Here is a 98,386-nt window from a genome sequence, read left to right on the forward strand (position 1 = left end):
GACCGGCGGCCCGCCCCGGAAATATTACAAGGCCACCCCCTTGGGTGAGACCTTTCTCCGGGAGCTGAAAAAAACCTGGGATGAACTGGTGGTTGCCGTTGGGAAAGCCACCTCCCCATAATAGGGAATTTCATTCAAGCAGAAACAAATTTTTCATACATTTAACAGGAAGAAAACAAAATTGCCAAACAAAAAATAAACACTCAACCATGAAAAAAACATTAACAGTCAACATAAGCGGCATTGTTTTTCATATTGATGAAGACGCGTATGAAAAGCTCAACCAATACCTTGCCAGTGTCCGCCGCCACTTCACACCCGATGACGGCTGCGATGAGATCATGGCCGATATTGAAAGCCGGATTGCCGAAACCCTGCAGGAAAAAATCAGTGACAGCAAGCAGGTGGTCAGCCTTCAGGATGTACAGGCCGTGATCAGCCAGCTGGGTGAGCCTGACCAGATCGGTGGCGAAGAGGAACCCGCCACCGAAGAAGCGGGCAAAAGGATCCGTACCGAGAAAACCCAGCGCCGCCTTTACCGCGACCCTGAAAATGCCATCCTGGGTGGTGTGGCAGGGGGCTTGGGCGCCTACTTCCAGGTGGATGTCACCTGGATCAGGGTAGCCTTTGTGCTTTTCACTTTTGTTTATGGGTTCGGGCCCTTGCTTTACCTTATCCTCTGGATCGTTGTCCCCAAAGCACGTTCCACCGCTGAGAAGCTGGAGATGCGGGGCGAAAAAGTAACCATCTCCAACATCGAAAGGACCATTCGCGAGGAGCTGGGCGATGTAAAGAAGAATCTGCAGGATTTTTCGGAGGAGGCGCAAGACACCTTCAAAAAAAAAAGTGATTTCGCGTATCAGGACAGCCCTCGAAGAAATTTTGCAACGTTTGCAGGCAATTTTTTCCGGGTTTTTTTCAAAGTCGTCGGCATCCTGATCGGGCTATTCCTGATGTTCTTGGGGGTTTTCCTCCTCGTGGGATTTGCCTCTGCCCTTTTGGGCGGACCTGTGCTGATCGACTCGGATTTCGGGGTACAGCTTTTCTCCTTCCCGGCCCTGGCCGAGATCTTCTTTAACAACAGGACCCTGATCAATCTGGCCATCATCGGCATTATCCTCACCCTGGGGATTCCGCTACTGGCCATGGTATATGCCGGTGCCAGGCTCATCTTCGGCTTCGATGCCAGGATCCGCTACTTCGGTTTTGTGACCTTTATGCTTTGGGTAGCCGGGCTGGGCATTTGCCTTTTCATTTTCCTCAGCGGGGCCCGTAACTTCTCAAGCCAGCGCTCGTTCACCCAGGAAGTGAGCATACCTGTTCCTGAAGCCGGACGGCTGATCCTGGATGTGGATGAACAGAAGATCCGCGACCTTGGTATCAGTCCCGACAGGAACCTCAAGTCAGGAAGCTGGGACCTTCTCTGGATGACAGAGACCGGCCAGCGCAATGGTATCCCCCGCCTGCGTATCATTACTACGACCTCTGATGAGATCAGGCTGATCATTACCAAGGAATCACGGGGGTTAAGTCCTTCAGTGGCCATGGATAATGCCGAAAGCATCTCTTATGGTTTTTCCCAGGAAGACAGCGAATTGATCTTTGACCCCTTTTTCACCTTTGATAAATCGGATGGCTGGAGGGCCCAACGTGTGCTTATCGAGTTGTATGTCCCTGAAAACATCCCGGTGGAAGTGACCGATGGATTGCGTAAAGCACTGGATTTGCGCAGGTATATGCGCCACGAAGTTTCAGGGAAAGAAGAATCTTCTCCTGTGCAACAACTGACGATGAACTTTTGCCTGCCAGGCGATGCAAGCCTGCTGCGGAACGCTTTCCTGCCTGATTTTGTCAGCAAATCGGTTTATACCCTTTGAGTCCCGGTATTTTGTCTTTGCCCGGCAAATTTTCAACCTTATTTTTTAACTTTGTGTAGCCCTTGCCAGGGCTACACTGCTTTTTATTCCTGAACATTCGATCCATCCCCTTGTTATTTAAGCATTATGGCTGCAAAAAAGAAGGAACAACCCGAAGCATTTGTCAATGAAGTGTTGAACGATTATCGCATTGCAAATGAGAGCCGTCAGGCCAGCTTGCTGGGCCGGCGCGAAGTGCTGACCGGCAAGGCTAAATTTGGCATCTTTGGCGATGGCAAGGAGGTGCCCCAACTGGCGATGGCCAAGGCGTTCAAGGATGGCGACTGGCGCAGCGGCTATTACCGCGACCAGACCTTTATGCTGGCCACAGGCATGATGAGCCTTGAGACCTTCTTCAGCCAGCTCTATGGCGACACCGACCTCTCGGCCAACCCCGATAACGGGGGCCGCATGATGAACAACCACTTCGCCTCGCGCAGCCTTGATGCCGAAGGCAACTGGAAAGACCTTACCAAACAAAAGAACTCCTCGGCCGACATCTCGCCTACCGCTGGCCAGATGCCCCGATTACTGGGACTGGCCCAGGCATCGAAAATCTATCGGAATGAGTCAGGATTAAAAGATTTCAAAAAATTCAGCAACAAGGGCAATGAGGTGGCTTTTGGTACCATTGGCGATGCCAGCACCAGTGAAGGCCATTTCTGGGAAACGATAAACGCCGCCGCCGTGCTGCAAGTGCCCCTGGCGATGTCGGTATGGGACGATGGTTTTGGCATCAGCGTGCCCAAGGAATTTCAGACCGCGAAAAGCAGCATCTCCGAGGCCCTCAGCGGGATGGAGATCAAAAAGAAAGGAGAAAGGGGCATCCATATCTTCCGTGAAAAAGCATGGAACTATGAAGGCCTGATCAAAACCTACGAGGAAGGCGTTGCCCTTTCCCGCAAGGAACATGTGCCCGTACTTTTTCACATCACCGAAGTGACCCAGCCCCAGGGACATTCGACCTCGGGCTCACACGAACGCTACAAGAGCAAGGAGCGCCTCGAATGGGAAAAGGAATACGACTGTATCCGGCAAATGCGATTGTGGATACTCGAAAAAGGTATTGCCAATGAGGAACAACTCAATGAGATAGAAAAGCAGGCAGTGGCCCGTGTGAAGGAAGCCCGCAAGAATGCCTGGGATAACTTCCAGAAGCCCATCCTGCTAATGCGAAAGGATTTCATTGAACTGGTGAACATTGCCAATTGCAACTGCCGTAAATCGGAAAAGATCGATACGCTGATCCAGGAGCTCAGCCGGATCGGCGAGCCCATCCGAAAGGACATCATCTCAACGGCCAAAAAAATCCTTCGTCTTATTTGCCACAACTGTGCAAGCGAAAAGTCGCTGAAACACCAGGTGATGCTTTGGCTGGATCAGGCCGTTAACGATAATATTGACCGCTACGGCTCGCACCTCTACAGCGAAACTGGGCTTTCGCCCCTGAAGGTCAAGGAAGTGCCCCCCGAATATGCCGATGACGCCCCTATGGTCAACGGCCGCGAAATCCTGGTGGCCAATTTCGATTCCATATTTGCGCATTATCCTGAATCGCTCATCTTTGGTGAGGACGTGGGCAACATCGGGGGCGTGAACCAGACCCTGGAAGGCCTGCAGAAGAAATACGGCGAGCTGCGCATTGCCGACACCGGCATCCGCGAGGCCACCATCATCGGGCAGGGATTGGGCATGGCGATGCGGGGATTGAGGCCCATTGCCGAGATACAGTATTTCGACTACCTGCTCTATGGATTGCAGGTCCTCAGCGATGATCTGGCCACCCTGCGCTACCGAACGGTGGGAGGCCAAAAAGCTCCGCTGATCATCAGTACCCGCGGCCACCGCCTCGAGGGTATCTGGCATTCGGGCAGCCCCATGAGTATGGTGGTCAATGCCGTACGGGGCATTAACGTACTGGTGCCCAGAGATATGACCCGTGCGGCAGGCTTCTACAACACCCTGATGCAGTGCGACGACCCGGGCATTGTCATCGAACCCCTGAACGGCTACCGCCTGAAGGAAAAACTGCCTGCAAACATCGGGGATTTTACCCTGCCACTGGGCAAGCCTGAGATCCTCAATGAAGGCACCGATGTCACGCTGGTCACCTATGGCTCCTGCGTGCGCATCGCCGAGGATGCCATCGAGCAGCTAAAAGATTACGACATCTCGGTCGAGCTGGTCGATGTACAGTCGATGGTGCCCTTCGACATTCACCACAGCATTGTGGAGTCGCTGAAAAAGACCAACAAGATCATCTTCTTCGATGAGGATCTGCCGGGTGGCGCCACAGCCTATATGATGCAGAAAGTACTGGAAGAGCAGGGCGGATACCTTTACCTCGACGCTGAGCCGGGCACCATCACAGCCCGCGAACACCGTGCAGCCTACAGCACCGACGGCGACTACTTCTCAAACCCCAATGCCGAGGACGTATTCGAAAAGATCTACAACATGATGAACGAATACAATCCCGAAAAATACCCCCAGATCTTCTAGGCGGAAAAATAAAAAGAGATCCGCTCTTAAGCCTTTGCGAACCTTTGTAAAACCTTTGTGGGGCTTTGTGAAACAACAGATTTCTGTTTCACAAAGCCCCGCAAAGCAGTTTCAAAACCCACAAAGAAGGATAAAAACCCAACGGCCAAATTCCTTTCTCTCTTCAGTCACTTAAGTCTCTTTACTCACTTAAGTCTCTAAATTCAGCTGAAGCCAGGCCGCCATAACAAAGTTGTCTATCTTCTTCTTACTTCTTTCTTTTTACTTTCTACTTCTTACTGCCTGCTGAATACTGCCTACTGCCTAGTAATTCTCCCCCCACTCCTCAAAATAGGCCTGCGGGTGCTGGCAGGTGGGGCAGTTCTTCAGGGCCTTTTCGCCTTCGTAAATATAGCCACACTTGCGGCAGTACCACTTGGTCTTTTCGGGGCGCTGAAACACGGTGCCATCCTTAACCCTGCTGAGCAGCTTCAGGTAACGCTCCTCGTGGTTCTTCTCGGCCGCAGCAATCAGTTTAAAGGTGGTGGCAATGCGTTTGAAGCCTTCTTCCTCGGCAATGCGCGCAAATTCAGGATACAGCATCGACCACTCTTCATTTTCGCCTTCTGCAGCGTGCAGCAGGTTCTCCTCGGTGGTGGATACGATGCCTGCAGGATAGCTGGCGGTGATCTCTACCATGCCCCCTTCCAGGTAACTGTAGAACATCTTGGCGTGCTGGCGTTCCTGATCGGCAGTCTCCATAAAAAAGCCTGCGATCTGCTCATAGCCTTCTTGCTTGGCAACCTTGGCATACATCTCATAGCGGCGGGCGGCCTGCGACTCGCCGGCAAACGATTTCAAAAGATTCCTCTCGGTTTGGGTTCCCTTAATGCTTTTTGTTTCCATAATATCTTAATTTACAGTTCATTATTTAGTTTTATAAAAGACGTTGAATATCAGCCCTGGAAGGGCAAGGCAAAAATAATGGAATTTAGGGCCTTATGGGCAGGTGAAAAGACGAAGAGACGCTATTTATAAACAGATTAAATAAGGATTAAGTTTGGGGTTCAAGGTTCAAGGTTTGTCCATTGTCCATGCCTGAACAACGTTGACCGTTTGGGGGGAATCAAAAAAATTAAGCCAGAAATTGCAGGAAAACAATAAAAATTTGGCCTATTTTTCCATTGGGTTGGTTCGCCCTCCCCAGGCTAAAGCCAGGGGTTACAAAAATCGCCACCAGATTTAAGGTTTCTGGCATTTCTGTTCTATTTCAATCCCAAAGCAAGGGAAAGGCCTTGCTGATACTGAGAAAGACCAGGAAATGCCCCGGGGCAATGACGAAATGGCCCTGGAAGGGTTGAAACGGGGAAAGCCCGGGGATTTGCAAAAAGAATTGGTGGATTATTTTCCGAGGATCATCGCATCCTGGAAATTGATGCACTGACTTTGGGGCCGGCCGGCCCACCAGCCGGGGTGGAACTGCAACTGCTGCAGGCCGGCATCGCTGAACAATTGGCCCAGATATTCAATGCGGTAGGCGATGTTGGCGTCCTTCACGCGGGGGTTGTGCAAGAAGTAATGGCCGTAGCGGTGCGTGAAGAAAGGCCTGGCCGATGCATCGAGGTGCTGCTCCGATTCGGGGGTGATGACAAAAAAGGTGGCGAAGCAGCGCCCGCCGGGCTTCATCACCCTGCCTATCTCGCGCAGGTAATGGGCCACATCGCCGGGCTGCATATGGGTAAAGACCGAGGTGAGGATGACCAGGTCGAACTCGTCATCCCCGTAAGGGAAGCGGAATGCCGAGGCTTTCTGGTTGGTGGAGAGGTTGTAAAGGTCGTTTTGCAGGGGGGTAAAAAGGAAACGGAAGTTGGGGTGGCTGGCATAATGTTTGTTGCACCATTCAATGCCTTCCTCCACGATGTCGAAGCCTTCGTAGCTGCCTTTTTCGCTGAGGAAGCCTGCCAGGGGCCGTGCGATGCGTCCTATTCCGCAGCCCACATCGAGCACGCGGTGGTGGGCTTGCAGCCCGCAGAGGTCGATGAAGTGTTTCAGCAGGCTATCGCCGATCTTCACGAAGTCGCCTTGCCCCACGAAGATCTTCCCGCGCGGTGGCACCAGTTGCAGCCGCCGTTTCAGCGCTTTTTCCACAAGGTCGATGGGGAAAAAGAAGGCCCTGCGGAATACCCGTCTTTGTTTGGGCCCCAGCCAGTAATAGAATGTCCTGAACGTCCGGTTCATTGCGGTCCCTTTACTGTCACTTCCTGAAAAGGGTTTGCACGCGGTCGGGACCGGTGGAAACGATTTCGATGGGTACCCTGACGAAATCTTCGATCAGCTTCAGGTAGTCCTTCAGGGCTGATGGCAATTCGCCGATGCTGCTGAATGGTGCCAGGTCGCGATGCCAGCCTTTGAAGTCCTGCAGGATGGGCCTGAGTTTTTCGGGTTCGAAGGAGGAGGGCAAAAAATCGACCTTCTGCCCGTCGTAGTCATAGCCCACACAGACTTTGAACTGCTGAAACTCGTTGAGGACATCCACTTTGGTCATGATGAGTTTGGTCACGCCGTTGAGCATCACCGAATATTTCAGGGCGGGCAGGTCGAGCCAGCCGCAGCGCCTGGGCCTCCCGGTAGTGGAGCCGAACTCATTGCCTGTTTTGCGCAGTTGATCGCCATCGGCATCAAAAAGCTCGGTGGGGAAAGGGCCGCTGCCCACGCGTGTGCAATAGGCCTTGAAGATGCCATAGACCTCGCCTATCCGGGAGGGGGCCAGGCCCAGCCCGGTGCAGGCGCCGGCGGCAATGGTGTTGCTGGAAGTCACGAAGGGATAGGAGCCAAAATCGATGTCGAGCAAGGTGCCCTGGGCGCCTTCGGCCAGCACCCTGACGCCCTGGTCGAGCGCCTGGTTGATGTAAACCTCGCTCTCGACCAGCTGCAGGCCTTGGATGCGTTTCAGGCCTTCAAACCAAAGCTTTTCGTATTCATCAAAGGGCAAGCCTTCGATTTGGAAATCTTCTTTTGCATAGCCCAGTCCTTTCACCAGCCTCAGGTGGGCTTTCCTGAGTTCCTGGTACTGTGTTTCAAAACCTGCGCACAACGAATCGCCCAGTCGCAGGCCGCTGCGGGCGATCTTATCGGTATAGGCGGGGCCAATCCCCTTAAGGGTGCTGCCGATCTTTTGCTTGCCGCGGGATGCTTCGTTGGCGGCATCGCACAGGCGGTGACTGGGCGTAATCAGGTGGGCACGGGCCGAGATCAGCAGGCTTTCCCTGAGCTGCTCCTGGCTGATGTCCAAGTGGTCGAGTTCTTCGCTGAAGATATATGGGTCGATCACCACCCCGCTGCCGATGAGGTTCTTGCTGGCGGGATGAAAGATGCCCGAAGGGATAGTATGCAGGACGTATTTGCGGTTTTCGAACTCCAGTGTATGTCCGGCATTGGGACCGCCCTGGAAACGGGCGATGAGCTGATATCCTGGGGTGAGCACATCCACGATCTTGCCCTTGCCTTCGTCGCCCCATTGCAATCCAAGCAGCACGTCTGCCTTGTTGGCCTGCTTCATTAGCTATTGCTTAAATTTTCGACATAAAAAAAGCGGCTGTTACACCGGCTTTATTGACAGGCCAAATTTAAGCTATTTTAAGGATAGCGCAAATTCTTTTGACCTATATCGTGAAAGATAGTGGGAAAGAATGGCCTAGTTTTCCTTTAGCTTGCGGCATTCGTTGCAGAGCCCGTATAAAACAAAGGAACGATGGGTAACCTTAAAATTCATGAGATCCTGAACAGAGTTTTGGATCTCCATGAGACGCGGGTCACAAAACTCAAGCACCTTGCCACATTCGGTACATATGGCGTGATCGTGTTGCTTGTATTTGAAAGACTTCTCAAACTGGGCAACATTTTTCCCGAACTGATGCTTGATGACCAGGTTGCAGTGCTGAAGCAGTTCAATGGTGTTATATAAAGTGGCACGGCTCACCCGGTACTTATTGTTCTTCATTTTAATGTAAAGCGACTCCACATCAAAATGGCCATCGGTGAGGTATATCTCACGTAAAATGGTAAAACGCTCGGGGGTCTTGCGGTGACCGTGAGCCGTCAGATAAGAGGAAAAAATGTTCTTTACCGCTTCGTAAACCTCCTGATCTGCCTTCGATTCCTTCATCTCTGCATTGTTTTATATTCCGCAGGCTGCAAAAGGGATTGATGGAAAAACCCGTATAACAGCAACCAGCACTATGCTGCAACTTTCTGAAAGGCTGGTTGGCTCAAAGATATGAAAAAAAATTATTATTTGAAATCTTTATAAATAATTAAGCTATTACTTGTTTATCAATCATTTACAAGCTTAGGAAATTTTTCCAATACGTGAAACAGACTGGACTCCTTTCAGTTTCTTCAGTTTATTGATCAGGTTGTTCAGGTGCTGGGTATCATGGATGTAAAGCATTACCGTTCCCTCAAAGGTACCGGCATTGGTGTCAATATTAATACTCCGGATGTTGATGTTGTATTCGCTCGAAATGGTGTTGGTCAGGTTGCGCAGCAGCCCAATCTCGTCGATGCCCTTGATTCGAATCCCCGAAAGGAAGGCAATGTTCTTGTTGGTGATCCATTTGGCCTTCACGATACGGTAGGCATACTTCGACATGAGCTGCACGGCGTTGGGGCAGTTGTTGCGGTGTATCTTGATGCCTTCGTTGATAGTTACAAATCCAAACACATCATCGCCGGGGATGGGGTTACAACAGGGCGAAAGGGTATAGTTGAGGTTTTCGAGGTTATCGCCGATGAGCAGGGTATCGGGTTTGCTCTTCAGTTGCTGGCGAATGGGATCGGCCTCAGGGATTTTCTCGGGGGCAGAAGCCTCGCGTGAGCGGCCAAAGGGGTTTTTAAGGTAACTCAGGATGCCCCCTTTTTCCTGATCCGAATGGTAAGCCTTGAGTTCCTTTTGGCCGATCTTCCCGATAGCCACCTCGAAATACAGGTCGAGGGGGGAAGCCAGCTTAAAGTATTCAACCAGTTTCTGGATATTGGCAGGGTTGAAATCGATCTTGAACTGCCTGAGCTTCCGTTCCAGAATCTCCTTCCCATCCTCCGCCTGTTTTTTACGTTCTTCCTTCAGGGCAGCCTTGATCTTCCCTTTGGCACGAGCAGTGGTAACATAATTCAGCCAGTCTGTCTTGGGGGTTTGTTTGGCTGAAGTGATGATCTCCACCTGATCACCGCTTTTCAAAACGTTGCTCAGGGGAACCAGTTTATGGTTCACCTTGGCACCCAGGCAGTGGTTGCCTATTTCCGAGTGGATGCTGTAGGCAAAGTCAAGCGCGGTACTACCCAATGGGAGGGTACGTAGCTCACCCTTGGGGGTAAACACAATGATCTCGTCAGAGAAGAGGTTGAGTTTGAAGTCGTCGATAAAATCTAGGGCATCGGATTCAGCTGTTTTGAGTATCTCGCGGATGCGCCGCAGCCATTTATCGATACCGCTTTCCCCGGTCTTTGACTCCTTGTATTTCCAGTGGGCTGCATAACCTTTCTCGGCAATTTCATCCATGCGCTGAGAACGAATCTGAACCTCCACCCATTTCCCTGACTTACTCATCACGGTGGTATGTAATGATTCATAGCCATTGGCCTTGGGCGTAGAGATCCAGTCGCGCAGCCGGTCGGGATTGGGCCGGTAAATATCAGTCACAATGGAATAAACCTTCCAGCAATCGGCCTTTTCCCGCTGCTCGGGGGTGTCAACAATGACACGGATGGCGAAGATGTCATACACCTCCTCAAAAGGCACTTCTTTTTTCTGCATCTTGCCCCATATCGAACTGATCGATTTGGTCCGCGCAAGGATAGTAAAATTAAAACCCTCCTTTTGCAAGGCTTTCTTTATGGGGAGGGTGAACGAATGGATGAAGCGGTTACGTTCTTCTTCAGAGTCCACCAGCTTTTGGGAAATTGTACTGAAGATTTCCGGCTCGGTATATTTCAGCGCCAGGTCTTCCAGTTCGCTTTTGATGGCGTGGAAACCCAGACGGTGCGCCAGGGGAGCAAAAAGATAAAGGGTTTCGTTGGCAATCTTCAGTTGCTTCTTGGGAGGCAGCGAATCAAGCGTCCGCATGTTGTGCAGGCGGTCAGCCAGCTTGATCAGGATTACCCTTACGTCATCAGAAAGCGTCAGCAGCATTTTGCGGAAGTTCTCTGCCTGCACTGAAGTGGTCTGGTCAAAAATATCGGAAATCTTTGTCAAACCGTCAATGATGCGTGCCACCTCTTCACCGAAGTGCTCCTTGATGTCGGTCAGGGTGTAATCCGTATCTTCCACCACATCATGCAGGAGCGAACAGATCACGCTGGTGGTGCCCAGTCCGATCTCTTCCACCACGATCTGTCCAACGGCAATGGGATGATATATGTAGGGCTCGCCACTCTTCCTTCTATGGTTCTTATGGGCCTCCACGGCAAAATCAAAGGCCAGCCGCATCCGCTCCCGGTCTTCCTTGCTGGTGGTGGGCCTGCAGGAGGAGATGAGCTTGCGGTAACGCTTCAGTATCTCCGCGCGTTCCTGATCATAAGTGGTTTCCTGCATATCCCTGGCTTTCATTCGAATTTGCTTCCTAATTACAAAGATACGTCAAATACAGGGGGCTGCCCAATGACCCGGGCATTTTTACCCGCCAAGACTTTTCTTTTTTTATGATTTTTTCTGCAAAGGTTTCTTACCCATTTGCTCTTTGAACAACATGCTTACTATGCCATCCGAAAGACCGATCTTGGGGACAAATACATAATCTACTTCAAGATATTTCATAATGAAGTGAAAGATCTGACCAGCAGGAATGATTACATCGGCACGGTCGGGACGCAAACCCAGCAGGGCAATGCGGTCCTCCACCGGATACTCGCCAAGGTGTTCCAGCGCCTGTTCAAGTGATTCAATGGAAAGTACCTTCCGGTTGGTGTCCCCGTATAACTTGTTGATTTTGTTGATATTCCCGCCTGAACCTACCAGCAGCAAAGGTTCATCCTGCCCTTTAAAACGCGTGAGCCAGTCCTGCATTTTATTCCATTCCGAAGGTTTCACCATCTCATTGAGCATTCTCACCGTACCAATCTTGAAGGAGTTGGAATCAACAATGCGGTGTTGATCCATGATGGATATCTCTGTACTCCCTCCGCCTACGTCAATATACATGGCCTTGCTGAACCTTCCATCAAAACTCAGGTTGGTCACCGTGCTTACAATGCGTGCCTCCTCCAGACCGTCGATTACTTCAATGTCAATAGCCGCTTCTTTGCGGATCCTCTTCACCAGTGCATCCTTGTTTTCTGCCTCACGCATGGCTGCCGTTGCACAGGCCCGGTATGCAACCGGTTGCACCACATCGATCAGCAACTTAAAGGCCTTCATGGTCTTAACAAGGCCATCGGCCTTATCTCCCGAGATCTTTCCCTTTTTGAAAACCTGTTCCCCAAGACGAAGCGGAATACGCACCAGTGAAGCTTTCTCGACAATAATCTCACCCTTCAGTTCAAATACATTCGAAAAAAAGAGACGGACGGCATTTGAGCCGATATCTATGGCAGCTAGCAGCATAAACTTATTCCTGACATAAAAGATTCTTAAAATACTGGTAAATGGCTTCCTGGCTTCGGATCGGGGGTTCATCCACTTCAGGCAGGCGGTATTTATTCTGTTGTTTCCCTTCTATTATACGAGCCTTGGCATTATCCTTCCATTGCAGTTCAAGCATGGTGCGGAGCTCCCTTTGAATATTCTGATCAAGGATAGGGCAGCCCACTTCTATACGATAGTCGAGGTTGCGGGTCATCATATCGGCTGAAGAGATGTAATAGCGTTCGTCGCCTTCGTTATGGAAAATAAACACCCGCGAATGCTCCAGGAAACGATCCACAATGCTTATCACTTCAATGTTCTCACTCAAGCCGGGCTTACCGGGTACCAGCACACAGATGCCCCGAACGATCAGCCTGCATTTCACTCCCGCTTTACTGGCCACATAAAGCCTTTTCACGATCGCTTCATCTACCAGTGAGTTGAGCTTCATGAAAATGGCAGCGGGTTTTCCGGCGCGGGCATTCTTAATCTCCCGGTCAATTTGCTGGACAATAAACTTCCGTGTGCGAAAGGGCGAAACGATCAGGTGGCGGAAATTTACCGGGGCATACCAGGTTTTCTCAAACAGGCTGAATACCCGGTCCACCTCTTCCGTGATGTGCGGATCACAGGTCAGCAGGCTGTCATCTCCATATATCTGGGCCGTTTCCTCGTTCAGGTTTCCTGTACCTACATGGGCATACAAAACATTCTTCTTACCTTCCTTGCGGCGGATCAGGATCAGCTTACTGTGTACCTTCAGGCCCTGCACCCCGTGGATGATCTCCACCCCTTCCTCCTGCATCTTCTCCGACCAGTAAATATTTGCCTTCTCATCAAAGCGGGCCTGCAGCTCCAGGAATACCGTCACCTTTTTCCCATTTCGTGCCGCATTGATCAGCGCATTGATTACCTTCGAATTGGTGGCCACACGGTAAAGGGTAACCTTGATAGATTTCACAGTGGGGTCGATGGAAGCTTCCCGCAGCAGCTCAACAATATAATGGAACGACTGGTAAGGGAAATGCAGCATGATGTCTTTCTCGCGCATGGCCCCAAGCATGCTTTTCGTCTCACGAAGCAAAGGATGCGGGAGGGGCACCATCGGCGGGTGTTCCAGCGATGCAGGCCCTACATTGGGGAAGTTCATAAAATCCTTAAAGTTATGATAGCGCCCCTCGTGATGCATATTGTCTTTCTCAGAGATCTTCAACCGATCAGTTAGCAGCTTTAACAGGCTTTTTGGCATCGCTTCATCATAGATGAAACGCACGGGTCTCCCCTGCTTCCGCTGTTTCAGGCTGTCGGTCATACGCTCCATAAAACTCTTCGAAACATCATTGTCAATGTCCAGCTCTGCATCGCGCGTAAGTTTAATGGAATAGGCATCAAAGCGGTCATAATCAAAGATGGAAAACATGGAGGCCAGGTTGAAACGAATCACGTCATCAAGCAGGATGATGTATTGATTTTCACCGGCATGGGGAAGGATCACAAAGCGCGAAAGGCTGGTTGCCGGCACCCGGATCAGCGCCGAATCATCCTTAAGGCTTTTATCCGATTTTTGCAAATGCACCACAAGGTATATTGCCCGGTCGCGCAGAAACGATGAACGCTTAAAGTTCTTGATCATCACCGGGAAAAGGTTCGGGCGAACGTGTTCCTGAAAAAAATCCCTGATAAATTGACCCTGTTCGGGACTTAGCTCCTTTTCATTGATCAGGTAAATCTGTTGTTCCTCCATTTGCTGCAACAGCCTCCTGTAAATGGTATTGAATTGTGCCTGCTGTTTCAGCTCAATTTCATTGATCTTCTTAAGTATTCTGCCCGGATTATAGGGTAGGTCATCAGCCATCTCCTCACTGAAGTCCTGCAGCCTTCTAAGCGTGGCCACCCGCACCCGGTAAAACTCATCCAGGTTGTTTGAGTAGATACCCAGGAAACGCAGGCGCTCAATAAGCGGCACCCGCTCATCTGCAGCTTCCTGCAGCACCCGCTCATTGAATGAAAGCCAGCTCAGTTCACGATTTATCATCAGGGTCTTTTTCATTATCCATTCTCCTTGCCAACCACATTTCTCACCCACATAACCTTCACCATTATGCTGCCACAAACCTCAAATAATGGTTTTCAACAAATAAAAGCTGTCAACCAAGTGGAAAAACAATCAGAGCATCCTGGGAAATACAATAAAATTCAGCTGCTTTTTCGACAACAGGATCCGGGTCCAGTCATCCGTAAAAAAAGTGATGCTTACCACCGCTGAAGTGGGCAGGTCATCCGCCAGTCGTGCCTGCAGCATCTGCGCAAAACCTGTCATCACTGGATTGTGTCCTACCAGCATTACGCTTTCGGTCTCATCCGGTAGTGAAAATACCAGATCCAGCAGATTATCCTCTGTGCCCAGGTAAATTTCCCGCTCCTGCCTGATCTTTTCTGCGGAAACTCCCAGGCCTTCAGCCAGCAAGCGTGCCGTTTCCAAAGCACGTACCGCATCACTTGAAATAATCATTTCCGGCTTTACCCCCTTAGCCAACAAAAATGCCACAACTTTCTTTGTTCTCTCAATCCCCGCTTCCAGCAGTGGACGCTCGTGGTCCTTCTGCCCCGGGTGTTGCCAGGACGACTTGCCATGACGCACAAGGTAAATCGTTTTCATAAAGATCTTTTTTTCCAGTCTAATTTCCTCTCCAACCACCAGCAAGATTTCCCCAATCAAATATGCATCATTATTTCAACATTTGCAAGAAAAAGTTCGACCAATACCCTTTTTCCGAAGGATAAACAGAAAAACCGCCTCAAAAGCCCTCCTGAGAAAATTCCTGATTCTAATTGATACCCTATTAAACTATTGGTTACCTGTTAAAAGATATCCCACAAAAAAGGTACCAAAGACACAAGAAATTACATCAGAAAACAAGGGCTTTCAGGGCAGTTCTTTTTCTGTTTTCAGGCTTCCTTTAGTAAGCAAACAGCGGGAAACCTTCCATCAGTTTATGCACTTTTTTCTTCACGCTTTCGATCACTTCCTGGTTGTCGATGTTTGAAATCACCTCATCGATCAGGTCCACGACCTGCACGGCGTGCTCCTCTTTCAGGCCGCGTGTAGTGATAGCAGGTGTGCCGATGCGGATGCCCGAAGTGGCAAAGGGGGAACGGCTGTCGAATGGCACCATATTCTTGTTGATGGTGATATCGGCCAGCACCAGCGTATTTTCCACTTTCTTACCGGAAATATCAGGGAACTTCGACCTGAGGTCAATCAGCATCAGGTGGTTATCTGTTCCGCCTGAGGTCACGTGATAGGCCTTTTCAATGAACGCCTTGGCCATGGCCTGGGCGTTCTTCATCACCTGGATCCCATATTCCCTGAAGGAAGGGTCAAGGGCTTCACCAAAGGCCACTGCCTTGGCAGCTATGATATGCTCCAGCGGGCCGCCCTGGGTACCGGGAAATACCGCGCTGTCGATCACAGCCGACATCATCTTGATCTCGCCCTTGGGAGTCTTAATGCCCCATGGATTCTCAAAGTCTTTACCTATCAGGATCAGACCGCCGCGGGGACCACGAAGGGTCTTATGGGTGGTGGTGGTGATGATGTGGCAGTGCGGCAGCGGGTCGGTAAGCAGTTTGGCTGCTATAAGGCCTGCTGGGTGTGCAATGTCGGCCATTAGGATGGCGCCAATTTTATCTGCGATCTCACGAATACGCTTATAATCCCAGTCACGCGGATAAGCTGATGCACCGGCAATGATCATCTTAGGCTTCTCTTTCAGGGCAATGCGCTCCATCTCATCGTAGTCGATGGTCCCCGTATCTTCTTTCACCTTGTATGCCACCGGATTATAAATGATCCCTGAAAGGTTGACTGGTGAGCCGTGTGACAGGTGACCGCCGTGACTCAGGTCCAGACCCATAAAGGTGTCGCCCGGCTGCAGGCAGGCCAGGAAAACGGCTGCATTGGCCTGGGCGCCACTGTGCGGCTGCACGTTGGCATACTCCGCACCGAAAAGTTCCTTCGCACGATCAATGGCAAGCTGCTCGGTCTGGTCCACAATCTGGCATCCCCCGTAATAACGTCGGCCGGGATAGCCTTCCGCATACTTGTTGGTCAACACGCTGCCCATGGCGCGCATCACCTGCTCGCTGACAAAGTTCTCCGAGGCGATCAGCTCCACCCCGTGCTTCTGACGCTGGTATTCCTGTTCAATCAGGTCAAAAATCTGACGGTCTTTCTCCATGATATTTATGATTTTATTTATGAGGTTGAAATTTAATGTTTTAAATAAAACCCAAAATTAATCAATTTTCAACAATCGCCTTTGATGGCCGAACTGACTAAAAATGCTATTTTTACCCGAAATTTTCTTTTCCACCAAAATAACAACATATTTAAAACATGAAACGATCGTATTTTGTTCTCCTTCTGTTCATCCTTCTTCCCGGCCTTCTGATGGCTTCCGAAAAAGTGGTGGTCTCCCGGTGGCTCTCAACGGGAACCCTGCCCCTGCGGTACCCTGCTTTCCACCAGCCGCAGAACGTGGAAGGCAAAGCTTTCTCAAACACCGACCTCCTGTCGTTCAACCATCTGGACCTCAACGATTACTTCCCCGAAGAGGGCCTGCCCCTCTCCTGGTTCAACGGGCAACAGATTGAATGGCAGGCTGTCATGGCCGATGAGAACGGTTTCCTTACCCTGCACGATGGAAGTGAAACCCAACAGCCGCAGGTGCTTTATCTGGCAGCTTACCTAAAAGCCGACCGCTGGATAAGCGCCCAGCTCGAGATCCGCTCCAACTATATGCTGGAGGCTTATCTTGATGGGGAGCGCATCGGCAATAAAACCACCGTTGAAAAGGAAGAAGACACCACAGGCAAGGTTACCAAAGCCCTGAAGCTGACCCGCGGCACCCACCTGCTGCTCGTCAAGGCGCTGAAACCGGCCGATGCTGGCCTCCCATGGAAGCTCACTGCCCAGCTTGAGATTAAGGAGCCCTTTAAGGTCAGTGACCTCAATCCGGTGCTCAGTCCCATCAACATCAAGAACATCAACCACTTAATGGACGGGGTGAAGATCAGCAGTGTGAAGCCCTCCAACGACGGCCGTTATTATGCCATCAGCTATCGTCAATCGCTGCCCCCCAGCGACCAGAGCGAGTCTTGGACAGATATCAGGAGGATGGCTGACAACACCCTGGCCCTTTCCTTCAAACATTCCAGAGCCTCCCGTTTCACATGGCTGCCCGGCGGCAGCATCCTGAGCTATGTCAGCAGCCGCAACGGCAAATCTACCATCCACTTACATAACCTAGAGACCGGCGAAATCAAAACCCTCCTGGAGGATGAAGAAAAGATGGGCAGCTTCCGCTGGGCTCCCGATGGATCTTACATCATCTATACCATCCGTGAAGACGGCTCAGGAAACGATGCCACGATGCGGCGCGTGCTGGGGATGCAGGACCGACAGGGCAGCTGGAGAAACCGCAACTTTCTTTATAAGTACGATGTGGCCACAGGCCTGAAGACACGCCTCACTTATGGCAATGTAAGCACCAGCCTCCAGGATATTAGCCCCGATGGACAAAAACTCCTCATCAGCCTCTCCAGACCTGACTATCAGGAGCGTCCCTATACCAAATCTGATCTCTTGCTGCTCGACCTGAATACCCTGGCAGTCGACACCTTGATGACCAACCAGCGCTGGGGCGCCTCAGCCACCTTCTCCCCTGACGGAAAGATGCTCCTGGCCACGGGAGGACCTTCTGCATTTGAGGGCGCCGGTGAAAACATTCCACAGGGCACCATCCCCAATAACTACGACACCCAGGCCTATATTTACGACCTGACAAACCGTAGCGTAAAATGCATCACCCTTGATTTCAACCCCTCTGTTTCTTCTGTTTTCTGGCATCCTATCGACAACAACATTTTCCTGCTGACCACCGACAAAGACTACCAGCGCCTCTACCGTTATGACGTTCGCCGCGAACGATTCAGCCCGATCAACACAGGTGTCGATATGGTCACCAGCATAGACTTTGCCGACAATAGCCTGACAGCCAATTTCCTGGGCTCCCAAACCAACGCGCCGGCAAAGGCCTACTCCATCGACCTGCGCAACGACCGCGTGCAGGTTATTGAAGACACGGAGAGCCAAAATTACCGTCACGTTCAATTAGGCGAAGTGAAAAATTGGGACTTCACCACATCCACCGATTTCAACATCACCGGGCGCTACTACCTTCCGCCTGATTTTGATCCCGAAAAGAAATACCCTGTCATCGTGTATTATTACGGAGGCACTACTCCTGTAGGCCGAACCTTCGGAGGGCGCTACCCCTTCAACCTATGGGCAGGCAATGGTTATGTGGTCTATGTGCTTCAACCCAGCGGGGCCATCGGCTTTGGGCAGGAGTTCTCGGCAGCCCACGTCAACAACTGGGGCATCACCGTGGCCGATGAGATCATCGAGGCCACCAAAGGATTTTTGCAGGCCCACCCCTTCACCGATGCATCCCACGTAGGCTGTGCCGGCGCTTCCTATGGCGGCTTTATGACGATGCTGCTGATGACCCGCACCGACCTCTTCACCGCCTCCATCGCCCATGCAGGCATCAGTTCCATCGCCAGCTACTGGGGCGAGGGCTACTGGGGTTACTCCTACAGCGCCGAAGCCACCGCCGAAAGTTTCCCCTGGAACAGCCCCGAGATCTATGTCGATCAAAGCCCACTGTTCCGCGCCAACAAGGTCAATACCCCAATACTGCTCCTCCACGGCGACAGCGACACCAATGTTCCTCCGGGCGAAAGCATACAGTTCTTCACCGCCCTAAAGATGCTTGGCAAACCCGTGGAAATGATCCTGGTTAAAGGCCAGGACCACCACATCGTCACCTACAGCAAACGCATCGAATGGCACAACACCATCATGGCCTGGTGGGATAAATACCTTAAAGACCAGCCCGAGTGGTGGAATGACCTTTACCCCGAGAAGAACTATTGATTTCTTTGAAAAAGGGACGCTTTAAAGAAAGGGCTGCAAGAAGGAGAAACGATCTTGCAGCCTTTTTTTTGAACAATTGAAAGTTTACTGAAGCAGGGTCAGGCCATTCACTGAGTACCCTTAGCATTAAATAAACTTTTAATTCTTTTTTAATAACTTTTTCAGTAGAGACCTCCCGCTGTAACTGTCAAAGAAACGGCCTAATCCCCTGCCCATCAGGATGAAATCTGACACGTCCTCCTCTTTGATCTCAAGGCCCTTTTCTTGCTTCAAGTCGGCATATTTCGCCAAATCCTTGCTCATGGAATACCAGAACAGAATGTTTGCCCCTAGCATGAATCCAATGTAACGGATGTCATGGAATAAGATCCAGTACCAGCCAATCATAAGCACGTACCATCCGTAGCGAAGGACCAGAACGCTTCCTGACAAGTATCCCAGGACCATGGCGGCAGCATTGGCAATAAAAATGCCATACCAATTGATGATCAGCATAGCCCCGATCATGGGCGATTCTCCCCGACCTCCCTTAAAGCCATGATACACCGGGAAGATATGACCGAGCACACCCATCAGGGCAGCAGCCAGGAAATAGGGCTCTTCCGGAAACCAGTACATAACCAGGAAAGTCGGAAGGCCAACCTTTATCATGTCAAGCAGAGAGGTCAGGCATCCAAAATGCTTGCCCAGGTTTTGAGAAATAACCGTGGCAGAAATGGAATCTGACTCAAAGATTCGGTTGGTCCCGGGAATGGGCTGGCTGATGGGTGCGATCTTTTTCGATCTTGTTTTTAGAACGGTGATGATCCTGGCAAAGGACAGGGAGCCTGCCAGATATCCAAAAAGCAGTGAAAACAACACGATGGTCCACGGAGCACTAAAAATCTCTTTCATGATTTTTCCTGAATGATTAAACTTCCGTTATTACAATCCAGTTTTACAAAGGTCCCGTCTTCCAGATTACAGGCATGATCCACCGAGGTCATAGCCGGGATCCCTAGTTCGCGGGCAATGATGGAAACATGCGACAGGATACCGCCCGATTCTGATACGATGGCCCCGGCTTTGGTCAGTATCGGTGTCCAGCCAACATCAGAGAAAGGAATAACCAGAACACAGCCATCCGTGGCTTTATGAAAATCACGGTATCCTTTGATTACCAACACTTCACCCTCGAAATACCCCGGTGAAACAGGAATGCCTGTCATAAGCTGCTCATTCGATTTCGGAACCAGGGGAGGTATCTCGCCATAAATGACCGAAGGCAGGGTAATGTTTTCGGCCTCCTTCATATCCTGCCGGACCTTCAACACCTTGTCCTTAATGTTTTGATTAATGGTCGAATTTTTCTGGTCCAGCAACAATTCAAGCTCCTTTAAGTCCAGGTAGAAAACATCCTCCCGATTGTCAAGGATGCCCTGGGCGGTAAGGTGGTCAGCCGCTTTCAGGAATAATGTCCTGAAAAGCCCATACCCCCTGGTGTATTCTGAGCTGATGATCTCCCGGTACAAACGGTATCTCCCGGCCCTCCTGCATTTTTTTAAAACACTTTTGTTTTTCCTGATGGGAGCTAATGGATCAATATCTTCTGCATCAACATTTGCCTTTAGCCTATCCACGCTCGCATTTCGGATAAGGACATTCAGGACAAACTCCTTATCCTCTTTCCAGGGTGGAACAGACAGATCATTCCCGCTCTCACTGAAATGCCCAAAAGTCCTGATAAATTCATTAAAGGCAGGTTCAAAAGCACTTCCATTCTTTTCCTCCTGACCATAAAATAAGCTTTTTGCGATCTCTTCTCTCTCTTCATCGTTCAGAGTCTCCCACATCTGACGAAGCTCTCCCAAACGATACTGGGGGTTGAAGTCCCTTATCTGAGGAAATTCGTGATAAATAAAATCATCGGAATAATCGATGCAGATTTTCTTGAGTTTCTTCATGAAGATGCCGCTGGTGATATGCATTAGCAATGGAATCACAATATTGAAATGAACCAGCTTGCTGTTCACCTTAAATAATTCTTGGTAATAAGCCCTGAATTGCGAAACTTCAAAATTGTTTTCCAGGCGGTTTTCCAGGTCTTCTGTTTCTAAGCTTAGCCTGTCAATATTTCTTTCAAACCTTTTTGCAATATTCAGATTGGACAAAAGGAACCATAGCATCCGGGGGACCAACAGAAATGTTCTCGGGCTTGGCTTGAAGGAGGTTTTCCTTGAAGGGTCCTTTCTGGCCATCATGTTTTCGAGACTGCTGGTGGAAAGTCCCATCTTCGCGAACAGGGCTCCTAGGGTTCCCATGTTAAAATAGGTCCTGTAATAAAACGCCTTGCTTAATTGTTCGGGTTTAATCCGTATCGGGCCGATCACACTCTCAAGAAGGTTTATCCATGCTCCGTTGACCAAAGGGATATTCACTGACCATACCAGGGGCTTAATTAAGCCAGGCAACATTTCCCTTGACATATGATTTGAATAAACCGTCGGGAACCTGGAAACCGTCACACTCCTGAGCTGTAAATAAATCAATCCATCCCTGTCATAAGCCCACTCCAGGTCAATTTTTCGATTTCCTTTTTTATTAAGTTTTCCAATATCCCCAATGAGCTCATTCAGTATGGCAAAATCCGGGCCACCCTCTTCTCCTGAGTTTTCCCAGTTTCCTTGCGCATAAACAAAGCGATATGGACTCTTCCCGTCCTGAACCAGGCTGTCGCCCAAGCCCTTGACTGCTTCAACAACCACTTCTCTTCGTCCGTTGACCGGGTTGATACTGAAAGCTACACCCGACCATTCAGGCTCGACCATCTCCTGGATGATCACAGCCATCGAAATCCGCTCATCCACCTTATGGACTGCGCGGGCATAAGCCGACTCAGCTGACTGGTCGGCAGAAAACCATACTTCCCTGACAGCGTCCATTATTCTTTCGGGACCTTGAACATTTAAAAGGGTCTTGAATTGCCCGGCAAAGGAATGATCCTCCTGATCTTCCAGGTTAGCCGAAGACCGAATGGCATACAACTTACAGGGATCAAGGATGGCTTCTATGCTGATTTTCAGACGCTCAAGGGTCTTATCAGGAGAAACCTGGAAGGCATCCCTTGCATCCGGCAATACCACAAAGGTCTTGGGAACCCTGAACTTTTTCCTCTGCAGGGCCTGTATCGACCTGGCCTTATTGCCTATTTCAGCCTTTCCTGGAACTTTATTTATATCAACCAAAAAATGATTCATAAACCAGGCTTAGAGGGCTCATTGAAATTGTTTATGGTCTATTTTTTCCTTGATAGCCCTTATTACTGTTGGATGGTTATTCCACGCTCCCATATTGATGACTTCCACCCCTTCCGGAAAAGGATATTCCATGACGAGGCGGGGAATATCAACCTGGCTATGGATGGCATCGGCAGATATGGCAGCCGCAAAGTAAAAAACCTTCTTTACCCCATTATTTACAAATGACTCCATCAATTCAACCGGTTTGGGGTTTTTAAAGTCCATCCATGCCAGGCCCATGTTTTCGCGTTTAAATCCTTCCCCTTCAAACAGCGCCATGATGTCTTCCCTGAACTTTATTTCCTGGTTGGTTTCCGTGGGCCATTCCTGATCCCATTCATCTGGCTGGCCATGACCAATCAGGGCAATGGCAACCTCTTCCCTTTGGGTATCTCCGATTTGTGCCTCCACCTTTTCCAGGAAACTCTCCATGAGCAATTCAGAATTCCACATGGGCTCGGTAAATGCCAGCTCAACCCCGAATTTATTTTTAACATCCAGCTTATGGATCATCTCCTGTCCTTCTGCCGTATGATTGGAAACCGTTAAAAAAACGGTGGCGACCGTGATGGTATCCGCCCCCTCGTTCAATGCCCTGATAACGGCTGCATCCGGTCGGGGTTCATCATCCAGGAAACATAGGTAAAACCGGGTGGTGGAATCCCCTTCCTCCCGGTAAAGTTTTTCAAGGCTGTGAAGCATCTCCATATGGGTTTTCCGGTGATTGCTGGTCCCAACCTCCAGGTATTTATTCCTTAAAACATAAATAAAAACTGGCCTGGCCATAAAGGGAACAAACTTGATCTGCTGTTCATCCATTTCCCTGAACTGATTGATCCACCCAATGGGATTATAGGTCTCTGGCTCTCCGTGCGTAAAATATACAATGGCATTATGTCCTTCCCCGGGGGTTCCGGCCTCCCTGCTTATCTCAGGAACAAACCGGTAATCCTCCTGGTTGAGAAAATGACGGGCATTGACAGAATAGCCGATGAAAAACATGGCCACCGCAACCAGGATGACCAGGCGTCTCTGCCGGGTCGCCTTTATCCCCCAGATGGCCATTACAAGGAATGCCAGCAAAATCAGGCATACCAGCAGGAAGAGTGACATCTTTAAGGGATGGGCGGTTAAAAAACCGATCAGAAACCAGCCGGTATAAAATGAAAAGACAATGGACAGCAAGGAAAGGGTAAGATTTTTCATGGCACCAAAGGAATTTGTTTAACTTACTGCCCTGCAATTTCTAAAGGAAACAGCAGGCTTGAACTCAATGGGCTAAATTTATTCTTTGCTCCACCTGGATGAGCTTTGACACATCATACCCCCTAAGGGTCAGTTTCTCAAGTAAGTCGTCATATATGGCATCCTCCATCTGAGGGGTACGGGATAATATCCACAAATATTTATCAGAGCTGCTGCCCACAGCGGCCCAACGGTAATCTTCATCCAGTTCCAGCACAAAATAATCGCCGTAAAAAAAGGCGAAGAAGGATACTTTTAGTTTGGCTGGCACATCCGGATCAGGGATATAGGCCTTCCCGACCGCTTCCGATCTTCTTCCATCCAGGCTGCGCCTGTAGCCCGCATTAACCACCTTAATTTTTCCGTCTTCGCGCCAGGAATAGCTTGCCGTCACCCCCATAAGCCCACGCTCAAACCGGTGGTCATACCTGGCTATTTCATACCAGGTCCCAAGATACCTTTCAATATCCAGGGTCTTGACTGTGGTCAAATCAACGGAAGGGCTCTGCCCCTTGCACGAAAACAACATCATAAACAGGATCAGGAATAATGACTTGTCCCTTAGCATACCAAATTTCTTCTAAAGATACGGCAAGAATTGAAAAAATAATTAATTAAAGAAAAAAAACCGGTTTTTGTGTGCGTAATTGGGCTCCCGGTTAAACAGAATACAGGTATCGTCTAAGTTTGTAAATAAGAAAAATATAATCCCCCAGAAAAATCTTCTGCTCCAAAAAGAAACAATAACCATTTTCAAATTTCTATCAATTTATTTTCATTGGTTTAATTTAAAAAGAAAATACACAAAAACCAGCAGCCCAGCTATTAAACCCAAAATCCCAATCAGAATATTTCTATTTCTTCTGTTTTTCTGAATGTTGAGCGTATGTTGTGTAAGTGTGTCTTCATTGATTTCATCCAGGCTCATTTCCAGCTGTTTAATATGGAAGTTGTGGTGTTTTAACTGAACCAACAAACCCAGCACAAAGCTCAGGACAATAATTCCACCCAGGACCAAAAAATCCTCTGTATCCAAAGGGCGAATACCATTGTATCGGTAATAAAAAAAATACATCATTCCGCTAATCACGACTAATGAATTTGAGAATGCACTTACAATCAATGCCTTTACGTGATATTTATAATAGTAACTTATTTTCGTTTCCAGAATAGTCTTCATATCTCCCCTTACACCATCAACGCCCGGGATTTTTTTAATGCACAAGTATTGAAAAACAATACCCAAAAGGGTAATGGCCATCAGGGCGATGTTTATCCATATTACAAGGATTTTACCAGCGAAAAGGAAATACAATCCTGCAAAAGATGCAATCAATAAACTTTTCAGGAAAATATCGGTTTTCAGGCCAGACAAAAAAAGCCGGTTAATGCTCTTTGAACTGGATTTCAAATACCTCTGAATATCTTCCTGTGAAAGTTTTATTTCATTCAAAGCCTGCTCGTTTATCCAGGCTGATTTATATTGTTCCAAATCCATGTCTTTCATCTTACTGAAGTTTTTTGATTATAGCGGCAAGCCTGGCCTTGATCCTTACCAGTTTTACACTGACATTCTTCACGGAAATACCCGTTATATCAGCAATCTCCTGATAACTTGCCTCTTCAAGCCATAGCAGGACAATGGCTTTCTCCACCTTGTTAAGCTGTGATATGGCCTTGTACAGGATCTTTACCTCTTCCGACAAAAACAAGTTATGCTCCGTTTCATTCACAACAATGGGATGTTTCTCAATTTCAACAAACTGCTTCCGGTTTTTTGTCAGCCCGATGGCCGTATTCAACGCTACGCGGTACATCCAGGTGGAGAACGAAGACTCGTGGTTAAAAGAAGGGTATGACTTCCAGAGTTGAAGCACAATTTCCTGGCTCAGGTCTTCCTTGTCTTCCCGGCCATTTGAAAATATCAGGCTGATCTTTTGGATGATGCCCTGATGCTTCTGGATCTTTCCCAGGAATTGGTTTTCTGTTTCTTTGCTTTGCTGAGCCAAATCTTCAAGTTTTAAATAAATTTAGCATAAAAATAAAACACTGCTAATAAAACAACACCTAAGGCACAGAAAAAAAGCAAGACCTTTTCCATGATTGGATTTCTTGCTGAAGCCACTTCCCCTTGAAATTTCTTTTCCAGGATGATCCCCAGGGGGATCCCAAGTCCTCCTGCGAGGGGACCCACCAGGGCAATCAGGTCGGTAAATAAAAAAATAACCACTGATACAGCAAACCCTATTGCCAAACCCGTAAGAATTCCTGCACCTTTGAAAATTTCTGACTTTTCTTTCTTTGTTGTTTCCATCTCCTGGTAATTTTGCTGTTGACATTTTCTTGGTTAGTATTCATTTTCCAAAAAAAACTACATGAATAGGCCCATTTTTTTAAAACCTGAATTTTACCTTTTTCCTCAACGCCCAGTTAGATCTTGAAAAATCCTTTTGCACGCCTTCTGTAACTTTCAAGCAATCAATGGTTTAATACGAAAAACGTTTTGGAAAAGAGATCTGCCCAGCAGCCTTTGCCTCCACCGATAATCAAAGACCTCCGTTCAACATAAAGTAAGGTTAACTTTCATTCAAGATCTTTATCTTAAATTTTTAATTCTTCATTTATATTTTTCCATTCTTCATTCAACCATGCTCGTACCATCCTCGTATTTGCCCCGTGGCGGGTTCGTAAGTGGCCTTGCCGAACAAGACCTTGGTAGGTCGCTGAAGCAGGTTTGGGATGGATTCACCGCTCTTTCGGACTTCATTAGGGTTATGACTTCAACCGTATCATAAACGGGTCATAAACGTTTTAAAACGTCTATGACCCGTTTATGATACGGTTTAAATTAAAAGTCGAAACATCGCTGAGAAGAATCAATAAAGGAATGGCTCTCATATTGTAACCATACAGGAACGGGCTGATCCCGGATGGATAAGGATCAATAAAGGAATGGTGGAATGGGCGGCTTATTCTTCCGAGAACTCGAGCAGGAGGCTGCGGTAGATATTGAATACATTGGAACGCGACACATAGCCCTTGTATTTGCCATCGTGCAGCACAGGCATATTCCACAGGCCGCTGTCGCGGAATTTCTGCATCACAGTTTCCATGGTGTCGCTGAGGTTGACCGTGGCGCGGGGATAAAACATCAGGTTGCGGACCTTCAGCTCGTCGTATTGGTTGCGGTCGAACATGATCTCGCGCACATCGTCGAGCCAGACGATACCCAGGAAGTTGTTGTCGGGGTCGAGCACCGGATAGATGTTGCGGTGCGACTTGGCAATGACCTTGACCAATTCACCCAGGCTCATTTCGGGGTCCACGGTATCGAGGTTGGTTTCAATCACCGATTCCACGTTAAGCAAGGTCAACACATTTTGATCCATGTCGTGGGTCAGGAGTTCGCCCTTTTCAGCCAGGTTCTTCGTATAGATGGAGTGGGGCTGGAAATAATGTGCGGTAAGGTATGAGATGGAAGCGGTGATGATAAGTGGGATAAAGAGCTCATAGCCCCCAGTAATCTCGGCGATAAGGAAGATGGCCGTGAGTGGGGCATGCATCACCCCGGCCAGCAGACCAGCCATTCCCACCAGGGTGAAGTTATATTCGGAGATCTTCAACCCACTGTAGGTGTTGATCAGACGCGCGAAAATGAACCCTGCGATGTTGCCCACAAAGAGGCTCGGAGCAAACACCCCGCCGACTCCGCCGGCGCCGGTGGTGAGCGCCATGGCAACGACTTTCAGGAACAGCACACACACCAGGAACCCGATGAACAGCAAGCCGGAACGGTCGACCAGGTGGCCAAAGGGGCTTTCCAGCAGCAGTTGCTCGGGCTGGCCCGACAGCATGCTGCGCATGGTGAAATAGCCTTCGCCAAAGAGCGGCGGGAAGAGAAAAATCAGGACCCCAAGCACAAGTCCCCCGATCATAAGCCTTTCGAAAGGTTTGGTGAAATTTTTCATCCTGCCTTCCACCTGGCCATTCATCCAGGTGAAATAAATGGATATCATGCCGGTAAATCCGCCAAGGATGATATAAAAGGGGATGGCCCCGTAATTGAAGGTATCCTTGAGGGTAAAGTAAAACTCGACGCCTTCGCCCAGGAAGAATGCGGAGAAGATGGCGCCGGTCACGGTGGCGATGAGGAGGGGGATAATGGAGGCCATGGTCAGGTCGAGCATCAGGACCTCGAGGGCAAAGATAAGGCCTGCGATGGGCGCCTTGAAGATGGCAGCAATGGCAGCTGCCGAGCCACAGCCGATGAGCAGGATGGTGCGCTTATGGCCCAGCTTGACCGCTTGTGCCACATTGGAACCGATGGCCGCACCGGTAGAGACGATGGGCGCCTCCATGCCCACCGAGCCTCCAAAGCCACTCGTGAAGGTACAGGCGACCACTGAGGACCAGGTGTTGTGCAGCTTCATCACCCCCTTGTTGCGTGAAATGGCATAGAGGATGCGCGAAACCCCGTGGCTGATGTCGTCGCGGACGATGTGGCGGATAAAAAGTACGGTGATCAGGATGCCAATGAGGGGGAACACAAGGAAGAAGTAGTTTTCCATGTGCTGCCCGGGGATGCGGCGCACCCAGCCCTCGAAATAGTGTACCCCTGTTTTCAGCACCACCGCAGCAATGGCAGCCAGTAAGCCAATGATCATTGACAGGATGAGCAAAAAGTTGCGTTCGCTGAGGTGCTTCTGCCGCCAGATCAAAAACTTGTCAACCCAAGGCTGGAGTTCCATTGCTTTGAACGTGTGAAAATGAAAAGGCTAATATCTTAAAAATTATCGGAAAGAAAAATTAATTTCCTATTGCAGATGAGCTAATTCTTAGTTCGTGGTTATCATTGTTGTCAAAGTTGTCAAAGTTATCATTGTTTTGAGACACCAGATCCTGGACCCGGTTTTTCTCTCCTGTCAAATTCCTTATAGAAAAAAAGGATATTGCCGGAAAGGGAAAAAAGAAAACAATTATTCCTTAAAGAAGGCCTTAATAATATTGGCTTTTGCCAGCCCGACAGCTTTTTCAAGCGCTTCATCCGTGGCGCGCTTGATTCCTGCCACTGATTTGAAGGTATTCAGCAGGATTTGCTCGGTTTGGGGGCCAATGCCCTTGATATCTGCCAGTTGTGATTTCAGGCTGCCTTTCTCGCGGCGTTTACGGTGGTGGGTGATGCCGAAGCGGTGGGCTTCGTCGCGCAGGTGCTGGATGACCTTAAGGGTTTCCGATTTCTTGTCGATGTATATCGGGATGCTGTCGCCGGGAAAATAGATCTCTTCCAGGCGCTTGGCGATGCCGATGACGGGCACTTTTCCTCGCAAGCCAAGGCTTTCGAGGGCTTCCACAGCGGCGCTGAGCTGTCCCTTCCCCCCATCGATCACCACCAGGTCGGGCAAAGGCTGACCTTCGGCCAGCAGACGCTTGTAGCGGCGCGCCACCACCTCTTCCATACTGGCAAAGTCGTCGGGGCCCTCCACAGTTTTGATGTTAAAATGGCGGTAATCTTTCTTGCTGGGACGGGCATCGCGAAATACCACCATGGCCGCCACGGGATAGGTGCCCTGGGTGTTGCTGTTGTCGAAGCATTCGATGTAGGCCGGCGCTGAGGGCAGGTGCAAGTCTTCCTGCATCCGTTTCAGGATGCGGCGGGTGTGGCGCTCGGGATCGACCAGCTCCTTCTGCTTGAGCTTTTCCAATCGGAAATATTTTGCGTTGCGTTCAGAGAGTTCGAGCAGCTTTTTCTTGTCGCCCCTTTGTGGGATGGTAAAACGCAGGCCTGGCACAGGGATGGAAGGCTTGAATGGCACCACCGACTCAACGGCCTGGCTCTGGAAGCGCTGCCGCAACTCAACGATAGCCAGCTCGAGCAGCTCGGCATCAGTTTCATCCAGCTTCTTGCGCACCTCGAGGGTGTGCGACTGGACCACCGCGCCATTGATCACCTTCATAAAGTTGACATAGCCCGATTCCTGGTCGCTGATGACTGAGAAGACATCGACATTGGTCACCGACATACTCACCACCGTCGATTTGCTCTGGTAGTGCTCGAGCATTTCAATCTTTTGCTTGACCATCTGTGCTTTTTCAAATTCAAAAGCCCCGGCATAAGCCTTCATCTTTTCCTTGAGCTGCGCCTTCACCTCCACCAGGTTGCCCTTGATGATCTGCTCGATCTGATCCATGGTCTCCTGGTAGTCTTCCGGCGATTGCAGGCCTTCGCAGGGTCCCAGGCAGTTGCCCAGGTGGTATTCGAGGCAGACCTTGAATTTGCCAGCGCGGATGTTCTCGGGACTGAGGTTGAGGCGGCAGGTGCGGTACTGGAAGAGCTGGCGGATGAGGTCGAGCAGGGCGTGCATCATCTTGCCCGAAGCATAGGGGCCGAAGTACTTGCTGCCGTCGCGCACCACATTGCGTGTGGTAAAGATGCGCGGGAATGGCTCATTTTTGATGCAGATCCAGGGATAGGTCTTGTCATCCTTGAGCATGATGTTGTAGCGCGGCTGATACTTTTTGATGAGGTTGTTCTCAAGCAGCAGTGCATCGAGTTCGCTGTCGACAATGATGTGACGGATTTCGGCGATGCGTTTCACCATTACCTTCACCTTGCCGCTGTCGTAATGGTCGCGGTTAAAGTACGACGCGACCCTTTTCTTCAGATTTTTGGCCTTGCCGATGTAAATGATGCGGCCTTGTTCGTCATAGAACTGGTATACGCCCGGCTTCCCTGGAAGGGTCTTCAGGGCCAACTGGATCTGTTCGTTATGCTTTGGTTCAGGGCTTTTCATAGGGTGCCGGGTCTGCCCCACAAATTTGGGGATTTTTTTCCAAACCTGGGGATCATTCCTGGCCCTGACAACAATCTATTTCAGTTTGCCTGCTTGGTTCTTTTCGGGGAGGTATTTCCAGTACCGGCGGGGCATCAGATTGGTCATCTGCTTGTGATTCTGCCTTTCAAGAATGTTGACGGCATCGTAATATTCCTTCCACAGGCGGCTGTAGAAATCTTCGTCTAGGGCCTTGACTTCGCTGGCCACGTTGCCTGCATTGAAGTCGATGCGGTGATTTTGCAGCACCACCTCCTGCACCGTATGGAGGTCATAATAGATGCCGTAGTTACGCTTGGTGTCATAGATAATCCATTGCTGACCTGAGAAGCGTGCCCTGAAATGGCGAGCCAGCAGGCGGATGATGTTGTGGTCGGGGTCGATAGGAGCGAAGAACATCCCGTCGGCGGTTTCCTGGAACCTCACGAAGCCGTGGAAGCGGTGGACTTCCTTCTTGACCTTACGGGCGATCTGCACCAGCTCGAAGACCTCATCATCCAGCATATTCTGCCAGTAGCGCCCGTTGGGATCGTTGAACAACTTCACCAGGTAACGCAGTAACAGCAGTTCCACCCCGGGCAGCTCCGACAGAAATGCCACATGGACAAGGCTTGCATTGCGATGTGAGGAGCGCTGGATGATGCCGTTGCGCACCCGCTCAGCACGGTTGGGATGGGTTTCCACCTCGATTTGCTCGCCAATAAGCAGTTGTGATGGCCTGCTGGCTGGCACCAGGGCCTGTGGGATGGTGCGCCGCTCAAAGGCCTCAAACACGGCGCAGAGGAAGCCTTCGAAGCTGCCATCGTAAATCAGGCTGAGCGGGGAGGTTTCCATCTCAGGCATGTTCGAAGAGGTTTAATTGAACGACTTTTGGATTGACGGAAGGCGACAATTTGCGCCTGAGATAAACCGGGTCGATGTCCCTGAGATGCAAGGGCAGTTCGCGGCAGGTGATGAAATAACGGGCGCGGTTGAGGGCCACACCCATGCGCTTAAGGTGTGAGAAGGTGATGCTGCCAAAGCGGCGGTTGGCGATGATGAGTTTTGCTGAGCGCACCCCTATGCCGGGCACCCTAAGGATCATCTCATAGGGGGCTGCGTTCAGGTCGACAGGAAAGAAGCTTGGATTACGCAAGGCCCAGGCCAGCTTGGGGTCGAGATTGGGGTCGAGGAAGCTATGGCGGTCGTCGAGGATCTCGTCGAAGCGAAACTGGTAGAAGCGCATCAGCCAGTCGGCTTGGTAGAGACGGTTCTCGCGCACCAAGGGCGGCTTTTGAATGGCCGGCAGGCGGCTGTCGCCGGGGTTGACGGGCACGAACCCAGAATAGTAAACGCGCTTGAGATTCTGTTGCTTATAAAAGCCCGACGCCAGGCGAAGGATGTCGAAGTCGCTTTCGGGACTGGCGCCCACGATGAGCTGTGTACTTTGCCCGGCAGGCGCGAAGCGGGGCGCCTTGCGGTACTTGCGGCGTTCTTCCTTATTGAGTTCAATACCCTGATGGATCTGGTTCATCGGGCTGAGGACGCTGCTGAAGTCCTTCTCGGGGGCCAGCAGCTTCAGGTTGTTCTCGGAGGGAATCTCGATGTTGACGCTGAGACGATCGGCCCAGAGACCGGCTTCAGCCACCAGTTCAGCACTGGATCCGGGAATGGCCTTCATGTGGATGTAGCCGTTGAAGTGATGCTCGCTGCGCAGCTTGCGGGCCACAGCAATGAGGCGCTCCATGGTATGGTCGGGGCTTACCACCACCCCTGAGCTGAGAAAAAGACCCTCGATGTAATTGCGACGGTAGAAGCTGAGGGTCAGATCGACCAGCTCATCGACGGAGAAGGAGGCCCGGGGCAGGTCGTTGCTTCGGCGGTTGATGCAATAGGCACAGTCGTAAATGCAGTAGTTGGTGTAAAGGATTTTGAGCAGGGAGATACAGCGGCCATCCTGGGTAAATGAATGGCAGACACCTGCCCGGGCAGCATTGCCCAGGGCTCCATCCTGGGCGGGACGCGTGCTGCCGCTGGAAGAACAGGACACATCGTACTTGGCTGCATCGGCCAGTACCTGTAGCTTTTTAAGCACCTGTTCCTTCATTGGCTTAGGTCTGAAAATGATTAGAATTTAATCAAATGGAAACGCTAAAATATATGCATTATCAGTAAGAAAAGGAAATCTTTTTGCCTGAAACAGCTCCCTAAATGGCAAGATTTTTGATCAGATTCACATCGAGGAAAAAAGAAAACCGCCGGGGCACAAAGGCCCTGGCGGTTCACCGGGATTGCAAAAGACCTCATTACCTGTCGATGGCGTATCGCAGTCCGAGGTAAAACATACGGCCCATGATGGGGCCCCAGATCATGGAGCCGTCGAAGTATTCGCCGAAGGGGTCGGCAGAGGCAATGATGGGGTTCTTTTGCCTGAAATTGGTCAGGTTTTCACCTCCCAGGTAGAGGTCGAAGTCCCTGAGGCGGTAGGTCACTTGTCCGTGAAGGATGGTATAGGCAGGCGATTGTTCAGGCATCCGGAAGGCCTCGGGCAACATCGCAGTGGAAGGGATGCGGCTGGGACCATTGAACTGGGCCGTAAGATCGAACTGCCAGCGGTTGCTGCGTGTGGCATAGGAGCCTGAAAGCAAGCCCTTGTAACGATTTACAAAGGGTTTGGCATCGAGCAGCCCATTGATGGTGGTCTTCACGTCGGTGAGGCGGTAGGCTGCCGTCATCTCCAGCCGGCGGACAGGCTCGAAACTCATCTCCAGCTGGACATTGTTGGCAAATGAACGTCCATCTAGGTTGTAAAATCTGGCTTCCGACAGATCGGCATCCACATCGACGATGAGCTGATTCTGAAAGTCGGTGCGGTAATACTCGGCGGTGAGGGAGGCATCGTTGCCAAACAGGAAGAGGTTGCGCGTGACGCTTCCCCCGTAATTCCAGGCCCTTTCGGGTTCGATTTCCTCAAGCACCCGAATGCGGCGGTTGCTTACCAGCAGTCCGGTATTCTCGGCAATCAGGTTAGGGACCCGGAATCCGCTACCGGCCGATGCACGGAAGGTAGTGTGTTCACCCGCCTGGTACCTCGCGTGAAAACGTGGCGTGAGGAAGGCGCCATACAGGTTGTGGAAGTCGGCACGCAGCCCGGCAACAAGGGTGAAGTGCTCACCGCTGGTCATTGTATACTGCCCGAACACGCCCGGCACTGTCTCGCGGCGGTCGAACAGGCTGTCGGCAAGGGTTTCGCGGTAATCATCGAACAGGAAACTTGCGCCCGTAGTAAAACGATGGTTTGGATTCCCGGCGATGGTATTTTCAAACAGGATATTGGCATAGAATGTATTCTGGGTGCCATCGTAAGTGGTCAAGCCATAGTTAGAATCGTGGCTGTGATGCGAGAAGTCGAACTGGGTCCCCAGGCTCGCATCGGGCATATTGCGAAAGAAAAAGCCCGTCTTGGCGAAGGCTTCGTAGCGGCGGGTATTGACGCCAAAGCCATAGGCGTTGAGCGAGCCCCAGTCCTCCTTGTCGTGGAAGAAGGATTGCTGGCCGCCTTCACGGTCTTCCTGCATCAGCCTTACCCCAAACTGAGACTCCATGATGCCCGGGCGATCATAACGGTAACGGTTGATCACGTTGAACTTTTTCACCAGGGGATGATCTAGGAAGGAGTCGTGGTTGTGGTCGATGGTGTTGTTGAGGAACTCGCCGTGGGCCATCACCATTGTATTCCAGCGGGGGCCGAGGCTGAGGGTTGCGTTCACCGTGCTTTCGAGTCGACCGAAGTCGTTGCCATAAAAGTTATAAAACAATCTTTCGGCAGTCTCAGGTTTTTTCAGTTCAACATTGATCTGCCCGGTGATGGACTCGTAGCCGTTGATGACGCTGGCTGCGCCTTTGGACACCTGAATGGACTCCATCCAGGGGCCAGGGGTGTAGCTCAGCCCAAAAGGCTGTCCCAGCCCCCTCAGGGTGGGCATGTTTTCGGTGAGGATCTGGCTGTAGATGCCGGCCAGGCCCAGAAGTTGGATCTGCTGGGCACCTGACACAGCATCGCTGTAAGCTACATCGATGCTGGCGTTGGTTTCAAAGGCTTCCGAGAGGTTGCAGCATGCGGCACGCTGCAGTTCGCTTTCGGTGATAACCTGCGTCAGCACCGGCTCAAGACCTGAGTAGTGCGCGCCAGGTTTGCGGCCCGCCACCACCACCTCATCGAGCTGACGGGCGGTTTCGAGCACTACTGACACCTCGGTGTCGGTGCCGGTGATGGTGAGGGTATCGCTTTCGTAACCAATGTAACTGACTACCAACGCATGGGGCAGAAGGGCTGGTTTCTCCAGCACGAAGCGGCCCTCCATATCGGTAGCCGCACCTTGCGTGGTGCCCAGCCATACCAAATTGGCACCCACCAGGGGTTGGAGATGGAAATGATCCCCATGGGCCTGGCTTTCCATCACCACCCCCCTAAGAAGGTTGTCCTGGGCCCGCAAACCGGAAGCAACCAGTGCGAGCAAAACAAAAAACAGGATATTAATCTGGTTTTTCATGGATTCATTAGTTTTCAAACAAACGGTACTCGCCTATGTCTTCCAGAATGGAATTCAGCTGGGAGGTGTCAAGGGATTGTTTTGCCAGGATCTCAACAGTTGCAGAGGGAAGATCCACCATCACCTGCTCCACACCGGGCACATTGGCCAGGGCCTTCTGAACCCGGTTCACACAGGCGTTGCAATGCAAACCGGTCACTGAATAGGTTATTTTTTTCATAGGTCCGTTTACTCTTCGTTATGCAATTTGTTGTTTTTAAGCATATCAGGATCCCTGGGATACTTGCAGCAACTGTGCAGCTTGGTATAGGTTTCCTCATCCGTGATGAAATGCTCGGTATCGTGGCCCACCTTGGCAATGGCACGCTCGATGGCTTCCTGATTGGTCCGGTCGGCGCGATAGTTTACCGAGAGGAGTTGTTTCTCCTGGTCCCAACTGGCGGAGCGAACCCCGCGCACGCTATAGGCAGCGTTCTCGATGCGATCCTTGCACATCCCGCAAAGGCCCAGCACCTTGAATTCGGCATCTACCTTGCCTTCGCGGACGGTTTCCTGCGAAAATGCCGGCGATTGAATACCTGAAAATAGAACAATGAAAAAGGTGATTATTACAGATGAAATAGCTTTCATAAGATTTAAATTTTTGACGTGAAAAATGAATTGGATACAAATAGGGAAATCCTTTCGATGCCAGCGGCAGGAAAGGATCAGGTCAGACTGCCGGAGAGACAGCCTGATTTAACAGAAATCGATCTTAAGCTGATGGAGGAAGAAAAGGTAATCTGTTCCGGAAAATACCGGTGGTGGCGGGTGAAGAAAAGCGGGTAAAAGATTCTGGTCAGCATTTTCTCCTGTTGTGCTCAGGAGAGCAGCCAGTAAAGGAAGCACTGTCAATGGCGACGCCACCTTCAGCGTTTGCGAGGATATCAGTTCATCCACCACAAAAAACGTTGATTCGTATTCACAGCAGGAAGTGGTTTGAAAATCAGTACGGCAGGTGGAAAGATCATCCGGTATAGTACAACAGGAAACTGGCTCCATATTTGCAGGTTGAGAACGCTCACCACAGCATACATCTGGTTGATCCAGAGTGTATTCAACAATATTGCATGACGGACAGGTATGCCTGATCAGCCGGAATCCGGAAGCGGAAACCAGGAAGGTGATCAGCACCAACCAAACAGCAATATTTTTCAACATTCCCTTCATAGGTACTAAGTTATTTAAAATCTATCTAAATAACAAACAAATTATTTGGGATAATGTTTCTCAGCGAAGATCTTTGGGGGTTTGTGGGCCGAGCATCATGGTCAGCAGCCTCCACTTTTCATCGAGGAGGGCAAACCCAAGCATGCCTTCAATTTCGTGAGTGCCTTCGCTAAAGGTATTGTTGCTGAATAGGTTTTTGACATCTTCGCGTTCCTCATCGGTTTTTGCGGCTGCAAGTTCTTCCTCGTAGCGTTCGGCCCACTCTTCATTCATTTCGAAAGAGGTTGCGGTATAGCGCTTAGAGATGACATGGCCTTTTTTCACGCGGATGCGGGCATTTATGCGCACGTCATAGTATTTTCCTCCCATATAATCGGCCTCCATGCCTTCCACGATGTCGACATCGAGTACCTCAACATAATCTTTGTAGATTTCGCGGCGGAAATGATCCTCGAGCACCATTTGGACATCCCGTTTCCCGGGAACGTTATCGCGCTTGCATCCAGACATTCCTGGTATCAGAAAGGTGGAAAAAAGAAGGATCAGGGCAAGGATAGTAGATTTTTTCATTTTCATTCGTTTTAGAGCCCAAATTTAATGCAAAAAAACAAGCGTACAAGCAAGGCAAGAACAGAATAAAATGAAAGAGGCTGCCTCAAAAAGTTTGAGACAGCCTCTTTTAAGATTGAGGAGGTTCTAGAAGATATACCTAAGGCTCAACTGCAATCTCCAGGCTTGGTTATAATTATAATACGTAGAGTAAGATTCTGTCAGGAAATTCTCATCCGAATCTTTGGCCATTGAGAAGATTGGCACATTACCCTCATCAACGCCTTCATAGACCAGTATCTGTCCATTGTTGGCACTGAACATGTTTTTGTTAACCCCCCAGGTATTGTTGAGGAGGTTTCCAAAGTTCAACAAGTCAAGGCTGAATTGCAAAGTATTTTTTCTTCCAGCAACATTGACACTGAAATCCTGAGCAACGCGCAAATCGAACCTGTGCGTCCAGGGGGCCCTTGCAGCGTAGGCTTCAGCATATTCACCCTTGTGATTGCTCAGGTATTTATCCTGTTCCACAAAAGCAAAGAAAGCATCCTCGTCGGCCTGGCTGATAAACTGAACTTCACCTTTTTCAGAAGGAATGTAAATCAGATCGGTGGCATAACCATCGCCATTCATATCGTTTTCATAGGTGAAGCTATAGCCATAGGGAGAGTATCCTGAATAAAACAGGTTGATAGTCGTTGCCATATGGTCATTCAGGTAGGGAATCCTGTATGAAAGCGAACCAATAGCCCTCGAAGGAATAACATATTCTGAACGCTGTACCATTGGCAAATGAGGGCCATTAATCTGAATAAGACCATTATAGGCTGAAGCTGCATTGCTACCGGGCATACCGGAAACTTCTTTTGACTCGGTATACGTGTAAGCGAACATCAAATTAAGATTTTCCATCGGTTCGGCAGTAATGGTAAGGTTACCGGTTGCGCCCCAACCTTCATCCGTGTTTGACAGGACATAAGCATTTTTGGAAGTGTACTCAATTTCCTCCAGTTCAGGATAAATATACCGGTCATCGGGACCATTAAATCGCAGCCAGCTATTATCAGGTTGTTCCAGGTTGTAATTTTTCAGCACAACGCCATTGATGCTCTTGGTGTAGATCCCTTCCAAGGTAACCGTCATGGGGAATGAGGCCGGTACTTCATAATCCATAGCCAATGATGTTTTCCACACTTTGGGCATTTTAAAGTCAGGGTCAATCCCGTTAATATCCCTCGGCAAAGCACCATCTTCAGGAGAAATGGTATTCTGCAAACCCAGGAAAGCAATCATTTCATCCACGTCGGTAAGCATCGGGCCAGCCAAACCAGCTAAAGCAGGATTAACAACGGTAACATTACCATCCTCATCATACCTGGTGACAGCTGCATAACTACCCTGCACCATCCCTGAGTTGGTAGGCATATTGGTGAAGAATACCAGGGGCAATCTTCCTGCAAACATCCCACTACCCCCTCTGAGTTTCATCATTTGGTCACCCATTACGTCCCATGAAAAACCAGCCCTGGGGGACAATTGAACTTTAGGGGTTGGCCATTCGCCAGTATCAATGGTTCTTCCACCAAAATCCAATTCATAAATGGCATTATTTCTAATGATGTTATCCACATACTGAATATAGTCAGCGCGAATCCCGTAGGTTAACTTGAAATCGGAAGACAAATTCCACTCGTCCTGCGCATAGGCACCAATTTGGTTAAACCTAACTTCGGCGGCAGGATTTTTTTCTCCGTCATAACCATAGGTCAAAGCAAAATCCCGGGGGGCAGCCTGGTTGAGGAAATCCTCAAGGCTGGCGTAGCGGTAATAACCCGTTCCATTACGCATATAGGAGTTGTTTGCCATTTGGAATTCATAACTTGCACCCAGCGTTATTTTGTGGTCGCTTAAATAAATGTTGGTGTTGTTGATAACATTAAAAATGTTGTTATTTACACCATTGTTCCAGGTAAACAATTCATAGCCTGCAGAAATATAAGGCTCAAGAATCTGCTGTCCGCCTTCAGTAACCCCATACATGATGTCAATGAAAGGGAAGGGTTCGGAAGTGGAACCACGCATATCCTTAATCTTGGTGTAAGTGGTCAGAAACTGATTGGAGACGACATTTGAAATCCTGCTGTTATAATCCAATGAGAAGGAATTCACTATATTATCCATGGAATACAATGAATTGGAGAACGCCATGGAGTGCTGGGAGATACGGTTCATGTTCCTGTTACGGAAACCAGCATCGGTGGAGTTACCGTTGGTGGGATTCCATCCCTGATTTTTGGTATAGTTGTAACGGAAACTCACTTTATTGGCATTATTGATGTTCCAGTCAAGGCGAGCCAGAAGTTTTCCATTAAATTCATCTGCCGGGAAACTATTATAGGAACCAGGATCATAACCATAATTATCAATCAAGTGCTGCCTGACAGCTTCCATATCGGAAATGCTGGCACGGGAAAGCATCTGGTCAGGATTGGCAACTCCGTTTTCAGAAGGCCTCCAGGTAACAACTTGTCCTGGTTGTAATTCGTATTCTCCATTAACAAAGAAGAATAATTTGTTCTTGATGATGGGCCCACCCAATGTACCTCCGTAAACCTGGGTTGATTCTTCATCACGCTCTCCAAAATCAACATCTCCAATCTGGTTACCTCGCAAATTCTGGTTGGTGAAATAGGTGTAGGCAGAACCTTTAAATGTATTGGTCCCTGACTTGGTAATGGCGTTGATCCCACCACCAATGAAATTGGTCTGTCGAACATCGAAAGGAGCAATTACAACCTGGATCTCCTCGATGGCATCCAGAGAAATTGGATTTCCCCCACCAGGGAGGTTAGAACCCAAACCAAAGTTGTTATTGAAATTCGCACCATCAACCGTAAAGTTGGTGGAACGTCCATCCCCACCTGCAAAACCCATATTATTCGCATAGGGAGAAATGCGGGCAACATCCGAGATGCTCCGGTTAATGGTGGGCATTGAGTTCAATTGCAGGTTTGAAATGTTGGTGGTTGCACCCGTTTTATCTGTTTGAAAAGCAGACGATCTGAGGCCTACCACCAAAACTTCACCCAGTTCTAGCACACCCTCACTAAGGACTACCTCCAAAACAAAAGACTCACCCAGGAATAAGGTGATATCCGAAAAAGATTCTTTTCCATATCCAATGTAAGTCACTTCCACAAGATATGGACCACCGGTACGCATACCCTGAATGTTAAAGCGACCTTCAATGTTGGTAGTAGTACCATAACGTGTTCCGGATGGCTCATGAATGGCTAAAACAGTGGCCCCCGGGAGAGGCTCATTGTTGGTGTCAACCACCCGGCCGGTCATGCTGGAGGTCGTTACCTGAGCAAACGCAGTATTTGCTCCTATCATCAGGAACAAAGCTGCAATCACACACATCAAAAAGGTTTGTTTTCTCATTGTTTTTTGTTTTGTGATTGAAAGGTTAAGAATTGTGTAACTATTGGTTAATGGTTTTTTGAATTAGAATGATATTCTGTTACCGGAAACGAGATGCAAAATTAGAAGCTTATAAGGAATTGAAAAACAATTCATTTTACCGGAATCTTAACTTTTTGTTAAAACAATGTTAAATCGCTTTTTCAGCGGTGTTAAAGATGGGCAAAAGTATCTTTTTTTCAAACAGCTTGGGAAAAAAGTTATTAACGAGAAATTAACCAAAAAAAGGTCAGGGAAGTGGGGGTGTTTCCCCCTGAAAATCAGATGAGAAATACATTTCTTATGGCGCCTGAAGGGCTTTTTGCCTTGCTGAGGGTAAAGGCAAAAGTGGTTCCCACACCCAGGGTACTCCTGACATTGATGGTTTGGTTGTGGGCTTCGATGACGTGCTTCACAATGGCCAGGCCCAGACCCGTGCCGCCATCGCCTTCGCGGAAAGAACGACTCTTGTCGCCCCGGTAAAAGCGTTCAAAGACCCTGGGCAGTTCTTCGCGGGGTATCCCGATGCCACTATCCGTTACTTCAATCAGGATGTTTTCATCCATGTCGAAGAAACTGATCTTGGTTCGTCCATTTTCGGTACCATATTTGATAGAATTAACAAGCAGGTTGGTCAGTACCTGCTGTATGCCTTGGCGGTCGGCATGGACATTGATGGGTGAATCATAATTCCGGCCAAAATGCAAATGAATGTTACGGGTTGCTGCCTTGATCTCCATAAAATCCATGACATCGCGGGCAAGGGCAACGATATCGAAGGACGACATATTCAGCTTTAATTCGCCCGACTCCATTTTTGCAATGGCTTCAAGATCTTCGATAATACTGATCATCCGGTCGATGCTCTGTTCGGTTCGCATCAGGTATTTTCGGTTGATCTCCGGATCATCCATGCCCCCGTCGAGCAGGGTCAGCACATACCCCTGGATGTTAAAAATGGGGGTTTTGAGTTCATGAGACACATTACCCAGAAATTCACGACGATAGGTCTCCAGCTTTTTTAGCTCTTCCACCTCTTTTTTCTTGTCGGAAGCCCAGGCAAGCACTTCCTGATTGGTTTCCTGAATGATATCGGTTTTGTCAGCAACCCTCGGCTTTTTCTGGCTTTTTGGGGCTTTCAGGTCATGTATAGTCTTATATATCAAACGGATGCGATCATAAATAAACCGCTCAAGGATGTATCGGAACAGAAAAAAGGAGATAACAAAAAGAACCATATTACCCACCAGAAGGGTTTTCCAGAGAAGCTCCCCGTAAACCAGTAGGGAAGTAATACCGTATGCCAGGGAGAAACCTAAAGAAACGATCAGGGAGGTGATCAGGGCAAGTTTCCGCGGGGTTGCATTTTTGATCATTTCTTAAACCTCGAATTTATAGCCAACGCCTTTAACGGTTTTGATGTTTTCAATGCCTATCTTTTCGCGCAGTTTCCTTACGTGCACATCAATGGTCCGGTCGCCAACCACCACATCGGTGCCCCAAACACTTGCAAAGATCTCTTCGCGGGAGAAGACTTTGTTGGGCCTTGAAACAAGCAGGGTAAGCAACTCAAATTCCTTTTTTGGTAAGGTGATTTCCTGCTGATCCTTAATAACCAGGTAGCGTTCGCGGTCAATGCGAATAGTACCAGCTTGAAGGCTATCTGTTTCGGGGGTCGTTTGCTTTGAGCGCCGCAACAGGGCTTTCACCCTCCCGATGAGCAGACTGGGCTTGATGGGTTTGGTAATATAATCATCAGCACCAGCATCAAAGCCCGCCAGCTGTGAATAGTCCTCACCACGCGCAGTAAGGAAGGCAATGACCGTATGCGACAATTCAGGAAATTTCCTAAGTTCCACACAGGTTTCCATCCCATCCATTTCGGGCATCATCACATCCAGGATAATCAGGTGAGGCAACACCTGCCTGGCCATTTTCAAGGCTTGCAGCCCATTCTCTGCCTTAAAAACCGAATAACCTTCGCGGGTAAGATTATAGCCAATAAACTCAAGGATGTCGGGCTCATCGTCGACCAATAGAATGCGGAAATTTTCCTGATTCATTCAGAACATTTTATAAACGGGGCAAAATTACGTTATTTTTTTGGGAGTACTATCAAAACCCAGCCTTAACAGGCTCATTTATAGTTTACTTAAAATAAACTTAACCTTTTCTTAACAGGTAGAAGTGGTCTATTCTTCTTTAAAGCAAGTTCCAGGATATGCCAAAGGTCCAGGCAGTGTTATACTGACCCCGGTTGTACCAAACGGAAGTGCCACCCTCGTGGGGCCTAAGCGGGGTAATGCCCTGGGAAAAACGCAGGTGAAAATTGAGTTGGCTGGTCACTGGATAATAAAAGCCCAGAAGCAGGTTTAGTTCTGCCCCATGAAAGGGCTTTTCCTCGGAAAGATCCAACATGCGGTCATTTTCCATTTCCTCTGACCCTACCAGAAACGCAGCCGAAAGGCCCGTTTCAAGTGACAGCCGGTCGGCAAACCGCCCTCCTCCGCCCCAGGGGAAGTCAACAATGAGTAAGAAGGGAATTTCGACATATTGCAAGGCAAAGCGGTAATCATAAAAATTGTTCTTTTCATCGGGTGTTGAACGGCTACCTTTCTGGATATACATCAGCTCGAGCTGAATCCTGGTTATGTCACCCAAAGCGGTATTGGTAAAAACAGCTGCAAACCAGCCCAGTTTATCGGGTCCGCCCAAGTTGTCGCCTGAAACCTCGCTGGCAGCAAGGCCTCCTTTCAGGCCGCCACCAAAACCTTGCCCCAAGGCCATCTTCCACGGCCACAAAACAAATAAAATAATGGCCACGAAAAAGATTATTTGCCGTTTCACCATAATCTCCTGTTCCAAAAAGTTTTAAGACATGAAAGCCTCATTATTTTTACCAATATTAACAAAATTAACTCTTTTATTTATTTTTTTTTGCGACAAATGGTTAAAAGATGGAGAAAATGCAATAAATTTGAATTAGCTAATTAAGCGATGAATGTTTGTTGCTTATAAGTTTTTTCCTTGTAATCAGCAAAGGTACTGCGTGGGCGGAAATGAATTAATTGCTAAATGATCTCAAACGGAATCCATAACAATACCCATGAAGGGAATAAAACCGAAGAGTTACTGGATTTGTATTGGTATGCCCTGGATGAGAGCTGCCCGCTGGTCATGGTTAACGAGCACGGCAAAATCACATACGTGAACAGCAGATTCAAGACTTTAACGGGTTTTAGCCTGACAGATGTTCAGGGTCCTTTGTCTGACTTGCTTTATACGGGCTCCCATCATGAAGGTTTTAAGGAAGAATTGACAGAATTAATCCGGTCAGGAAAGACCTGGCGAAGAAAAATATGTTTAAGAAACCTGGGCGGTCAGGCAATCGGTTTTTATGCCACTTTTTATCCCACGCCGGGAATGGACCCTTCTGGACATCATCTGCTTATTCTTCTGCCTGAGAATAGTAAGCCTGGTGAGCAAAAGGAGACTATCGAACCACCCGTAAGGGATTTTTCTAATCTTGCCCACGACTTACGTAACCCCCTATATAATCTCACGGCACTTTGCGGCCTTTTGCAGGACACACCACTGGATGAGAAGCAAAGGGATTATATCAGCAAAATGAGACAATCGGCCGATCAGTTGTCGGCTATGATCGAGGAACTGCTGCACTCTTGTGTAAAAACCACCTCCCCTGTCCTTCCAGTTTCCTTACCCTTCAATGTGAAAGAAACCATAGAGAAATTTCCCTCTTTTTTTTCGCAACAGGCCTCATCGCAAGGAATTACAACAAAGCTGGAGGTGGATGACAATCTATCGAAAGAAGTTTACGGGGATGAAAAGAAGCTAAATAGGCTGGTCAATCACATCACTGATTATCTTTTTCTGCGGAGCGATCTGCGTTCATTAAGGATCTCGGCCCTAAATGAACCTGCCTTAGATGATCGAATTGAAATCTCTTTCTTCTTTCTTGGGCAATATTCAACTTCCGCGATTGATACTCCATCGCCTGTCGAAGCTCCGGATCATGGGAAAAACCGGGAACTGGAACTAATAAGATCAGAAATTTCGAACCTTGATGGGAAGATCCTGCTTGAGGAAGAAAACCCGCAAGCTTTTTATTTTCATTTTACATTACCATTCCGCTTATCACCTGCCACTGAAATCCAGGCTGAGCATGAGTCATTGCAGGAACCTGCGCCAGATTTTCCCTCAGATGCCAAAATACTTGTGGCGGAAGATGTAGAACTCAACCAGCTGGTAATGAAGCATCAGTTGCAGAAAATGGGCCTTGAAGCTGACTTCGTCAGGACAGGTTTTAATGTGCTTGAAAGGCTCAGGGTCTTTGCTTACGACCTGGTGCTTATGGATGTTCAGATGCCAGGGATGAACGGACTTCAAACCATTGAGGCCATAAGGTCCGACTCTTCGAAACCCTATCACCGGATCCCCATCATAGGCATCACGGCGAGCATCGGAGGAAATGCAAGGGAACAATGTCTCAAGGCAGGAGCCGACGATTTTGTTCCAAAACCTTACAATCTGGATGATCTGAGAACTAAATTAAAGAAACTGATTACCGAATACAGGCAAAAAAAATCCATTGATATGGAAAAACCTCCCAAACAAACAGATATGACACCCCATGAGAGGTGCTTTGATTTGAGTTACCTGGAAGAAATCAGCGAGGGTGATCAAGAGTTTTCTTCAACGATGATCTCCTATTTCATTGATAATACCCCTCCTGTGATGGAAAACCTTGAAAAGAAGGTTCAGGAAGAGGAATGGGAAGAAGTGCGCCAGATTGCCCACAAATTAAAGCCCCAGGTGGTATACATGGGCATTCACCAAATTGAGGATGAGGTGGAAAAGGTAGAAAACTTTGCTCAGCATCTCGAAAACCTTGAAAAGATTCCTTTACTGGTCGAAAGGATTGCACGCATTATTGGTCTGGCTATTGACCAACTGAAAGACGAACTGAAGAATTTCAGCTAAGGTTCCCTGTTCTTTTCAAAAAAGTTAAAATTATCTGGATGGGTTCATTCGGATGCTAATTAGTTAAAGCCTTTGTTTGATTTGCATGAAAAAATGACCGTAAGATCGGAGAAAAGCAATTCAGAACCGGGGTCAGAAATATTTTTGAAAAGGGATTATTAGTCTTTCAGTAGGAATACGGAATGTTCTCCAGTGCAAAATACCCGAAAATTCGGTAAATACCCTGATAAATTCAGTGTAAATTTTGTTCAATCTTTGTAGTGAAAAAAAGGGCGTTTTTAAGTTGTCCCTGAAAAAAGAAAAAAAATAAGGGGTTCAACACCTGCCAGACTACGAAAGGACTCGGGCATCAATTACCAAAAGGCAACGATCTGAAAAGAAACTTACAACTTTAAATTACATAAAAATGAAGATTCTCGTTTGCGAGGATGACTATATGGTCATCAAAGCTATTGAGCACAAATTAACCAGGGAAGGATACGAGGTAGACATTGCCAACGACGGACGGATGGCTACCGAGAAGCTGAAATCCGAAAGGTATGACCTGGTTATTACCGACCTGCTGATGCCCTTTAGCGGGGGGCTGGAGCTGATCAACCTGATGAAAAATGAGCTCAAAAAGGAAACCCCGATCATTGTGCTTTCAAAGGTAGGCAATGAGGAAACAATCATTGAAGCCTTTAAGCTAGGGGCCGATGACTACCTGACCAAGCCATTCAGCCCCAATGAATTATCCATTAGGGTAAAACGGTTTTTAATCAGGCGATAACCATTGTCACCCATTGGAAAACAGGACCTTTTTGCAACTTTTTAATCCAACAATGAAAGATGCTGGGGTTTTCAATGAAGATTTTTTTATGAAAAGACTATCCACCCGAATATCGAAAAGACCCATAAGTAAGCTGATGCTACTGCCTCTGTTTTTACTGATGGTTATCGTGATGCCGGCGACCTCCCAGGGACAGGGGCTTCCTGTTCCCCAGCTCAACCTCGATGACCTGTTCTTTCAGGCCCAGGACCTTGCCTTTGAGCAGGAAGGGGAAGCGGCCAGGGAGTTGTGCCAGCAAATCCTGGACCTAAACCCCGATTACCACGATGCCAGTATTTTGATGGCACGCACCTTGTCGTGGGAAAAGCGCTATGATGAAGCCAAAGAGATCCTGGAAGGCGTCCTCGAAAAAGAACCTGCCAACAAATCGGCCCTGCTGGCCATGACCGATAACCTGGCCTGGGCAGGCGAATATCAGGAAGCCATTGAATATTTTGACAAGGTAATCATTACCGATCCTAACAACCCCGACTTATTGTTCAGAAAAGCCCAGATGCTCAACGAGCTGGGTGAATACCAACCCACGGTCATCCTGTTGAATCAGATCCTCGACATTGATCCTACGCACCGGGATGCCAAGATGCTTTTGTCGACCATAGAGGTAGGTCGGCTCCGGAACTTCGTGGGTGTGGGATACCGGGGAGATTATTTTGAGATGGCCAATTCCTGGCATCTGTTTTATGCTGAATACGGCCGCCGCACCCAGACCCTTGGCACCGTCATTGCAAGGGTAAATGTTGCAAACCGATATGAACTGACAGGCGCACAGATTGAGATGGATGCCTACCCTTCCCTAGGTCCCGGCACCTACCTGTATTTAAATGCAGGATACTCACCCCACGAAAAATTATTTCCCATATTCAGGGGTGGTCTTGAACTGTTCCAAAAGCTCCCCCGGGCTTGGGAAGCTTCGGCAGGATTCAGATTACTCAATTTTGAGGAAAACGACCTGTTTATTGTGACCGGGTCGCTTAGCAAATATTACAAGCAGTATTATTTCAGTTTCAGGCCCTTTTTCACCTTTGCCAGCAACACCCCCAGTTCACAGTCCTATTTCTTTACCATCCGCAGGTATTTCTCTTCACCCGATCACCATCTATCGATTACAGCAGGGACAGGGTTCTCAGCCGATGATGATGCCCTGATTGGTGCGGAGGTTTATAACCTGGAAAGCAACAAGGTGATGCTTTGGTATCAGCAGAAAGCCACCCCACAACTCATTATCAGGGCGGGGGCTGGATACCAGTATTACAAAAACGGTGTCTGGGGCAATAAATATTCGGTTGAGGCCGGCATTGCTTATTTGTTTTAAAAACTGCCAGGCATCATGAAAAAACGCAATACAATGACTACAGGAATAAGAACCATCAAGGTTTTTTTCAGCATACTGGTTTTTTTATCGGTTACAGGGCTTTTTCTGGAAGCTCAAGCAACCGCTTACGCCCAGACCCCTGGCAATGATTCCAATGATACTGTTCAAATTGATGAAAGCCCTGCCCCGGCTGAAACCGCAAACGATAGCCTGGGAAAAATCACCGAGCTTTCGACAAAAGATCTTTGGGAATGGTTTGTCAACCGGTATCGACAGGCCAGCCTGAAGGTCAAGATCCTGGTGGTAATCGTAATTTACCTGATCATCAGCCTTATCCTGCTTTTTACTTTTATCATCGTCAACCGAACCATCAAGACCCGGGAGCGAAGGCAGGCAAAGGAGATCCGTGAGATTTACCAGGAAGAACTTACCAACTTTCTGTTTGGCGAAGACAATCAAACCTTTGAGTTCACCGGGATTCACCACGAAGGAAACCGGGAAATCTTCATCAACGAGTTGCTTTCGCTCCACAACAACCTGTATGGAGAAGCAGCCAACCGTTTGCGCGACCTGTATTTCAACCTGGAATTGTACAAGGACTCGATGCGGAAAGTTAATTCCGGCCGGTGGAATATCAAAGCCAAAGGGTTCAGTGAACTGGCCCAGATGGACGTGAAAGATGCTAACCGAAACATTGCTAATTACATTAACTCAAAGAATAAAATTCTGCGTATTGAATCACAGGTTGCGCTGGTGAAACTGAATGAAGAAGACCCCCTGGGGTTCCTCGATGAGCTGAAATATGAGCTGACAGAATGGGAACAGATCAATATTCTGAATACCCTTAATTACCACCAGATAAAAATTGATTCTTTCGACCGCTGGATGAATAGTGAGAACGACAGTGTGGTCATCTTTGTTACCAAACTGGCAGGCCTGAACAAACAACTGCAATCGTGGCCAAAGGTTCTGGAATTGCTCGAACACCAAAACCCAAAAGTCCGTAAAGCAGCCATCAAAACCCTGGATATGTTTGAGGTTTCCGAAAATGCGGGATTATTAAAAGAGGTGTATATTAAGGACCAGCCCCAAGAAGAAAAAGAAGGTGATGTCTTTTATAACCTCAACATGGATCACAACCGTAAAGCTGTAATCGAAGCCCTGGGAACCATTGCCACTTCCGATGACCTCCCCTTCCTCGAGCAGGTGTTGCGGACCGATAAAGACTTCGATATCCTGAAAAAGACAGTGGCTATCGTCCGCGAACTGAAACCTGGCGGAATGGAACTGCTCGACAAGATTTTGGTCAATGCCGATGAAGACCTTCGTAAGATAATTGAGAACGCAAAACAAACCGCAGTACAATGATAGAATTTTTCAAAGCCCTGCAATTTATTGTGGAAAATGGTATCATCATCCTGACCATTTTCATTTTCGGGTCATATACTGCCCTGGCAGTATTCTCGGCCATTGCCATGCTGCGTTACATGAGGAAAAATAGTTTTGTCGACTATAATGTCCTGTTGTCTTCACCACTGGCCCCATCCATCTCAGTGATCGCTCCCGCTTACAATGAGGGTAAAACCATCGTCGATAACATCCGCAGCCTCCTCTCCCTTCACTACAACGATTTTGAGGTCATCATCATAAATGATGGGAGCACCGATGACTCAATGGAAAAGGTCATCAAGGCCTACGACCTGGAGCCGGTAAATCTTTTGTTTGAACAAAAACTGAAAACTAAGCCGGTTAAAGCCATCTACAAATCACGCAATAAGGCATTTTCTAAACTCATTGTTGTTGATAAGGAAAATGGCGGGAAGGCCGATGCCCTGAACGTGGGCATTAATCTTGCGCAAAAAGACTATATCTCGGCTATCGACGTCGACTCTATCCTTGTTGAAGACGCCCTGCTGATTATGGCCAAACCTTTCCTCGAAGAAGATGGGCACAAGGTTATTGCTTCCGGGGGAGTCATCCGCATTGCCAACTCCTGTAAAATTGAAGATGGAAGGATTACAGAAATAAATTTACCTAAACGCTTCCTGCCCCGGATACAGGTACTGGAATATACCCGCGCCTTCCTGATGGGTCGTATGGCATGGAGTAAATTGAATGGTCTGTTGCTGATCTCAGGAGCCTTCGGGATGTTTGACCGCGATGTGGTAATCAAGTGCGGGGGCTACAACACCAACCTGGTGGGTGAAGACATGGAACTCATTGTCAGGATGCGCCGCTATATGGCCGAGCATAAAGAGAAGTACCGCGTGATCTATATTCCCGACCCCCTTTGCTGGACAGAAGCCCCATCAACCCTGAAGGTGCTTACTCGTCAGCGCGACCGTTGGACACGCGGCACCATGGAAAGCCTATTCAAACATTTCAAATTGTTCTTTAACCCGCGCTACAAAGCATTGGGCTTGCTGGGTCACCCCTACTGGTTCTTCCTTGAGTGGCTCGCTCCCATCATTGAATTCATCGGAATCGTGTACTTCATTATTATTGCAATTCTGGGATATCCCAACTGGCCCTTCTTTTTCCTGCTGCTGGCCACGGTATTCCTGTTTGCCATAACCCTTAGCTTCTGGGCCGTATTGTTCGAAGAATTGTCGTTCCACCGCTATAATAAACGGCGGGAAGTCGTGAAGATGCTATTCACCTCGGTGCTCGAGCCCATCTTTTATCATCCGGTCATTTTGTTCTCGACCATTCGCGGAAACTTCAAGTTTTTCATTGGCGAAAAGACTTGGGGCAAGATGGACAGGCAAGGCTTTTCCGGAGATGGCGATCAAGACAAAGAAATCAAAGAAGTGGAAGGTGCTCAGCCAGAAACTCTCGCATCCTAAACTTTTCCCTTCCTTTCCCAACCCCCCGGGGCTGTCCCTGCAGGAGTTTTCCTGTGAAGGCGACAGCCCCCTCTTTTTTGGGGAACAAACGCCAGATATAATAATGGCAAACTTTAGGTTTAACCGGTGTTTAACCGGTGTTTAACCGTTTTAAAACGGTTAAACACCGGTTAAACTATGAGTTGTCTTCCAAAGTGAATGAAACAGACAACGAAATAATAAGGGCAAAGAAGCCAGTTATTTGATCGAGCGGGGCATTTGTTTAGTGGCTTTTCTGTATCCGGCTCTCTGAATGAAATCAACAAAGCCTAATTATGTTAATTTTGTAAAAAAAACACCATGATCAAATCGATGACAGGCTTTGGCAAATCGACTTGCCAGCTGGATGGAAGCAGTGTTGCCGTGGAAGTCAGGTCGCTAAACAGCAAGACCCTGGACGTTTCGCTAAAAATTCCCGGAAATTACAGGGAAAAGGAACAGATCATCCGGAACCTGGCCGGGCAAGTGCTTGTAAGGGGTAAGGTGGAAGTACACATGGCCATAGAGAATTTCGCAGCGAATACTGATATAAGCATCAACCGGCCTTTGCTTGAAAAATATTACCGTGAACTGGTTGATATTGCCGAAGGCCTTCAGGCGCCCTTGCCCAATGATTTGATCACTACCATCACCCGTTTCCCCGAGGTGCTGAAGCAAAGCCCCCAGGAAGAGAATGAAGAACAATGGATGGCCATCGAACAAGCCATTCGCGAGGCCATGGAGCAGGCTGACGCCTTCAGGCAGTCGGAAGGTGCCCACCTGGCCGAGGACCTGCACGCACGCATTGAGGTGATACGAAATCTATTGGGGCAGATTGCACCCCTTGAGTCCCAGCGGATTGAAACACTGAAGGGCAGGCTGCTGAAAGGTCTTAGCGAGCTGAAGGATGCCGGGACCCCTGACCCAAACCGCTTTGAGCAGGAGCTGATCTTTTACCTGGAGAAACTGGACATCACCGAGGAAAAGGTTCGCCTGGCCAAGCATCTCGATTATTTTGAAGACACGATGCGTACCGAGGAAATCGCGGGCAAAAAGTTGGGGTTTATCTCACAGGAGATCGGGCGAGAGATCAATACCATAGGCAGCAAGGCCAACGATGCCGACATCCAGAAGTTTGTTGTACAGATGAAGGATGAGTTGGAAAAGGTCAAGGAGCAACTGTTGAATATTTTATAGGCATGGAAGGGAAGCTATTCATATTTTCTGCCCCATCAGGCGCCGGCAAGACCAGTATCGTCAAGGCCCTCCTCAAAAAAATGCCGCAGCTGGAGTTTTCCGTTTCAGCCACCAGCAGGCCAATGCGACCAGGCGAGGTCGATGGGGTGGATTATTACTTTCTTAGCCCCGAATCGTTCAGGGAGAAGATCGACAACAACGAATTCCTGGAATGGGAAGAGGTTTACGAAGGGAGTTATTACGGCACCCTGTATGCAGAGATCGAACGCATCTGGAATAAAGGACATCATGTAGTGTTCGATGTGGATGTTGCCGGTGGCATTACTATCAAAAAGCAATTTGGGGATAAGGCACTGGCCATTTTTGTGATGCCGCCATCCCTGGAAGAACTGGAAAAACGACTGGTGAATCGTAAGACTGAAAGCCCCGAAAGCCTTAAAAAAAGGCTTACCAAAGCCGGGTACGAGTTAAGTTTTTCACGTGTGTTTGACCGTATCGTGGTCAATGATGTTCTGGAAACTGCCATTGCAGAGGCTGAAGGGCTGGTCCTGGAATTTCTTCAAAACCCATGAAGGATGAAAGAACAGAAATCAAAGATCCGTACGGGTTTGTTTTCGGGCTCTTTTAATCCGGTGCATACCGGGCACCTGATCATTGCCCATCACCTCCTCCAATACACTGATCTGCAGGAGATCTGGTTCGTGATTACGCCACATAACCCCCTGAAGGATCAAAGCGACCTGCTGACCGACGAGGTCAGGCTGGAACTTTTGCACCTGGCCCTGGAAGGCCAGCAGGGATTCAGAATATGCGAGCGGGAGATGAGCCTTCCACGGCCATCTTATACCTACAAAACCTTAGAGATCCTTAGAAAAGAGTTTCCCGAAAGGGATTTCGTGCTGGTCATTGGCAGCGACAACCTGAAGGTATTCGATCAATGGAAAAATAATGAGAAGATCCTTTCGGAAACTGATATATACGTGTATCCGCGCAAAAACACGATGGGATCAGATTATGAAAAGCATGAGAGGGTAAAGACCATAGAGGCCCCGCTGATCGAGATCTCATCTACCTTTATCAGGGAAGCATTCCGCAGTGGGAAAGACCCCCGCTATATGCTGCCTGAGAAAGTGTACAGAAGGATAAAAGAGAAAAGATACCTGGATTAGAGGCCAAATTCCTTCTTCAGGATCTCCACATAGTCTTCCTTTTCCCAGGCAAAAAACTCCACTTCTTTGAGTTTCTTTTTTACGGTTTTTCCATCGCGTTTTACCTCTTCTTCCTCAACGCCGGGCCCATCGTAAAACACTTCGACCTTCTCCTTATAATGGCTGCGGCCAAAATGCCCGTAGGTGGTGGTTCTTTTGAAAATGGGGTCCTTCAGCCCAAAGCGGTGAATGATAGCAAAAGGCCTGAGATCGAATATTTGCTGAATTTTATCTGCGATCTGGCCATCGGAAAGATTAACGCGTGCCGTGCCATAGGTGTTGATAAAGACACCAACGGGGTCTGCCACCCCAATAGCATATGCCAACTGAACGAGCACCTCATCGGCAAGGCCTGAAGCCACCATATTGCGTGCGATATGTCTGGCCGCATAGGCAGCCGAACGGTCCACCTTGCTGGCATCTTTTCCTGAAAAAGCACCTCCACCGTGCGCGCCTTTACCTCCATAAGTATCGACAATAATCTTGCGCCCGGTCAGGCCAGTATCGCCATGAGGCCCTCCAATCACAAACTTGCCGGTGGGGTTGACAAGCAACCGGTAGCCATTCTCAAACAAAGGCTTGACTCTAACGGGCAGCTCATCCATTGCGGAAGGAATGAGATATTTGATGATATCCTCTTTGATCTGCTGTTGCATTTCCCTCTCAGCCAGTTCTTTGGCTTCGAAAGAATCGTCGGTGGGAAGTACAAACTCGTCGTGCTGCGTGGAGATCACAATGGTATCAAGGCGAATGGGCTGATGGCCTTCATCATATTCAATGGTGACCTGCGACTTGCTGTCGGGACGCAGGTAGGTCATCACCTTACCCTCCTTACGGATGCGGGCCAATTGCTGCAACAAGATGTGTGAAAGGTCGAGCGAAAGGGGCATATATTCGTCCGTTTCTCGGGAAGCATAACCAAACATCATTCCCTGATCGCCTGCCCCTTGATCTTCTTCCAGGAAACGTTCAACGCCCTGACGAATATCGGGTGACTGTTCATGTATGGCAGAAATGACACCACAGGATTCGGCCTCAAACTTCAGGGCCGAATCAGTATACCCGATCTCTTTCAGGACATCCCTGACAACGCTTTGTATGTCAACATAAGCATCAGTTTTCACTTCACCCCCGCATACGACCAGACCGGTGGTAACAAGGGTTTCGCAGGCCACCTTGGAATTGGGGTCCTGACGTAAGAACTCATCAAGCAATGCATCAGAAATCTGATCTGCAACTTTATCCGGATGCCCTTCTGAAACCGATTCAGAGGTAAATAAATATCCCATGTTTTAAAATGCTATATGATTGGAAAAATTGACCTGCAAAGGTAATGATTATTATTTAATTAACCGGTTCAGGCCGTAAGTTGACGAAACACTTGCTCGAGGGATTGCTCTTCGTGATCCATGGAAAGGATTACCAGACCGTTTTTTACGGCATAATGAAATACCTCGGGCCTGAGGTCGCGCTCACTCTGGGTGAAAATCCTGCAACTGGCTTCACCGGACAGGATCACATCCACCACCCCTTCCATTTTCTGCAGGGCCTTAACAGGGAATGGCTTATCGAAACTCACGCGAATGATCCGTGAGGTTTGATTGAGCAGTTGCACCTGGTGGGTGGGCGCATCGGCCACCACATGGCCGCGGTTAACAATGATCACCCGATCGCAAACAGCCTCTACTTCCTGCATAATGTGCGTTGAAAGCAGTACAGTCTTTTCCTTCCCAATGTTGCGGATCAGCATGCGTATCTCTTCCAGCTGATTGGGATCGAGGCCTGAGGTGGGTTCATCAAGGATCAGGACACTGGGATCGTGTATCAGGGCCTGGGCCAGCCCTACACGCTGGCGGTAACCCTTCGAAAGGGCCCCGATTTTTTTTCCTGCCTCAAGACTCAGCCCGGTCATCCCGATCATCTCATCCACCCTTTTACGGGAATCTTTACCCAACTTATGGATCCCAGCTACGAATTCAAGGTATTCCCTAACGTACATCTCCAGATAAAGGGGATTGTGTTCTGGCAGATAACCTACACGGCGTCGCACCTCCAAAGGCTGGGTAACGACATCGAAGCCAAACACCGACACCTGCCCATCGGTTTGAGGAAGGTAACAGGTCAGGATCTTCATCATGGTAGATTTCCCAGCACCGTTGGGTCCCAGCAGGGCTACAACTTCACTCTGCCTGATGGAAAAGGATACTTTATCGAGGGCTTTCTGGGTCCCGAATAAGCGGGTTACTTCTTTTGCTTCAATAGACATACACACTATGGGGTTTGCGCTAAATTACTAATTTTATAAAAAATTCAGCCGTAATAAATTAAAGATAAGGTTTGGCTTGAAAGGAATCGTCACAAAGTCCACAGGAAGCTGGTATACCGTCATGGATGATACCGGCCAGCGCCACGAATGCCGTCTGCGCGGGAAGTTTAAAATATCGGGCATCAAGTCAACCAATCCCCTGGCCGTAGGCGACCATGTCGAATTTACGATCGAGCCCGACCAAAACAAAGGGATCATTTATTCGATTGAAGACCGGAGAAATTATATCATCCGGAAGGCTACAAACCTGAGCCGTCAAACCCATATCATTGCTGCCAACCTGGATCAGGCCATGGTAATAGCCACCCTGGCGGAGCCGAGAACCTCCACAGGCTTTATCGACCGTTTCCTGGTAACCTGCGAGGCTTACAGCATTCCTGCTGTGATTGTTTTCAACAAGACGGACCTTTACGATGAAGAAAGTCTGGATTACCTCGATCAGCTTCTGCAAATGTACCGGCAGGCAGGGTACCCCAGCCTTATGGTTTCAGCCACTGAAAGGGAAAACACCGACGCCTTCGGGGAGACCCTTCGCAACAAGACAACCCTGTTGAGCGGTCATTCAGGGGTAGGCAAATCGACTCTTATCAACGCCATTGAACCAGCGCTGAACCTGAAGGTTCAAACCATCTCACATGTGCATTTAAAAGGGCGGCATACCACAACTTTTGCCGAAATGTTCCAGCTGAGCAATGGCGGATTTATCATCGACACCCCGGGCATAAAGGAATTTGGACTGGTTGACTTTGAGCCTTGGGAACTATCGCATTATTTTCCTGAGATGCGCGAGTTATTCAACAAGTGCCGTTTTGACAACTGCACTCATTACAACGAACCGGGCTGCCGGGTTAAGGAAGAAGTAGAGAACGGCAAGATCAGCATTTTACGTTATCAGAACTATATAAACATGCTGCTGGGTGAAGATACCCGCGCATAAATCAATACTAGAATATGAGGGTTGTGATCCAAAGGGTTGAAAAGGCCAGCGTTGAAATTGACGGGCACGAGCATTGTTCTATTGATAAGGGTATGCTTATACTAACAGGCATTGAAGACACCGACACCCAGGAGGATGTAAATTGGCTCGCTGGTAAAATTGCAAGACTTCGAATCTTCGATGACGCAAACGGAGTAATGAACCTGGCTGTAACGGAAACCGGGGGCGGGATTTTGGTTGTCAGCCAATTTACCCTGCATGCAAGTACAAAAAAGGGGAACCGCCCCTCCTATTTCCGGGCTTCAGGACCTGAACGTGCTGTCCCCGTTTACGAATCCTTCCTGAAACAATTGGAAAAGGAATCAGGAATTATGGTGAAGTCAGGTATTTTTGGGGCCATGATGAAAGTTGCACTGGTGAATGATGGACCAGTCACCATCATTATTGATTCGAAGGCAAAGGAATAATTCAATAATCTGCGACCTTATGACATTAAGAGAAGCACAGGATAAAATTGACCAGTGGATCAACACCACCGGGGTGAGGTATTTCAGCGAACTGACCAATCTGGCCATGCTGACTGAAGAAGTTGGGGAAGTAGCAAGAATCATGGCCCGCACCTATGGTGATCAGTCCTTTAAGGAAAGTGACCGGGAAAAATTTCTGGCTGATGAACTGGCTGATGTGTTGTTTGTTCTTATCTGCATTGCTAACCAAACGGGGATTGACCTGACAACCGCCCTGGAAAAGAACCTGCAAAAGAAAACCCTGCGCGACACGCAAAGGCACCAGGAAAATCCAAAACTAAAGAAGAATCCCGGAACTTGAGCATAAGGGATAATTGATTTTTGAAACAGAATGGTTCCAAGGAAGAAGGGAAGGGAAAACTTATCTTTGGAAAGAATCGCAGGGACTAATTGGAGTCGTAGGCCCATTTCAGCCAGATTCCACCCCAGGTAAAGCCACCGCCAAAAGCCGTTAAAATAATATTATCGCCCTTTTTCAATTTTTCCTCCCACTCCCAGAGGCAGAGGGGGATGGTGGCGTTGGTGGTATTGCCGTATTTCTGGATATTGACCATCACACGCTCCATGGGGATGCAAGAACGACGGGCAGTGGCTTCAATGATGCGAAGATTGGCCTGGTGAGGTACCAGCCAGGCAATGTCATCACCAGTCATATTGTTCTTCCTGATCACGGAAGCCGATACTTCAGCCATATTGGTGACAGCAAATTTAAAGACGGGCTGCCCTTCCTGGTATACATAATGCTCGCGGGAATCAATTGTTTCATGGCTTGGGGGTTTAACCGATCCACCAGCCTTCATATGCAAGTGAATTCGTCCGGAACCATCTGAGTGAAATTCGTGATCCCTGATGCCGAGTTCTTCCTCCGAAGGCTCCAGCAAAATGGCCCCTGCCCCATCGCCAAAGATCACACAGGTTTGCCGGTCGGTATAGTCTACAATGGAGGACATCTTGTCAGCCCCCACAACCACCACTTTTTTGTATAAGCCCGATTGAAGGTACATTGACCCCGTGATCAAACCATAGATAAAACCTGAGCAGGCAGCATTTAGGTCAAAACTGAAGGCATTTCGAATGCCCACCTTATCACTGATTACATTGGCCGTTGCAGGAAACTTCATATCGGGGGTTACCGTGCAGCAAATCAGCATATCAACCTCGGAGGGGGCTATCCCCCGCTTTTCAAGCAAACCCTTCACTGCCTCGGCACCCATATCGGAAGTACCCCTGCCCTCACCCTTCAGGATCCTGCGTTCCTTGATCCCCGTTCGGGTAGTGATCCATTCATCCGTTGTGTCAACAATGGTTTCGAGCTCCTGATTTGTCAGTACATAATCCGGAACATAACCGTGAATCCCAGTTATTAATGAATTGATTTTTGTCATAAGAAAAAAAAGAAAACCTATTCCATACCAGCGTCAAAGAATTTTTCCTGGGTATACTGATCAATCGCATTGTGGATTTTTTCAGTCAGACCGGCATAAAAGACTTCTCTCGAATGGAGAAGCATGTTTTTTATGGCTATTGCATTGGAGATGCCATGCCCGATGACCACGGTGGCATTAATGCCCAGGATTGGCGTCCCCCCATAATTTTCATAATTAAAACGGGCAAAAAATGGATCATCGCCATAGCCCCGCTTCACGATCTGGCGATACATGGCTTCCATATTCTTCAACAGGATATTCCCGGTGAATCCGTCACAGACCACCACATCCACCTTGTCCTTAAAGAGGTCACGGCTCTCCACATTCCCAATAAAGTTGAAATCAGAAGATTCTTTCATAAGGCGGAAAGCTGACTGGGTGAGCAGGCTCCCTTTATCTTCTTCCTCACCAATGTTCAGCAGGCCCACTTTGGGATTATCGATGTTGTAAACATTTTGTGCATACAGAGAGCCCAGCAGGCCAAACTGGTACATGACATCTGGCTTGCTGTCGGGATTGGTACCTACATCAATGAGAACACCAAGTTTACCGTCTTCCTTGGGGATCATGGCGGTGGTTGCCGGGCGGATCACACCCTGCATGGTATTTACACTGTAAATAGAGCCCACCAGCATGGCGCCCGTATTCCCAGCGCTGGCAAAGGAATCAATGCGTTTTTTTTTCAGGCATCTGAAACCCTTGGAAATGCTGGATTCAGGTTTCTGGGCAAACGCACGCGTGGGTTGTTCACCCATCCCAATTACCTCGGGGCTATGAATAATGTCAAAAACTGCAGGGTCGGTTCCAAGTACCTGGAGCTGGTCCCGAATGATTTTTTCATCACCAAACAGAACTATCTTGTCAGTATCCGGAACCACTCGCTGAGCAAGGACTGCTCCTTCAATAGTTGTTTTGGGGGCAAAGTCACCACCCATGACATCTAATCCAATTCTCATCGAAGAAAATTTGGTGAACAGGCCGGACAAACCGGCTAAAATTTAAGCAGTTGCTGATTTCTCAATAGCAAGCTGACCGCGGTAGTGACCACACTCAGGGCAAACCCGGTGCATCAGCTTGGTAGCTCCGCAGTTGGGGCATGTCGTCAGGGCAGGTTCTGTCGCCTTGTAATGCGTCCTCCGCTTATCCCTGCGGGTCTTGGAAATTTTACTCTTTGGATGTGCCATAGCAATTTTACAATTATAATTGGGTTTTCTTAATCTTTAAACTTTAGCCCTTTCAGGGCTTCCCAGGGAGAGTTTTCACCAGTTTGACCTGCAGGACGCTTACCCGCGAGATATTGATTAAGCTTCTCCACGATTGCCGGATCGCATCCCCTTCCGGGAACACCATCCTCCGCATGAATGCGCTGCATGGGCAGCGCCAGATGAACATATTCGTAAACAAACTGCGATACGTCGAAATGGCTCTCGCCAACAGGGATCACAATGATTTCATCGGTCTGTTCCGAAAAAGCATCGCCAAATTTAACGTATAGCCTTCTTTCTATTTCAAGGGACTGCTGATAGGTTTCCAGGCAATGATCGCAAACCAGTTCAACAAAACCCTTGATTAAGAAGTCAAGGACCAGCATGTTGTTCTGCTTTTCTAATAGCAGATCCAATTGAAGGTTCCCCTTTGTGACTTCTGAGTACTCAAAACAAGCAAAAAAGGCATCGTCGATCCCGAAAGAGAATTCATGTTTCCCAAGCGAAAGACCTACGAAACCAATATTTAGCTGTTTCAGCGGGTTCAAAGTGCTTTCTTTTATAAAAGGCTGCAAAGATAAAACTAATCCTTGAAATAAAAAACAATTTGCCCAAGTTATTCAGAAACACTCCAGTGACCGTATAACACAAATTTCAACCAGGGCGGTAAGTCAGTCTGAAAATCTTATTTAAAGGCTTTCTCCAGCAGGGCATCTCCACCCAGTTTTAGGCGATCGAAATATTCAGGCACTTCCTTTCCAGTCAGTTGATCAACATACAATTTGGCCAGGTACTGGCCAAGCATGAATCCTTGCCCGCGAAGTCCAAGGAACAAGCCTTTCTCCACATCGATGATCATCCTGGGTTCAATGTAATAACCTGCCCAGAGAGCCTGGAAACCCACCGATGAGATCTCAGGAATCCAGTCGATAAAGATCTCCGAGACAATTTCGGCAAAATCCTTGCTGTTTACCTTCAGATTCTTATCCGTTTCCAGGGGTTCAACCGCAGGAGAAGCACATCCGATGATCTGGCCCGTTTCCCCAAGCTGTTGTCCGTAAACGGCAACAAAACCCTTATAATTCCTCCGATCGATCAGCATGTCGAGCGGCCTGCCCCCGATTCCAAGCATTGGAAGACGACGGGTAATAAAAGCCTGATGCTTTACAGGATACAGGCCGGTTTCAATATCCAGCATCCGGGCAAAATGATTCCCTTCACTCCCTAAGGCATTGACAAACACAGTGGTGCGATATTCTATATATTCTCCTTTATGGTCGCGAACAATAACCTGGTAACGATCGCCATACTTTTCCACATTAATCAGTTTGCAGTCTTCCATCAGGGTCCCGCCATGGTTCACTCCCAGTTTGCGAAGCAATTCAATGACCTTACCTGGTGTTGCCTGCCAGCACTCGCTGGTTTTCATGGCCGCAATGTATTTATCGTTCTTTTCATTGAAGAAAGGTGAAATCTCAGCCCTGAACTGGCTGGGATCAAGCATCACGGCATTTTGCCAGGCCATGGATTCTTCAAGGGCTTTGTACATCGCCTCGTCGTGGGCAAAGGTCACGTAGTTGATTTGTCTGAAATCAATGTTCCCGTGTTTTTGCAGTTCAACAAAAAGTTCCTGATTGTGCCGGGCAATATCCGAAAGCTCAGGCAGTGAAAAAGCCGGGCGACCGCCGGCGATGTTGCGCCACGATGACCCGAATCCCGAATTGATCAGTACGGGCTCATAACCTTCTTCTGCCAGAAAACGGAAAAGGGCGCTGCCCCCAATGCCTCCCCCTGCCACTAGGGATTTGACTTCAACAATGCGGCGACCCTTGCCATTGAAATTGGTAATGATCTTTGGGGAAGCAGAAGCAGGAAAAAGTTCGCCGATAGAGATCTGGTTCGACATGGGTGCCCTGGGGGTTGACCCGCCAATCAGCTCTACACCCAACGGCCTCAGGTTCTGCTTTAAACGCTGCAGGCAACGTTTACCACGGCAGGGACCCATACCCAGGTGTGTGGTATGCTTGACTTCCTCCACCGAAACAAACTTACGGTCACCGATCACTTCCAGCACATCCTTCAGGGGCACATCGTCACAATGACACATAAAAATATCATCGCTGGTATCATCCTCATAAGGATTAATGTCCAGCTTTTCAGGATAATCGCGCTTGATGATGAAACCCCGGACCTTCAACTGCTCTTCCCTGGGCATATCGTTTGACTTAACCCTTGCCACGTGAGTCAGGTTCTTCTTACGCAAAATCTTATCGATATAGCCCTCGCCAAGGATTTTGGCATCATTATCGACCAGATACACTTTTTCACCATCGCTCATATCAAACTCGATGGGAAGAAAGAAGGTATTTTTTGTGGGATTGTATCCAAAAATGGCCAACCCTGGGCATTGGTACACGCAATCCATGCAACCAACACATTTATCAAAGTCGATATGGGGAACGGTGCTGGTCGAAGTTTTGGTAATAGCCCCGTATTTGCAGGCAAACGCACAGGGGTTGCAGGCAAAGCCATAGAGGCAGTCAATCTGCACAAAGGGTTTTGCCATCCTTTCTTCTTCAGGCATCACCGGCTTTTCGATTACCCGAATGGGATGTTGCTGTGAATCAATGTATTCCTTTGAAACCAGCAGAAAGTCATCGTAGTTGAACCGGCGACCCATGGATTCGAGGATCTCATAGGCTACCTGTTTACCTTTCAGCACTGCGCTCGTACCCTCGCCGATCCGGATGGCATCCCCTGCCCCATAACACTTACGCCCAAACATCTCCTGCCCTTTCTCAAGCAGGGCATTGTCGGGCATCAGGCCAGTACAGATATTGATGGCATCAATGCCTTCAATGATCATTTCAGTCCCGGGAATAGGGTTAAAATTCTCGGCCTTGGCAATTACGGCACCTTTTATTCCATTACCATTCTCGTTGGGAATGGCTTCAAGAATCATATGCGATAACAGGATGGGTATCCCCAGCCTCCTCACCCTATTGGCCTGTACCGGGAACCCCCCTTCATGAGACTGCGCTTCAATAATGGCCTTCACCTTAGCCCCGGCCTGGATGAGCTGGTAGGAGGTAAGGTAACCAATATTACCGGCGCCAACGGTAAGAATGTTTTTCCCCAGGAGAGTCAGTTCGGTATTCATCATTTTCTGAATCACTGCAGCGGTATAAACTCCTGGAAGGTCGTCATTATGGAAAGTGGGTAAAAAGGGAACAGCACCCGTGGCCACCACAAGATGTTCACAATCCACATAAAAAATCTCCTGCGTCCTGAAATTCTTAATCGCGATGCGGTTACCTTCAAAAATATCCCAAACCGTGCTGTTCAATAAAATACCATCGTGGTTTTCTCCGGCAAGGGTCTTCGCAATTTCAAATCCTCGCAAACCACCATATTTCTTTTCTTTCTCAAAAAAGAAAAACTGGTGGGTCTGCATATTAAACTGACCACCGATCTGGGCATTGCTGTCAATCACAATGTTGCTAATCCCGTTCTCCAGAAGGATCTCACGGGTAGCCAGACCTGCAGGACCAGCTCCTACGATCACCACATCGGTCTTAAATATCCTGACCCCATCTTTCTTCACATATACCGAAGGCTTAGCCACATAATCGCGGGGAATTTCTTTCACTTCCCTGATCCCATCGACCGGGGTGATGCAGATGCGCCTGATTTCTCCGTCCACCAGCATTTCACAAGCCCCGCATTTGCCAATGCCGCATTCAAGACTGCGGTTGCGGTTGGTCAAGCTGTGGCTGTGAACAGGAAAGCCTGCCTGGTGAAGGGCCGCTGCAATGGTGAATCCTTTTTCTCCTGTGACCTCAATTCCGTTGTATTTAAAAGTGACCTTTTCAGTATCCGCTATGGGAATGATAGGATGTTTGGTGATTTTATGCATTTCTGAATCCTGTTAAAAACGGTAAGAAAATCTGTTTCTGCTGCAATCCACAGCCAACCCTTGTCGGATCAGGATGGCCGCAGCAAAGGTAAATTTTTTAAAATTTTTTTTGACTCAAAGCCCGTATTTAAACCCATTCTAAACAAGGCCTTAGGGAGGAAGTTTGCCCTTTTGGCATTACCTTTGCAATCCACTATGCTGCAGCCAAAAATGAAGAAATATCTCCCCATAGCCGTCACGTTTGGATTCGCCTTATTGGCCACCCTGTTCTTTAAGGTAGCTTTCAAAGGGGTAACCCCCGAACGGGAGGACAAAAGGCAACCCACTGAAACAACCAATTTACCAGCCCTTCTTGATCAAATCCCCGGCACGATGATTCCATTACCCGAACCCTTAACCGATGGCACTGTAAGTATTGAGAAAGCCCTGAGCCAGCGCCGTTCGATCAGAAGCTATGTCAATCAGCCCCTGAACCTGGAGGAAGTGTCGCAACTGCTCTGGGCAGCCCAGGGCATCAACAACGAAAGAGGCTTCCGGACCGCCCCTTCGGCTGGCGCCACCTTCCCCCTGGAATTGTTTGTGATGGTTAACAATGTGAAAGGCCTGAGCAAGGGGATCTACCACTACAAGGTTGGTGACCACCAGCTTGAACTCATCGACCAGCGCGAGCTCGAAAATGAGCTGGCCAGGGCTGCTCTGAGTCAAAGTATGATCAGTAAGGCGGGCATCGTCATCATTTTCGCGGCCATTTACGAACGCACCACTAACCGTTACGGTGAACGCGGCATCAGGTACATCCACAATGAAGTGGGCCACGTGGGACAAAACATCCACCTGCAGGCTGCAGCGCTCAACCTGGGCACTGTGGTCATTGGCGCATACCGTGATGAAGAGGCAGAAGCCCTTCTCAAGCTGGGCGAGGAATACCGCGTACTGTATTTTATGCCTGTGGGAAAAATCTGATAACGTCTTTTTTGTATGAAAACCATCAAGGAGTTATTCAAAATAGGGAATGGCCCCTCCAGCAGTCATACCATGGGCCCGCGCCGCGCAGCAGGGCGTTTTCTGTCTCGCCATCCCGAAGCCCGGCGTTTCCGCGTAACCCTTTACGGTAGCCTGGCTGCCACAGGGGTGGGTCACCTGACCGACACCATTCTGATCAACACCTTCCATCCCAACCCCCTTGAGATTTTATGGAAGCCAGAGGTTGAACTGCCTTTACACCCCAACGGCCTGGAATTTGAAGCCTTCCTCGACGAAAAACCGATCGAAACCTGGCGCGTTTACAGCATCGGGGGAGGCGCCCTGATGGAGGAAGGCGAGGCCAACTCCATGGATGAAAACGTGTATATGCTCCATACCATGCAGGATATCATCAACTGGTGTGAAGCACGCGACAAGAGCTTGTGGGAGTTTGTGCAGGCCTGCGACCTGCCCGACACCTTCGAATACCTTGAGGAGGTTTGGAAGGTCATGAAACAAGCCATCGAAAGGGGGCTGGAAAACGAAGGCACCCTGCCCGGAGGATTAAACCTGGTCAGGCGCGCCCCTTTGTATTACACCCGCAGCAAAACCTTTGCCGACATCCTGAAACGCACCGGGCAAACCTTTGCCTTTGCCCTCGCGGTAGCCGAAGAAAATGCCTCTGGTGGCCAAATTGTCACCGCCCCTACCTGTGGCTCGGCCGGGGTATTGCCCGCCGTGCTCTATTCTCTTCAGAAAACCTATAAACTTTCCGACACCAGGATCATCCGGGGATTGGCCACCGCTGGCCTGATTGGGAACCTGATACGCACTAATGCTTCCATCTCAGGCGCCGAAGTGGGCTGCCAAGGCGAAATAGGAGCTGCCTGTTCGATGGCCGCTGGAGCAGCCGTTCAGCTGCTAGGGGGCTCTCCTCTGCAAGTCGAATATGCTGCCGAGATGGGAATGGAGCATCACCTGGGACTCACCTGCGACCCGGTAAATGGCCTGGTTCAGATCCCCTGCATCGAACGCAATGCTATGGCTGCTGTCAGGGCCTGGGAATGCGCCACATATGCCCTGCTCTCCGATGGGAAACACCGCATTTCTTTTGACGATGTAATACAAACGATGAAAGAAACCGGCCTCGACATGAAAGCCAACTATCGCGAGACCAGCCAGGGAGGGCTGGCCATTAATTGGACCGGATACCGGAAAAAGAATCAGAAACCGTAGCTTATCCCCGTAAATATGGAATACTGGAAAGGCAATGCCTGGCCAATCATCAGCTGGTCGCGCACCATCGGCATCAAATAAATCTGAGCCGTAGGTTCAAAGGTCAAATGAAAATGGTTACCAATGGGGATGTTAACCGCAATTCCACCATGGGCCGAGAAGTTGAACTTTCGCAGGCCATAGGTCTCGCCAATGGGACGCTGCATGGTTTTTCGACCCAGAAAGACCTCATTGCCAAGGATATAATTCAGTGAGCCCCCGGCCTTAACCATAAATTCAGCATCCTGGATCCTGACTACCCTTATCCGGGCAAGCAAGGGAACTTCCAGGTATGTAAAATACTGACTGACGCCAAAATCGCGGACTTTAAGCATCTCAGGCCCGCCTTCAAAGTCAAATTGCTTGTTGGTAATGACGCGGTAGGACTCTGAGTCGGCAAAAAACAGGGTAGGCTCACTCAGGCGAATATTGCCCTGAGAGGTAACGATGGTTTGGGGATGGCTGAAACGCGAGGTGCGGTCCATTTCAAAGATGGGCAGGTTATCCGGGTGTGAGAAAGCAATGATGTTGCTCACAAATTGCCCCATGGTACCGTAATTGAAGCCCGACTGCAGGCTTAACCAGGGAAATACCCTTGCCTGAACCGAAAGACCCATATTGAAAGAAAATAATGGATCTTCAAGATAGCCAAAAGGAATACCAGCCTTGTTGGTTTCAGTAGGATTGATAATATGCCTGTAACTGTATTGGGGGGCGAAATGCATCCCAAGGCTCAGGAAAGAAAGGTCTTTTCTTTCATCCACCAGGGCGAGTGCTTCCTCCACATGGTCGAAGAGAGGGATTCCGGAAGAGACGCCAGACAATGGCATGATAATATCGGGAAGTTCAGCGTCAAGCGAGGCCCTTAAGGCTTGCAGCGAAATAATGTCGTCATAAACAGGGAAATGAAATCCTGGTTCTGCAGGCTGCGATTCGTTCAAAGCCAGAATGGGAATCCCGGCAGAACCTTCATCGGGAGATAAAAATGCCTGGGAGGCATCGGACCGCGAGGAAGCTATTGCGACAGGGGCTGCCAAAGGTGATTGTGAAAAGATCTCCCCGGGAGTATTGCCAGTAGGCTGAAAGGTCAAAAACCAAAAGGAAAATGAGCTCACAAGCAAAACCGCAATGCCTGCAGCCACCTTCAGGAAAACAGGAGCCATCCCTTTCTTTGCGGGCTCAGACATGCCTGCCACCACGCCATACCAGACGCGGGAAGGCGGTCTGACCTCAAAGTCGTCAAACGCGTCCCTTATCTTGTCATCAAAATTTTTATAATCAATTACCATCACAAACCTTAAATGGCTTTTTCAACAACTTTCTCTTGTTTAACAATCCACTCCTGCAACATCGACCGGGCCCTTGAAAGATTGGAACGCGAGGTGGATTCTGAAATCCCCAGCATTTCCCCAATTTCCTTATGGTTCATCCCTTCAAGCACCGAAAGGTTAAACACCAGCCGGTACTGGTCGGGCAATAACTGGATCAGGTTCAGCAACTCGGCCAGCCTGAGTTTCTCTGGGCCTCCATTCTCTTCAAAAGCGTGCCCGTTCTTGCCAAGATCCTCCACCGACAAATGATATATCCGTTCCCGGTATTTTTCAATTGCGGTGTGGATCATAATACGTTTAATCCATCCCTCCAGGCTTCCCTGCCCCCTAAAGGTGTCGAGTTTCTCAAAAACCTTGATAAACCCTTCCTGGAGGATATCCTGGGCTTCATCATAGCTGCCCGCATAACGGAGGCAAACCCCGTACATCTTTTTCGAAAAAAGGGTGTACAGGCGATACTGGTCTGCCTTGTTATTCTTCAGACAGCCTCTTATTATTTTTTTCAGGGAGTCCACCAACTAAATGCTTAAGGCACAAACAAAGTTAAGAATTCCTGCAAATTAGCAAACCCCTCAAAAAAACCTTCAAAAAAACTTCAAAGACCGTAAAAAGCGGCCACAGCCGCTAAGCTTTCAGGCTTGATGTCTCGCAAGAAACAACAGCCTTTAACAATCCCGCAACAGACCAGGAGAAAAACCTGGCCCAAGCGGAAAAGTGAATTATGAACTAATAGGAAAACAAGCCGAAAGGAAAAGGTTTCAGGGAAATGGCCGCGGGTTAGTTGGTTTGGTTAATGTTGTTTGCAGCTTCTTCACCCGGAAAAACCCCCGGGGAAAGTTTGTGCGGCCATTACCGTGTACCCCTGAAACGCATACAAAACCTGAAAAAACGGAAAATATAAAAAAGGAGAAATTTCCGCTCCTAAGAAACAGGTCTAATGGTCTAATTACCATTCAAAATAACAAAGAACCTTTGCCAGCAAACACAATTTCGATTTTGCTTACATCCCATTAGACGCAAAAACCCGGGGAAACGCTGCGTGATTTTTTAAAAAAACGACTGATAAAACCCTTATCGGCCGGGTCATAATCTGTTTTAAACTTCTCTGCATTATGGTTCATTTTTATTTTTTATTCATTAAAATGAATTAAAAATTTTTCACTCCGGAATAAAAAACCTGGGTTTTTTTGATCCCTGGGTCATGAAATGAATCGGGCAGAACAGGAACATCCTCCTGCCAGGCTCGTAGTTAATACGGAGTTTATTCGGTTTAAACCGAATAAACTCCGTATTAACTACGTATTAACTCTGAAGATGGAAACAAAATCAAGGGAGCAAAAATCTTCTGTTCCCTTGTCATAGCAAGGGAAGGGAGGGGTTTACAAAACCTTGATGACCCTGATTTCTTTAAACCGGGTATAGCAAAAGAAAAAGCCAAAAACAGGGATTTATTCGCCCATTTTCACGGCGTCTAGCATCAGATCCATGTCAAAGGGGCTGATTCCGAATCCTTCCAGGTGTTTGCGGTCTTCGTTAAAGGAAGCCTTAAAGGTGTCGAAGTCTTTCATCCGGGCAAGGCTCTGGCGGTATGACTTCAGGGCTTCTGCAGGCTGCCCCTGGCACCACAGCACGTGACCCAGATTCTCGAGGTCGTAGGGGTTTTCAGGATCCGCGTTTAGCAGGCGTTCGAGATAGTCTTTGGCGGTGTCGAGCTTGCCGGTCAGGAAGGAACACCAGGCCAGTGGGCGGCGGATGCGGTGGTTTTCAGGGGCCAGCACTTCAATTTTAAAGTAATAGTCGAGGGCTTCCTCGTAACGCTCGAGGTGCACCAGGCATTGCCCGATGTTGGCTTGCACCTTCAGATCGTCGGGCTCGGCCTTCTCCACCTGCCGGTAATAGCGCAGGGCTTCTTCCCAGCGGTTGAGGTATTTGCTGCAGAAGGCCAGCTTGCGCATGATCCACGGCCGGTCAGAATCGATCAGGTCGGCCCTCACGTAATAATCATAGGCCTTGTCAAGCTGCCCTGTCTTCTCATAGCAAAAGGCTATCTTCTCGAACAGCTCAATGTTGTCTTTTTCATTCTCCAGAATCGCCAGAAAGACTTTAAGGGCATCGGGATAAAACTTCTTATCGAAGAACAGCTCAGCAATATTACGAATGGTTTTGCTTTCGGACACCAGGTGCTTAACAAAGGCAGTTTCGTAAAGATCAACATCCAGGCTAAAGATATCATCAAATTCCTGCCGCCAGGGATGGATCTTGAAAAAGCGGTACAGATCCTGGAAGTATTGTGTATAAATGCTTTTGGTCCGGGCAAAGTCGTTCAGCAGGCTTTCGTCCTGCTCAATTTCAGCATAATTGCCCAGTTCGTTGTTCAGCATATTCATCATCATGGCCTTCTGCTGCTCAGGAGCCATGCCCAGGTTGAGGCAGAATGAATATTTGTCGCTGTTGCACATAAAAAAGCTGTCCTCAAGTTTGCTGACCAGGGGGGTGAGGTCGGTTTGCCCGGTGCCGCTGCCCAAAGATGATGCAATGGCCTCATTCTCCATATAGAAGGGCACGAACCAGTTGCTGATCTCGCGGAAGAATGGAAATCCTTTCAGCTGTGAGAAGGCGCTCATAAAGACATCCATGCCTTCGAGCTGCATCTCGGTAAACTCCTGCAGCTTATCAAGCAAACCAGGCGTATCTTCAAATACCGTTTCCCAATCGGGGTTCTTTTCTTCGCCAAACTCTTCCTTGAAAATCTGGTCGAGTTCGAGTTTCTCTTCAATTTTGGGCCTCATTTTCATCATGGCGGGCATGATCTCTTCTTCCCATTTACGACGAACCTTCTCGGTTTCCTTTGCCTTGGTGAACTGGATTACAATGGCTTCAAGGTTTTGCTCTATTCCCGGGAATTCACGGAAATCCAGGGTTTTTTCTTCAAGCACGGGATAAAGGTAGAAGCGGTCGTTGTATTTCAGGAAAGCCACAAACAAGCCTACCATGGCACGTTCCCAGACGCGCTCCTCCCTTTTCTCGGCAAAGCGAAAGAGGATAAGGAACTTATTGACATCGAAGTAACGCAGCAGGCTGAGGGTAAGGGCACTAACGATCAGGCCCTTGTCGTGCCAGGGCAGGCGGCCGGAATCGCAACTGGCATTGAGCAGTTCGATTTCTGCCTCAGTATATTTGTCGGTAAGCCAGATAATATTAAAGATGCGGATGAGTGATTCTTCGCGACCGGGCAAATCATTGCTGTCGGCAACCTTTACCTCCTTCAGCAGACCGGCCAGCTGGTCGTCGTAGGTGACGCGTTCCAGGTAAGCGAGGGCTTCCTGGCGCTCGAGCCTTTGCTCGCGCTGCAGCCGCGACTTCATCTGGTAGGTGTTTGAGGCGCCTGCCTCGGTGAGCAGCATTTCCTTGAGCTCGTCAGCAAGCTCTAGCAAGCTGCGAATCAGGTAATGGTAGATTTTTTCACGCTCAGGGTCGTGGACAGCAGCAAAGGAATGTTTCAGGATATTGCGGTAGGTCTCTAAAAGGTTGTCAAGCCGCTCGTTGATGAATTCTTTCTGCGATTCTTTGACCAGCAGCCTCAGCTTCTCAATGGCTTCAACGACCTGCCTCTTGTGAAGCATCGACACAATATTCTGATATTCCTTTATGATGTTTTTATAAAGCATTCGCGTATAATTTATGGAACCAACAAGTGGTTTAAGGCAAATTCGCTCAAAATCCGTGCCTTATATAAATTAAACAATAAAACCCGCAAAATGTCAGGAGTAAGGGGAGAAAAAAGCACGCCGTTTTGTCAGCGAACAATGGTAATGACCCCCTCGGTGTTTTTTCGTTCCTCTCCGCGGGAATAGGTCAGGATGTAAAAATACGTGCCATCGGGGGCACCCTCTCCGTCCCACCAGTTGTTAAAATAATCGGAGTGTTCGTAAACCTTTTTGCCCCAGCGGTTAAAGATCACCATCTCGGCCTGGTAATACTCCAGGTTGAGGATCTCAAAATAATCGTTGATGCCATCACCATTGGGGGTAAAGACATTGGGAATGGTAAGGTCACAGTTTTGCTGGGTCACATCGAGATCAAAGAAGTCAAAACATGCGGTTTCCTCGTCGGTCACCTGAACGGTATAAGTGCCGGGGGTCTTGGCCATCAGGGTATCGTAAACAGCCCCCGGAATCTCCACATTGTTAAATGACCACTGATAGGAAAACAAAGGCGTTGCATTGTTGATGGCCGAAACCGTAAGGAGCGTTGAATCGCCTTCACAAAATGGCAGTTCGAGTTCAGAAAGGATTTCGGCTTCGGGCAGGGGGCGGATATATACCGTCACGGTAGTGTCGTAGAGACAGCCAAAGGAGTCAGTAGCCTCAAACCTGAAGGTGTGGTCTCCGGGTTCCTCAACAAAAACGGCAACCGGGTTGCCCTGGAGGGGGTTGGTGTTTTGATACCACCGGCGCTGGGTGATCTCGGGAAAGAAAATGAGCGAATCGGGATAAAAATCTTCCCTGAAATACAGGCTCCAGCTGAAGATAAAACCATCGTCGCCCGGCACCTGGTCTTTAACCCTTAAGGTCCATTCCCCATTCAGGGGGCATCCGGTAAGCCCATTGAAATGATCGTCGGGGGTGTAAGAACCAGCGGGCAGGTATGCGGCATTGAAATAATAATTGCCGGCCTGGTCGGTGTATTCATGAAACTGGGGAGCGGTCTGGGCCATGGTGCCATAGGCCGCTTCGTTAGAGAAGCAATAATTGTATCCCTCTCCAGGGGTCACATTGTCCCAGATAACAGGTTCACCCAGGTTGGAGGTTCCCGAGCCATAGTCTTTCAGGGTGATCCTGTTTCCGCTCGGGCATTCCAGCTCAAACTGCAACTGGCCGTTGACGGCGTGCTCAATGTTGATGCATACCTGGTCAATATCCACTGCAGACAGGATGACATCGCCCTCATCGAAAATATCGAAGACCAGTGATGACTCATACAGTTCGCCAGTGCCATCAGGGATGGCTGCCGTTTCGACCACTTCAGTGGGAAAACCCGTCCAGATGTTAGGCGTGGCCATCCCAAGGAGCGAAAAGGTCTCGCCCGCGCAGGCCGTGTCGACAGTGGCAATGGTGCCATCGAAGCTGGGATAGGTCCCTAGTTTTATGACCTCGTTCACGGTGGCTTCGCAGCCGTGGGTGGGGTCAGTGGCCACGAGGGTAATGGGGTAAGCACCCGGATTGAAAAAGGAATGGGTCACCTGGCTACCGGTGTAGGGGGTTCCATCAACCAGCCATTGGTAGGATACCTGGCTGGGGTTAAAGGGCAGGTTCTCTGGTAAGTAAGCGGAAGATGCCAAGAGGGTGATGTCGCCGGTTTCAGGGCAATATTCAAAGGTGCCTGCCTGCGGAGTGATGCTTGCCTGGAAGGTCTCGCATAAACTGAGGCACTGCATAGGCGCCGACCAGCCATTGCTTTGATCGCTGGGGGAAGAAACAAAGCGGAAATGAAGGCAGCCCTCAGAGGCATAAACGTGCAATCCCTGGAGGTCTGTAGCCGTGGCTTCCCAGAGCAGGGGCGCAGAAGAGTCGGGTCCGTCGTATACGTAAAGAATATCGCCCTGGGCCAGCTGGAAATATTCAAAAAACACATCCAGCACCGGGTGTTGCTCATCATTGCTGCAAAAAGTCACACTGAAATCTTCGTTGGGCCCATAGGGGGTCTGGAAATCTCCACCACTGTCGGTAAAAATGCCAGTGCAGGTCTCAACAGTTTGGCCATCATATACACTGATGGGATAGGTTTGCTGAGCATAAACCCCCAGGCTGATCAATACAAATACACTTACCAGGAAAATTCGGAATGAGGTCATGAAGAACATCTTGTTTGCAGCAATGTGTAATAAGGCTGCTATTATTAGATAAATACGGTCAAAGTAAGGCTTTTATTTTGTGCATGTCGCAATCTCCAAAATTAAAAAAAATATGGTTTTTTAATTGTAATTTTGCAAGCTATGAAAAACATCAGGAATTTTTGTATCATTGCCCACATCGACCACGGTAAAAGCACCCTGGCCGACCGCCTGCTTCAGACCACCAATACCATCAGCGATCGTGACTTTAAAGACCAGCTGCTGGACAACATGGATCTGGAGCGCGAGCGAGGCATTACCATCAAAAGCCACGCCATCCAGATGGATTATGTGCAGGATGGGCAGGAATACAAGCTGAACCTGATTGATACTCCCGGACACGTCGACTTCAGCTATGAGGTTTCACGTTCCATAGCCGCCTGCGAAGGTGCCTTGCTGATCGTGGATGCCTCGCAGGGTATTGAAGCACAAACCATTTCCAATCTTTACCTTGCCCTGGATCACGATCTGGTGATCATCCCCGTACTGAATAAAATGGACCTCCCGGGTGCCATGCCCGAAGAGGTAGCCGATCAGATCGTTGACCTGACCGGTTGCGACTATGATGACATTATCCCGGCCAGCGGGAAAACCGGCTTTGGGGTGGACAGCATCCTTGAAGCAATCGTCCATCGCATCCCTGCACCCAAAGGGGATCCTGAAGCGCCCCTGCAAGCTTTGATCTTCGACTCGGTGTATAATCCTTTCCGCGGCGTCATTGCTTACTTCCGCGTCTTCAACGGGCAGATCAGGACCGGCGACCACGTCAAGTTCATGAATACCCGCCGCCAATACAATGCGGATGAAGTGGGGGTGCTGAAGCTGTTGCAACTGCCCAAGCCTGTCATCTCGGCAGGCGATGTGGGTTACATCATCTCAGGCATCAAGGACGCCCGGGAAGTGAAGGTGGGCGACACCATCACGCACGTCAAGAGATCCATCCCCGAAGCCATCAAAGGCTTTGAAAACGTTAAGCCCATGGTATTTGCAGGCATATACCCTGTGGAGACCGATGACTTTGAGGAATTGCGCACAGCCATGGAGAAGCTGCAGCTGAACGATGCCTCGCTGACCTTTGAACCCGAATCGTCAGCAGCGCTGGGCTTCGGATTCCGTTGCGGGTTCCTGGGGATGCTTCATATGGAAATCGTCCAGGAACGCCTGGAGAGGGAGTTCGACATGACGGTGATCAATACGGTTCCCAACGTGTCTTACCACGCTTATACCACCAAGGGAAACATGATCGTGGTCAACAACCCTTCAGACCTGCCCTCGAGCAATATCCTCGATTACATTGAAGAACCCTATATCATCGCCCAGATCATTACCAAGTCTGAATACATCGGCCCGGTGATGTCGCTGTGCCTTGACAAGCGGGGCATTGTAAAAAACCAGGTTTACCTGACTACCGACCGGGTGGAGATGACCTTTGAGATGCCACTGGCAGAGATCGTCTTTGACTTTTACGACCGGCTGAAGACCATTTCACGCGGGTATGCTTCCTTCGATTACCATCCCAGCGGTTACAAGAACTCCGACCTGGTGAAGCTCGATATCCTGCTTAACGGAGACCAGGTGGATGCCTTGTCTGCCCTGATCCACCGCGAAAACTCCTATGATTTTGGCAAGCGCATCTGTGAAAAGCTAAGACAGCTGATCCCCCGTCAGCAGTTTGATATTGCCATACAGGCCGGTATCGGCTCAAAAATCATTGCCAGGGAAACCGTTAAGGCCCTGCGGAAGGACGTTACGGCCAAATGTTACGGAGGCGACATCACACGCAAGCGAAAACTGCTGGAGAAGCAAAAGAAAGGGAAAAAGCGTATGCGCCAGATCGGCAATGTGGAAGTACCCCAGCAGGCCTTTATGGCAGTCCTGAAGCTCGACGACTAATCACCAGATTCATTTCCCGCGTTTCCTTTTTGACCGGCACCGGCTACCACGATGCAAATCTCCCCTTTTACCGTACCCTTTTCAAAATAGGCGGCCAGTTCCTGTAGGGTTCCGCGAACATTCTCCTCGTGCATCTTGCTCAACTCGCGCGAGACACTGGCCTGCCGTTCAGCGCCAAAGACTTCGGATAAAGCCTTCAGGGTTTTAACCAGGCGGTGGGGCGATTCATAAAACACCATCGTTCGGGCTTCGCTGGCAAGAGAAGCCAAGCGGGTTGCGCGTCCTTTTTTCTGGGGGAGGAAGCCTTCAAAGCAAAAGCGATCGTTGGGGAGCCCGGAATTAACCAGTGCTGGCACAAAGGCCGTTGCTCCAGGCAGGCACTCCACCTCAATCCCTTCACGGATGCATTCCCTGACCAACAGAAATCCGGGATCCGAGATGGCGGGCGTCCCTGCATCGGTCACCAGCCCAAGTTTCATGCCTGATTTAAGTTTCCCGATAAGGGATGTCAGCGTTTTATGCTCATTAAACTGGTGGTGCGCCATCATGGGCACCTTCAGCTGAAAGTGCTGCAAAAGATTGCCGGTCGTGCGGGTATCCTCGGCCAAAAGCAGGTCAACTTCACCCAGGATCCGGAGGGCACGCAGGGTGATATCTTCCAGGTTGCCAATGGGCGTGGGTATGACAAACAACTTTGACATGAGCTAGTTTAAGGAACCGGTTTAGCGATCCATATATCTGCGCTGCACAAAATTGGCCAGCTTTTCTATGGTTTGTGCCGAGCGCTTTTCATCCCAGCCCAGCAAGTCATTTAACTCATTCAGGTAACCGAAGGCCTCCTGCATGTCTTTAAATTCATTGAGGCGGGCAACGGACTCATTGTATACCTGGATATTCCCGCCAAAGAGTTCGTTAATGAAGAGGAACTTTTCATTGACCCCAATGGCATCCTTTAAATTGGAGATGGGTGTCATCTGAAGGCGTGTTCCAATGCTGCGGTCTTCCTTCTGGGCAATAATCCGCTTGTGCAGGGAATTGTCCTCTTTTTCCAGACTTTCCCCCACATTACGTGAGGCGGCCCCGGTCGAGAACAAATCCAGCACAGAGTGCGGACCATTCATCCGGGGGGGATGTGGTTTTTGAACACTTTCCTTTCCTGGTTTGGCAACAGGTTTGGGAGCAATTTCCTTAACAGGCGCTGATTCGGCTTCTTTTTCAGGTTCAGGTTCAGGCTCTGGTTCCTCAACAGGCTCAGGTTGCAGGTTTTCTTCTATAACAGGTATTTCTTCATGTACCGGAGTTTGACTTTCTGGTTCAGCGGGCATCTCCTCTTCCGGTTCTTCATTTGGCGTTTGCTCTGCCTTTTCCTGATTTTCAGTCTCAGGCGTCTCCGCTGTCTCTGCGAAGGTTTGATTTTCAGTTTCTTTTTTCGCCTGAACTTCTTCTGTTGGGAACTCGGGGGTCTCAGCCCTTAGGCCGGAAAGGTTTGCATGCCTGCGCAACAGGTCAAATTGCCGGTACAGGGAACGCAGATCCTCCATGACCAGGTCTATTTCCAAATCAGCATTGCCCTGGTCCTGCTGGTTAATGGAATGAGCACGTTCGACAATTTCTTCCAGTAAATGAATGATCCGGTCTTTAATTTCTTGATGCATGGGAAAAAACAGAAAAGGTTCTACAAAAAACTTAAGTAAAAATCAACGCGGGATGATCTAAAGTTTATGTTTATTTTTGTGGCTGCCGGGCCAAAAAATCCGCATAAAGGTAACAAAGAAAAAAGAAAAACGCTGAATGTTTCTTGAAAATGAAATAGATCGTACACGACGCCGGGGCTGGATTGAAGTAATCTGCGGGAGCATGTTCTCGGGCAAAACCGAGGAACTGATCCGGCGCCTGAAGCGGGCCAAATTTGCCCGCCTGAAGGTGGAGATCTTCAAACCCGCCATCGACACCCGGTATGATGAGGAAAAGGTCGTTTCACACGATTCGCGTGAGATCCTTTCAACGCCTGTCCCCTCTTCGGCCAATATTATTTTGCTTGCCAATGATGTGGACGTAGTGGGCATTGATGAGGCACAGTTTTTCGATGCTGAGCTCCCCAACGTTTGCAACCAACTGGCCAACTCAGGCATCAGGGTAATTGTGGCTGGCCTCGACATGGACTTTAAGGGCAACCCCTTTGGCCCTATGCCTGCTTTGCTTGCCATGGCCGAATACATCACCAAGGTACATGCCATTTGCGTGGAATGCGGTGCCCTGGCCCAGTATTCACACCGAACCATTGTCAGCGATAAGCTCGTCGTGCTGGGAGAAACAGAAGCTTACGAACCGCTTTGCAGGGCTTGTTTTATTAAGAAAAGTAATAAGTAAGAAGTAAAAAGCAAGAAGCAGGAAGTAAGCCCTAAACCGAAAGTTTATTGCCTCAGCAATCAGAATGTCAGACAACTACGACAACTAGACAACTACGACAACTCTTCTTTTAACCTTTTCTTTATGGCTTCCGTTTCCTTTTCATATCCCGGCTTTTCCAGCAGGGCAAACATGTTCTTCTTATAAGCCTCTACCCCTGGCTGATCAAAGGGGTTCACCTCCAGGATATAGCCACTGATGGCACAGGCCATCTCAAAGAAGTAGATCAGGCTGCCCAGGTTCAGGGCGTCCAGTCGCGCAAGGGTGATCTCAAGGTTTGGGACGTCCCCGTCGACGTGGGCCATCATCGTACCCAGGCTGGCCATGCGATTAACCTCACCCAGGCGTTTGCCGGCCAGGAAATTCAAGCCATCCAAATCCTGGGGGTCTGCCGGAATCTCCAGTGTTCTTGCGGGACTTTCAATGGTTAGTACCGTTTCAAAAAGGTTGCGTAAGCCATCCTGGATGTACTGCCCCATAGAATGCAGGTCGGTGGTGAAGTTCACCCCAGCCGGGAAAATGCCTTTCTGCTCCTTGCCTTCACTCTCGCCGTAAAGCTGTTTCCACCATTCCACCAGGTAGTTGAGCGAAGGGGTATAGCCAGCCAGGATCTCGGTGGTTTTTCCCTTGCGGTAAAGGATATTCCGGGCTACTGCATAAAGTGCTGCAGGGTTTTCGGTGATCTTGTCCTTCTCTTTCAACAATTTCTGCATCTCACGGGCCCCATCCACCAGTTGCCTGATATCAATGCCTGCCACTGCAATGGGCAGCAAGCCCACGGGGGTTAGCACCGAGAAACGGCCTCCCACGTCGTCAGGGATCACATAGGTGGCATAGCTCTTTTCGGTGGCCAGTTTTTTCAGGGCGCCCCTATCCGCATCCGTAACGGCAAAGATCCTTTCCCCAGCCTGCGCCTCGCCATATTTTTGCTCCAGATGGGCCTTCAGCAGGCGAAAAGCCACGGCAGGCTCCGTTGTGGTGCCCGACTTGCTTATTACAATCACTGAATAGTCTTTCTCGTCAAGCAATTCGAGCAGTTGCGCCATATAATCCTCATCCAGCTGATGCCCGGCATAAAGCATCAGGGGCGACTTGCGCGCCTCCTTGTCCTGCAAACCCCTGAAAGGATTACTCAGGGCGTCGATCACCGCCCGGGCCCCAAGATAAGAGCCGCCGATGCCACACACCACCACCACTTCTGATTGCTGTTGCATTTTACGGGCATCCTTTTCAATCTTGTCCAGGAGCTCCGCATCGATGTTTGAGGGAAGCTCAACCCACCCCAGGAAATCATGACCCCGGCCGGTTTTCTTATAGATATTTGACCGGTGAAGGGCCACTTCAGACTCGAAAAGAGCTATTTCATTGTCACTGATGTAATCCCGGGCATTGCCCAGGCTAATTTTGATCTCGCTCATCCTTATATTTTTTGCTCAATTTATTAAAATTTTTCCGAAAGCGCATAAAAAAACGCGGCAACCCACTCTTTCATCGGCAACCGCGCTTTATTATGATTGGTTTTTTAGTCCAGCTTCCTTGCTACTTCAATGGTTTCGAAGGCTTCGATGATATCCCCGACTTTCAGGTCATTAAACCGCTCGATATTCAATCCGCATTCATATCCTGAAGAAACCTCCTTCACATCGTCCTTGAAGCGCTTGAGTGAGCCCAGGGTGCCGGTATAAACCACGATCCCGTCGCGAATCAAGCGGATGCTGGAGTGGCGCTGAATCTTTCCGTCGAGCACCATACATCCGGCAACGGTACCCACCTTGGTGATCTTGAAGACATCTCTGACCTCCAGGTTGGCGGTGATCTTTTCTTCAATTTCGGGCGAAAGCATCCCCTCAATGGCCGACTTGATCTCATTGATGGCGTTATAAATAACACTGTAGAGCCTGATATCAATCTCTTCCTGTTCAGCAAGTTTTCGGGCTGCCGCAGAGGGGCGAACCTGGAAGCCGATAATCACGGCATTGGATGCTGAGGCCAGCAACACGTCGCCTTCGGTGATACCCCCAACGGCCTTGTGAATGATATTGACCTGGACTTCTTCTGTGGTGAGCTTAAGCAGCGAGTCTGCAAGGGCTTCCACCGAACCATCCACGTCACCTTTCACGATGATATTCAATTCCTTAAAGTCGCCAATGGCAATACGCCGTCCGATCTCATCCAGGGTGATATGCTTCTGGGTACGTAATCCTTGTTCGCGGAAGATCTGCTGACGCTTATTGGTAACCGAGCGGGCTTCGCTTTCCGATTCCATCACGTTAAACGTGTCACCAGCCTGGGGCGCACCATCGAGACCCAGGATCAGCACAGGAGAGGCAGGGCCTGCTTCCTTGATACGCTGTCCGCGCTCGTTGAACATGGCCTTCACTTTGCCGTGATGCACACCTGCCACCACAATATCGCCGACTTTCATCGAGCCATTCTGTATCAATAAGGTCGTTACATACCCCCGCCCCTTGTCAAGCGAAGATTCGATCACGGTTCCTGATGCACGGCGAGAAGGATTTGCTTTCAGTTCAAGCAACTCAGCCTCCAACAGTACTTTTTCCAGGAGTTGCTCCACATTGGTGCCGGCTTTCGCCGAGATCTCCTGGCTCTGGTATTTTCCACCCCAATCTTCCACAAGGACATTAAGCTTTGCCAGCTCTTCCTTCACCCTTTCAGGGTTAGCAGAAGGCTTGTCAATCTTGTTGATGGCGATGACAATAGGGACATTGGCTGCCTGGGCATGGTTAATGGCTTCCACGGTCTGAGGCATCACGTTATCGTCAGCAGCCACCACAATGATGGCTACGTCGGTGACCCTGGCACCACGTGCACGCATGGCCGTAAAGGCTTCGTGACCCGGGGTGTCGAGGAAGGTGATGGTCTTACCTGAATCCAGTAATACAGAGTAAGCCCCGATGTGCTGTGTGATCCCGCCGGCCTCTCCGCCAATAACGTTGGTATGCCTGATGCGGTCAAGCAATGAGGTCTTCCCATGGTTAACGTGACCCATCACCGTAACAATGGGTGCGCGTGGCACCAGGTCCTCTTCCCTGTCTTCCTCTTCTTCTATATCTTTTTGCTCATCGAGGCCAACAAATTCAACATCAAAACCAAATTCACTGGCTACAATGGTAATGGTCTCGGCATCGAGTCGCTGGTTGATCGAAACAAATAGGCCGAGGTTCATGCAAGTGGCAATGACTTCGTTGACATTGACCTTCATGAGGTTGGCCAACTCGCTGGCGGGGATGAATTCTGTAACCCTCAGTACGGATTCTTCTGAAGTTTCCCGTTCCAGTTCCTTCTCGCGTTTCTTTTCCAGGATATCGCGCTTGATGCGGCGGTGCTTGGAGGCTTTTGATTTGCCACCGCCCCCGCTTAATGCTGCAAGGGTTTCGCGCACCTGACGCTGGATTTCCTCTTCCGACACCTCGGGTTTTATATGGTCGCGGCGTGGAGATTTGCGCGCCTTCCCGGCATCCGTGCGTACACCCTTGTCGCTGTGGGTTGCACTGACATCCACCTCTCCGCCTTTTTCCTTTTTGCTGATGCGCTTACGTTTGCGGCGCTTCGACTTGTTGGCATCCGAAGATGAGGCCACCAATTTTTTGCCCGCTTCCTTCTCCTTGGGCAACTCCATGGTCCCTAAGATTGTGGGGCCACTCAGCTTGGCGCGCTCTATCTTAAAAAACTCTTTCTTCTCTTCTTCGGGTTTCGCGGCTTCTGGCTTCTGTTCTTCCTTTTCAGTCGCTTCAGCCTCTTTGGCCTTTTCTTCCTCAGGGGCCTTAGGCGCTTCGGGCGCCTTTTCTTCAGGGGTTTCTGTTTTTTGCTCTTTTGGCTTCTTCTGAGCTTTGGTTTCTTCAAGATCCAGCTTGCCGATCACCTTCAGGCCGCCTTTTTCTTTTTTATCTTCTTTTGCAGGAACTTCTTCGGCTGCTTCGGCCTCGGGCGCTTTTGTTTCCTCAGGGGCTGCTTCCCCGGGCGCAGCGCGTTCCTCTTTTGCCGGTTCCGGCTTTTCTGCGGGAACTTCCTTCTCTTCCTTCTCCTCGATCTTACCGACCACCTTGGGGCCGCTGAGCTTCACCTCTTCCTTTACAGAAGGAGGCGTTGCCGCTGGCTTGCTGTCCTTGATGAAAAGATCCTTGTCTTCGGCTTCTTCCTTACCTTTACCTTCTTTCTCTTCTTCACGGGTACCTTTGGGCTGTTCCAGCGAGATGGTCTTGCGCTCAACGTGCTCCAATCCCTTGCCAAGGGTAGCTTCCTTTAGCTTCTTCTCTTGCTGAAACTCCTTAAATAACAATTGATAGGCATCCTCCGAGAGCTTGGTGTTGGGGTTGTTCTCGATGGAAATACCTTTCTTGCCCAGAAATTCAACAATGGTCGTAGTACCTATGTTAAATTCCCTGGCAACTTTACTTAAACGTTTTAATGCAGTACCTTCAGTCATATTCAGGTTTAGGTTTTCAAAAAATTCGGAGCCGGCGAAAAATCTTGCAAAATTAAGGGTTTTATTCGAATTCTGCTTTCAGTATACGCATGACCTCCTGGATGGTCTCCTCTTCCAGGTCAGTACGCTTCACCAGGTCTTCCACGCTCAGATTGAGCACACTCTTGGCGGTATCGCAGCCAATATTCTTAAATTCATCAATGACCCACTGTTCGATCTCGTCATTGAATTCCATCAGGTCAACATCCTCGGTTTCAACATCCGTATCGCGGTACACATCGATCTCATAACCCGTAAGCAATCCGGCCAGCTTAATGTTGAAGCCACCTTTCCCGATAGCCAGCGATACCTGATCGGGCTTGAGGAAAACCTCTGCCCGCTTGTTCTTGTCATCGAGGGTGATCGAATTGATCTTGGCGGGGCTCAGGGCACGGGTAATGTACAGGTTGGGGTTATTGGTGAAGTTGATCACGTCAATGTTCTCGTTGCGCAATTCGCGAACGATGCCATGTATTCTTGAACCTTTCATCCCCACACAGGCGCCTACAGGGTCGATGCGGTCGTCGTATGATTCCACGGCCACTTTGGCCCTTTCACCGGGCACACGGACGATCTTCTTAATGGTAATCAGGCCATCATACACTTCCGGTACTTCCTGCTCAAACAGACGCTCGAGGAAAACCGGGGAGGTACGCGAAAGGATAATCAGCGGGTTGTTGTTCTTGATCTCCACCCTTGACACTACGGCACGCACCGAATCGCCCTTACGGAAGAAATCCGAAGGGATCTGCTCGGTCTTGGGAAGGATCAGTTCAATGCCTTCATCGTCAAGGGCCAGGATCTCTTTTTTCCATACCTGGTAAACCTCGGCAGTGACAAGGTCACCCACCCGTTCCTGGTATTTCTTGTAAACGCTGTCTTTCTCCAGTTCAAGAATCTTGGAAGCCAGGTTCTGACGGATGGCCAGGATCTCGCGGCGGCCGAAGTCAGCCATCTTAACAGGTTCAGACACCTCTTCACCGATCTCGAAGTCGGGCTCGATCTTGATGGCTTCCGAATAGGCGATCTCGGCGCTGGGGTCTTCCACCTCACCGTCCTCTACAATCACCCGGTTGTGCCATACTTCAAGGTCACCCTTGTCAATGTTTACGATGATGTCAAAATTATCTGCCGATCCATATTTCTTCATAAGCATGTTTTTGAAAACATCCTCAAGGATCAACATCATGGTAGAGCGGTCTATGTTCTTAAACTCCTTAAACTCGGAAAACGACTCAACCAAATTTATACTTTCCATATGCTTGCGGTCAATTACTTGTTAAACCTGTGTTTTTTTCCTGTTATTCCTTGCTGAACGAAACCTGTATCCGGGCTTCCCTGATGTCATTGAAAGCGAAATAGGCGATAGGGTCTTCCAGGGGCTCCCCTTTTTTGGGCTTTTTCTTTGTGGCTTCCTTCTCGATGCGGATGCCCTCATCGAGCACTTCCACCAGCTTGCCCCGGGTCTTCCTCAGATCGTGGCCCATCACCATGATTTGCCTGCCTACATTGATATGATACTGACGCTTCATTTTCAGGGGTGATCCCACCCCCACCGACGACACTTCCAGGTCAAAGTCTTCGGTATCGCGGTCAAAGAACGACTCGATGTGCTTGCTTAGCAGGGCACAATCGGCAACTTGAATGCCTTTTTCCCCGTCGAGCAGCACCAGCACCCGGTTGCCGGGACGCACGTTTACGCTTACCAGGAACTTATCCGTGCCTTCCAGGTATTCGTTTACGATGCTTTCTATCTGTTTGCCGTCTATCATATCAATGGCTTCCAATGAAAGAGGGGACTTAATTGCCCCCTCAACAAATTGGCGTTTTGCAATATTCTGCGCAAAAGTAATACTTTTTTTCCAATAAATAAAAAAACATCCCTGTTTTTTAGCGCATTAGGCAATGCTTAAACAGGGATGTTTTCCTTTTTTGTGTTTTGTTTTAATAACCCTGCAGGAAAAGCTGGTAATAGGTTTCAAACGTTTCCTTTGCTTCCCCGGCAAGGGCATCCTGCTCGTATTCACCCGCCAGGAACTGAATGCGTTGTACAAGGGCCAGGGCCTCCTGCTTGTTGCGATCGAGGAAAGTAGCCCGGGGACCGGTAAATGAGAAGTAATGCCTCAGATCCTGTCCATACAACTCCAGCATGCGTTCAGCAATGGCTTTCGCCTTTTCCAGCTCGCCGGCCCGATAATAAGCCTCGGCAATCAGCAGGTTGAAATAATTATAGGGTACCTGCGACTCGGGCATGATCTCCATGGCCTTATCGAGCACCACCACCGCCGAATCGACCTTGCCCTCGTCGATCAGGGCGTGGGCCAGCCGCTGCATGATGTTGCGGAAGTTCACGGTCAGCCTCCGGTGGTCTTCGTTCAGATAGACCCTGGGATCGTTGATATTGCCCCAGACGAACTTGTTCATGATGTTGTCGTAAAGGATGCGGGTGTTAATCCGGCCGGGCTGCTCTTCCACATCGGCAGTGCGGATAGGCACCAGGCGGTAAGCCATACCATCCAGCTGGAAATACTCCTCAAGCCCCATATACGAATCACCACCGGTGGTGATGGCAAAATATACCGGGCGTTCCCAGTTGTTGGTGGCCAGGAAGTCGAGGACCATCATATGGCTTTTCTGCAGGCCCGTCTGATCCATGGTCCACTCCACGTAAGGCACGATCAGGTGCGCATCCTCAGGGGCCACCGTGCCATTAGCGACTACTTTGGCCGAATCAACAGGCAGCCGGAACCTTTTGGTGGGGAAATAATCCTCCGAACCACGCGAAGTCCTGATGCGCGTGCGCTGATCATCGCTGGCCACAAAATTCACTACGCTGCGCAGGTCCTGGAAGCCTTCCAGGTTCGGGTTATCGACCATATACACATAGTCGCGCGTCCCGTCCCGGTATTGCCTGGGTTCCATGCTCAGGGGCAGGGGTTCGGCGTCATAGGTCTTGCGCCGCATCATGTTATTGATATACCAGTCGGTATTAAACAGGCTCAGGTTCACCACCTTCACGTCCAGCCTAACGCCTTCCACCTCCTGGGCATACCACAGCGGGAAGGTGTCGTTGTCGCCATTGGTAAAGATGATGGCATTGGGGGCGCACGACTCCAGGTAGTTTTTGGCCACATCGCTGACCAGGTAACGGTGCGAGCGGTCGTGATCGTCCCAGTTCTCTTTAGCCATCAGGGCAGGGGCCATCAGCAGGGCAAGAACAATGGCCAGCACCCCGGCAATCTTGCCATTCAGCTTCTTGGCAAAGAAGTTGTAAAGGCTCATCACGCCCAGCCCCACCCAGATGGAGAAGGCATAAAACGAGCCGATGTACGAATAGTCGCGTTCCCTGGGCTGGTAAGGCGTTTGGTTGAGGTAAATGACAATGGCCAAACCCGTCATAAAGAACAGCAGGGCCACCACCAGGGTGTCACCGGGCCGGCGGCGAAGCTGGTAAAGCATGCCAAAGATCCCCAGCAATAGGGGCAGCATAAAATAGCGGTTGAAGCCGCGGTTTGAGGTCATGCTTTCAGGAAGGTTGTCCTGCGGACCCAGGCGTGCCTCATCCAGGAAGCGGATGCCGCTGAGCCAGTTGCCTTCCACCGGGCTGCCGTGGCCCTGGATGTCGTTTTGCCTGCCGGCGAAATTCCATAAAAAATAACGCCAGTACATATGACCCAGCTGATAGGAGAAAAAGAAACGGAGGTTCTCACCAAAGGTGGGCTTATTGATGGTGCGGCTCTGCCCGTCGGGGCCCGTAAAGCGTATGGGCCGTCCTTTCACGTTGCCCCAGCTCTCATAACCGCTGATGTGAATGGACTGCTGGTTGCTGTGCATCCTGGGAAACAGGGTGACAAAGTCGGGATGATAAACCGGTTCGAGGCCAATGCGCGCATTGATAATTTCGTATCGTTTGGTTTCCTTGTTCTTGCCGTATACCGGCTTGCCATCTACCGCATCGATCAGGGGCGAGTTGTAATAGGGGCCTTTCAGCAGCGGCCACGATCCGTATTGCTCACGCCCCAGGTAAGCCTTCATGGCCAGGGCATCCTTGGGCGCATTCTCGTTGATGGGCACCTGGGCATTCGAGCGAACCACCAGCATGAAATACGACGAATAGCCAATCACCAGGAAAGTCAGGGCCAGGATCACCGTGTTCCATACCACCTTTTTGTGCTTATGGGTGAAGTACAGACCATAGGCAATGGCACCAACGACGGCTGCAAAATAAAAGATCGTGCCCGAGTGGAACGGCAGGCGCAGCACGTTGACAAAGAATTTCTCAAATTTCCAGTCGAGGGTCAGCAGGCCCGGAATCAGCACACTCATGATAAACCCCACCAACAGAAGCGATAAGATAGCGGTGATGAGAATACCTTTGGGGGTAGGGTTGAACTTCTTGAAATAATAAACGAAAACGATGGCAGGGATAGCCAGCAGGTTGAGCATATGCACCCCGATGGAAAGGCCGATGATAAAGGCGATCAGCAGCAGCCATCGCAGCGAATCTTTTTCATGTGCCGCAGCCTCCCATTTCAGGATAGACCAAAACACAAAAGCCGTCAGGAACAGGGAGGTCACATACACTTCGGCTTCGACAGCGGTAAACCAGAACGAATCGCTGAAGGTAAGTGCCAGGGCCCCCACCAGGCCGCTGCCAAAAATGGCGATGGCCTTCTCGCGGGTCACTTCCACTTTATCGGCAATGAGTTTACGGGCCAGGATGGTAATGGTACGAAACAAAAAGCTGACTGTCAGGGCGCCGGCCGTTGCCGACATGGCGTTGATCCAGAAGGCCACCCTGCTGGTGTCGCCAAAAGAAAGCAGCGAGAACATGCGGGCCATCATCTGGTAAAGCGGGGCGCCCGGGGGGTGGGCGATCTGAAGCTTATAGGAAACCGAAAGGCGCTCGCCGGCATCCCAGAAGCTGGCTGTAGGCTCAACGGTCGAAAACAATACGGTGGCCCCTATGGCAAATACTGCCCAGGCCAGGTAGTTGTTCAACTTTTTGTACAACTTTTCGTCCATCTCTGAAAAGGGTTTTATGGTAAGTGTGCTGCGCGGGCAACTCGGAAAACTGCCCGGCAAAAATCGCTTGCGAAGTTATGAAAAAACAAAGGAAAAATTTCCCTTTTTAACATTCTTTACAACCCCCTGCTATACAACACTTCAACAGTACATATCCTTGTAACGGAAGCCTCAGCTGCGTGGTATGAGATCACATAAAATTCTGAAAAAATAATTGTCAGAAAAAAAAATAGTTTTAACTTTGCAACCCGAATCCAAAAGGTACTGACCGATGGTGTAACGGTAGCACTGCAGATTTTGGTTCTGCCTGTTCAGGTTCGAATCCTGATCGGTCAACACCCTCAAAAGGCCGGCTCATAAAAATGGGCCGGCCTTTTTCTTTTCTGCGTCCTTCCAGGGTCATACCATCCTCGTAGTTCAGTCGGGTTTCAGACGTTTTAAAACGGTTAAACACCGGTTAAAGTACGAGCATGGTCCCTGTTTGAAAGGTCGTTAGTCCCACCAAGCCTCCTTTCTTTTATTAATCATTATTTGTCTCCCAAGGATAAATTTTTGTCCATAAACATTACATCAGCTATTGCATAACTTAAATAAGTGTTTTATATTTATGGCCGAAAAAGGCTATTTCCAGTATCCAAGCCTCCGCTGGTTCTGTAAATAAAAGCAGAACACTGGTTTTGAGCATTGCTTTTGAATTTACCCGTTTCATCCCCTCCTCCGGGTAAAAATTGTGGATCGCCGGTTCAATCATGTATGGTATGCAACCGTCATATATAATAAAACATTTTTTTTATTTCCGTTCGCTGGCGTTGCTTCAACTGTAATTCCTGAGCCCGCCTTGCCGGGCCTATAACCATGGCGGTCACCATGATTAAGGCAACATTTTTGGAAAGACCCTTAAGTTTCTCAACCTTAAAACCATCTGCAATGAAAAAAATTTTCACCCTTATGTTTTGCCTGTGCGCCCTGGGCGCCAGCGCCACCATCTGGCGGCTGAACAACAACCTGGCCGTGGAGGCCGATTTCCGCACCTTTGCCGAAGCCCAGGAAGCGGCTTCCGCCGGCGATACCATTTTCGTGGAGGGAAACGGAATGGCCAACCATTATGGCCAAATTACCATTACCAAGAAATTGGTCCTCATTGGACCGGGTTATTTCCTGGATGAGAACGACTCCACCTATGTCAATGGAAACTTTGCCCGCTTTATGAGTATTACCGTTCAATCGACCGCCCCAGGAACAGAAATTTACGGGATTTATCTTTTCAGCGGCGATTACAATATCCGCTATCTGACCATCCGGGCATCCAATGTCATTGCAGCCAGAAATTTCTTTAATCCTCACGATTACGAAGCCATCAGGATTGACAGTGTGGTCCAGAATGTTACCATTGCTCAAAACTTTGCCTATAGAATTGACATCGCTGCTGCAGCCAGTAATTTCATTATTTCGAACAATTATATTCATGACCGAATCAACCTGAATCCATCCTCCAATGGAATTATTTCCAATAATGTAATTTCAACTGGTATTTTTAACGCATACAATTCCCAGATCAAGAATAACATTTTGTTCGCTATGTCTGGGGGGGATGTTTTTACCTACCCAAACACCGGGAATTTCATCAGCTACAATATTTTGAGCGGAGCCCTGGGGACCGGAAGTTATGGTCCCGGGAATGTTGCCAATGTTTCGATGGCTGATGTATTTTTGGGCTATCCCTCACAAGGTAACTACAGCCGGGACCAAAGGTGGCAATTGAAGCCTGATGGCCCTGCCGCAGGTGCCGGCGAGGAAGAAATTGACTGCGGCATGTTTGGGGGCGCACTTCCTTATATCCTCTCAGGCTTACCGGCAGTGCCCAGGGTATATGAGGCGGTGGTGCCCACGGCAGGCTCCACCTCGGCCGGGCTACCGGTGATCATTAAGATCAAATCGCAAAACTAAGCACTATGAAAAGGTTTTTCATTTTGCTTGGCCTGTGGCTGTGGGGCTTAAGCCTCTGGGGCCAGCAGGTCACCCGGGCAGAGTATTTCTGGGATGCCGATCCGGGCTTTGGCAATGCCACCCCCCTGGCGCTGGTGGCGGCTGAAGATTTGGAGGTCAGCCTGGAAATCCCGCTGGAGGCATTGGAACCGGGCCTGCACACCCTGTTTGTCAGGGCCCGCGACGAGAATGGCCGATGGTCGCAGTGTTTCCTGCAAAGCGTCCTCGTCCTGAAAGCGGCCCAGATACCTTCCCTCCTGACCCGGGCAGAGTATTTCTTTGATGAGGACCCCGGCTATGGCCAGGGCATCCCCCTGGATCTTCCACCCGGAGATCAGGCCGTACTTTCCCTGGCCCTTCCCCTGGAAATCCTTGAAGACGGCATCCACACCCTGTTTGTCAGGGCCCGCGATGACAAGGGCAGCTGGGGACTGGTGTTCAGCCAGACCTTCCTAATGCAAACCTTTCCCCAGGACCAGCATTACCAATTGACCGCCGTGGAGTATTTCTTTGACGAGGACCCTGGCTTTGGGCAGGGGATTTCCATACCCTTTGAAACAGGGGATGAAGTGCAAATTTCCATGGATCTTCCCCTGGAATCTCTGGGCGACGGCATCCACACCCTGTTTGTCAGGGCCCGCGATGATAAGGGCAGCTGGGGACTGGTGTTCAGCCAGACCTTCCTGCTGCAGCCCTTTCCCCAGGACCAGCATTACCAGCTGACTGCTATGGAGTATTTCTTTGACGAGGACCCTGGCTTTGGCCAGGGGATGCCGCTGGATTTTGAACCGGCTGCAGCTATTGCCCTGGACCTTGAACTCCCCCTGGAGGACCTCCCCGAAGGCATCCACACCCTGTATGTCAGGGCCCGGGACGACAAGGGCAGCTGGGGGATGGTATTCCAGCAGAACTTCCTGAAATTCTTCACCCAGGACGAAGAGCCCCTGGTCAACCGTATGGAGTATTTCATCAATGAAGATCCCGGCTTTGGCAACGGAATCCCCATCCCTTTTAATACGCCAAGGGAAACCGCTCTGAAGCTCTTTGAAGTGGATGCCGCATTATTGCAGCCCGGCACCAACACCCTGTATGTCAGGGGGCTTGACACCCGCGGCCGCTGGGGTTTGGTGTATCAGACGACCTTTGAGACCCTGGAAACCCCGCCCTGTGATCCGCCCACTGACCTGACAGCCACGGATGTGGCCGAAACCACCGCCACACTGGGCTGGACAGAACAAAGCGTGGGCACTTCCTGGGATCTTCTTTGGGTGCCTAACGGGATGGATCATACCGAAGACGGGATAGTAGCCGCGGGCATTGAGACCAACCCCAATACGGTTGAGAATCTGTTCCAAACAACCCTGTACGATTTTTACGTGCGCACCGCCTGCAGCGACGGCCAAGTAAGCCCCTGGGCGGGGCCTGCCAGTTTTCACACCCTGCCCCTGGCCACCAACACCCTGACCTTGCTCTCTGATCCGCCTGGAGGAGGTACTGTCACAGGTGAAGGCTCCTATGCTTACGGCGAGACCATCACCATTACCGCCAGCCCTAATACCAATTTTGTGTTCCAGTATTGGACAGGGGATACGAATTTCCTGGATGATCCCCAGGAGCCCACCGCCACGGTCACTATGCCTGCCCAGCCCATCGCCCTGACGGCTCATTTCCAGGATGTGACGGGCATCGGTGAGGCCATTGGACAAGGCCTGAGAATATTTCCCAATCCCGCTCGAGATCAGCTACAGGTGGAATTCATTCACCAGGGAAAGGAGGCTATCCTTCAGCTGATGAACATCCAAGGGCATATTGTTGATCAACTCATCATCAACGAGCCGGGAAGGGTAAATACAAGCATCAATACATCTACCCTGCCTGATGGACTTTACCTGATCATTGTTCGCAACGAACAATGGCGGTTGATCCGCAAGGTGGTCATCAAACATTGAAACCCAAATAATTCGCTTGAAAGTCACCTAAAAACCAAAACCAATGAAAAGATTAACGATCATTTTTTTGATGCTGAGCTTTTTCAGCGCAGGGGCCACCAGCTGGAGGCTGAACAACAACCCCAACGTAAATGCTGATTTTTCGACCTTCCAGGCCGCCCACGATGCGGCTGCGGCCGGTGACACCATTTACGTGGAGGGCAATGGCAATGAATCCCATTATGGCAACATTACCATTTCCAAAAAGCTGATCATCATCGGGCCGGGTTATTTCCTTAACGAGAACGATTCCACTTATGCAAATCCAATCTTTGCCAGATTCCTGAGCATTTATATCCAGCCAACCGCAGTGGGAACAGAAATTTACGGTTTATATGTTTATACCCCCGACGGCAACACCAACAATCTCAGAATCAGGGCTTCAGATGTTGTCATCTCCAGGAATTCCTTCTATTTAAATGGTTACAACAACATCCTTATAGATGCAAATGTTGAAAATGTTTCAATCACCCAGAATTACACTTACGAAATTAAAACTTCATCCAATTCAATTGTTGCCAATAATATCCTCATTTCCAACAATTATGTTAACAACTCCATTAACTTAAATAACCTGTCAAGCGCTATCATCTCCAACAATGTGATCAGGGCTTATATATCCAATGTTTTTTATTCACAAATCAAGAACAATATTTTATACCAGGAGCACGGTGGAGATGTTCTCAGTGTTCAGAACACCGGCAATTACGTTGCCAATAATTTAGTGGCAGGAGGTTTGGTTTCAGGGGGGAACTATGGCCCGGGAAATTTTGGGAATGTGGATATGAGCACGGTTTTTGTCGGCTACCCCACCCAGGGAAGTTACAGTACTGACGGGTTGTGGCAATTAAAGGCTGATGGCCCTGCCATAGGTGCCGGTGAAGGCGGCATCGACTGCGGGATGTTTGGCGGGCCCCTGCCTTATGTGCTTTCAGGCTTGCCGGCCATCCCCCGCATTTATGAGGCCATAGTTCCCACGGCAGGCTCAACCTTCACAGGACTTCCGGTGATCATCAAGGCCAAATCGCAAAACTAAGCGATATGAAAAAGTTATCCTTCTTGTTGTTTTTCCTCTGGATGATCTGGTCTCCCCTCTGGGGCCAGCAGATCGTCCAGGCGGAGTATTTCGTTGGCGAGGACCCCGGCTATGGAAACGCCACCCCCATTTCTGTAACAGCAGGAACAGATACAGAAATGAATTTCAGCGTTCCCCTTGAAGACCTTGATTTTGGCATTCAAACCCTGTATGTCCGGGTGAAGGACAGCAATGGTCATTGGTCGCAGACCTTCCAGCGCGTCTTCCTGGTGCAGCGAATGCCCCTCGACCCCGATTTCCTGGTTTCAGCAATGGAATATTTCTTTGACGAAGACCCGGGCTTCGGGCAGGGCACGCCCATTGAAATCGAAGCTGGGCCTGATGTTACCGCGGCCATTGAAATACCGCTTGAAACCTTACCGGAGGGTTTGCACACGCTTTATGTCCGTACAAAGGACAATAAGGGCGGCTGGGGCTTGCAGTTCTACCGCACTTTTCTTGTGAAAATCCTTCCACAAGATCTGGAGTCCCAGGTGAATGATTTGGAGTATTTCTTTGATGAAGACCCGGGTCCTGGATTGGCTACGCCCATTGAAATACTTCCGGGTGAGGTGACATCCGTTGCGGTTGAATTGCCTTTGGATGAATTATCAAATGGGATACATACCCTGTATGTGCGCACCAAAGATGATAGGGGAGGCTGGGGCCTTGCATTTCACCGGAATTTTTTCATCCACTTGCTGCCCAATGATCAGGTGCACCAGGTGAATCATATGGAGTATTTCTTTGACGAGGACCCCGGCTTCGGTCTGGCCACCCCCATTGAAATGCAGCCTGGTGAAGTCATTTCCGTGGCGATAGAGCTACCCCTTGAGGACCTATCCACCGGGTTGCATACCCTGTATGTGCGCACCCGCGATGACAAGGGCAATTGGGGGCTTGCCTTTTCCAGAATTTTCATGAAGTTTTTCGCCCCGGCAGATGTTGCGCAGGTGGTCCGGATGGAATACTTCTTAAATAACGACCCCGGCCCGGGCAACGGAAATGAGGTTTTGCTGAACACCCCCCGCCCGGGCGTGATGAAATACTTCGTGGTGGAGCCTGAATTGCTTCAGCCTGGCACCAACACCTTGTATGTCAGGACCCTCGACACCCGCGGCCGCTGGGGTTTCGTACATTATGCCACTTTTGAGGCCCTTCAGGCCAATCCCTGTGATCCGCCCACTGACCTTACTGCCTCCGATGTGACGGAAACCGCCGCTACCCTTGGCTGGACCGAACAATCAGGAGGCACCTCCTGGGATTTGCTCTGGGTGCCCAATGGAATGGATTATACGGAAGACGGAACAGTAGGCACCGGCATTGAGGTCAACCCCAGTACGGTTGAAAATTTATTTCAGACCACCCTGTACGATTTTTATGTGCGCACAGCCTGCAGCGACGGACAAGTGAGTCCCTGGGCCGGGCCTGCCAGTTTTCACACCCTGCCCCTGGCCTATAACCAGCTCAGCCTGCTGGCCGATCCGCCGGAAGGGGGCACTCTTACCGGTGAAGGCTCGTATGCCTTTGGCGAAGCCGTTACGATTACCGCCACACCCAACACCAACTTTGTGTTTCAGCACTGGACAGGTGATACAGAATACCTGGATGACCCGGATGAAGCCACGGCAACCGTTACCATGCCTGCTGCTCCCCTGACTCTCACTGCCCATTTCCTTGATGTAACAGGCATCAGCGATATTACTGAACAAAGCCTGAGGGTATTTCCCAATCCCGCAAGAGACCAGCTTCATATTGAGTTTTACGCTTCGGGCAAGGAGGTCATCCTTGAGCTGATGAATATGCAGGGGCATCTTGTTGATCAACTCATCATCAATGAGTCGGGCAAGGTGAAAGCCAGCTTTACTATTGCTGACCTGCCTGAAGGGCTTTACTTACTGGTCATTCGCAGCGAGAAAGCATATGTGGCTCAAAAGGTGGTTGTCAGGCATTAGGGTGCAATAGCTTGATGGCAGCAGATCTGCGACACATCGCGGCTCTGCTGCCATACCAAATCTGCAAGATCACATCGTTTCCTGAATTTCATTGAATATTAAAACAAAAAATATTTAAAACATTTGTTTGAATTGCAGATATTTTCTATATATTTGAAAACGGGGAGCCATCCTTCCCAAATATTGATTTTTCATGGCTCCACTGGGTTTGCTTATTGAACATTTCATCAGGCCCCTATCCTATTGCCCGAAGGATTCCGACCAGGATGACCCAGGGGTTCCTCCCCCATCCCTTCTTTTCCAGGCATTTAGCCTGTTTCCTTCTTCTCGTTTTGTTGTGTTCATTTTAAAATCATTTGCGATGAGAAACATTTACGCGCTCTTTGGGGCATTGATTTTTTCAGGGGCCATAAGTTCAAACGCTCAGCAGGCAAATTCATGCCTCATAATTCCCGGCGAGGAGGAGGTTTCGGGATCGGGGGTCATCCAGGTTCAGCAAAGAAAAAGCTCTGATAAAAGTTTTGAGGTTATTTTCATTGTTGACATGACCAACGCCGTGGCCGAGGGCGGGGTGGTCTTTAACCCTGAGATCCACCAGGTGTACATTTCAGGTTCGTTCATCGGCTGGCCAATGCCCGGGTCTGACACCAATTACGAATTGCAGCCGGTGGCTCCCAAGCGGGATGAAGGAACAGATACCAGTGCAGGACATCCTGCAAAAAATCTGCTCTATTCCATTACTTTCGAGATTGAAGAGGGACTGTGGTATTACAAATACTTCCTGGTGCAGGATGATCCCACCTGGAATCTTGGAGAATGGGCGGGAGACCCCAACAGGGAGGTCCTCATTGCGGGCCCTGCAACAATTAACAATGTTTGGGGAAACCTTGTGAGTTTTGCAGGGGGTGATGGCTCTCCTGAAAATCCTTTTCAGGTGGCTACCCCTGAACATTTAAATTCTGTAAGGTATTTCCCCCTGGCTCACTACAAACAAATTGCCGACATTGATTTGGGTGTTTCCCCCTGGAATGAAGGGGGAGGCTGGATCTCTATCGGGAATGACTATGAGCCATTCAGGGGTTCATTCAATGGAAACGGCTTCACAATAAGCAATATGACAATCAACCAGCCTCAGAATTTATACCTGGGACTTTTTGGGTTCGTTGTTGAAGGTTTACTAATGAATGTTTCTATTGAAAGTGCCACTATTACAGGCCAAAGCTTTGGGGGTATTCTTTGTGGCTATACAATAGCCACTCAGATTATGAATTGCTCCACATCAGGAGAAATCAGCATAGAGACGAACTGGGCGGGAGGCTTAACAGGGGTGGCAAATCAAACTCAAATCTTCAATTCGTACTCCATTGCCAACATTCAGTCCAGTGGCTATTCAATAGGAGGTTTAACAGGAGCCATCGAAGAAAACTCGGTTATTTTTAATTGCTACGCTACCGGAAATGTTTCAGGGAGCAGTTTTGTGGGTGGTTTGGCAGGCTGGACAGGTAACTATTGCCAGGTAAATAACAGTTATTCAACAGGAATGGTAAGCGGTGTTTTCGACACTGGGGGCTTAATTGGCGGAGGATATGATTTGACCTCGAACAACAGCTACTGGAACATCGAAACCAGCAACCAAGCCATTTCATATGGAGGGACCCCAAAAAACACCGCTGAGCTGTTGCAGCAAAACACTTATACTGCCTGGGACTTCACGAATATCTGGAGTATTACCCCGGGAGAAACTTACGCTTACCTGCAGATTCAAAATGAGCCGGCATGGTTTAACTACCCACCTTCCTTTTTATCCCCTTCAAACTTCTCGGCCGTTCCATACGATCATGAAATCAAACTTACCTGGATTTCACCTTCGCTGGGCAACCCAAGCGCAATAAATCTTTACCGCAACGAGGAATTGTATCAGACCCTTGGCGTTGAGACAACGGTTTATCTCGATCAGGGCCTGGAGAATTTTTTATATTACTCCTATTCCCTTACGGCTCAGTATGGGGAAGATGAGAGTGACCCTACACTGGTAATTTCCACTTTCGCAAACCCCGGATTTAGCGCAGGCGATGGCTCCTATGACAACCCATTTCTGGTGGATTCCCCAGACGAACTTTATACTGTCAGGATTTACCCCTATAAAGTATTCATGCAAACTGCCGATATTGACCTGGGTGTTTCGGCCTGGAAAGATGGTGAAGGGTGGCTGCCCATTGGAGATAATGATCAAAGGGCGACTTTATACTACGATGGGAACGGCTTCAAAATCAGCAATCTGACCATCAATCGTCCCGAAAAAGACTTTATTGGCCTTTTTGGAGCTATCCAGGATACGAACCTATGGAATATAGCCCTTGAAAACGTCAATATTACGGGCAACAGCTACACCGGTGCGCTGACAGGGTTTTCGTCAAATTGCGATATTTATCAATGTTATTCAACAGGTCAGGTGCTTGGAGAAAATATTTTGGGCGGATTGGTTGGAACCGCCACCAACTATTCCTATCTAGAGAGTTCTTTTGCTGCTATGGACGTCATTCAGAATGAAGCCAGCAATCAACAAGCCGGGGGGCTGGTTGGCCGGCTTAACGAAAGTGAGGTGCTTTCTTGTTTTTCATCGGGCAATGTGTCTGGATCCGATTATTCTGGAGGCTTAATCGGGGGCGTTAACGCTTTCAGTTTCGTCTTTGGGAGCTATGCCACCGGAAATGTGGAAGGTAACAATTTTGTTGGCGGACTGGTGGGTAGCATACAAAATTCCACCTTTGCTCTGTGTTATTCCACCGGGGAGGTATCAGGCAATATTGCAGGGGGCTTGATAGGTGAATCCTTTGCGACTGACGGATACTACTCTTACTGGGACACCGAAACAAGTATGCAGAGCTCTTCTTATGGGGGCACCCCAAAAACTACAGCCGCTATGACCCAGGAGGCCACTTTCGAGAATTGGGATTTTGAGGACACCTGGGCCATTCAGGAGAACACCACCTATCCTTACCTGCAATGGCAACTGGGGCCTTGGGAGCATAATTATCCCGCCTCCCAAAGCGCAATTGAAGAACCTCCAGAAAACGCGCTCAGGGTTTTCCCCAATCCGGCCTGGGACAGGGTCTGGATTGAATTCGATTCACCAAACGGGACCCCCCTGCAAGTTCAACTGCTAAACCTTCAGGGGCAGATCGTTGATCAGCAAATCATTGAGGAACCGGGCAAGATCAGGATGACTTTTAATACCAATAAATTATCTGCAGGAATCTACCTCCTGGTCATCCGGGGAGAAACTCTAAACCTGGCAGAAAAACTTATCATTGAATGACCTGGCAGACAGGCTTGAAAAAAGGGGGTGACAATAATTTCAATTGCCACCCCCTTTTTTATCTGCCAGTTCAACTTTTTATTATTTTAGCAATAAATTAATTTCCCTTCTGACCATCCAAAAGGCAAAAACAATTAAAGGGCATGAAGAAACTGCTGCATCTCCTGCTGAATCCCTTCGTGCTGCCCATCCTGCCCACCATCATCCTCATCCTCTTCCTGCCCTTTAATTACGACCGGTATTTACTTGAGGTGGAGCAGACAAGGAAAATGGCTCAGGACACCTACGAATGGTATGATGACCTGACTATGGACGGAAATTCTGAAAGGATCTACATGAAGGATAATTTTTTTCATTCCTGGATTGCCATTTATGATCACAATGAAACCCTCTACAATCAATGGAACATTCTTGGAAGTATTGATTTTAGTCAAAAAAAAGTTTTAGCTATTTCGGGAGACTATGACCAATGCGGGAAGAAAGAACTGTTTTTATTTACCATAAAAAATGACAGCATTTTCCTTCACTCCATCCATGATCTCAACGATCCCTTACTGACTATTCAAGACCGTTTTATTACCGAAACAGGAGCCGGAATGGATAAACCAGACCCCTTCATTTTACCAGCAGAAATGAATGACCTCAACGGCGATGGCAAGAAAGAACTGATCTTTGGGTTGGGCAGTGGGTTTTCACGATTTCCCAGGAATGTTTTCGCGTATTATATTGATCAGGATTCACTGGTCCGTTCACCAGACTCGTATTACAACATTAACGGCATTTTACAAGCCGATATCACTGGAGACGGGAAAAAGGAGATTATGCTCTCAGGTCAGGCATCTGCCAATGTTTCCCCTTCACTGGCAAAATACCACGACTACAGCAACTGGATTATGGTGCTCGACCATAAGCTGGAGTTTTTGTTTGAACCTGTTGAAATACCAGGGAGCACCTATTTTCTATATTCAATGCTCTTTGAAGAAGAAAAGAGAGCGTTTAAGAGCCTTTTAATAGACAGACATAAGGATGGAAACGCAAAAATATATTCATTTACTCCAGGAGGAGAGGTATTAGAAATAAAAGATGTTGGAATGAAAGTGGGTTCTTTTTTTGTTTTACACGATCAAAAAGGAAAACCCATCATCATATTTTCAAACCCCCTGGAAGGAAGCTGGATTTATGATTATCCGACCAATGAGCTTAAGCAAATTTCTTCATCCCATATGGGTTTGGCAGGACAATATGATTTAGAAGGGGATGGAAAAAATGAAGCAATCACCCTAAGTTCTAACGACTTTAAAATCTTTGTTTTTCGTGAAGGGATGAAAAATCCAGCAGTTGCTGAGACACCCTGGAGTTCAGGAAACCCAAACCTGATATCAATTAAAGAATCTACCACTTCCCCACCCCAAATCAGTTATCAATTAGGGCAAGATTATTATTTATTCAATTACGGCCCTAACCCTGCTTATTATCTGAACTTTCTGTATTTCCTGCTAATCTATGCTGGGATGATTGGTTTTGCTGTGGCCACCCGGAAGGCACAGCAAAAGCAGTTTCAGCGCCGGCTTGACACCGAGAAGAAAATCACCGAGCTGCAGCTCAGCCTGGTAAAGAACCAGCTGGATCCGCATTTCACGATTAATGCGATGAATGCCATCCTCTACCTGGTCAGCCATAACGAGAACGAGAAGGCCCATGAAAATATCAAGCGCTTTTCGCGGCTCTACCGTTCATTGTTGCTTTCGGCTGATGCCCCTCTGCGCAGCCTCAGGGAAGAGCTGGATTTCTGCCGCGATTACCTGGAGCTGGAAAAGGCGCGTTTCGGGGATGCCTTCAGCTTTTCCATCGAGTTGGCCGAGGGGGTGGATATGGAGCAGCAGATCCCCAAAATGATCATCCAGACCCATGCAGAA

71 protein-coding genes and 1 tRNA gene are annotated in these 98,386 nt (G+C 49.1%); 25 read left to right on the forward strand and 47 right to left on the reverse strand.

Translation table 11 applies throughout. The annotated features are described in order from the left end of the window. Positions 1-209: 209 nt before the first annotated feature. Positions 210-1,877 (forward strand): PspC domain-containing protein, encoded by a 1,668-nt coding sequence (locus V2I46_00315; protein MEE4175928.1) that lies wholly within the window; start codon positions 210-212, stop codon positions 1,875-1,877. A 126-nt stretch (positions 1,878-2,003) separates the two neighbouring features. Beyond that, positions 2,004-4,418, forward strand: coding sequence for a thiamine pyrophosphate-dependent enzyme (locus tag V2I46_00320; protein ID MEE4175929.1), 2,415 nt, complete (start codon positions 2,004-2,006; stop codon positions 4,416-4,418). A gap of 303 nt (positions 4,419-4,721) precedes the next feature. Here the strand turns inward: V2I46_00320 and V2I46_00325 are convergent, their stop codons facing one another. The 9 genes from V2I46_00325 to glyA form a co-directional block, all read right to left on the reverse strand. After that, complete coding sequence (locus V2I46_00325) at positions 4,722-5,303, reverse strand: rubrerythrin family protein (protein MEE4175930.1); 582 nt, start codon at positions 5,301-5,303, stop codon at positions 4,722-4,724. Between the two features lie 495 nt (positions 5,304-5,798). Beyond that, positions 5,799-6,635: a class I SAM-dependent methyltransferase gene (locus V2I46_00330; GenBank protein MEE4175931.1), complete on the reverse strand. Its 837-nt coding sequence runs from the start codon at positions 6,633-6,635 to the stop codon at positions 5,799-5,801. Positions 6,636-6,651: 16 nt separating this feature from the next. Further along, the gene (locus V2I46_00335; GenBank protein ID MEE4175932.1) at positions 6,652-7,956 is read right to left on the reverse strand and encodes an adenylosuccinate synthase; all 1,305 of its coding nucleotides are present in this window, start codon (positions 7,954-7,956) and stop codon (positions 6,652-6,654) included. Positions 7,957-8,091: 135 nt separating this feature from the next. Beyond that, positions 8,092-8,562, reverse strand: a complete 471-nt coding sequence (locus V2I46_00340) for a transcriptional repressor (GenBank protein ID MEE4175933.1) — start codon at positions 8,560-8,562, stop codon at positions 8,092-8,094. 183 nt (positions 8,563-8,745) lie between these two features. Continuing rightward, positions 8,746-11,001 (reverse strand): bifunctional (p)ppGpp synthetase/guanosine-3',5'-bis(diphosphate) 3'-pyrophosphohydrolase, encoded by a 2,256-nt coding sequence (locus tag V2I46_00345; protein MEE4175934.1) that lies wholly within the window; start codon positions 10,999-11,001, stop codon positions 8,746-8,748. A gap of 90 nt (positions 11,002-11,091) precedes the next feature. Then, positions 11,092-12,066 (reverse strand): Ppx/GppA family phosphatase, encoded by a 975-nt coding sequence (locus V2I46_00350; GenBank protein MEE4175935.1) that lies wholly within the window; start codon positions 12,064-12,066, stop codon positions 11,092-11,094. Further along, positions 11,999-14,065 (reverse strand): polyphosphate kinase 1, encoded by a 2,067-nt coding sequence (gene ppk1 / locus V2I46_00355; GenBank protein MEE4175936.1) that lies wholly within the window; start codon positions 14,063-14,065, stop codon positions 11,999-12,001. Before ppk1 ends, V2I46_00350 begins: the two co-directional genes overlap by 68 nt. Positions 14,066-14,182: 117 nt before the next feature. Continuing rightward, on the reverse strand, positions 14,183-14,674 hold the full coding sequence (locus V2I46_00360) for a histidine phosphatase family protein (protein MEE4175937.1): 492 nt from the start codon (positions 14,672-14,674) through the stop codon (positions 14,183-14,185). A 301-nt stretch (positions 14,675-14,975) separates the two neighbouring features. Further along, positions 14,976-16,256, reverse strand: coding sequence for a serine hydroxymethyltransferase (glyA, locus tag V2I46_00365; GenBank protein MEE4175938.1), 1,281 nt, complete (start codon positions 16,254-16,256; stop codon positions 14,976-14,978). 158 nt (positions 16,257-16,414) lie between these two features. Here glyA and V2I46_00370 point away from each other — a divergent pair, with 158 nt between their 5' ends. Next, positions 16,415-19,018 carry a S9 family peptidase gene (locus V2I46_00370; GenBank protein MEE4175939.1) on the forward strand — a complete coding sequence of 868 codons (2,604 nt, stop codon included), beginning with the start codon at positions 16,415-16,417 and terminating at the stop codon, positions 19,016-19,018. Positions 19,019-19,156: 138 nt separating this feature from the next. Here V2I46_00370 and V2I46_00375 read toward each other — a convergent pair whose 3' ends face one another. The 20 genes from V2I46_00375 to V2I46_00470 form a co-directional block, all read right to left on the reverse strand. After that, positions 19,157-19,912 carry a glycerol-3-phosphate acyltransferase gene (locus tag V2I46_00375; GenBank protein ID MEE4175940.1) on the reverse strand — a complete coding sequence of 252 codons (756 nt, stop codon included), beginning with the start codon at positions 19,910-19,912 and terminating at the stop codon, positions 19,157-19,159. Beyond that, positions 19,909-22,254 carry a PEP/pyruvate-binding domain-containing protein gene (locus V2I46_00380; protein ID MEE4175941.1) on the reverse strand — a complete coding sequence of 782 codons (2,346 nt, stop codon included), beginning with the start codon at positions 22,252-22,254 and terminating at the stop codon, positions 19,909-19,911. Before V2I46_00380 ends, V2I46_00375 begins: the two co-directional genes overlap by 4 nt. Positions 22,255-22,272: 18 nt before the next feature. Then, complete coding sequence (locus tag V2I46_00385; protein ID MEE4175942.1) at positions 22,273-23,502, reverse strand: ferrochelatase; 1,230 nt, start codon at positions 23,500-23,502, stop codon at positions 22,273-22,275. Positions 23,503-23,566: 64 nt separating this feature from the next. Further along, a complete protein-coding gene (locus V2I46_00390) occupies positions 23,567-24,109 on the reverse strand; it encodes a lipocalin family protein (GenBank protein MEE4175943.1) in 543 nt (180 codons plus the stop codon). Positions 24,110-24,316: 207 nt separating this feature from the next. Further along, entirely contained in the window at positions 24,317-24,802 is a 486-nt protein-coding gene (locus V2I46_00395; protein MEE4175944.1) for a hypothetical protein, read from the reverse strand. Positions 24,803-25,049: 247 nt separating this feature from the next. Then, positions 25,050-25,550, reverse strand: a complete 501-nt coding sequence (locus V2I46_00400) for a sigma-70 family RNA polymerase sigma factor (GenBank protein MEE4175945.1) — start codon at positions 25,548-25,550, stop codon at positions 25,050-25,052. Positions 25,551-25,561: 11 nt separating this feature from the next. Then, the gene (locus tag V2I46_00405) at positions 25,562-25,855 is read right to left on the reverse strand and encodes a hypothetical protein (protein MEE4175946.1); all 294 of its coding nucleotides are present in this window, start codon (positions 25,853-25,855) and stop codon (positions 25,562-25,564) included. Between the two features lie 655 nt (positions 25,856-26,510). Then, positions 26,511-28,289, reverse strand: coding sequence for a chloride channel protein (locus tag V2I46_00410; GenBank protein ID MEE4175947.1), 1,779 nt, complete (start codon positions 28,287-28,289; stop codon positions 26,511-26,513). A 228-nt stretch (positions 28,290-28,517) separates the two neighbouring features. Next, the gene (gene uvrC, locus V2I46_00415) at positions 28,518-30,332 is read right to left on the reverse strand and encodes an excinuclease ABC subunit UvrC (protein MEE4175948.1); all 1,815 of its coding nucleotides are present in this window, start codon (positions 30,330-30,332) and stop codon (positions 28,518-28,520) included. A 75-nt stretch (positions 30,333-30,407) separates the two neighbouring features. Then, on the reverse strand, positions 30,408-31,214 hold the full coding sequence (locus V2I46_00420) for a TIGR03915 family putative DNA repair protein (protein ID MEE4175949.1): 807 nt from the start codon (positions 31,212-31,214) through the stop codon (positions 30,408-30,410). Then, a complete protein-coding gene (locus V2I46_00425; GenBank protein MEE4175950.1) occupies positions 31,207-32,457 on the reverse strand; it encodes a putative DNA modification/repair radical SAM protein in 1,251 nt (416 codons plus the stop codon). Before V2I46_00425 ends, V2I46_00420 begins: the two co-directional genes overlap by 8 nt. Before the next feature lie 199 nt (positions 32,458-32,656). Continuing rightward, positions 32,657-34,903: a TonB-dependent receptor gene (locus V2I46_00430; protein ID MEE4175951.1), complete on the reverse strand. Its 2,247-nt coding sequence runs from the start codon at positions 34,901-34,903 to the stop codon at positions 32,657-32,659. 7 nt (positions 34,904-34,910) lie between these two features. Continuing rightward, positions 34,911-35,123, reverse strand: coding sequence for a heavy metal-associated domain-containing protein (locus V2I46_00435; GenBank protein MEE4175952.1), 213 nt, complete (start codon positions 35,121-35,123; stop codon positions 34,911-34,913). Positions 35,124-35,131: 8 nt separating this feature from the next. Continuing rightward, complete coding sequence (locus tag V2I46_00440) at positions 35,132-35,533, reverse strand: heavy-metal-associated domain-containing protein (protein ID MEE4175953.1); 402 nt, start codon at positions 35,531-35,533, stop codon at positions 35,132-35,134. A gap of 108 nt (positions 35,534-35,641) precedes the next feature. Next, a complete protein-coding gene (locus V2I46_00445) occupies positions 35,642-36,112 on the reverse strand; it encodes a hypothetical protein (GenBank protein ID MEE4175954.1) in 471 nt (156 codons plus the stop codon). 60 nt (positions 36,113-36,172) lie between these two features. Further along, positions 36,173-36,682, reverse strand: a complete 510-nt coding sequence (locus V2I46_00450) for a hypothetical protein (GenBank protein ID MEE4175955.1) — start codon at positions 36,680-36,682, stop codon at positions 36,173-36,175. Positions 36,683-36,808: 126 nt separating this feature from the next. Further along, a complete protein-coding gene (locus tag V2I46_00455; GenBank protein MEE4175956.1) occupies positions 36,809-40,105 on the reverse strand; it encodes a carboxypeptidase regulatory-like domain-containing protein in 3,297 nt (1,098 codons plus the stop codon). A gap of 299 nt (positions 40,106-40,404) precedes the next feature. Continuing rightward, on the reverse strand, positions 40,405-41,499 hold the full coding sequence (locus tag V2I46_00460) for a HAMP domain-containing sensor histidine kinase (protein ID MEE4175957.1): 1,095 nt from the start codon (positions 41,497-41,499) through the stop codon (positions 40,405-40,407). A gap of 3 nt (positions 41,500-41,502) precedes the next feature. After that, positions 41,503-42,186, reverse strand: coding sequence for a response regulator transcription factor (locus tag V2I46_00465; protein MEE4175958.1), 684 nt, complete (start codon positions 42,184-42,186; stop codon positions 41,503-41,505). 139 nt (positions 42,187-42,325) lie between these two features. Then, positions 42,326-42,988, reverse strand: coding sequence for a porin family protein (locus tag V2I46_00470; protein MEE4175959.1), 663 nt, complete (start codon positions 42,986-42,988; stop codon positions 42,326-42,328). 210 nt (positions 42,989-43,198) lie between these two features. Between V2I46_00470 and V2I46_00475 the strand changes: the two genes are divergently transcribed. From V2I46_00475 to nadD, 8 genes are all read left to right on the forward strand, one after another. Then, complete coding sequence (locus V2I46_00475) at positions 43,199-45,124, forward strand: response regulator (GenBank protein MEE4175960.1); 1,926 nt, start codon at positions 43,199-43,201, stop codon at positions 45,122-45,124. Positions 45,125-45,530: 406 nt separating this feature from the next. Next, positions 45,531-45,893: a response regulator transcription factor gene (locus V2I46_00480; protein MEE4175961.1), complete on the forward strand. Its 363-nt coding sequence runs from the start codon at positions 45,531-45,533 to the stop codon at positions 45,891-45,893. An 88-nt stretch (positions 45,894-45,981) separates the two neighbouring features. After that, the gene (locus V2I46_00485) at positions 45,982-47,265 is read left to right on the forward strand and encodes a YaiO family outer membrane beta-barrel protein (protein MEE4175962.1); all 1,284 of its coding nucleotides are present in this window, start codon (positions 45,982-45,984) and stop codon (positions 47,263-47,265) included. Positions 47,266-47,280: 15 nt separating this feature from the next. Further along, positions 47,281-48,633, forward strand: a complete 1,353-nt coding sequence (locus V2I46_00490) for a HEAT repeat domain-containing protein (protein MEE4175963.1) — start codon at positions 47,281-47,283, stop codon at positions 48,631-48,633. Further along, on the forward strand, positions 48,630-50,111 hold the full coding sequence (locus V2I46_00495; protein MEE4175964.1) for a glycosyltransferase: 1,482 nt from the start codon (positions 48,630-48,632) through the stop codon (positions 50,109-50,111). The genes V2I46_00490 and V2I46_00495 overlap by 4 nt, the downstream gene beginning before the upstream one ends. 339 nt (positions 50,112-50,450) lie before the next feature. Continuing rightward, positions 50,451-51,326: a YicC/YloC family endoribonuclease gene (locus V2I46_00500; protein ID MEE4175965.1), complete on the forward strand. Its 876-nt coding sequence runs from the start codon at positions 50,451-50,453 to the stop codon at positions 51,324-51,326. Between the two features lie 2 nt (positions 51,327-51,328). Then, on the forward strand, positions 51,329-51,898 hold the full coding sequence (gmk, locus tag V2I46_00505; protein MEE4175966.1) for a guanylate kinase: 570 nt from the start codon (positions 51,329-51,331) through the stop codon (positions 51,896-51,898). A 3-nt stretch (positions 51,899-51,901) separates the two neighbouring features. Beyond that, entirely contained in the window at positions 51,902-52,495 is a 594-nt protein-coding gene (gene nadD, locus V2I46_00510; protein MEE4175967.1) for a nicotinate (nicotinamide) nucleotide adenylyltransferase, read from the forward strand. On the opposite strand, the gene metK is transcribed toward nadD, so the two are convergent. Both metK and gldA read right to left on the reverse strand, forming a co-directional pair. Next, entirely contained in the window at positions 52,492-53,823 is a 1,332-nt protein-coding gene (metK, locus tag V2I46_00515) for a methionine adenosyltransferase (protein ID MEE4175968.1), read from the reverse strand. The two genes, nadD and metK, sit on opposite strands and share 4 nt — an antisense overlap. Positions 53,824-53,891: 68 nt before the next feature. Further along, positions 53,892-54,800, reverse strand: a complete 909-nt coding sequence (gldA, locus tag V2I46_00520; protein ID MEE4175969.1) for a gliding motility-associated ABC transporter ATP-binding subunit GldA — start codon at positions 54,798-54,800, stop codon at positions 53,892-53,894. Between the two features lie 76 nt (positions 54,801-54,876). Here gldA and rsgA point away from each other — a divergent pair, with 76 nt between their 5' ends. Genes rsgA through V2I46_00535 form a run of 3 tightly spaced genes read left to right on the forward strand, consistent with a single transcriptional unit; the run spans position 54,877 to position 56,625 of the window. Beyond that, entirely contained in the window at positions 54,877-55,797 is a 921-nt protein-coding gene (gene rsgA, locus V2I46_00525) for a ribosome small subunit-dependent GTPase A (protein MEE4175970.1), read from the forward strand. 14 nt (positions 55,798-55,811) lie between these two features. After that, on the forward strand, positions 55,812-56,264 hold the full coding sequence (gene dtd, locus V2I46_00530) for a D-aminoacyl-tRNA deacylase (protein MEE4175971.1): 453 nt from the start codon (positions 55,812-55,814) through the stop codon (positions 56,262-56,264). Between the two features lie 19 nt (positions 56,265-56,283). Beyond that, on the forward strand, positions 56,284-56,625 hold the full coding sequence (locus tag V2I46_00535) for a nucleotide pyrophosphohydrolase (GenBank protein ID MEE4175972.1): 342 nt from the start codon (positions 56,284-56,286) through the stop codon (positions 56,623-56,625). Between the two features lie 85 nt (positions 56,626-56,710). Here V2I46_00535 and V2I46_00540 read toward each other — a convergent pair whose 3' ends face one another. The 5 genes from V2I46_00540 to V2I46_00560 form a co-directional block, all read right to left on the reverse strand. Continuing rightward, entirely contained in the window at positions 56,711-57,709 is a 999-nt protein-coding gene (locus tag V2I46_00540) for a beta-ketoacyl-ACP synthase III (GenBank protein MEE4175973.1), read from the reverse strand. 17 nt (positions 57,710-57,726) lie between these two features. Then, positions 57,727-58,707: a phosphate acyltransferase PlsX gene (gene plsX, locus V2I46_00545; GenBank protein MEE4175974.1), complete on the reverse strand. Its 981-nt coding sequence runs from the start codon at positions 58,705-58,707 to the stop codon at positions 57,727-57,729. Between the two features lie 42 nt (positions 58,708-58,749). Then, a complete protein-coding gene (rpmF, locus tag V2I46_00550; protein ID MEE4175975.1) occupies positions 58,750-58,935 on the reverse strand; it encodes a 50S ribosomal protein L32 in 186 nt (61 codons plus the stop codon). Between the two features lie 29 nt (positions 58,936-58,964). After that, the gene (locus tag V2I46_00555; protein MEE4175976.1) at positions 58,965-59,504 is read right to left on the reverse strand and encodes a DUF177 domain-containing protein; all 540 of its coding nucleotides are present in this window, start codon (positions 59,502-59,504) and stop codon (positions 58,965-58,967) included. Positions 59,505-59,641: 137 nt separating this feature from the next. After that, a complete protein-coding gene (locus V2I46_00560; protein MEE4175977.1) occupies positions 59,642-62,872 on the reverse strand; it encodes an FAD-dependent oxidoreductase in 3,231 nt (1,076 codons plus the stop codon). Positions 62,873-63,082: 210 nt separating this feature from the next. Between V2I46_00560 and V2I46_00565 the strand changes: the two genes are divergently transcribed. Next, positions 63,083-63,835 (forward strand): SagB/ThcOx family dehydrogenase, encoded by a 753-nt coding sequence (locus V2I46_00565; GenBank protein ID MEE4175978.1) that lies wholly within the window; start codon positions 63,083-63,085, stop codon positions 63,833-63,835. A gap of 15 nt (positions 63,836-63,850) precedes the next feature. Then, positions 63,851-65,071: an L-serine ammonia-lyase gene (locus tag V2I46_00570; GenBank protein ID MEE4175979.1), complete on the forward strand. Its 1,221-nt coding sequence runs from the start codon at positions 63,851-63,853 to the stop codon at positions 65,069-65,071. Here the strand turns inward: V2I46_00570 and V2I46_00575 are convergent. The 4 genes from V2I46_00575 to V2I46_00590 all read right to left on the reverse strand — a co-directional run bounded on the left by V2I46_00575 (position 65,059) and on the right by V2I46_00590 (position 72,295). After that, on the reverse strand, positions 65,059-66,399 hold the full coding sequence (locus V2I46_00575) for an outer membrane beta-barrel protein (GenBank protein MEE4175980.1): 1,341 nt from the start codon (positions 66,397-66,399) through the stop codon (positions 65,059-65,061). The genes V2I46_00570 and V2I46_00575 overlap by 13 nt on opposite strands. Positions 66,400-66,407: 8 nt before the next feature. Then, the gene (locus V2I46_00580) at positions 66,408-66,956 is read right to left on the reverse strand and encodes an RNA polymerase sigma factor (GenBank protein ID MEE4175981.1); all 549 of its coding nucleotides are present in this window, start codon (positions 66,954-66,956) and stop codon (positions 66,408-66,410) included. Between the two features lie 933 nt (positions 66,957-67,889). Next, positions 67,890-70,109 (reverse strand): tetratricopeptide repeat protein, encoded by a 2,220-nt coding sequence (locus V2I46_00585; protein MEE4175982.1) that lies wholly within the window; start codon positions 70,107-70,109, stop codon positions 67,890-67,892. Positions 70,110-70,237: 128 nt separating this feature from the next. Then, entirely contained in the window at positions 70,238-72,295 is a 2,058-nt protein-coding gene (locus V2I46_00590) for a gliding motility-associated C-terminal domain-containing protein (protein ID MEE4175983.1), read from the reverse strand. 141 nt (positions 72,296-72,436) lie between these two features. Here V2I46_00590 and lepA point away from each other — a divergent pair, with 141 nt between their 5' ends. Beyond that, positions 72,437-74,227: a translation elongation factor 4 gene (gene lepA, locus V2I46_00595; protein MEE4175984.1), complete on the forward strand. Its 1,791-nt coding sequence runs from the start codon at positions 72,437-72,439 to the stop codon at positions 74,225-74,227. On the opposite strand, the gene rsmI is transcribed toward lepA, so the two are convergent. Both rsmI and V2I46_00605 read right to left on the reverse strand, forming a co-directional pair. Next, positions 74,224-74,928, reverse strand: coding sequence for a 16S rRNA (cytidine(1402)-2'-O)-methyltransferase (rsmI, locus tag V2I46_00600; GenBank protein MEE4175985.1), 705 nt, complete (start codon positions 74,926-74,928; stop codon positions 74,224-74,226). The two genes, lepA and rsmI, sit on opposite strands and share 4 nt — an antisense overlap. A gap of 21 nt (positions 74,929-74,949) precedes the next feature. Beyond that, entirely contained in the window at positions 74,950-75,882 is a 933-nt protein-coding gene (locus tag V2I46_00605; protein ID MEE4175986.1) for a hypothetical protein, read from the reverse strand. 136 nt (positions 75,883-76,018) lie between these two features. On the opposite strand from V2I46_00605, the gene V2I46_00610 reads away from it, so the two are divergent. Further along, positions 76,019-76,597 (forward strand): thymidine kinase, encoded by a 579-nt coding sequence (locus tag V2I46_00610; protein ID MEE4175987.1) that lies wholly within the window; start codon positions 76,019-76,021, stop codon positions 76,595-76,597. Positions 76,598-76,689: 92 nt separating this feature from the next. Here the strand turns inward: V2I46_00610 and V2I46_00615 are convergent, their stop codons facing one another. From V2I46_00615 to V2I46_00635, 5 genes are all read right to left on the reverse strand, one after another. Further along, positions 76,690-78,054, reverse strand: coding sequence for a glucose-6-phosphate isomerase (locus V2I46_00615; GenBank protein MEE4175988.1), 1,365 nt, complete (start codon positions 78,052-78,054; stop codon positions 76,690-76,692). Between the two features lie 104 nt (positions 78,055-78,158). Further along, positions 78,159-81,083: a translation initiation factor IF-2 gene (infB, locus tag V2I46_00620; protein MEE4175989.1), complete on the reverse strand. Its 2,925-nt coding sequence runs from the start codon at positions 81,081-81,083 to the stop codon at positions 78,159-78,161. Between the two features lie 61 nt (positions 81,084-81,144). Next, positions 81,145-82,380 carry a transcription termination factor NusA gene (gene nusA, locus V2I46_00625; GenBank protein ID MEE4175990.1) on the reverse strand — a complete coding sequence of 412 codons (1,236 nt, stop codon included), beginning with the start codon at positions 82,378-82,380 and terminating at the stop codon, positions 81,145-81,147. Between the two features lie 43 nt (positions 82,381-82,423). After that, a complete protein-coding gene (rimP, locus tag V2I46_00630; protein ID MEE4175991.1) occupies positions 82,424-82,894 on the reverse strand; it encodes a ribosome assembly cofactor RimP in 471 nt (156 codons plus the stop codon). Between the two features lie 172 nt (positions 82,895-83,066). Further along, a complete protein-coding gene (locus V2I46_00635) occupies positions 83,067-86,147 on the reverse strand; it encodes a DUF2723 domain-containing protein (GenBank protein MEE4175992.1) in 3,081 nt (1,026 codons plus the stop codon). A 265-nt stretch (positions 86,148-86,412) separates the two neighbouring features. On the opposite strand from V2I46_00635, the gene V2I46_00640 reads away from it, so the two are divergent. The 7 genes from V2I46_00640 to V2I46_00670 form a co-directional block, all read left to right on the forward strand. Next, positions 86,413-86,483 (forward strand) — tRNA-Gln (locus V2I46_00640). A gap of 591 nt (positions 86,484-87,074) precedes the next feature. Next, positions 87,075-88,094 carry a right-handed parallel beta-helix repeat-containing protein gene (locus tag V2I46_00645; protein ID MEE4175993.1) on the forward strand — a complete coding sequence of 340 codons (1,020 nt, stop codon included), beginning with the start codon at positions 87,075-87,077 and terminating at the stop codon, positions 88,092-88,094. A 5-nt stretch (positions 88,095-88,099) separates the two neighbouring features. After that, complete coding sequence (locus V2I46_00650; protein MEE4175994.1) at positions 88,100-90,082, forward strand: T9SS type A sorting domain-containing protein; 1,983 nt, start codon at positions 88,100-88,102, stop codon at positions 90,080-90,082. A gap of 43 nt (positions 90,083-90,125) precedes the next feature. Next, positions 90,126-91,157 carry a hypothetical protein gene (locus V2I46_00655; GenBank protein ID MEE4175995.1) on the forward strand — a complete coding sequence of 344 codons (1,032 nt, stop codon included), beginning with the start codon at positions 90,126-90,128 and terminating at the stop codon, positions 91,155-91,157. Between the two features lie 5 nt (positions 91,158-91,162). Beyond that, on the forward strand, positions 91,163-93,151 hold the full coding sequence (locus V2I46_00660) for a T9SS type A sorting domain-containing protein (protein ID MEE4175996.1): 1,989 nt from the start codon (positions 91,163-91,165) through the stop codon (positions 93,149-93,151). A gap of 361 nt (positions 93,152-93,512) precedes the next feature. After that, entirely contained in the window at positions 93,513-96,470 is a 2,958-nt protein-coding gene (locus V2I46_00665) for a T9SS type A sorting domain-containing protein (protein ID MEE4175997.1), read from the forward strand. A gap of 143 nt (positions 96,471-96,613) precedes the next feature. Beyond that, on the forward strand, positions 96,614-98,386 hold a 1,773-nt coding region (locus tag V2I46_00670; protein ID MEE4175998.1), incomplete at its 3' end, for a histidine kinase.

Source organism: Bacteroides sp. (assembly GCA_036351255.1).
Taxonomy (GTDB): Bacteria; Bacteroidota; Bacteroidia; order Bacteroidales; family UBA7960; genus UBA7960.

What these genes read in the sequence shown, in the direction of transcription:
- V2I46_00480 (MEE4175961.1), top strand. Translation starts at nt 45,531, where the DNA reads ATGAAGATTCTCGTTTGCGAGGATGACTATATGGTCATCAAAGCTATT.
- ppk1 (MEE4175936.1), bottom strand. Translation starts at nt 14,065, where the DNA reads ATGAAAAAGACCCTGATGATAAATCGTGAACTGAGCTGGCTTTCATTC.
- V2I46_00385 (MEE4175942.1), bottom strand. Translation starts at nt 23,502, where the DNA reads ATGAAAAATCTTACCCTTTCCTTGCTGTCCATTGTCTTTTCATTTTAT.
- V2I46_00420 (MEE4175949.1), bottom strand. Translation starts at nt 31,214, where the DNA reads ATGCCTGAGATGGAAACCTCCCCGCTCAGCCTGATTTACGATGGCAGC.
- V2I46_00395 (MEE4175944.1), bottom strand. Translation starts at nt 24,802, where the DNA reads ATGGCCATTACCCTTTTGGGTATTGTTTTTCAATACTTGTGCATTAAA.
- V2I46_00610 (MEE4175987.1), top strand. Translation starts at nt 76,019, where the DNA reads ATGTTTCTTGAAAATGAAATAGATCGTACACGACGCCGGGGCTGGATT.
- V2I46_00410 (MEE4175947.1), bottom strand. Translation starts at nt 28,289, where the DNA reads ATGGAACTCCAGCCTTGGGTTGACAAGTTTTTGATCTGGCGGCAGAAG.
- V2I46_00315 (MEE4175928.1), top strand. Translation starts at nt 210, where the DNA reads ATGAAAAAAACATTAACAGTCAACATAAGCGGCATTGTTTTTCATATT.
- V2I46_00350 (MEE4175935.1), bottom strand. Translation starts at nt 12,066, where the DNA reads ATGAACCCCCGATCCGAAGCCAGGAAGCCATTTACCAGTATTTTAAGA.
- V2I46_00570 (MEE4175979.1), top strand. Translation starts at nt 63,851, where the DNA reads ATGAAAACCATCAAGGAGTTATTCAAAATAGGGAATGGCCCCTCCAGC.
- nadD (MEE4175967.1), top strand. Translation starts at nt 51,902, where the DNA reads ATGAAAGAACAGAAATCAAAGATCCGTACGGGTTTGTTTTCGGGCTCT.
- V2I46_00435 (MEE4175952.1), bottom strand. Translation starts at nt 35,123, where the DNA reads ATGAAAAAAATAACCTATTCAGTGACCGGTTTGCATTGCAACGCCTGT.
- V2I46_00425 (MEE4175950.1), bottom strand. Translation starts at nt 32,457, where the DNA reads ATGAAGGAACAGGTGCTTAAAAAGCTACAGGTACTGGCCGATGCAGCC.
- gldA (MEE4175969.1), bottom strand. Translation starts at nt 54,800, where the DNA reads ATGTCTATTGAAGCAAAAGAAGTAACCCGCTTATTCGGGACCCAGAAA.
- uvrC (MEE4175948.1), bottom strand. Translation starts at nt 30,332, where the DNA reads ATGAAAAGCCCTGAACCAAAGCATAACGAACAGATCCAGTTGGCCCTG.
- V2I46_00495 (MEE4175964.1), top strand. Translation starts at nt 48,630, where the DNA reads ATGATAGAATTTTTCAAAGCCCTGCAATTTATTGTGGAAAATGGTATC.
- nusA (MEE4175990.1), bottom strand. Translation starts at nt 82,380, where the DNA reads ATGGAAAGTATAAATTTGGTTGAGTCGTTTTCCGAGTTTAAGGAGTTT.
- V2I46_00590 (MEE4175983.1), bottom strand. Translation starts at nt 72,295, where the DNA reads ATGACCTCATTCCGAATTTTCCTGGTAAGTGTATTTGTATTGATCAGC.
- V2I46_00445 (MEE4175954.1), bottom strand. Translation starts at nt 36,112, where the DNA reads ATGAAGGGAATGTTGAAAAATATTGCTGTTTGGTTGGTGCTGATCACC.
- lepA (MEE4175984.1), top strand. Translation starts at nt 72,437, where the DNA reads ATGAAAAACATCAGGAATTTTTGTATCATTGCCCACATCGACCACGGT.
- V2I46_00485 (MEE4175962.1), top strand. Translation starts at nt 45,982, where the DNA reads ATGAAAAGACTATCCACCCGAATATCGAAAAGACCCATAAGTAAGCTG.
- glyA (MEE4175938.1), bottom strand. Translation starts at nt 16,256, where the DNA reads ATGGAGAAAGACCGTCAGATTTTTGACCTGATTGAACAGGAATACCAG.
- V2I46_00405 (MEE4175946.1), bottom strand. Translation starts at nt 25,855, where the DNA reads ATGGAAACAACAAAGAAAGAAAAGTCAGAAATTTTCAAAGGTGCAGGA.
- V2I46_00375 (MEE4175940.1), bottom strand. Translation starts at nt 19,912, where the DNA reads ATGAAAGAGATTTTTAGTGCTCCGTGGACCATCGTGTTGTTTTCACTG.
- V2I46_00500 (MEE4175965.1), top strand. Translation starts at nt 50,451, where the DNA reads ATGATCAAATCGATGACAGGCTTTGGCAAATCGACTTGCCAGCTGGAT.
- gmk (MEE4175966.1), top strand. Translation starts at nt 51,329, where the DNA reads ATGGAAGGGAAGCTATTCATATTTTCTGCCCCATCAGGCGCCGGCAAG.
- metK (MEE4175968.1), bottom strand. Translation starts at nt 53,823, where the DNA reads ATGGGATATTTATTTACCTCTGAATCGGTTTCAGAAGGGCATCCGGAT.
- V2I46_00345 (MEE4175934.1), bottom strand. Translation starts at nt 11,001, where the DNA reads ATGAAAGCCAGGGATATGCAGGAAACCACTTATGATCAGGAACGCGCG.
- rpmF (MEE4175975.1), bottom strand. Translation starts at nt 58,935, where the DNA reads ATGGCACATCCAAAGAGTAAAATTTCCAAGACCCGCAGGGATAAGCGG.
- V2I46_00460 (MEE4175957.1), bottom strand. Translation starts at nt 41,499, where the DNA reads ATGATCAAAAATGCAACCCCGCGGAAACTTGCCCTGATCACCTCCCTG.
- V2I46_00540 (MEE4175973.1), bottom strand. Translation starts at nt 57,709, where the DNA reads ATGACAAAAATCAATTCATTAATAACTGGGATTCACGGTTATGTTCCG.
- V2I46_00615 (MEE4175988.1), bottom strand. Translation starts at nt 78,054, where the DNA reads ATGAGCGAGATCAAAATTAGCCTGGGCAATGCCCGGGATTACATCAGT.
- V2I46_00655 (MEE4175995.1), top strand. Translation starts at nt 90,126, where the DNA reads ATGAAAAGATTAACGATCATTTTTTTGATGCTGAGCTTTTTCAGCGCA.
- V2I46_00585 (MEE4175982.1), bottom strand. Translation starts at nt 70,109, where the DNA reads ATGCTTTATAAAAACATCATAAAGGAATATCAGAATATTGTGTCGATG.
- V2I46_00325 (MEE4175930.1), bottom strand. Translation starts at nt 5,303, where the DNA reads ATGGAAACAAAAAGCATTAAGGGAACCCAAACCGAGAGGAATCTTTTG.
- V2I46_00475 (MEE4175960.1), top strand. Translation starts at nt 43,199, where the DNA reads ATGATCTCAAACGGAATCCATAACAATACCCATGAAGGGAATAAAACC.
- V2I46_00605 (MEE4175986.1), bottom strand. Translation starts at nt 75,882, where the DNA reads ATGCATCAAGAAATTAAAGACCGGATCATTCATTTACTGGAAGAAATT.
- V2I46_00380 (MEE4175941.1), bottom strand. Translation starts at nt 22,254, where the DNA reads ATGAATCATTTTTTGGTTGATATAAATAAAGTTCCAGGAAAGGCTGAA.
- rimP (MEE4175991.1), bottom strand. Translation starts at nt 82,894, where the DNA reads ATGATAGACGGCAAACAGATAGAAAGCATCGTAAACGAATACCTGGAA.
- V2I46_00560 (MEE4175977.1), bottom strand. Translation starts at nt 62,872, where the DNA reads ATGCATAAAATCACCAAACATCCTATCATTCCCATAGCGGATACTGAA.
- V2I46_00635 (MEE4175992.1), bottom strand. Translation starts at nt 86,147, where the DNA reads ATGGACGAAAAGTTGTACAAAAAGTTGAACAACTACCTGGCCTGGGCA.
- V2I46_00370 (MEE4175939.1), top strand. Translation starts at nt 16,415, where the DNA reads ATGAAACGATCGTATTTTGTTCTCCTTCTGTTCATCCTTCTTCCCGGC.
- V2I46_00335 (MEE4175932.1), bottom strand. Translation starts at nt 7,956, where the DNA reads ATGAAGCAGGCCAACAAGGCAGACGTGCTGCTTGGATTGCAATGGGGC.
- V2I46_00440 (MEE4175953.1), bottom strand. Translation starts at nt 35,533, where the DNA reads ATGAAAGCTATTTCATCTGTAATAATCACCTTTTTCATTGTTCTATTT.
- V2I46_00340 (MEE4175933.1), bottom strand. Translation starts at nt 8,562, where the DNA reads ATGAAGGAATCGAAGGCAGATCAGGAGGTTTACGAAGCGGTAAAGAAC.
- V2I46_00645 (MEE4175993.1), top strand. Translation starts at nt 87,075, where the DNA reads ATGAAAAAAATTTTCACCCTTATGTTTTGCCTGTGCGCCCTGGGCGCC.
- V2I46_00575 (MEE4175980.1), bottom strand. Translation starts at nt 66,399, where the DNA reads ATGGTAATTGATTATAAAAATTTTGATGACAAGATAAGGGACGCGTTT.
- V2I46_00565 (MEE4175978.1), top strand. Translation starts at nt 63,083, where the DNA reads ATGAAGAAATATCTCCCCATAGCCGTCACGTTTGGATTCGCCTTATTG.
- V2I46_00390 (MEE4175943.1), bottom strand. Translation starts at nt 24,109, where the DNA reads ATGCTAAGGGACAAGTCATTATTCCTGATCCTGTTTATGATGTTGTTT.
- V2I46_00490 (MEE4175963.1), top strand. Translation starts at nt 47,281, where the DNA reads ATGAAAAAACGCAATACAATGACTACAGGAATAAGAACCATCAAGGTT.
- V2I46_00450 (MEE4175955.1), bottom strand. Translation starts at nt 36,682, where the DNA reads ATGAAAAAATCTACTATCCTTGCCCTGATCCTTCTTTTTTCCACCTTT.
- V2I46_00535 (MEE4175972.1), top strand. Translation starts at nt 56,284, where the DNA reads ATGACATTAAGAGAAGCACAGGATAAAATTGACCAGTGGATCAACACC.
- V2I46_00360 (MEE4175937.1), bottom strand. Translation starts at nt 14,674, where the DNA reads ATGAAAACGATTTACCTTGTGCGTCATGGCAAGTCGTCCTGGCAACAC.
- plsX (MEE4175974.1), bottom strand. Translation starts at nt 58,707, where the DNA reads ATGAGAATTGGATTAGATGTCATGGGTGGTGACTTTGCCCCCAAAACA.
- infB (MEE4175989.1), bottom strand. Translation starts at nt 81,083, where the DNA reads ATGACTGAAGGTACTGCATTAAAACGTTTAAGTAAAGTTGCCAGGGAA.
- dtd (MEE4175971.1), top strand. Translation starts at nt 55,812, where the DNA reads ATGAGGGTTGTGATCCAAAGGGTTGAAAAGGCCAGCGTTGAAATTGAC.
- V2I46_00665 (MEE4175997.1), top strand. Translation starts at nt 93,513, where the DNA reads ATGAGAAACATTTACGCGCTCTTTGGGGCATTGATTTTTTCAGGGGCC.
- V2I46_00660 (MEE4175996.1), top strand. Translation starts at nt 91,163, where the DNA reads ATGAAAAAGTTATCCTTCTTGTTGTTTTTCCTCTGGATGATCTGGTCT.
- V2I46_00430 (MEE4175951.1), bottom strand. Translation starts at nt 34,903, where the DNA reads ATGAAAAACCAGATTAATATCCTGTTTTTTGTTTTGCTCGCACTGGTT.
- V2I46_00320 (MEE4175929.1), top strand. Translation starts at nt 2,004, where the DNA reads ATGGCTGCAAAAAAGAAGGAACAACCCGAAGCATTTGTCAATGAAGTG.
- V2I46_00650 (MEE4175994.1), top strand. Translation starts at nt 88,100, where the DNA reads ATGAAAAGGTTTTTCATTTTGCTTGGCCTGTGGCTGTGGGGCTTAAGC.
- V2I46_00465 (MEE4175958.1), bottom strand. Translation starts at nt 42,186, where the DNA reads ATGAATCAGGAAAATTTCCGCATTCTATTGGTCGACGATGAGCCCGAC.
- V2I46_00330 (MEE4175931.1), bottom strand. Translation starts at nt 6,635, where the DNA reads ATGAACCGGACGTTCAGGACATTCTATTACTGGCTGGGGCCCAAACAA.
- rsmI (MEE4175985.1), bottom strand. Translation starts at nt 74,928, where the DNA reads ATGTCAAAGTTGTTTGTCATACCCACGCCCATTGGCAACCTGGAAGAT.
- V2I46_00455 (MEE4175956.1), bottom strand. Translation starts at nt 40,105, where the DNA reads ATGAGAAAACAAACCTTTTTGATGTGTGTGATTGCAGCTTTGTTCCTG.